Annotated in this window: 102 protein-coding genes and 2 pseudogenes (2 of these 104 only partly in view); 49 read left to right on the top strand and 55 right to left on the bottom strand. The window is 62.9% G+C overall.

The window, feature by feature from the left end; translation table 11 throughout:
- The 5 genes from cydB to DFR48_RS15120 form a co-directional block, all read right to left on the bottom strand.
- Positions 1-800, bottom strand: the 5' portion of a protein-coding gene (gene cydB / locus DFR48_RS15100; protein ID WP_114363974.1) for a cytochrome d ubiquinol oxidase subunit II. The gene continues 352 nt to the left of window position 1, outside the view; 800 of the gene's 1,152 nt are visible here — the first part of the coding sequence; it begins with the start codon at positions 798-800; the stop codon falls past the left edge of the window.
- A 4-nt stretch (positions 801-804) separates the two neighbouring features.
- A complete protein-coding gene (locus tag DFR48_RS15105) occupies positions 805-2,406 on the bottom strand; it encodes a cytochrome ubiquinol oxidase subunit I (RefSeq protein WP_114364170.1) in 1,602 nt (533 codons plus the stop codon).
- A gap of 126 nt (positions 2,407-2,532) precedes the next feature.
- Positions 2,533-4,194, bottom strand: a complete 1,662-nt coding sequence (cydC, locus tag DFR48_RS15110) for a thiol reductant ABC exporter subunit CydC (protein WP_114363975.1) — start codon at positions 4,192-4,194, stop codon at positions 2,533-2,535.
- Positions 4,191-5,888, bottom strand: coding sequence for a thiol reductant ABC exporter subunit CydD (cydD, locus tag DFR48_RS15115; RefSeq protein WP_210206001.1), 1,698 nt, complete (start codon positions 5,886-5,888; stop codon positions 4,191-4,193). The genes cydC and cydD overlap by 4 nt, the downstream gene beginning before the upstream one ends.
- Positions 5,889-6,139: 251 nt before the next feature.
- Positions 6,140-7,066 (bottom strand): LysR family transcriptional regulator, encoded by a 927-nt coding sequence (locus DFR48_RS15120; protein ID WP_342634919.1) that lies wholly within the window; start codon positions 7,064-7,066, stop codon positions 6,140-6,142.
- A gap of 123 nt (positions 7,067-7,189) precedes the next feature.
- Between DFR48_RS15120 and DFR48_RS15125 the strand changes: the two genes are divergently transcribed.
- The 7 genes from DFR48_RS15125 (at position 7,190) to DFR48_RS15155 (ending at position 13,844) form a co-directional block, all read left to right on the top strand.
- Positions 7,190-8,185, top strand: coding sequence for an ABC transporter substrate-binding protein (locus DFR48_RS15125; RefSeq protein ID WP_210206003.1), 996 nt, complete (start codon positions 7,190-7,192; stop codon positions 8,183-8,185).
- 125 nt (positions 8,186-8,310) lie between these two features.
- Entirely contained in the window at positions 8,311-9,354 is a 1,044-nt protein-coding gene (locus tag DFR48_RS15130; protein ID WP_114363978.1) for an ABC transporter ATP-binding protein, read from the top strand.
- Positions 9,351-10,205, top strand: a complete 855-nt coding sequence (locus tag DFR48_RS15135) for an ABC transporter permease (protein WP_114363979.1) — start codon at positions 9,351-9,353, stop codon at positions 10,203-10,205. The genes DFR48_RS15130 and DFR48_RS15135 overlap by 4 nt, the downstream gene beginning before the upstream one ends.
- On the top strand, positions 10,202-11,002 hold the full coding sequence (locus DFR48_RS15140; protein WP_114363981.1) for an ABC transporter permease: 801 nt from the start codon (positions 10,202-10,204) through the stop codon (positions 11,000-11,002). Before DFR48_RS15135 ends, DFR48_RS15140 begins: the two co-directional genes overlap by 4 nt.
- A complete protein-coding gene (locus DFR48_RS15145) occupies positions 10,999-12,141 on the top strand; it encodes an NAD(P)/FAD-dependent oxidoreductase (protein WP_114363982.1) in 1,143 nt (380 codons plus the stop codon). The genes DFR48_RS15140 and DFR48_RS15145 overlap by 4 nt, the downstream gene beginning before the upstream one ends.
- Positions 12,122-12,433: a (2Fe-2S)-binding protein gene (locus DFR48_RS15150; RefSeq protein ID WP_114363984.1), complete on the top strand. Its 312-nt coding sequence runs from the start codon at positions 12,122-12,124 to the stop codon at positions 12,431-12,433. Before DFR48_RS15145 ends, DFR48_RS15150 begins: the two co-directional genes overlap by 20 nt.
- Entirely contained in the window at positions 12,423-13,844 is a 1,422-nt protein-coding gene (locus tag DFR48_RS15155) for an NAD(P)/FAD-dependent oxidoreductase (RefSeq protein ID WP_114363986.1), read from the top strand. Before DFR48_RS15150 ends, DFR48_RS15155 begins: the two co-directional genes overlap by 11 nt.
- A 64-nt stretch (positions 13,845-13,908) precedes the next feature.
- Here DFR48_RS15155 and DFR48_RS15160 read toward each other — a convergent pair whose 3' ends face one another.
- From DFR48_RS15160 to DFR48_RS15175, 4 genes are all read right to left on the bottom strand, one after another.
- Entirely contained in the window at positions 13,909-14,109 is a 201-nt protein-coding gene (locus DFR48_RS15160) for a hypothetical protein (protein WP_147273551.1), read from the bottom strand.
- A gap of 5 nt (positions 14,110-14,114) precedes the next feature.
- Positions 14,115-14,360, bottom strand: a complete 246-nt coding sequence (locus DFR48_RS15165; protein ID WP_114363989.1) for a hypothetical protein — start codon at positions 14,358-14,360, stop codon at positions 14,115-14,117.
- A gap of 517 nt (positions 14,361-14,877) precedes the next feature.
- Positions 14,878-15,390, bottom strand: a complete 513-nt coding sequence (locus DFR48_RS15170) for a flavin reductase (RefSeq protein ID WP_114363991.1) — start codon at positions 15,388-15,390, stop codon at positions 14,878-14,880.
- Between the two features lie 10 nt (positions 15,391-15,400).
- Positions 15,401-16,963 (bottom strand): 4-hydroxyphenylacetate 3-hydroxylase N-terminal domain-containing protein, encoded by a 1,563-nt coding sequence (locus tag DFR48_RS15175; RefSeq protein WP_114363993.1) that lies wholly within the window; start codon positions 16,961-16,963, stop codon positions 15,401-15,403.
- 95 nt (positions 16,964-17,058) lie between these two features.
- Between DFR48_RS15175 and DFR48_RS15180 the strand changes: the two genes are divergently transcribed.
- Positions 17,059-18,009 carry a helix-turn-helix domain-containing protein gene (locus tag DFR48_RS15180; protein ID WP_114363995.1) on the top strand — a complete coding sequence of 317 codons (951 nt, stop codon included), beginning with the start codon at positions 17,059-17,061 and terminating at the stop codon, positions 18,007-18,009.
- Here DFR48_RS15180 and DFR48_RS15185 read toward each other — a convergent pair.
- The 15 genes from DFR48_RS15185 to DFR48_RS15255 form a co-directional block, all read right to left on the bottom strand.
- Positions 17,997-18,704 (bottom strand): ABC transporter ATP-binding protein, encoded by a 708-nt coding sequence (locus tag DFR48_RS15185; protein WP_114363997.1) that lies wholly within the window; start codon positions 18,702-18,704, stop codon positions 17,997-17,999. The genes DFR48_RS15180 and DFR48_RS15185 overlap by 13 nt on opposite strands.
- On the bottom strand, positions 18,704-19,417 hold the full coding sequence (locus DFR48_RS15190; protein ID WP_114363998.1) for an ABC transporter ATP-binding protein: 714 nt from the start codon (positions 19,415-19,417) through the stop codon (positions 18,704-18,706). The genes DFR48_RS15185 and DFR48_RS15190 overlap by 1 nt, the downstream gene beginning before the upstream one ends.
- Positions 19,414-20,436, bottom strand: a complete 1,023-nt coding sequence (locus DFR48_RS15195; protein WP_170141895.1) for a branched-chain amino acid ABC transporter permease — start codon at positions 20,434-20,436, stop codon at positions 19,414-19,416. The genes DFR48_RS15190 and DFR48_RS15195 overlap by 4 nt, the downstream gene beginning before the upstream one ends.
- A gap of 4 nt (positions 20,437-20,440) precedes the next feature.
- Positions 20,441-21,316, bottom strand: coding sequence for a branched-chain amino acid ABC transporter permease (locus DFR48_RS15200; protein WP_114364002.1), 876 nt, complete (start codon positions 21,314-21,316; stop codon positions 20,441-20,443).
- A 13-nt stretch (positions 21,317-21,329) separates the two neighbouring features.
- Positions 21,330-22,586, bottom strand: a complete 1,257-nt coding sequence (locus DFR48_RS15205; protein ID WP_114364004.1) for an ABC transporter substrate-binding protein — start codon at positions 22,584-22,586, stop codon at positions 21,330-21,332.
- 70 nt (positions 22,587-22,656) lie between these two features.
- Positions 22,657-24,249, bottom strand: a complete 1,593-nt coding sequence (locus DFR48_RS15210; protein WP_114364006.1) for a GMC family oxidoreductase — start codon at positions 24,247-24,249, stop codon at positions 22,657-22,659.
- Between the two features lie 58 nt (positions 24,250-24,307).
- Positions 24,308-25,714 carry an aldehyde dehydrogenase family protein gene (locus DFR48_RS15215; RefSeq protein ID WP_114364007.1) on the bottom strand — a complete coding sequence of 469 codons (1,407 nt, stop codon included), beginning with the start codon at positions 25,712-25,714 and terminating at the stop codon, positions 24,308-24,310.
- Positions 25,715-25,828: 114 nt separating this feature from the next.
- Positions 25,829-26,785 (bottom strand): helix-turn-helix domain-containing protein, encoded by a 957-nt coding sequence (locus DFR48_RS15220; RefSeq protein ID WP_114364009.1) that lies wholly within the window; start codon positions 26,783-26,785, stop codon positions 25,829-25,831.
- Between the two features lie 91 nt (positions 26,786-26,876).
- Complete coding sequence (hpaI, locus tag DFR48_RS15225) at positions 26,877-27,683, bottom strand: 4-hydroxy-2-oxoheptanedioate aldolase (RefSeq protein WP_114364011.1); 807 nt, start codon at positions 27,681-27,683, stop codon at positions 26,877-26,879.
- Between the two features lie 53 nt (positions 27,684-27,736).
- Complete coding sequence (hpaH, locus tag DFR48_RS15230; protein ID WP_114364012.1) at positions 27,737-28,540, bottom strand: 2-oxo-hept-4-ene-1,7-dioate hydratase; 804 nt, start codon at positions 28,538-28,540, stop codon at positions 27,737-27,739.
- A gap of 1 nt (position 28,541) precedes the next feature.
- Positions 28,542-29,414 (bottom strand): fumarylacetoacetate hydrolase family protein, encoded by an 873-nt coding sequence (locus tag DFR48_RS15235; protein WP_114364014.1) that lies wholly within the window; start codon positions 29,412-29,414, stop codon positions 28,542-28,544.
- A gap of 11 nt (positions 29,415-29,425) precedes the next feature.
- On the bottom strand, positions 29,426-30,880 hold the full coding sequence (gabD, locus tag DFR48_RS15240) for an NADP-dependent succinate-semialdehyde dehydrogenase (protein WP_114364016.1): 1,455 nt from the start codon (positions 30,878-30,880) through the stop codon (positions 29,426-29,428).
- A gap of 66 nt (positions 30,881-30,946) precedes the next feature.
- Positions 30,947-31,927, bottom strand: a complete 981-nt coding sequence (gene hpaD / locus DFR48_RS15245; protein ID WP_114364017.1) for a 3,4-dihydroxyphenylacetate 2,3-dioxygenase — start codon at positions 31,925-31,927, stop codon at positions 30,947-30,949.
- 57 nt (positions 31,928-31,984) lie between these two features.
- Positions 31,985-33,499, bottom strand: coding sequence for a 5-carboxymethyl-2-hydroxymuconate semialdehyde dehydrogenase (gene hpaE, locus DFR48_RS15250; RefSeq protein WP_114364019.1), 1,515 nt, complete (start codon positions 33,497-33,499; stop codon positions 31,985-31,987).
- A 60-nt stretch (positions 33,500-33,559) separates the two neighbouring features.
- Entirely contained in the window at positions 33,560-33,952 is a 393-nt protein-coding gene (locus DFR48_RS15255) for a 5-carboxymethyl-2-hydroxymuconate Delta-isomerase (RefSeq protein ID WP_114364021.1), read from the bottom strand.
- Between the two features lie 116 nt (positions 33,953-34,068).
- Here DFR48_RS15255 and hpaR point away from each other — a divergent pair, with 116 nt between their 5' ends.
- Positions 34,069-34,548 (top strand): homoprotocatechuate degradation operon regulator HpaR, encoded by a 480-nt coding sequence (hpaR, locus tag DFR48_RS15260; protein WP_114364022.1) that lies wholly within the window; start codon positions 34,069-34,071, stop codon positions 34,546-34,548.
- Between the two features lie 129 nt (positions 34,549-34,677).
- Here the strand turns inward: hpaR and DFR48_RS15265 are convergent, their stop codons facing one another.
- From DFR48_RS15265 to DFR48_RS15280, 4 genes are all read right to left on the bottom strand, one after another.
- Positions 34,678-36,030 (bottom strand): aspartate aminotransferase family protein, encoded by a 1,353-nt coding sequence (locus DFR48_RS15265; RefSeq protein ID WP_114364023.1) that lies wholly within the window; start codon positions 36,028-36,030, stop codon positions 34,678-34,680.
- 4 nt (positions 36,031-36,034) lie between these two features.
- Positions 36,035-36,685: an HAD-IA family hydrolase gene (locus DFR48_RS15270; RefSeq protein ID WP_170141905.1), complete on the bottom strand. Its 651-nt coding sequence runs from the start codon at positions 36,683-36,685 to the stop codon at positions 36,035-36,037.
- Entirely contained in the window at positions 36,682-38,163 is a 1,482-nt protein-coding gene (locus tag DFR48_RS15275; protein WP_114364026.1) for an aldehyde dehydrogenase family protein, read from the bottom strand. The genes DFR48_RS15270 and DFR48_RS15275 overlap by 4 nt, the downstream gene beginning before the upstream one ends.
- A 141-nt stretch (positions 38,164-38,304) precedes the next feature.
- Positions 38,305-39,111, bottom strand: coding sequence for an IclR family transcriptional regulator (locus DFR48_RS15280; RefSeq protein WP_114364028.1), 807 nt, complete (start codon positions 39,109-39,111; stop codon positions 38,305-38,307).
- A 111-nt stretch (positions 39,112-39,222) separates the two neighbouring features.
- Here DFR48_RS15280 and DFR48_RS15285 point away from each other — a divergent pair, with 111 nt between their 5' ends.
- The 10 genes from DFR48_RS15285 to DFR48_RS15330 all read left to right on the top strand — a co-directional run bounded on the left by DFR48_RS15285 (position 39,223) and on the right by DFR48_RS15330 (position 50,387).
- Positions 39,223-40,155 (top strand): tripartite tricarboxylate transporter substrate binding protein, encoded by a 933-nt coding sequence (locus DFR48_RS15285; protein ID WP_114364030.1) that lies wholly within the window; start codon positions 39,223-39,225, stop codon positions 40,153-40,155.
- Between the two features lie 113 nt (positions 40,156-40,268).
- Positions 40,269-40,883: a tripartite tricarboxylate transporter TctB family protein gene (locus DFR48_RS15290; protein WP_114364032.1), complete on the top strand. Its 615-nt coding sequence runs from the start codon at positions 40,269-40,271 to the stop codon at positions 40,881-40,883.
- Between the two features lie 9 nt (positions 40,884-40,892).
- Positions 40,893-42,395, top strand: coding sequence for a tripartite tricarboxylate transporter permease (locus tag DFR48_RS15295; protein WP_114364033.1), 1,503 nt, complete (start codon positions 40,893-40,895; stop codon positions 42,393-42,395).
- Between the two features lie 63 nt (positions 42,396-42,458).
- A complete protein-coding gene (locus tag DFR48_RS15300) occupies positions 42,459-43,736 on the top strand; it encodes an aspartate aminotransferase family protein (protein WP_114364035.1) in 1,278 nt (425 codons plus the stop codon).
- Positions 43,733-44,665: a phosphotransferase enzyme family protein gene (locus DFR48_RS15305; protein ID WP_114364037.1), complete on the top strand. Its 933-nt coding sequence runs from the start codon at positions 43,733-43,735 to the stop codon at positions 44,663-44,665. The genes DFR48_RS15300 and DFR48_RS15305 overlap by 4 nt, the downstream gene beginning before the upstream one ends.
- Positions 44,666-44,688: 23 nt before the next feature.
- Complete coding sequence (locus DFR48_RS15310) at positions 44,689-45,933, top strand: Tm-1-like ATP-binding domain-containing protein (RefSeq protein ID WP_114364038.1); 1,245 nt, start codon at positions 44,689-44,691, stop codon at positions 45,931-45,933.
- On the top strand, positions 45,930-46,721 hold the full coding sequence (locus DFR48_RS15315) for an SDR family NAD(P)-dependent oxidoreductase (RefSeq protein WP_114364040.1): 792 nt from the start codon (positions 45,930-45,932) through the stop codon (positions 46,719-46,721). Before DFR48_RS15310 ends, DFR48_RS15315 begins: the two co-directional genes overlap by 4 nt.
- Positions 46,722-46,963: 242 nt before the next feature.
- Positions 46,964-47,827, top strand: coding sequence for a 3,4-dihydroxyphenylacetate 2,3-dioxygenase (gene hpaD, locus DFR48_RS15320; RefSeq protein WP_114364041.1), 864 nt, complete (start codon positions 46,964-46,966; stop codon positions 47,825-47,827).
- A gap of 49 nt (positions 47,828-47,876) precedes the next feature.
- Positions 47,877-48,836, top strand: coding sequence for a helix-turn-helix domain-containing protein (locus tag DFR48_RS15325; RefSeq protein ID WP_170141896.1), 960 nt, complete (start codon positions 47,877-47,879; stop codon positions 48,834-48,836).
- Positions 48,837-48,935: 99 nt separating this feature from the next.
- A complete protein-coding gene (locus tag DFR48_RS15330) occupies positions 48,936-50,387 on the top strand; it encodes a 4-hydroxyphenylacetate 3-hydroxylase N-terminal domain-containing protein (RefSeq protein ID WP_114364045.1) in 1,452 nt (483 codons plus the stop codon).
- A gap of 43 nt (positions 50,388-50,430) precedes the next feature.
- Here DFR48_RS15330 and DFR48_RS15335 read toward each other — a convergent pair whose 3' ends face one another.
- The gene (locus tag DFR48_RS15335; protein WP_245415625.1) at positions 50,431-50,640 is read right to left on the bottom strand and encodes a LysR substrate-binding domain-containing protein; all 210 of its coding nucleotides are present in this window, start codon (positions 50,638-50,640) and stop codon (positions 50,431-50,433) included.
- Here DFR48_RS15335 and DFR48_RS15340 point away from each other — a divergent pair.
- Positions 50,641-50,830 (top strand): annotated as a pseudogene (locus tag DFR48_RS15340) (IS5/IS1182 family transposase); the annotation flags it as partial.
- Positions 50,831-50,980: 150 nt separating this feature from the next.
- Here DFR48_RS15340 and DFR48_RS15345 read toward each other — a convergent pair.
- Positions 50,981-52,117: an ROK family transcriptional regulator gene (locus DFR48_RS15345; RefSeq protein WP_114364046.1), complete on the bottom strand. Its 1,137-nt coding sequence runs from the start codon at positions 52,115-52,117 to the stop codon at positions 50,981-50,983.
- A gap of 226 nt (positions 52,118-52,343) precedes the next feature.
- Between DFR48_RS15345 and DFR48_RS15350 the strand changes: the two genes are divergently transcribed.
- From DFR48_RS15350 to DFR48_RS15380, 7 genes are all read left to right on the top strand, one after another.
- Positions 52,344-53,579, top strand: coding sequence for an extracellular solute-binding protein (locus DFR48_RS15350; RefSeq protein ID WP_114364048.1), 1,236 nt, complete (start codon positions 52,344-52,346; stop codon positions 53,577-53,579).
- 92 nt (positions 53,580-53,671) lie between these two features.
- Entirely contained in the window at positions 53,672-54,709 is a 1,038-nt protein-coding gene (locus tag DFR48_RS15355) for an ABC transporter ATP-binding protein (RefSeq protein ID WP_114364050.1), read from the top strand.
- Positions 54,696-55,556 carry an ABC transporter permease gene (locus DFR48_RS15360; RefSeq protein ID WP_114364051.1) on the top strand — a complete coding sequence of 287 codons (861 nt, stop codon included), beginning with the start codon at positions 54,696-54,698 and terminating at the stop codon, positions 55,554-55,556. Before DFR48_RS15355 ends, DFR48_RS15360 begins: the two co-directional genes overlap by 14 nt.
- Positions 55,549-56,394 (top strand): ABC transporter permease, encoded by an 846-nt coding sequence (locus DFR48_RS15365; RefSeq protein WP_245415626.1) that lies wholly within the window; start codon positions 55,549-55,551, stop codon positions 56,392-56,394. The genes DFR48_RS15360 and DFR48_RS15365 overlap by 8 nt, the downstream gene beginning before the upstream one ends.
- A gap of 34 nt (positions 56,395-56,428) precedes the next feature.
- Positions 56,429-57,166, top strand: a complete 738-nt coding sequence (locus tag DFR48_RS15370; protein WP_114364053.1) for a glycerophosphodiester phosphodiesterase family protein — start codon at positions 56,429-56,431, stop codon at positions 57,164-57,166.
- Between the two features lie 8 nt (positions 57,167-57,174).
- Positions 57,175-57,939, top strand: a complete 765-nt coding sequence (locus DFR48_RS15375) for an inositol monophosphatase family protein (RefSeq protein WP_114364054.1) — start codon at positions 57,175-57,177, stop codon at positions 57,937-57,939.
- 9 nt (positions 57,940-57,948) lie between these two features.
- Positions 57,949-58,653 (top strand): DUF1868 domain-containing protein, encoded by a 705-nt coding sequence (locus tag DFR48_RS15380; RefSeq protein WP_114364056.1) that lies wholly within the window; start codon positions 57,949-57,951, stop codon positions 58,651-58,653.
- 300 nt (positions 58,654-58,953) lie between these two features.
- Here the strand turns inward: DFR48_RS15380 and DFR48_RS15385 are convergent, their stop codons facing one another.
- The 3 genes from DFR48_RS15385 to DFR48_RS15395 form a co-directional block, all read right to left on the bottom strand.
- Positions 58,954-65,217 (bottom strand): beta strand repeat-containing protein, encoded by a 6,264-nt coding sequence (locus DFR48_RS15385; RefSeq protein WP_114364057.1) that lies wholly within the window; start codon positions 65,215-65,217, stop codon positions 58,954-58,956.
- 287 nt (positions 65,218-65,504) lie between these two features.
- On the bottom strand, positions 65,505-66,758 hold the full coding sequence (locus DFR48_RS15390; protein WP_114364058.1) for a UDP-galactopyranose/dTDP-fucopyranose mutase family protein: 1,254 nt from the start codon (positions 66,756-66,758) through the stop codon (positions 65,505-65,507).
- Positions 66,755-68,806, bottom strand: a complete 2,052-nt coding sequence (locus tag DFR48_RS15395; protein WP_114364060.1) for an O-linked N-acetylglucosamine transferase, SPINDLY family protein — start codon at positions 68,804-68,806, stop codon at positions 66,755-66,757. Before DFR48_RS15395 ends, DFR48_RS15390 begins: the two co-directional genes overlap by 4 nt.
- 466 nt (positions 68,807-69,272) lie before the next feature.
- Between DFR48_RS15395 and atpD the strand changes: the two genes are divergently transcribed.
- From atpD to DFR48_RS15440, 9 genes are read left to right on the top strand one after another with little or no spacing between them, the layout of a single operon-like run.
- A complete protein-coding gene (gene atpD / locus DFR48_RS15400; RefSeq protein WP_114364062.1) occupies positions 69,273-70,706 on the top strand; it encodes a F0F1 ATP synthase subunit beta in 1,434 nt (477 codons plus the stop codon).
- Positions 70,703-71,155, top strand: coding sequence for a F0F1 ATP synthase subunit epsilon (locus DFR48_RS15405; RefSeq protein ID WP_114364063.1), 453 nt, complete (start codon positions 70,703-70,705; stop codon positions 71,153-71,155). Before atpD ends, DFR48_RS15405 begins: the two co-directional genes overlap by 4 nt.
- Positions 71,152-71,442: an AtpZ/AtpI family protein gene (locus DFR48_RS15410; RefSeq protein ID WP_114364065.1), complete on the top strand. Its 291-nt coding sequence runs from the start codon at positions 71,152-71,154 to the stop codon at positions 71,440-71,442. Before DFR48_RS15405 ends, DFR48_RS15410 begins: the two co-directional genes overlap by 4 nt.
- Positions 71,439-71,735 carry an N-ATPase subunit AtpR gene (locus DFR48_RS15415; RefSeq protein ID WP_170141897.1) on the top strand — a complete coding sequence of 99 codons (297 nt, stop codon included), beginning with the start codon at positions 71,439-71,441 and terminating at the stop codon, positions 71,733-71,735. The genes DFR48_RS15410 and DFR48_RS15415 overlap by 4 nt, the downstream gene beginning before the upstream one ends.
- Complete coding sequence (locus tag DFR48_RS15420) at positions 71,732-72,430, top strand: F0F1 ATP synthase subunit A (RefSeq protein WP_114364068.1); 699 nt, start codon at positions 71,732-71,734, stop codon at positions 72,428-72,430. Before DFR48_RS15415 ends, DFR48_RS15420 begins: the two co-directional genes overlap by 4 nt.
- The gene (locus tag DFR48_RS15425) at positions 72,427-72,672 is read left to right on the top strand and encodes a F0F1 ATP synthase subunit C (RefSeq protein ID WP_114364070.1); all 246 of its coding nucleotides are present in this window, start codon (positions 72,427-72,429) and stop codon (positions 72,670-72,672) included. The genes DFR48_RS15420 and DFR48_RS15425 overlap by 4 nt, the downstream gene beginning before the upstream one ends.
- A 13-nt stretch (positions 72,673-72,685) precedes the next feature.
- Positions 72,686-73,417 carry a F0F1 ATP synthase subunit delta gene (locus tag DFR48_RS15430; RefSeq protein WP_114364072.1) on the top strand — a complete coding sequence of 244 codons (732 nt, stop codon included), beginning with the start codon at positions 72,686-72,688 and terminating at the stop codon, positions 73,415-73,417.
- A complete protein-coding gene (locus tag DFR48_RS15435; RefSeq protein WP_114364073.1) occupies positions 73,414-74,952 on the top strand; it encodes a F0F1 ATP synthase subunit alpha in 1,539 nt (512 codons plus the stop codon). Before DFR48_RS15430 ends, DFR48_RS15435 begins: the two co-directional genes overlap by 4 nt.
- A gap of 3 nt (positions 74,953-74,955) precedes the next feature.
- The gene (locus tag DFR48_RS15440) at positions 74,956-75,879 is read left to right on the top strand and encodes a F0F1 ATP synthase subunit gamma (RefSeq protein ID WP_114364075.1); all 924 of its coding nucleotides are present in this window, start codon (positions 74,956-74,958) and stop codon (positions 75,877-75,879) included.
- A 32-nt stretch (positions 75,880-75,911) separates the two neighbouring features.
- Here the strand turns inward: DFR48_RS15440 and DFR48_RS15445 are convergent, their stop codons facing one another.
- Positions 75,912-76,586, bottom strand: coding sequence for a GntR family transcriptional regulator (locus tag DFR48_RS15445; RefSeq protein ID WP_114364077.1), 675 nt, complete (start codon positions 76,584-76,586; stop codon positions 75,912-75,914).
- Positions 76,587-76,712: 126 nt separating this feature from the next.
- Between DFR48_RS15445 and DFR48_RS15450 the strand changes: the two genes are divergently transcribed.
- The 5 genes from DFR48_RS15450 (at position 76,713) to DFR48_RS15470 (ending at position 82,620) form a co-directional block, all read left to right on the top strand.
- Positions 76,713-77,717, top strand: a complete 1,005-nt coding sequence (locus DFR48_RS15450; RefSeq protein WP_114364078.1) for a TRAP transporter substrate-binding protein — start codon at positions 76,713-76,715, stop codon at positions 77,715-77,717.
- Between the two features lie 67 nt (positions 77,718-77,784).
- On the top strand, positions 77,785-78,348 hold the full coding sequence (locus DFR48_RS15455) for a TRAP transporter small permease subunit (protein WP_114364080.1): 564 nt from the start codon (positions 77,785-77,787) through the stop codon (positions 78,346-78,348).
- A complete protein-coding gene (locus DFR48_RS15460) occupies positions 78,345-79,661 on the top strand; it encodes a TRAP transporter large permease (RefSeq protein WP_114364081.1) in 1,317 nt (438 codons plus the stop codon). The genes DFR48_RS15455 and DFR48_RS15460 overlap by 4 nt, the downstream gene beginning before the upstream one ends.
- Positions 79,658-81,091, top strand: coding sequence for a malonyl-CoA decarboxylase (locus DFR48_RS15465; RefSeq protein ID WP_114364083.1), 1,434 nt, complete (start codon positions 79,658-79,660; stop codon positions 81,089-81,091). The genes DFR48_RS15460 and DFR48_RS15465 overlap by 4 nt, the downstream gene beginning before the upstream one ends.
- Positions 81,088-82,620 carry a malonate--CoA ligase gene (locus DFR48_RS15470; RefSeq protein WP_114364084.1) on the top strand — a complete coding sequence of 511 codons (1,533 nt, stop codon included), beginning with the start codon at positions 81,088-81,090 and terminating at the stop codon, positions 82,618-82,620. Before DFR48_RS15465 ends, DFR48_RS15470 begins: the two co-directional genes overlap by 4 nt.
- 185 nt (positions 82,621-82,805) lie before the next feature.
- On the opposite strand, the gene DFR48_RS15475 is transcribed toward DFR48_RS15470, so the two are convergent.
- From DFR48_RS15475 to DFR48_RS15485, 3 genes are all read right to left on the bottom strand, one after another.
- Positions 82,806-83,216, bottom strand: a complete 411-nt coding sequence (locus tag DFR48_RS15475; RefSeq protein ID WP_114364085.1) for a MarR family winged helix-turn-helix transcriptional regulator — start codon at positions 83,214-83,216, stop codon at positions 82,806-82,808.
- 325 nt (positions 83,217-83,541) lie between these two features.
- Entirely contained in the window at positions 83,542-83,910 is a 369-nt protein-coding gene (locus tag DFR48_RS15480) for a DMT family transporter (RefSeq protein WP_114364086.1), read from the bottom strand.
- A 42-nt stretch (positions 83,911-83,952) separates the two neighbouring features.
- On the bottom strand, positions 83,953-84,273 hold the full coding sequence (locus tag DFR48_RS15485; RefSeq protein WP_114364087.1) for a DMT family transporter: 321 nt from the start codon (positions 84,271-84,273) through the stop codon (positions 83,953-83,955).
- A gap of 478 nt (positions 84,274-84,751) precedes the next feature.
- On the opposite strand from DFR48_RS15485, the gene DFR48_RS15490 reads away from it, so the two are divergent.
- The 3 genes from DFR48_RS15490 to DFR48_RS15500 all read left to right on the top strand — a co-directional run bounded on the left by DFR48_RS15490 (position 84,752) and on the right by DFR48_RS15500 (position 86,802).
- Positions 84,752-85,342: a TetR/AcrR family transcriptional regulator gene (locus DFR48_RS15490; protein WP_114364089.1), complete on the top strand. Its 591-nt coding sequence runs from the start codon at positions 84,752-84,754 to the stop codon at positions 85,340-85,342.
- Between the two features lie 272 nt (positions 85,343-85,614).
- Positions 85,615-86,505, top strand: a complete 891-nt coding sequence (locus DFR48_RS15495; RefSeq protein WP_114364174.1) for a haloalkane dehalogenase — start codon at positions 85,615-85,617, stop codon at positions 86,503-86,505.
- A gap of 69 nt (positions 86,506-86,574) precedes the next feature.
- Entirely contained in the window at positions 86,575-86,802 is a 228-nt protein-coding gene (locus tag DFR48_RS15500; RefSeq protein WP_114364091.1) for a SelT/SelW/SelH family protein, read from the top strand.
- Between the two features lie 302 nt (positions 86,803-87,104).
- On the opposite strand, the gene DFR48_RS15505 is transcribed toward DFR48_RS15500, so the two are convergent.
- The 9 genes and pseudogenes from DFR48_RS15505 to DFR48_RS15545 all read right to left on the bottom strand — a co-directional run bounded on the left by DFR48_RS15505 (position 87,105) and on the right by DFR48_RS15545 (position 98,213).
- Positions 87,105-87,713: a DUF2478 domain-containing protein gene (locus tag DFR48_RS15505; protein WP_114364093.1), complete on the bottom strand. Its 609-nt coding sequence runs from the start codon at positions 87,711-87,713 to the stop codon at positions 87,105-87,107.
- Positions 87,714-87,774: 61 nt separating this feature from the next.
- Positions 87,775-90,312 carry an arsenate reductase (azurin) large subunit gene (locus DFR48_RS15510; RefSeq protein ID WP_114364095.1) on the bottom strand — a complete coding sequence of 846 codons (2,538 nt, stop codon included), beginning with the start codon at positions 90,310-90,312 and terminating at the stop codon, positions 87,775-87,777.
- Positions 90,313-90,324: 12 nt separating this feature from the next.
- Positions 90,325-90,849: an arsenate reductase (azurin) small subunit gene (locus DFR48_RS15515; protein ID WP_114364096.1), complete on the bottom strand. Its 525-nt coding sequence runs from the start codon at positions 90,847-90,849 to the stop codon at positions 90,325-90,327.
- 161 nt (positions 90,850-91,010) lie between these two features.
- On the bottom strand, positions 91,011-92,363 hold the full coding sequence (locus tag DFR48_RS15520) for a sigma-54-dependent transcriptional regulator (RefSeq protein ID WP_114364098.1): 1,353 nt from the start codon (positions 92,361-92,363) through the stop codon (positions 91,011-91,013).
- Positions 92,353-93,780 (bottom strand): sensor histidine kinase, encoded by a 1,428-nt coding sequence (locus DFR48_RS15525; RefSeq protein ID WP_170141898.1) that lies wholly within the window; start codon positions 93,778-93,780, stop codon positions 92,353-92,355. The genes DFR48_RS15520 and DFR48_RS15525 overlap by 11 nt, the downstream gene beginning before the upstream one ends.
- Before the next feature lie 8 nt (positions 93,781-93,788).
- Positions 93,789-94,658, bottom strand: a complete 870-nt coding sequence (locus tag DFR48_RS15530; protein WP_114364101.1) for a substrate-binding domain-containing protein — start codon at positions 94,656-94,658, stop codon at positions 93,789-93,791.
- A gap of 158 nt (positions 94,659-94,816) precedes the next feature.
- On the bottom strand, positions 94,817-95,860 hold the full coding sequence (locus tag DFR48_RS15535) for a GlxA family transcriptional regulator (RefSeq protein ID WP_114364102.1): 1,044 nt from the start codon (positions 95,858-95,860) through the stop codon (positions 94,817-94,819).
- Between the two features lie 351 nt (positions 95,861-96,211).
- Positions 96,212-97,019 (bottom strand): annotated as a pseudogene (locus DFR48_RS15540) (glycine betaine ABC transporter substrate-binding protein); the annotation flags it as partial.
- Positions 97,020-97,568: 549 nt separating this feature from the next.
- The gene (locus DFR48_RS15545) at positions 97,569-98,213 is read right to left on the bottom strand and encodes a TetR/AcrR family transcriptional regulator (protein ID WP_170141899.1); all 645 of its coding nucleotides are present in this window, start codon (positions 98,211-98,213) and stop codon (positions 97,569-97,571) included.
- Positions 98,214-98,318: 105 nt separating this feature from the next.
- Here DFR48_RS15545 and DFR48_RS15550 point away from each other — a divergent pair, with 105 nt between their 5' ends.
- The 4 genes from DFR48_RS15550 to DFR48_RS15565 all read left to right on the top strand — a co-directional run bounded on the left by DFR48_RS15550 (position 98,319) and on the right by DFR48_RS15565 (position 104,815).
- Positions 98,319-99,446, top strand: coding sequence for an efflux RND transporter periplasmic adaptor subunit (locus DFR48_RS15550; protein WP_170141900.1), 1,128 nt, complete (start codon positions 98,319-98,321; stop codon positions 99,444-99,446).
- Positions 99,443-100,516 (top strand): efflux RND transporter periplasmic adaptor subunit, encoded by a 1,074-nt coding sequence (locus DFR48_RS15555; protein ID WP_114364107.1) that lies wholly within the window; start codon positions 99,443-99,445, stop codon positions 100,514-100,516. Before DFR48_RS15550 ends, DFR48_RS15555 begins: the two co-directional genes overlap by 4 nt.
- Positions 100,513-103,581, top strand: coding sequence for an efflux RND transporter permease subunit (locus DFR48_RS15560; RefSeq protein WP_114364109.1), 3,069 nt, complete (start codon positions 100,513-100,515; stop codon positions 103,579-103,581). Before DFR48_RS15555 ends, DFR48_RS15560 begins: the two co-directional genes overlap by 4 nt.
- A gap of 130 nt (positions 103,582-103,711) precedes the next feature.
- Complete coding sequence (locus tag DFR48_RS15565; RefSeq protein WP_245415627.1) at positions 103,712-104,815, top strand: alpha/beta hydrolase; 1,104 nt, start codon at positions 103,712-103,714, stop codon at positions 104,813-104,815.
- Between the two features lie 174 nt (positions 104,816-104,989).
- On the opposite strand, the gene DFR48_RS15570 is transcribed toward DFR48_RS15565, so the two are convergent.
- The 6 genes from DFR48_RS15570 to DFR48_RS15595 form a co-directional block, all read right to left on the bottom strand.
- A complete protein-coding gene (locus tag DFR48_RS15570; protein ID WP_425359261.1) occupies positions 104,990-105,898 on the bottom strand; it encodes a homocysteine S-methyltransferase family protein in 909 nt (302 codons plus the stop codon).
- Between the two features lie 21 nt (positions 105,899-105,919).
- On the bottom strand, positions 105,920-107,137 hold the full coding sequence (locus DFR48_RS15575; protein ID WP_114364114.1) for a trans-sulfuration enzyme family protein: 1,218 nt from the start codon (positions 107,135-107,137) through the stop codon (positions 105,920-105,922).
- A 134-nt stretch (positions 107,138-107,271) separates the two neighbouring features.
- Complete coding sequence (locus DFR48_RS15580) at positions 107,272-107,961, bottom strand: ABC transporter permease (protein WP_114364115.1); 690 nt, start codon at positions 107,959-107,961, stop codon at positions 107,272-107,274.
- Entirely contained in the window at positions 107,958-108,689 is a 732-nt protein-coding gene (locus DFR48_RS15585; protein WP_114364116.1) for an ABC transporter permease, read from the bottom strand. Before DFR48_RS15585 ends, DFR48_RS15580 begins: the two co-directional genes overlap by 4 nt.
- Before the next feature lie 74 nt (positions 108,690-108,763).
- Positions 108,764-109,534 (bottom strand): transporter substrate-binding domain-containing protein, encoded by a 771-nt coding sequence (locus DFR48_RS15590; protein ID WP_114364118.1) that lies wholly within the window; start codon positions 109,532-109,534, stop codon positions 108,764-108,766.
- Between the two features lie 29 nt (positions 109,535-109,563).
- Positions 109,564-110,343, bottom strand: coding sequence for an ABC transporter ATP-binding protein (locus DFR48_RS15595; RefSeq protein ID WP_114364119.1), 780 nt, complete (start codon positions 110,341-110,343; stop codon positions 109,564-109,566).
- A 198-nt stretch (positions 110,344-110,541) separates the two neighbouring features.
- On the opposite strand from DFR48_RS15595, the gene DFR48_RS15600 reads away from it, so the two are divergent.
- Positions 110,542-111,012 (top strand): Lrp/AsnC family transcriptional regulator, encoded by a 471-nt coding sequence (locus tag DFR48_RS15600; RefSeq protein ID WP_112687557.1) that lies wholly within the window; start codon positions 110,542-110,544, stop codon positions 111,010-111,012.
- Positions 111,013-111,181: 169 nt separating this feature from the next.
- Here the strand turns inward: DFR48_RS15600 and glnT are convergent, their stop codons facing one another.
- From glnT to DFR48_RS15620, 3 genes are all read right to left on the bottom strand, one after another.
- Positions 111,182-112,489, bottom strand: a complete 1,308-nt coding sequence (gene glnT / locus DFR48_RS15610; protein WP_114364120.1) for a type III glutamate--ammonia ligase — start codon at positions 112,487-112,489, stop codon at positions 111,182-111,184.
- 87 nt (positions 112,490-112,576) lie between these two features.
- Entirely contained in the window at positions 112,577-113,905 is a 1,329-nt protein-coding gene (locus tag DFR48_RS15615) for an FMN-binding glutamate synthase family protein (RefSeq protein WP_114364122.1), read from the bottom strand.
- A gap of 20 nt (positions 113,906-113,925) precedes the next feature.
- A protein-coding gene (locus DFR48_RS15620; protein WP_114364124.1) for a GltB/FmdC/FwdC-like GXGXG domain-containing protein crosses the window boundary here: on the bottom strand, positions 113,926-114,254 show its 3' portion. It continues 358 nt past the right edge of the window; 329 of the gene's 687 nt are visible here — the last part of the coding sequence; its start codon lies off the right edge, out of view; its stop codon occupies positions 113,926-113,928.

Raw genomic sequence — 114,254 nt, forward strand, 5'->3', positions numbered from 1 at the left:
GGCCTCGCGGCGTAGGCCGCAACCCACGAGGGCGACCGCGCGACCTCGCCGAGCAGCGGGTTGGACGGGCCGTCGGTGACGGGGGAGCCGACGATGGCATAACCGGCGATCCCCGACGCCATCCAGACGCCCGCGAGCGCGTAAGCGAGGATCGTCACGAGCGCGGCAACGGAGCCGTACATCCGGGCACGTTCCCGCACCGGTCCCTCGGCCTTCAACTGCAGCCAGGCCGCACCGTGCATGACGAGCATCGCAAGCGACACGAGGCCCGCGAGCAGCGCGAAGGGATTGAGCAGACCGAAGAAGGACCCTTCGTAGAAGATCATCAGGTCTTCGTTGAAGCGGAACGGCACGCCCTGCAGGACATTGCCCATGGCGACCCCGAAGATCAGGGCTGGCACGGCGCCACCGACGAACAGTGCCCAGTCCCAGGCACTCCGCCAGACCGCGCTGTCGCGCTTCGACCGGTACTTGAAGCCGACCGGCCGCAGGATGAGCGCCGCGAGCACGGCGAACATGGCGAGATAGAAACCCGAGAAGCTCACCGCATAGAGCGGTGGCCAGGCCGCGAAGATCGCCCCGCCACCGAGGATGAACCAGACCTGGTTGCCTTCCCATACGGGGCCGATGGTGTTGATGGCGATGCGCCGTTCCGTGTCGGTCCTGCCGACGAAGGGCAGGAGCGCGCCGACCCCCATGTCGAAGCCGTCGGTGAGCGCAAAGCCTCCGAGCAGCACGCCGAGCAGGACCCACCACATCAGACGCAGGAGTTCGAAATCGAGGAGTTGATGAAGAATCATGGTCTTACTCCGCAGGTTGGGTGAGAGCCGACGGGCTTGTCAGCCGGTCGCGGTGTCGCTTCTGCCACTGATCGGTTTCCGGCACGTCGAGATAGGGTCCCTTGCGAATGTATTTCAGCATCAGGCCCATCTCGATGACGAAGAGCACGGTGTAGAACAGCACGAAGCCGGCGAGCGTGATCAAGAGCTCCGTCACCGAGAGATGCGAGGCGGAGAGCGCCGTCGGCAAGACACCGTCGACGGTCCAGGGCTGGCGGCCGAATTCGGCGACGAACCAGCCGAGCTCGGCGGCAATCCACGGCGTCGGGATGATGATGACGGCGAGCCACAGGGCGATCCGCGGGAACTGCATTCTCCGGAAGGAGGCCATCCAGAAGAACCAGACCATGACGACGATAAAGGAGAAACCGAGCGCCACCATCAGGCGGAAGGCCCAGAAGAGCGGCCAGACGGTCGGTACCGTGTCGTTCGCGGCCATCTTGATCTGGTCTTCGCTCGCCTGTCGCGGATCGTCGACATAGCGCTTCAGAAGCAAGCCGAAGCCGAGATCCTTGCTGTGTTCTTCGAAGGTTGCACGAACCTCATCCGGGACCACGCCCTTGCTGGCGCGGTAGGTCATCAGCGCATCATAGGCGATCTGACCGGAACGGATACGATCTTCCGCCTGCTGCACGAGTTCGGAGATACCGGGGATTTCACCGGTCAGCGAGCGCGTGCCGATCAGGCCCATGACATAGGGGATATGAACGGCGTAATGGGTTTCGCGCGCCGCCTGGTCGGGAATGCCGATGAGCGTGAACGATGCCGGCGCCGGCTGCGTCTCCCACATGCCTTCAATGGCCGCGAGCTTCATTTTCTGGTCATGGGTGACCGAGTAGCCGGATTCGTCGCCGAGGACGACGACGGAAAGTGCAGAAGCGAGGCCGAAGGAGGCCGCAACCGCGATCGACCGGCGGGCGAGCTCGGTGTGGCGCCCCTTCAGCAAGTACCAGGCGGAGACGCCGAGCACGAAGACAGAGGCGGTGACATAGCCCGCCGAGACCGTATGGACAAACTTCGCCTGCGCGACCTGATTGAAGACGACGTCGAAGAACGAGGTCATCTCCATGCGCATCGACATGGGATTGAACTCAGCGCCAACCGGGTTCTGCATCCAGCCGTTGGCGACCAGGATCCACAGGGCAGAGAGATTCGAGCCGATCGCCACGAGCCAGGCAACGACCAGATGGGCACGCTTGGAGAGTTTGTCCCAGCCGAAGAAGAACAGGCCGACGAAGGTCGCCTCGAGGAAGAAGGCCATGAGCCCTTCGACCGCCAGCGGCGCACCGAAGATGTCGCCCACATAATGGCTGTAATAGCTCCAGTTCATACCGAACTGGAATTCCATGGTAATGCCGGTGGACACCCCCAGCACGAAGTTGATGCCGAACAGCGTGCCCCAGAACTTCGTCATCTGTCGCCAGATCGGACGATCCGTCATGACGTAGACCGTTTCCATGATCGCGACGATGATGGAAAGGCCGAGTGTGAGGGGCACGAAGAGAAAGTGGTACATTGCCGTCATCGCAAACTGCAGACGTGACAGCTCGACTATGTCGATTTCCATGATCTTGCTCTCGATTGGTCTCAGGATTGAGCTTGGAAGGATATGGGCCATCATATCCATGACCCGGGTATCGTCCATGAGGTGGATCAACGTCGTTTGCCCCCGGAAAACCGGTGCCGGAAGCGCCTACGGAGAACGGATTTCAAGCGCGCGACCGGCCCAGGCGCGTTCCTCTGTACGATGGGCGGCGACCACTATTGCGGCTCGCGGAAATGCCGAACGCAGCCGCGCAAGCATATCGCAGGCGGTCTCGACGTCCAACCCCTCGGTCGGCTCGTCCAGAAGGATGATCGAGGGCCGACGCAGCAGCATCCGGGCGAGTGCGAGGCGCCTTCTTTCGCCGCCTGAAAGACCTTGCCCGCCCTCGCCCAGAGGGTACCGGAGCCCCCCTTTGGCGGTCACGACCTCGTCGAGGCCGGCGATCCGCAGGCTCTCCCAGAGCATGTCGTCACCGGCGGCCGGCGCCGCGAGGCGCAGATTGTCGGCGATCGTGCCGCTGACCAGCGCAGCACGCTGCGGCAGGTAACCGATGCGCGCGGCGCGCTCCACCTCCGAGAGGTCTGCAATCGCCAGACCCTCCAGACAAACGATACCTTCCGTGGGCTCGACGAGGCCACGGATGATGTTGAGAAGGGTGGTCTTTCCAGAACCGCTTTCGCCGACGAGCGCCAGCGTCTCTCCGCGGCCGACGGAGAAATCCAGACCTTCGAAAAGCACGCGGTTTCCCCGGCGACAGACCAGTCCGCAGCCCAAAAGCACGGCCGCGCCGCCGGAAGCGACCAGCGGCAACGCCGTTTTTCGCGGCGATGGTTCGGGCTCGTCCGCGAACTGGGCTTCGATCCGCCGCGCGGCATCCGTCATCTTGCCGAGCTCGGCGATGCCGCGCGCAAGCGGGGCTGCGGTCTCCACAAGCGCCAGCGCCACAAAGAAGCCCAGCGCCGCGCTCGCCGGATCGATGTGTCCCTCGCTCGCCGCAAGTCCACCGACGAGCAGCGCGCCGCCGGCCGCAACGCTGCCCGCAAGACCGAGAAGCAGAGCGGATATCCGCTCGACCAGGTCGATCCGCGACTGTGCATGCTGCATCTGGTGATGGGCATCGAGGACCGATCGGCGATAGTCCTCCAGACGGCCGCTGACCGCGAGCTCGGTGCGCCCGCGCATCATGTCGACGAACCGCATGCGCAAGGCCTGCGCCGAGCGCTGCGCGAACCGGGAAGGCTTTCGCGAAGCGCGCGCCGCGACAATGAGTGCGGCGGAGAGACCGACGAGGTAGCTGCCGACCTCGAGAACCGCGACCGACGGGAGGACGAGCCAGTCGATCAGGAAGAACGTCGCGGCAAGCACAACGGCCGCCGCGACCGCCGGCATGACGAGCCGCAAGGCGACGCCGTCAAGGGCGTCGACATCGATCGTCAGGTGGTTGAGACGCTCGGAGCCGCGCAGACGGGACAGAAGAACGGCGGGCTTGCGGAGCATGGCCTCCAGCAAGGCCACGCGCAGATCGGCAAGCCCCTTGAGCGTCGCATCATGGGTGGCGAGCCTCTCACCGTACCGGGCGATCGCTCGTCCGAGGGCGAGGAAGCGCACGCCCGCACTCGGTCGAAAGACATCGAAAGTCAATCCGGCACCGGCCAGGCCCGCCATGCCTGCCGCGGTGATGAACCAGCCGGAGAGACCAAGCAATGCCAGCCCCGCTCCGAGAACGGCGACCGAGAGCAGGATGCCGACGGCCAATGCGCCGAGGCGGCGTCGCCAGATGCGCCGGAAGACCCTGAACAGCGCCGTCATCGTCCGGCCTCCAGAACGATGACGCGATCGAACCGGGCGATGAGACGCGGATCATGGGTCGCAACCACCAGAGTCACGCCCTTCCGGCCGATCGCTTCCAGCGCCTCCACCACCCGCTCGGCCGTTCCGACATCGAGGTCCGCCGTCGGCTCGTCGGCAAAGACGACCTTTGCATCCGCATAGATGGCGCGCGCGATCGTGAGACGACGCGCCTCGCCGCCCGAAACGCCGCCGCCGTTTTCGCCGAGGCGCGTGTCGACACCCCGTGGCAGGGCGGCCACCACACCGTCGGCAGCCGCGGCGGCGAGCGCCCCATCGAGCCGGGCTCTGTCGAGCCGCTCACCGGAGAGGGCGATATTGGCGCGCAGGCTCGCGTTCAGTATGTGCGGATGCTGGCCAACGAAACTGATCATACCTCTCCAGGCATCAGCCAAGTCGTCTCCGAGCGGCTTACCGCCGATCTCGACCCGGCCCGAGGACGGCCGCGCGAGCCCGCAGAGGAGACCGATGAGGGTCGTCTTGCCGGCCCCGCTCGGACCGGAGATCGCCACCTTCTCACCCGGCATGATCTCGATGTCGGGGAAGGTGATCTCTCGTCCGCCTGCCTCGTAACGGAGCCCCCTGGTTGCGATCGTCAGCGCGCCGGCAAGAAGGCTGTCGGCTCTTGCGCCACGCCCGAGGATGCGCGGAGCCGGTTCGCGATCCCGTTCGGCGAGCTCGCCCGCGACAGCCAGTGCGGCTGCCTTGTCGTGCCAGGCGGCGGCAAGGTCGCGCAACGGCTGGAAGAAATCGGGAGCCAGCAAGAGGATGAAGATACCCTCCGCCACCGTCAGAGGCGTTTCGTAGGCACCGAAAGAAAAGGTTCCGAGCAGGGCGAAACCCACATAGACGGCGACCAGCGCGATGCCGATCGCCGAGAAGAGTTCCAGCACGGTCGAGGAAAGGAAAGCGATCCTCAAGACCTCCATGGTCTTCGACCGCAGGGTCTCCGCCGATTGGCGGAAACGGTCGACCGTCTGCTGCTCGGCGTTGAGCAGGCGGATGTCGGCCGCGGCATTCAGCCATTCGAGCAACGTGGAATTGAGGGTTCCGGTGGCCGCCATCTGCTTCTCGCTCGCCTGCCTTGCCGCGATCCCGATAAGCGCCATGAACACCGGGATCAACGGTCCGGCGACGAGAAGCACGATGTCGGCGAGCCAGGACATCGATGCGACGACGACCAGGATGACGACGGGAATGATCGCAACCCTGACAGCGGCGAGACGATAGCGGCTCGCCCACGGCAGAAGGGCGTCGAGCTTGCCGGCAAGCAGGGTCGCAAGGGCGGCCGACGTCTGCCCGTTACCAATCAGGGGCGATGCAAGGCTCTCCCGCTCGACGAGATCGAACCGCTCCCGCTCGATCAGTCGTTGCCCGACACCGAAGGCCCGCCGCCCCGCCAGAACGTCGAGGAGGTGGCGCAGGACCCCGAGGGTGATGAAGGCACCGGCAGCGACGGGAGCGCCCGGCACCGGCGCCCTCCCCTCCACCAATGCCGCCAGGAGCCGGCTGACCAGCCAAGCCTGCGGCAGCCAGAGCAAAGCCGAAAGAACAGACAGGCCGCTCGCTATCGCCATGGCACTGCGATCGCGGTGTGCCATTTGCATCAGCCGCCGGCGGGCGGGGTCGCTCTCAATCTTCGTGGTCTTGGACAAGGCGCGCCTGCGGAGATATCTGGCCTGCGGGTTTCCGGGCGACCGTATTCGCGGAACTGATCTTGATCAAATTCCAAATTGTCGCGGCGGCACGAGAGTGCGGAGGCGAGGTTGGTCGTGGACCGCCCTCCTGATCTTCGTCCTACCACTGAGACGAATCCAGCCACCCGGATGCTGATGTTCTCCGCCGCACCTCAACTCACCCGGGAAACGGACATCCTGTTGAGAACATTTCCGGCGACGCCCGCCGACTACCCGTCAAAGATCGGTGCCTGGAATTCTTCCGCCAGCAGCTGGACTTCCTCCGCAAACTCCTGGGCGACCCGCGACATCGGCCGCTGACGGGCGGTGACCATGGAAAACCCGAAATCCAGCTCCGGCACCAACGGACGGGCTTCGATGCCGTGACCGATGAAGCTGATTGCAGTGAAGGAATCTACGATCGTGACGCCCAGTCCCTTGGCGACCAGAGAACATGCAATTGCCGACAGCGGTGTTTCAATCGTGCTCGGATAGCGTTCGCGGCCACCCAGCGCGCGCTCGATCGTGTGGCGAAGGTAATTGGCGCGATCGAGCATGACGATCCGCTCGTCCGAGATCTGATCGGCGGTAAGGACTTCATGTCGAGCCAGAGGGTGCCCGGCTGGCAGCACCACCATCGCTCTCGTTCTGATCGGCGTCAGATCGACCATCGGGCGATCGGCGGCAACCGCGGCAAAGCCCAATTCGAACTGTCCACCCGCGACGCGCTCCAGCACCAGATGCGAGGGGATGCCGTCGAGATGGATCGACAGCTTGGGGCGCGTCTTGCTGAAGACCGCGAGGCAATGAGGCAAGAAGCCGAGCGCCATCGCGGGCAAGGCCGCAATGCGTAGCGAGCCGGTCAGTGACTGGCGGAGGTCTGCCGCATAGGCACGCAGCTGCTCCATGCCGAGATAGGCCCGTTCGATTTCGGCGAGGAACGCAGTGGCCTCGACCGTCGGCGTTATCTGATTACCCTTGCGGTGAAACAGCCTGATTTTGAGATCACGTTCCAGATCCTGAACCAAGCGACTGACGGCCGGCTGGGTGATGCGCAACGTCTCTGCCGCAGGCGTCATTCCGCCGGTCAGCATGACGGCGCGGAAGGCTTCGATCTGGCGTCCGAAGTTCGACATCTCTTCATAATATTTACGCATCGAAGGCCGTCAATAATGAATTTGACTTTATCGAACGGGATCCGAAAATCCGCCTGCACGACAGAAAACCAGAGGGAGAACGACGTGTTTGAGACGAGAGATTTCAGATTGTGGTTGGCGGTGATGACGGCAGCGCTCGCATCGGCGTCCGCCGCCGCTGCACGAGACCAGCTTATCGTCGCCGGCTATGGCGGCTCGACCGAGAAGATCCTTCGCGAGAAGGTCCTCCCGAAATTCGAGGAGGAGAACAACGTCAAAGTGACCTATGTCGCCGGCAACTCGACCGATACGCTGGCAAAGCTGCAGGCACAGAAGGACAACCAGGAAATCGATGTCGCACTCATCGATGACGGTCCGATCTCGCGCGCCGTTTCTCTGGGCTTCTGCGCGCCGATTACCGGGGTCGACTTCAGCCAGATCTACGACACGGCCGCATTTCCTGATCACAAGGCGTCGGGGCTCGGGCTCATCGCGACGGGGCTGATGTATAATAAACAGGTATTCGAGGAGAATGGTTGGACCGCCCCGACGTCCTGGAACGACCTCAAGAACCCGAAGTTCGCGGGCAAGGTCGTCATCCCGCCGATGAACAACGGCTACGGCTTGCTGACGGTGGTCATGCTGGCGCGCATGAACGGCGGCGGCGAGGGCAATATCGAACCGGGCTTCGAGATCATCAAGAGCGACGTGGACAAGAACGTCCTTGCCTACGAGCCCTCTCCGGCGAAGATGACGGAACTCTTCCAGACCGGTCAGGCTGTCTTGGGCGTATGGGGCTCTTCGCGCGTCCAGGCGCTGGCCGGCACCGGCTTTCCTGTGGATTTCGTCTATCCGGCCGAAGGCGCACCGGCGGTCATGACCGCCATTTGCCCGGTGGCGAAGGCGTCTGTCTCGCCGCTCGCCCAGGCCTTCGTGACGATGATGCTGTCCAAGGAGGTGCAGGAATCGCTGGCAGATGAGGCAGGCTATGCGCCGGTCCGGAAAGATGCGGTGGTGAAGAACCCCGGGCTGATGCCCTACGGAGAGGCGGCGAAGAAGCTGGTCGTGGCGGATTGGGACACGATCAATCGGCAGCGAGACGAGTGGAACAAGCGCTGGACCCGCGAGGTCGAACGCTGAGTGCTCGATCAACGCGATCGCATCGCCCCGCATGCGATCGCGTTGACGACCCGGTTCGGCTCCTCACGCGGAACCTCCCGCGCGTCGGAACACCGCTGCATCTCTCTTTCTTCAGGAGAACATCCGTGCCCTATCTTGCTCTAGACAGGCTGCGTAAGGTCTATGGTCACGCAGTCGCCGTGGAGGGGATCAATCTCTCCGTCAAAAAGGGAGAGTTCGTCTCGCTCCTCGGTCCATCCGGCTGCGGCAAAACGACGACCCTGCAAATGATCGCGGGATTCGTTGAGCCGACCGGCGGATCTGTCGTTCTGGACGGAACCGAGCTTTCCCGGCTTCCGCCGAACCGCCGGGGACTGGGAATCGTTTTCCAGAGCTATGCCCTCTTCCCACACATGACGGTTGCGCAGAACCTTGCGTTCGGGCTGGAGATGCGTGGCGTCGCCAAGGCCGAAATCACACGGCGCGTCTCGGAAATGCTGGATTTGGTGGGCCTCTCGGACAAGGCCGGGCGCTATCCGCGGCAAATGTCGGGCGGGCAACAGCAACGCGTGGCACTGGGACGCGCGCTCATCATCAGGCCATCCGTGCTGCTCTTGGATGAACCACTCTCCAACCTCGACGCCAAGATGCGGGAGGAGATGCAGATCGAGTTGCGCCAGATCCAGCAAACGCTGGGAACGACAACAGTCCTCGTCACCCATGACCAGCATGAGGCGCTCGCGCTCTCCGACAAGATCGTCGTGATGAGCGCCGCCAAGGTCGAGCAGATCGGAAGCCCGCTCGAGGTCTACGAGAAACCGGCGACACCGTTCGTCGCTTCCTTCCTCGGCAAGACCAACATCTTTCAGGCCGAGGGCAGAGAGAAGACCCTGCTCGTCGGAGACTGTCCGATCCCTCTCGACCGCCCGTTCGAAGGCAGTACCTCCATCTCCATCCGTCCGGAGAAGCTGACCATATCGCGAGAGCCGACGGGCGGCCTCTCCGGACGCATCAAGACGCGTGTCTTCCAAGGCGATCACTGGCTTTTCCAGATCGACACGCCAGCGGGCATGGCCACGGTCATCCGGCCGAATGACGGCACGGCGGTCCCGGCGGAACATGATCTGGTCGGGCTGACCATCAAACCGGAAGACATCGTCTTTGCCCTCGCGTCAGGGAGCAAGCCATGAGCCTCCGGCGCGAAGCCTATCTCCTCGCCGCCCCTGCGGTCCTTCTCTTTCTAGGGATCGTCGCCATTCCGCTCGTCATGACGCTGCTGCTTTCCCTGCATGAATGGAGTTCGTCTGGTGGCATCACCGCGACGATCCAGCTCGGCAACTATCGGGAGGTCTTCTCGGACAGCTACTTCGCCGGGATATTTGCGCGAACACTTCGTATTTCACTTGCGACGACGCTTGCCTGCATCCTTCTCGGCGTTCCGGAGGCCTATATCTTGCGCAGAATGCGCGAGCCGTGGCGCTCGGTCATGATGGTGGTCATCATTGGACCGCTCCTTGTCTCGGTCGTCTCGCGGACGCTCGGCTGGGCGCTGATCCTGTCCGGCAATGGCCTGTTGTCTAAGCTTCTGCTCGCGCTAGGACTGACCGGGACGCCGGTCTCGCTGATGTTTACCGAAGCGGGCGTCGTGATCGCGCTCACCCACGTGCTGGTCCCGTTCGTAGTGCTCTCGGTCTCGGCCTCGCTCGGGCACATGGACCCGTCGATCGAACGGGCCGCCCAGTCCCTCGGTGCAGGGCAGTTCACGATCTTCCGCCGGATCGTCCTTCCTCAGGCCATGCCGGGCATCCTTTCGGGCACCATCGTGGTCTTCACGCTGTCTGCGAGCGCATTCGCTACGCCGGCCATCATCGGCGGCCGGCGGCTGAAAGTCGCTGCGACACTCGCCTATGACGAATTCCTCAACACGCTCAACTGGCCGCTCGGCGCCGCCATTGCCGTCTTGCTGCTGATCGGCATCGTACTGCTCGTCGTCGGCTGGAATCGCTTTGTGGAACGGCGCTACATCCAGGTGTTCTCATGACGAAAAACGGCCCTCTCGCGCTCGTCTTCAACGCGCTCTTCGTGGTTTTCCTCGTTTCCCCCATGATGCTGGTCTGCCTCGTCGCCTTCACGTCGGAAGACTATCTGGCCCTGCCGACGAACGGCCTTTCCTTGCGCTGGTTTTACCGCCTGGGTGAGTATCCCGAGTTCATGGAGTCCTTCCGGACGAGCCTCGGCGTCGCCCTGGCTTCCGCGATCCTTGCACTCCTCTTCGCGGTGCCGGCCGGCCTGGCCATTGCGCGCTACCGCTTCCCCGGACGTGAGACCTTGAACGCGCTGTTCATGTCGCCGCTGATGTTGCCGCACATCGTGCTCGGCATCGCCTTCCTCCGCTTCTACACGGAAATCGGCCTCTCCGGAACGACGGCCGGCCTGGTGATCGGCCACGTGGTTATCGTCTTTCCCTTTGCCATGAGAATTATCATCGCCGGCGCCTCCGGCATGGACAAGCGGATCGAAGACGCGGCCGCCTCGCTCGGCGCAAGCCGCGTGACGATCTATCGGCGGATCATTCTGCCGCTGATCGTTCCGGGCGTTGCAAGCGGATTTGCCTTGTCGTTCATCCAGAGTTTCGACGAAACCACGATGACGATCTTCGTGGCATCGCCCACCACGACGACTCTGCCCGTCAGGATGTTCAATTACATCCAGGATTCCATCGACCCTCTCATCTGCGCCGTTTCCGCCCTTCTTATCCTCCTGACGGTCATACTGATGATCGTTCTCGATCGGCTTTACGGGCTCGAACGCCTGTTCGTCGGCGAGGGCCGCTCATGAGTGCGGTGTCTCGCAAGGAGAAGGCAGATGCTTCCGACGTGGTTATCATTGGCGGAGGCGTCGTTGGAATGTGCGTGGCCTATGGGATCACGCGGCATGGCCTCAGCGTCACCGTGGTGGACGAAGGTGACGATGCGTTCCGCGCCTCGCGCGGCAATTTCGCGCTGGTGTGGGTCCAGGGCAAAGGTATCGACAATCCGGATTACGCGCGCTGGACGTCGGCGTCCGCAAATCTGTGGCAGAGCTTCGCCGCGGAGCTCTCCAACGAGGCCGAGATGCCGCTGTTCTACTCCCGGCCGGGAGGATTGATGGCCTGCCTCAGCGAGAACGAACTGGAGCGGAGGGTCGGCGCTCTCGAGCGGTTGCATCGTCGCGTGCCGGATACTGCCGGCTTCGACGTGCTCGATCACGCGCAGATGAAAAAGATGTTGCCGGCAATCGGGCCCGAGGTCGTCGGCGGCACCTATTGCGCCGCCGACGGCCATGTCAACGCGCTTCGGCTGCTTGCCGCCTTGCACAGGACGGCCGGCCGGCGAGGCGTCATCTACCGGCCCGGGGAGCATGTCAGCCGGATCGCGGTGTCGAGCGATGGCTTTCGCATCCATCTCGGCGAGCGCGAACTCTTCGGCCGCAAGATCGTATTGACGGCGGGTCTCGGCAACAGAGATCTCGCACCTCAGCTCGGGCTCTACGCTCCATTGGTGCCGCAACGCGGCCAGATCATGGTGACGGAGAAACTGGAGCCTTTTCTCGATTACCCGCTGGGCACCATCCGTCAGACGAACGAAGGCGGGGTGATGATCGGCGATTCCAAAGAGGATGTCGGCTTCGACAAGGGAACCGACAGCCGCACGCTCGCAACGATCGCCATGCGCGCGATACGCACCTTTCCACGACTTGCCGGCGCGCAGGTCGTGAGAAGCTGGGGGGCCCTTCGCGTCATGAGCCCGGATGGCTACCCCATCTACGACCAGTCAAGGCAATGCCCCGGCGCCTACCTCGTCACCTGCCATAGCGGGATAACGCTTGCTGCAGCTCACGCAACGATCATCGCCAAGGCCATCATAGCCGACGCCTGGCCCGAGACGCTCCATGCCTTCAGCGCAGAAAGATTCGACCATGTTCAGGAACCTGCTTAAGCAGGATCATGCGATCACGCTTTCCGTCAACGGAAAGAGCGTCGCGGCCTGCACCGACGATACCGTTGCCACGGCCCTCTTGAAGAACGGCATCACCTCTTTTCGCATGACGTCGGTCAGCGGTGCGGCGCGGGGACCGTACTGCTGCATGGGCGTGTGTTTCGAGTGCCTGGTCACCATCGATGGCGAGACCAACCGGCAGGCATGCCTAGTGCCGGTGACACCTGGAATGGCCATCGAAACCCATACGGACGGCAGCCAATCCAGCAAGGACCACGGTCATGACAGATAAGCCGATCGACCTCATCATCGTCGGCGCGGGACCCGCCGGCATGTCGGCCGCGATCGAAGCGCGGCGCGCGGGCTTGAGTGTCTGCGTCATCGACGAAGGAATAGGTGTCGGCGGACAGATATACCGATCGGTATTGAAGGAGAGACCCGAGCTCGCCTCGATCCTCGGTCGCGACTACCTCGCAGGACAGGAGCTGGCGCGAGAATTCCTCGCCTCCGGCTCCGACTACCTGGCAACTGGCACGGTCTTCATGATCGAGCGCGACGACAGCGATGACTTCCTGGTCGGCGTCACTCTCCCGGATGGTGCCTTGCAGTTGCGGGGCCGTTACCTCCTTATTGCCACGGGAGCACTGGAGCGGCCTTTTCCCGTCCGAGGCTGGACCTTGCCCGGCGTCATGACCGCCGGTGCAGCGCAGACCATGCTGAAATCCAGCGGCACCGTCCCTTCAGGCCGGATCTGTCTGGCCGGCTCTGGTCCGCTTCTCTTTCTCCTCGCGGTCCAGTACATCAGGGCCGGCGTCGAGATTACCGCCGTCCTCGACACGACACCATGGTCGAACTGGCTGGGAGCGGTTCCTTTCCTTCCGGCCTTCATGACAAGCCGCTACATGTGGAAGGGCATGAAGCTGCTCCGCGAAGTGGCCTCACATACCCCCGTCATCCGGGGCGTATCCGCCCTCGAAGCCCTGGGCGACGGCAGGCTGAACGGCGTTCGCTACGTCGCCGGCGGGAAGGAAAAGCGGCTTGATGTCGACACGCTTCTCCTGCATCTGGGCGCGGTTCCCCAGGTAAACCTCGCAATGTCGGCCGGCGCCAGGCATCACTGGAACGACAAGCGCCTGGCGTTTGAACCGATTCTCGATGAATGGGGCGAGACATCCGTCGAGAGGCTGTTCGTGGCGGGAGACAGTGCCGGGATCGACGGCGCGGAGGCGGCGGTCTGGCGCGGCATCCTCGCGGCCTCGCAGATCGTGAAAACCGTGCATTGTGCGAAAGCAGGGATCTGCCCGGACAGGCAGAAGCAGGCAAGGGCAGAACTCCGGAAAACGCTCCGCGGACGAAGGTTCCTCGACCGCCTCTATCGGCCACCGGTAAACTTCCGGACGTCGGCAGACGATGTGATCGTATGCCGATGCGAAGAGGTCAGCGCAGGCGAGGTCCGCTCAATCGCAGCCGGCGGCGCCATCGGACCGAACCAGGTGAAGGCGTTCTCGCGTGCTGGCATGGGCCCCTGCCAGGGTCGCATGTGCGGGCTGACGATCTGCGAGCTCATTGCCGAGCAGACCGGCTCGCATCCGCAGGCGGTCGGATACATGAATATCCGGGCGCCGGTGAAACCGGTCAGATTGGGCGAGATCGCCCGGATGCGGGAAGAAGGCGGGCACGCTGGCGGGGAACCGCAAGACTGACTTGCGACGGGGAACTCGGTTGCTGCGAGATGCGGAACAGGTGCGGCGGTGATCTGGGCGACATTCACCGCAGCTGCGTGCAGGTCTCGAGCGTGAGGGCCGCCCAGCCGGTCCAGAGGACGCCCGTCAACGACAAGGACGGCCAGCATTCGGGAGGCGCGGGCGTCGCGTAGGCGAAGGCGAAATGCCCCGTCCATAGGATGGGTCCAGCCAGGATGACCAGCATGGCACGCGTGGCGGAAATCTCCTCGACGGGCTCTTTCATGGCCTTCACCCGATCATCCATGGAAAGCCGTGAACCGGAAGAAGGCCAAGCAGGCTCTGGGCAACGGCATAGTGGTAAAGGAGCCTGTAATTGTCGAACGTCACACGACGCTGCCCATCGAGCTTGCCGGCAAAGCGTCGCGCGAGCGTGGACAAGCCCATGGTCACAAGGGCGAAGACGAGCTGGCCGAACAGGGCTGCTGCGAGATGGACCGAGGCGCCGTAGACGCTGTCTCCGGGGCACGTCGACACCGACAGTGCTCGCGGCGGTTTCCGAACGGTGAAGGGCCCGAAGCGCGCGGCCGGCCGGACTATCGTGCAGATAGAGCACCAACCACGCACCCGTCAGCAGGCAGAGGCCATAGAAGAAATACCAGAATTCCGGAGCCGAAAGCTCAAGGCCGAGCTCCTTCAGTACCGGGCGGAAGCCGAGATCGGCGGCGGCAACACCGTCCGGGCCACTGGTCAGCCACGCCTCGCTCGAGAGCACCATGGAGACCATGGATGCCAAAGCAATGAAGGCCTGGAACACGATCAATCTGACAACGTCAACTCAGCTTGGACGTGCGGCGCTGGCAACGGATACTCTAAAACGGCGCTCACAAGCACAAATCCGGCGTTGAACTCCGAAAAATCCTAAAGGTCTTGAAAGGAAACGAACCAGCGCCGCGCACACTTCTTTTGAGTGAAGCTAAATCCAATTTTTCGCTCCATGACCCCATTTCAAAGGGGCGATACATAGTTTTATAGACTAGGCAATACTACGGAGCTATCCTCCGTAGCTTCCAGCCTCTGTTGGCACGTGCACGTAGTGCCGATCGAAATAAAGGAGCGCGTGTCCGTCACGACGGCACCTTATGTCTACCACTTCGCCAATGAGGATATTGTGCGTTCCGACTGGACGGGCCTCGGCCAACCGGCAATCGAAGGAAACGATGGCATCCACGAGCGCCTGATTGCCGGAAGGGAGATTGGTCCAGTCGGCCGCGGCGTAACGTGCCTCCATGTCACTCTGCTGACCGGCGAATAGGCCGGCCAGATCGCGGTGTTCCTGGGTCAGGACATTGACGCAGAACTGGCGGTTTTCGACGAAGAGACCGGTCTGCGAAGACCGCGAATTCATACAGACGAGAAGCGTCGGCGGCTCGTCGGTCACCGAACACATGGCGGTGGCGGTGAACCCGCCGCGCCCGGCGGGTCCGTTGGTGGTGATCACGTTGACCGGGGCGCAGACCCTGGCCATCGCATTGCGAAACTCGGTCTTCGAAACGGAGATCGTCATAACCGTCCTCCTACTCTGCCGCATCGCGCAAGGCACGCAGGTCGTCCTGCGGCGGCATCCAGGTGTCGCCGGTCCAGCCGTTCTCGTCGTAGTCGGCCATGCACTGGTCGACGAGAGCCTCCATTTCCTTCAGGCGGCCGCCCCGTTCGGCGCCCTTGAGAACCTGCAGGCGGACCTCTTCGGGAGCGCCGGCATAGTTCAGCTCGTAGAGCGCATGGCGCCCGCCGAACTCGGTGCCCGTCGCATCCCACAGGAGCTTCATGATCTTGATGCGCTCGATATGGCCCATGTCGTTCGAGCCACGGACATATTGCGCGAGGTAGCGGTTGATGTCCGGGTTCTGGAAGTCCTTCGCTGACGACGGCAGGTAGATCAGGCCGGAAGCCACGGTCCGCCGCACGATGTCGATCACCCTAGGATAGGCCTCGGACATGAAGGTACGGTAGCAGAGCGCCGCCTCGAGGTTAGGCAGGACGGCACCATTGGCCCACGGGATCGGATTGTGCGCCATGGCATTGGAAAACGTCCAGAACTGGTGGCGGATCGCGATGACCTCGCCCAGCATTGCCTGGTTGCCACGGAAGGCATCGCCGCCGGTGGCCCGGAGCGCCTTGGCGAGAAGCCCTGCCAGGAAATCCAGCTTTACGGCGAGACGCGTGCAACCCTGGAAGCAGTAGCCGTGCATGAAGCCGGACGCCGGGTGGAACGACAAAATCTTCGCCGCGTCGCGCAGCACGAGCACGTCTTCCCAGGGGACGAAGACATTGTCGAGCACGAGGATGGCGTCGTTCTCGTCGAAACGCGAGGAAAGCGGATAGTCGAACGGCTGCCCGACCGAATTCGCGGTCTGTTCGTAGGAGACGCGGCAGAACATCTTGATGCCGGGCGCATTCATCGGGACGATGAACATGACGGAGAGAGACGGATCCTCGGTCACGGTCGCCGAACTCTGGGCAAGGAAGTTGTAGTGGGTCAGGGCCGAGGAAGTCGCCACGACCTTGGCACCCGAGACATAGATGCCGGCATCGGTCTCCTTGGTGATGTGGACGAACACGTCCTTGACCGCATCCGCGGGCTTGTGGCGGTCGATCGGCGGATTGACGATCGCATGGTTCATGAACAGCACGGATTCCTGGGCACGCTTGTGCCAGGCGAGCGCGTTGTCCTTGAACGGTCCGTACCAGTCGGCATTGGCGCCGAGCGTGTTCATCAGCGCCGCCTTGTAGTCGGCCGTGCGCCCCATCCAGCCATAGGACATGCGCGCCCAGTCGGCGATGGCGCCTTGCTGGGCGACCAGTTCTTCCGAGGACTTGGCGACGCGGAAATATTTATGCGTATAGCCCCCGGATCCGGTGTCGGTCGGCGAGGTCAGACGCGCCTTGGTCTTTTCGTCGTGCAACGCATCGTACATGCGCGCGATGGAGCGGGCCGAATTGCGCATCGAAGGATGCGTCGTGACGTCGGCGATGCGCTCGCCGTTGATGTAGACTTCGCGACCGTCTCGGAGGCTCGCGAGGTACTCCGCACCAGTGAACGGACGCGTCTTGTCTTTCCGGTAATCTTCTGAACGCATGGGGTGCTCCTCCCTCTAAATCCTGACAAACGTTAAATCCGGTGCTGGCTCGGGACCATGGACAAAGAGACCAATTCGCTGGTACTTTTTCCGGCATGACAGACAGACACGACGTCCCCACCTATTTCGTCTACGGCGAACCGACCCGAGCGCTCGATGTCGGTTTCTTCCACGTGGAAACCGTTATGGAGCGCAGAGGCGTACATTTTGGCCATGTTTCGCCGCACAAGCATCCACAGATGGGACAAATCACGTACTGGTTCAAAGGCGGTGGGACCTATCGGATCGAAGATCGGACTTGGAACTTTTCGGCTCCGACCATCAGTTTCGTGCCATCGAGCGTCGTCCATGCCTTCGATGTCGAAGAGCATTCGGATGCCGTCGTGATCTCCATCTCCGACGACCAGCTTCGTTCGCTCGCCGCCAGCGTTGATCTGCCGCTCGACGCGCCTTGCCTTTTCGAAGGCAGCCCGGAGGATCCGGCCTGGATCCGTCTCGGCCGCCTCTCCGAAATGGTGGTCGACGAATATCTCAGGACAACCTCGACCAGCCCCCGGCTGCTCGCGGGGCTGATCGGCGTCATGCTTTCCCAGATCGCCCGGCTGGGCGGCGGCAGCGACTTCACGGAAGCCTCCCCTTCGAAGCGGCTGGCGGCCAGTCTTCGCCGTGCGATCGACCTGCATTACCGCGAGGACTGGACCGTTGCGCGTTACGTGACGCTGCTTGCGACCACGCCGCACCTGCTCGACAAGGCGGCGCGGGAGACCTTCGGGCAATCCGTCAAGGAGATGCTGATGGAGCGGCGCCTGCTCGAAGCCAAGCGCCTGCTGATGTTCACCATCCGGTCGGTGGAAGACATCGCCCGCGAAATCGGTTTCGACGACCCCGCCTACTTCTCCCGCTTCTTCCGCAAAAGAACGGGCATATCCCCAGCAGTCTGGCGGCAGGGCCGTATCGCTTCCCCCGAAGCAGACGACCGGAGCGCGCTGCCTCCCTCCCAGACCATGACTGAAAAACCGGGCGATGCGACTGCTCAGGACAGATAGGCCTTGTGCAGGATGTCGGGTTCCGCGATCAGTCTCCGAGGCTCGCCGGAGTAGGCGAACCGCCCACGAGACATGACGATGGCATGATCGGCCAGCGACAGGGCGACAGCGGTGAACTGCTCGATCAGCAGTATCCCGGTGCCTTCGCGGGCCAGCCTTTCCACCACGCCCATCAACCGCTTGACAATCAGAGGGGCCAGCCCGAGAGACATCTCGTCGGCGAGCACGAATTTCGGCCGGCAGATCAGCGCCTGCCCGAGTGCCAGCATCTGTTGCTGGCCACCGGACATGGACCCGGCGCGCTGGCTCTTCCTCTCCGCCAACTCGCCGAAGATCGAATAGATCTCATCAAGTGCCCGGTCGAGTTCGGCGCGGGAATGGGCGTGCCCGGCCGTGCGCAGGTTGTCATCGACGGAGAGCCCCGGCAGCACCCGATGCCCCTCGGGAACGGCAGCCACACCGGCAGCCCGAACCGCCTCCGTCCCCAGACCGGAGAGACGCCGGCCACCGATGTGGACGGAGCCGGCCTCGAGCGGGAGCGCGCCGGCAAGGGCCAAGACGAGCGAACTCTTGCCCGCACCATTCGGTCCCAGCAGCGCCGTGACCGTTCCCGGTCGCAGACTCATCGACACATTGTCCACCACGCGCTTGACGCCTCGGCGGACGATCAGCCCCTCGATCTCAAGAGCCTGCATCACGTTTCCTCCATACCGAGATAGACCGCCCGCACCCTAGGATCGGCCAGCACCGAGGCCGTCTCGCCATAGGTGACGAGCGAACCGAAATCGAGAACCATGGTGCGCTGGCATGTGGCCTGGATCAGATCGACATCGTGATCAATCAGGAAGGTCCGAGCCCCGACCGTTTCGGAAATCCCGTTGATGACGGACCGCAGCGTCGCGACCTCGCTCTGGGAGAAGCCGGCTCCCGGCTCGTCCAGCAAGATGAGTTTGGGCGAACCGGCCACGCAGCGCGCCAGCTCCGTCATGCGCCGTTCGAAGGCGTTAAGCCCGGCAACGGAGCGGCGGCGGACGGCGCTGATCCCCGTGAATTCCAGAGCCCTGGTCAGGGCATCCTCGACCGCCCCTCGGGAGAGTGGGAGAGAATCGAGCACCACCCTGACATTGTCTTCCACCGTCAGTTCATCGACGGCCTGCTCCTTCTGAAAGGATCGGCGAAGACCCCATTGCGCCCTTTGATGGGGCTGCAATCCGGTGAGTTCCTGGCCGAAGGCACGGATTCGCCCCGAATTCGGCCTGACGAAGCCGGACAACACGTTGAGAAACGTCGTCTTGCCAGCGCCGTTCGGCCCGATGATGCCGACCACCGGCGCATCGAGTTGCACGGTCAGCCCGTTCAGCGCCGTGACACCACCGAAGGAGACGGTCACGCCATCGATCTCGATCATCTGGCACTCCCTCCGTTCGACTTGCCGAGCAACCGGGTCGCGAGATCCTCGATCTGGCCGGCGATGCCTCTGGGCGCGGTGGCGAGCGCATGGATCAGGGCGGCACCGAAGATGATGTAGGCGGCATTGCCGTTGACGCCGAGATCGTTGAGCAGCGCGGGAACCAGACGATAGAGCGCGGCTGCAATCAGAGCGCCCATGGGGCTCCACGCCCCCCCGACGATCGCCAGGGCAAAGATCATCACCGACTCGGCGGCTGGAAAGCTGCGCGCGTCGAGCATCTGCAGATTGCCGGCGAGCAGCACGCCGGCGATCCCGGCAAGGAAGCCCGACAGGGCGAAGGCCCAGATCTTGTAGAAGGGAACATCGACCCCGGTGGACATCGCGGCCGCCTCGGAGCGCCGGATCAGCGCCCAGGCCCGGCCCGCCTTCCCGATCTCGTGCCAGTGAATGAGGGCCATGCCGAGCGCCGCGACGACGACGCAATAGGCATAATAGCCCACGTCACTGGAGGCGACGGCCGGACGCGGCATGTATCCGGCCGACTTCACGGCAAAACCCGACCATCCGCCGCCGCCATTGGGAAACTGGATCACATTGACGATGATGGCGAAGGCGCCGGCGATCATGAGGGTAACAAGGGCCAGATAGAGCCCACGCATGCGCAGGGCCGGATAGGCGAACACCATGCCAAGCCAGGCAGCGGCGATACCGCCTGCCAGCATGTTGAACTCGAAGGGCGTACCGAGACCATAGGCGAGCCTGAGTCCGACCCAGCCACCTGCCCCCATGAGCGCGACATGGGCCAGAGAGACCAGCCCGAGACGCCGATAGAGCAGCCCGATCGCGGCAGCCGTCAGCGTGTAGATCGCGACGCCCGTCAGGACCTTGAGCCAGAGGGAGGCCAGGAACAGCGGCGGCAGAAAGGCGAGAACCGCGACAAGGATGGCGAAACCGACCGGGCGGGAGCGCCAAAGGGCCGGGACAGGAGTGGAAACCACCGGGGGATTCGATGCCATCATCTCAATCCTCTCCCGCGAATGTCAGCCGTCGGCCGCGCTGCAGCCACATCAGCGCCAGCGTCGCGATGACGAAGGGAGCGGCCACGCGGAATGGAGCAAGCGGCTTCACCAGGGTCAGCATGCTTTCGGTCACTCCGATCAGAAGTCCGGCCACGAAGGTGACCGGAATGGATTTCAGTCGTCCGATGATGGTGGTGGCGATCACCGGGATGACGAGAAAGGTGAGGACCGCCGGATCGAGCCGCACCAGTCCTCCGAAAAGCAGGCCGGTAAAACCGGCCAGCACACCCGAGATCCCCCAGGCGATGGCCTCGACGCGGCGAACCGGGACACCGAGGATGGCGGCAACATCGCGACTATCGGCGAGCGCCCGCATCAGCAGGCCCGTGCGGGTTCTCGACAGATAGATGCCCATGGCAACGGTGGCGATCACCCCGCCCGCAAGCGCGATCAGCCGGGTGCCGTTGATGCGGACCCCGATGATGGAAAGGCCGAGGCTGTCCGAGAACAAGCCGAGCTTGCGGGACGTCACCATCCAGACCAGGTTCATCAGGCCGAGCAGACATAGCGCGAAGCCGAGTGTTGCCACCGCCTTGATCACCGGCTCCCGGTGGGCGAGTTGCGGAGCGACCAGCAGACCAAAACCCAGAGAGAGAGCGAGGCTCACCCCCATCGCGGCCGCCCAGGCGAGAGGCTCCGGCAGGTGCCATTCCAGCACCTGCCAGGCCGTCATGGCACCCACGGCGCCAATGGCGCCATAGGCGAAGTTGAGCACGCCGGTGGCGCGGTTCAGGATCACAAGCCCTACCCCGCCCAGCGCATAGAGGGCGCCGACGGCGAGCCCCGAGACGAGGAACATTCCATAGGCGCCCAGCATCACCCCAGCGACCTCAGTTCACGACACCGAGCGCCTTTTCATCGGCGCGATAGGGATCGAGATAAGCGCTGTCCACGTCCGTGCATTCGCCGACGACCTTGTAGCCACCCTCGACAATCTGGACCATCATGTTGGCGTGGTTCGGCATATGGCGGTCGCCCGTGCCGACATAATAGGGGCCGCACAACAGGTCGGAGCTGTAGTTCTTGATATTGCGGATCGCCTCGGTCACCGTCGCACGATCGAGCTTTGCCGGGTCCTGCTGCAGCATGGCGTCGACGAAGAAGCGGGCAGAGAGGTATCCGGCCTGGCTGAACGTGTCGCGCGGATCATCGGCATTGCCGTGAGCATCGAGAACGGCGCGCCAGTTGCTGGCATCGGGACCCGTCCCGTCGATTGGTGTCAGTTCGATGTTGACATGCATGACACCGGCCCAGTCGGCGCCGAGCATGGCCGGAACATCACGGTCATAAAGCGGCGTGGAGGAAATCCACTTGTAGCTGTCGCGCTGACCCGACTCGAGAGCCGCCTTCAGGAAGGCCGCAGCCATGCCTGCAGGCAGATTGACGAGCACCGTATCGGCCCCGGAGGCGACGGCTTCCAGGAAGGCCGAGTTCATGTCCGCCGCCGAGGGGTCGAGCAGCACGCTCGAACCCGCCAGGTTCTTCGACTGCATGTACTTCTCCGTCCAGCCGCAGGAATACGGACCGGCGCTCGGAATGGTGAGACCGATGCACACGACATTGGTTGAGCCGAGGTTGGCAACCGCCCACTGGGCAGCCCCCACGGAAGACGGTAGCGGACCCTCGTTGGTGGAGACGATGTTCTTCGATTCGAAGCACTCGGCTACGGCGCAACCGGAGGCCATGGCCATCACGCCCTGTTCCTCGTAGAGCTTGGCATTGACGCCCATCTCCACGAAGGAAGCGTTGCCGACGAGGGCGACCACTTCTTCGTCCTTGACCAGCTTGGTCGCGACCTGCGCGGCGACTTCCGGATTCCACTGGTCGTCCTCGACGAGGTATTCGATCGGGCGGCCATTGATCCCGCCATTGGCGTTCACGCAGTCGAAATAGGCCTTAGCCGCCCGCGAAGCGGACGAGAAGTCGTCGGGGCCTGTCCGGCCGACGATGGCGCCGACCTTGATCGGTTCGCCGGTCGCCGCCTGACCGTTGTTCAAGCCGCAACTCGGCGCGGCGGCGGCGGAGCCCGCCGATGCCAGGAACAGGGCGGCAATGGCGGCGGAGCCGCACAGAAGATGCGATTTCATGTTTTCCTCCCAATGTGAGCCGGAACCCGGCTTCGTGGCCAAAAGACCGTTTCTTGATCGCGCGGTCTCCTCAGGCCGCCCGATCCCTCCCCAAGATGAAGCGGCTGGCGCGCTCCCCGATCATGATCGTCGGTGCATTGGTGTTGCCCGAGACGAGCGTCGGCATGATCGAGGCGTCCGCCACCCGCAGCCGGTCGACGCCGAAGACCTTGAGTTCCTCGTCGACAACGGCCATCCGATCCTCCCGAACGCCCATCTTGGCCGTTCCGGAGGGATGGAATACGGTTTTCGAGATACCTCGGATGTAATCGCGCAAGGCGTCCGGATCTTTCTCTATGCCGGGCGTCGGCAGGACGCGACGCTTGATGATCTTCGCCAAGGACGGCGCCTCGGTAATCTTGATCGCCAGCTCGACGCCACGGACCAGCGTCTCCAGATCCACCGGATTTGCAAAGGAATTGGCGTGGAAGAGCGCGGGATCCTCGGGATTGGACGACCGGAGCTTGACCGTGCCGCGCGATTGCGGCCGCAGGAAGCACGGGCCGATCGAGATGCCGTGTCCCGGCTCGGCCAGACGCTCTCCGAAGCCGATGAAGCTCGGCAGCACATGGAACTGGATGTCGGGCTGGCCGAGGCCTGCCGTATCGACGAAGCCGCCGGATTCGACGACAGTCGAGGTCAGCAGACCCGTTTTCGTCAGCATGTATTGCAGCATGTGGCTGGCGGCGGCGAGGCCCTTGTCCTGCCCGAACAGGGACATGATGTTGACTTCGGCCTGAACCGTTGCCTCGAGATGATCCTGGTAGTTCTCGCCGACCCCCGGCAGATCCGCCACGACATCGATGCCGTGCGAACGCAGGTGCTCGGCTGCTCCAATACCGGACAATTGCAGGATCTTGGGCGTGGCGATCGCGCCCGCCGTCAGGACGATCTCGCCGCGCGCCTTCACCCTTTCGCCGGACGAGAGCTGCACGCCGACCGCGCTCCGCCCTTCGAACAGGATCTTCTCGACCTTGACGCCGGTCATGATCTCGAGATTGGCGCGCCCCTCGGCGTCGCGCAGAAATGCCTGTGCGGCGCTCCAGCGGCGACCATTGTTCGTCGTCGTCTGATAAAATCCGACGCCTTCCTGCTCGGCGCCGTTGAAGTCTTCGTTATACTTGATCCCGACCTCCTGGGCGGCACGGATGAAGGCCCAGGACAGGGGATGACCGTAGCGGCGGTCGGACACCTTCAACTGACCGTCCGCGCCGTGAAACTCTCCGGAGAGCCGCTGGTTGCCTTCGATGTCACGGAAGACGGGAAGCACCTTGTCGTAGGACCAGGACCGGCATCCCATCTGCGCCCAGGTCTCGTAGTCCTGGCGCTGGCCGCGGATGTAGATCATCGCGTTGATCGAACTCCCCCCGCCGAGCACATTGCCCTGCGGAACGACGTTCGGCTTGCCCTTGATGCCGGGATCCGGTTCGGACATGTAGAAATGCACGTCCCGGCCCTTCTCGATCACCTTGAAGAAGGTGGCGGGGATATGGATGAACTTGTCGGTGTCCTTCTGTCCGCTCTCGATCAGCAGGACCTTGTTGGATGGATTTTCCGAAAGACGTGCGGCCACCACGGAACCCGAGGACCCGCCGCCGACGACGATATGATCAAACTCACGCATTTGAGCCTCCCGCGCGGTGTCACAACAGCCGCGCCTTGAAAAAAGCCTGACGAACGGTTCAGCAGAAAACAGTCTGGATGGTGGTGAATTCCTTCAGCCCGTCGACGCCGAACTCGACGCCGATCCCCGACTGCTTCACCCCTCCGAACGGCGCATTGGGCTGGATCGCACCATGCTTGTTGATCCAGACCGAACCGCATTCGAGCCGCGCCGCGACCTGCTTGGCCTTGGTGACATCCCCCGACCAGACCGAGCCGCCGAGACCGCTCGGATTGTCGTTGGCCTTGGCGATCGCCTCCTCGATGTCATGGTAGCGGATGATCGGCAGGGCCGGTCCGAACTGCTCCAGGTCGACGAGCTTCGCACCATGATCGACATCGGCGACCAGGGTAACGGGATAGAAGTAGCCCGGTCCGCCCTGCGGTGCGCCACCCGTCAAGACCCGACCGCCCTTGGCGACCGCATCCTGGACGAAGTCAGAGACGATGCCGAACTGGGCCGAATTCTGAAGCGGCCCGAGAACCACGTCTTCCGCCAGGCCGTCGCCCACCTTGATGGCGGATGCATAGGCCGCGAGTGCATCGCACACCGCGTCGTAGATGCTGTCATGGACGTAAAGGCGCTTCAGGCAGGCGCAGGTCTGGCCGCTGTTGATGAAGGCGCCCCAGAACAAGCCTTCGGCGATCGCTTTCGGGTCGGCATCGGGCAGGACGATGCCGGCATCATTGCCGCCCAGCTCGAGCGTCAGGCGCTTCAGCGTATCGGCAGCGGATGCCATCACGCGCCGCCCCGTGGCGGTCGACCCGGTGAAGGTGATCTTGGCGACATCGGGATGGGACGTGAGCGCTGCGCCCAGATCGTTGTCGTCGGCGATGACGTTCATCACACCGGCCGGCAGAACCTCGTTCATCAGTTCCACGAGACGGATGGTCGAAAGCGGCGTATTCGGCGACGGCTTGATGACCACCGTATTGCCGGTGCGGATGGCCGGGATGATATGCCAGCAGGCGATCATGACCGGCCAGTTCCATGGCGTGATGGCGGCAACGACGCCGATCGGCTTGCGATGCAGTTCCACCCGGCCTTCCGGTCCGTCCTGCACAACCTCGACCGGCAGATCGAGGGAAGCCGTATGGCGGGTCCAGGCAACGGCACCGCCGATCTCGAAGCGCGAACCAAGGCCATTGAGCGGCTTGCCCTGCTCCAGCGTCAGAAGCCGCGCCAGTTCCTCGGCATTCGCCTCGATCGTCTCCGCCACGCGGGCGCAGAGCGCGGCACGGTCGGAGGAAGAGCGAGCGGCCCAAGCGGGAAAGGCGGCCTTGGCGGCGGATACGGCAGCGTTCAGATCGTCGACGGTGGCCAGCGGGGACATTCCGACGACCTCGCCGGAAGAGGGATTTGTGACCTCTCTATGGCGCGCGGCCGCGACCGCCTTGCCACCGATGACAAGCGTGAATTCCTGCATGATACATCCTCCCATGCACTGCGATGGAAGGAGACTAGCCAATGACCTCTCGTAATTCTTGGATCACGGCGCGGCATGAATTGGACAAAAGCGCGGTAGACGCCTCATACCAAATCAGGCCATCACCACATCCTTGGGCGAGCAGTCGAACAGCTTGCGGAAGCTGCGATTGAAGTAGGAAATATCGTTGAAGCCGACCGAATACGCGACGTCCGCAATGGCACCCGGATGATGCGCTCCCCGCAATCTTTCGAGTCTTGACCGAGCGAGATGAAGGCGCTTGAGCTTGATCATGCCGGTCACCGTCATGCCCTGGGAGCTCAGATCCTCCTGAAGGGTCCGCAGCGAAACGCCGACGCGGCTGGCGAGCCATTGCGGCGTCAGGTAGTCCTCGGTCAGGTTCTCGTCGATCAGCACCTGGACGACCTCGAGCCGTCCCGTGCCGCTATCGCCACGGACGAAGAGCTCTTCGCCCGGATCGGATGCGAAAGCCTGTCGCGTCGTGTTGAACAGCAATTCCCTGAGATGCGGCGCCCGGTTGTCGTCGCTTGAGGTACTCATCATCTTGGCCACGAGTGCGCCGAGCATGATCGACATCGGATCATCCGCCTTGATCTTGCGTGTCACCGAGATACGGACCGCCCGATCCGACAGCAGCATCTGCCTGGGCAGGTGCACGGACAGGTGATTGGAAAACGAGCCGCCGAAATAGAAGATCGACGGCCTCGTGGAATCGACGAGGATGCATTCGCCCGGATGGAGCTGTTCCTGACGGCCCGACTGCTCGACCCCGCAAGAGCCTTCCAGCTGCAGCAGCAGGAACAGGTTGTCGCCCTGGTCGGCCCGGATATCGTCGGGATCACGGCGGATGTAATCGAGGTCGTTCGAAACCTGCGCCAGTTCCACCCCGGCGGCGTGAGACAGGGCAGCACCGCCGCGCACGACGTTCGATCCGTCGTACCGGGTTGGATTGAAATGGCCGCAGATAGATTTCAGATCCGACGTCCAGGCGTCGAACTCACGCGTCACCCATTGCGTGGGAACGCAATGTCCCAAGCTCCCCAAGTGCATGTCCGCCTCCTCCCAAAGTCGGTCACCTAGTTATTGAGCATGTTAACAAATCTGATGTTTGTCAAACTCCAGGCGCAGATCCCTTCGCCGTTCAGTAGACCTTCACGCCCGCCGTCGGCTGCGTCGGCTTTGCATCATTGAAATCCTTGAGCAATCGCGCGGCGGCATTGCTGAGCAGTCCCACATCGTTGCCAATCCCCACAAAAGTGGCCCCGAGCTCGCAATAGCGTTTCGCGAGCCCGAGATCGCCGATCAGGATTCCGGCGGCCTTGCCGGAGGCGAGGATCCGCCCGATGGATTGCTCCACCACTTCCTGGACTTCAGGAGCGCCCGGTCGACCGAGATATCCCATGTCCGCTGCCAGATCGGAGGGTCCGATGAACACGCCATCGACACCATCGACGGCGCAGATCGCATCGAGATTGTCGATCGCAGCGCGGCTTTCCACCTGCACCAGCAGGCAGATCTCGTCGTTCGCCGTCTGCAGATAGTCGCCGATACGGTTGAAGTCCGAGGCACGCGCGAGCGCCGCACCGACACCGCGAACGCCGTGCGGCGGGTAACGCACGGCCTTGACCATCTCGGCCGCAAGCTCCGCATCGTGCACCATGGGCACGAGCATGGTCTGGGCGCCGATGTCGAGCATCTGCTTGATGACCCATGTTTCCCCGATGGGAGGGCGAATGATCGCGTGTGACGGCGAACCGCGCATCGCGCGCAGCTGCTCGGCCAGCCGCGGCACGTCGCTCGGCCCGTGCTCGGCATCCAGCAGAAGCCAGTCATAACCGGCACCGGCGCAGATTTCGACCGTGTTCGGGCTTCCCAGAGCCTGCCACAGGCCGATCTGCAAACGGCCCTCTTTCAAACCACGCTTGAAGCTGTTGACAGGTGCGGGCATCACGGCCTCCTCTTTCAATTCGGGTCGGACGGACTAAGCCCGCCTTGTCAGGCTCATTCGAAAAACAGGCTGACGGTTCCGTAGGGACCGAAGTCGCCGACGATCGTGTCTCCGTGGCGGGCCTCGACGGGACGGATGAACGAGCCGGCGAGCACGATCTGTCCCGCCTCGATGCCGTCGCCATACTGGGCCAGTCGGTTGGCGAGCCAGGCAACACCCCGTGCCGGCTGGTTCAGCACACCGGCCCCTAGACCGGTTTCCTCGACTTCCGCATTCCGGCTGACAATCGCGCCCATCCAGCGCATGTCGATCTGGTCCGGGCGCATGGCACGCCCGCCGGTGACGATGCCGGCATTGGCGGCATTGTCGGAAATCGTGTCGAACACCGTCCGCGCCTTCTTCGTTTCCGGATCGACCCGCAGAATGCGGGTATCGAGAATTTCCAGCGCCGGCGTGACGTAATCAGTGGCGTTCAGCACGTCGAAGACGGTAACGCCCGGCCCCTTCAGCGGCGCCTTCATGACAAAGGCGATCTCGGCCTCGATGCGCGGCTGGATGAAGCGATCCTTCGGAACCGTGGCGCCATCCTCGAAAACCATGTCATCGAAGAGAACACCGGAGTCCGGGATGTTGATGTTGAGCGCATATTGCATGGCCTTGGAGGTCAGGCCAATCTTCCAGCCGATGACCTTGCGCCCTGCGGCGACCTTCCGCTTCACCCAGGACGCCTGGATGGCATAGGCGTCATCCATGTCGATGCCCGGATGGGCAAGCGACAGCAGACCGGTCTGAACTCTCGTGCGCTCTGCCTCGTCGAGCCTGGCGGCGGCGGCTTCGATCTCTTCTTTCGTCAGCATGTCAGGCCTCGTCAGCGATCGTATTTCGAAGAATCCCAAGTCCATCCGCCTCGACTTCGACGACATCGCCCGGCTTCAGCCAGATCGGCGGATCGAAGCGGGCACCGGCACCGGTCGGCGTGCCGCAGACAATCACGTCGCCCGGAACGAGCGTGGTGAAGGTCGAGATGTAGTTGATGATCTTGCGGAAGGAGAAGATCATCCGGCTGGTGCGGTCGCTTTGGCGCACCTCGCCATTGACCCGGGTTTCGAGCTTGATGTCAGCGATCTGGCTCTCGTCCACGAACGGAACGAGCCAGGGGCCGATCGATCCGGTCCGGTCGAAATTCTTGCCCTGGGTCACGTTGAACTTGGCGTGCCGTACCCAGTCGCGGATCGTACCCTCGTTGCAGAGCGTCAGCGCCGCGATGTGATCGAGGGCATCCTTTTCCGCGATCCGTCGGCCACCCTTGCCGATGACGACGACGATCTCGCCCTCGTAGTCGAGTTGCGGGCTTTCCGGCGGACGGATCAACGGCTGGTCGTGACCCGTGAAGGACCGGGGAAAGCGAATGAAGAGCGAGGGATTGGCGGGGGCCGCCTGCCCGTCCTTGTATTCCTCGTTGCGGTCAGGAAAATTGACGCCGACGCAGATCAGCTTCTCCGGCGCGGGGATCGGGATTTCGAACGAAACCTCCGTCAGCGCCATGTCCGCCTTGTCGCCCGCGTGCCGCTCTGCCAGCGTAGCGAGCGCGCCATCGGCAATAACCTCGCGCAGTGTCGGGTACTGCCCGGCATATCGCACGGAAAGATCGACGATGCCGCCCTCGACGAGAAGACCGAAGCCCTGCCGGCCGGTGGACGTGCTGAAGCTCAGGAAACGGGGATAAGACATGGACGTGCTCCTCACTCGACGCCGCCGAGGCAAACATACTTGATTTCGGTGAATTCCTCGATGCCGTAACGCGATCCCTCGCGTCCGAGGCCCGAGAGCTTGACACCGCCAAAGGGGGCCTCTGCCGTCGAGATCAGTCCCGTATTGACGCCGACCATCCCATACTCCAGGGCTTCGGCGACACGAAAGACGCGCGCGAGATCCTTGGCGTAGAAATAGGAGGCGAGCCCGAATTCGGTGTCGTTGGCCTGCGCGATCACATCCGCCTCATCGGCAAAACGGAAGAGCGGCGCGACCGGGCCAAAGGTTTCCTCGCGGGCGACGGCCATGGCCTTGGTGACATCGGCAACTACCGTCGCCTCGAAAAAGGTGCCGCCGAGGCTATGGCGCTTGCCGCCCTGGATGACGCGGCCACCCTTGGCCACCGCGTCCTGGACATGTTCTTCGACCTTTTGGAGTGCGTTTTCGTCGATCAACGGGCCAAGAATGACGCCTTCGTCGAAGCCGTTACCAGTCTTGAGCTTGCCGACGGCCGTTGCCAGCTTCTCCGCGAAGGCCTCGTAGACGCCATCCTGTACATAGATGCGGTTGGCGCACACACAGGTCTGGCCGTTGTTGCGGAATTTCGCGATCAGCGCGCCCTCGACCGCCGCATCGAGATCCGCGTCGTCGAAGACGATGAAGGGCGCGTTGCCGCCGAGTTCCAGCCCCAGTTTCTTGATGGTCGGTGCAGACTGCCTGTAGAGTTCCGCTCCCACTTCGGTGGAGCCGGTAAAGGTCAGCTTACGCACGACCGGGCTCGAGGTCAGTTCCGCACCGATCACGCGGGCCGAACCGGTCAGTACGCTGAACAGGCCCTTCGGCACCCCGGCGCGCTCGGCGAGGATGGCGAGTGCGATGGCCGAGAATGGTGTCTGCGAGGCCGGTTTCAGAACCATGGCGCAACCGGCGGCGAAGGCCGGACCCGCCTTGCGGGTAATCATCGCGTTCGGGAAATTCCACGGCGTGATCGCAGCGACCACGCCGACCGGCTGCTTCATGATCAGGATGCGCTTGTCCCTCTGATGGCCTGGGACGATGTCCCCGTAAAGCCGTCTCGCCTCTTCCGCGAACCATTCGATGAAGGAGGCGCCATAGGCGATTTCCCCCTTGGCCTCGGCGAGCGGTTTGCCCTGCTCGAGGGTCAGGATTCGTCCGAGATCGTCCTGACTGGCCATGACCAGCTCGTACCAGCGGCGCAGGATGACGCTTCGTTCCTTGGCAGTCCAGCCGGCCCATTCGACCTGCACCACTCTGGCGGCCTCGATCGCGGCACGGGTTTCTGCCGCTCCGAGGTTAGGCACGCGCCCGATGATCTCACCGGTTGCGGGATTGTCCACCGCGATGGAATTGGCCGGATCGGCCTCGATCCAGTCACCCCCGACGAGGGCGGCCTGGCGGAAGAGTGTCGGGTCCTTGAGCTGCATGAACTGGCCTTGCTGAGAGGATCGATCGGGCAGCACGTGTGCCGTGCTGCCCTCCAAGGGATGAGGTCAGGGCGCGATGATCGGCTGCGCCTTCAGGTCGGACTCACGGACAGCAGCTCCTGCAAACAGGCTCCCGTGCTCGAACCACGAACGCGGCGCCGGCGCCCCCCACAGCGTCTGGCGCTGCGGATCCTTCAGATCCCACTTGATCGGCTCCAGATCGGGATCGACGGTCTGGTAATCCGAGCAATAGATCTCGATGCGATGGCCGTCCGGATCGAGGATGTAGAGGAAGAAGGCGTTCGAGATGCCGTGACGACCCGGACCGCGCTCGATATTGGCGACCCAGCCGGTGGTCGACATCAGGTCGAGCAGGTCGATGATGTTGAGCGGCGTCGGCACCCAGAAGGCCGTGTGATGCAGACGCGGACCCCTGCCATTGGTGAAGGCGATGTCGTGCACACCGCCCTTGCGGTGGGTCCAGGCGGCCCAGAGACGGCCCGTCTCTTCATCAGCGGTGTATTCGGTGACCCGGAAACCGATCTCGTTGTAGAAGGCGACGCTTTCATCGACATTCGGCGAGAAGCAGTTGAAGTGGTCGATGCGCAGCGGCTTGACGCCGCGATAGAGCGCGTATTTCTGATGAATCGGCGGCAGGCGGTCCATCTTCGCGTAGAATTCCAGCGGCGTGCCGTGCGGGTCGCGGGTGCGGAAGGTCCGCGCCTGGTAGGGCCGCTCGACCCATTCGACACCGAGCCCCTTACCGTCGAAGAAGCGCGCCGCCTTTTCCAGTTCGGCTTCGTCATAGACCTTGAAGCCGAGATCCCGCGCTTCGGCCTTGTCGGACTTGCGCAAAACGATGCAGTGGTGGCCACGCTCCTCCATCGCACGCAGATAGATCGCATCCGACGTCTCGTCGGTCACCTGCAGGCCGAGCGTGTCAACGTAGAAGGCGCGCGAACGGGCGAGATCGGTCACGCCGAATTCCACGTGGCTAAGGCGTACGATGTTGAAGGGCGGGTAGAGATTGGGTTCCGGTAGTGCCATGATGTCCTCCTCCGGCCTGCGGTTGGCGCCGCAGGCGTCGATCGTGTCGTGTGAAATTCAGCCGCCGAGCTTCTGAATGGCGTGCGGCTTGGTGGCGAATGCGATGTTCTTGGTTTCCATGTAGAAATCGAAGGACCAGTCACCGCCGTCGCGGCCGATTCCGGAATTCTTCACGCCGCCGAACGGCGTCGGCAGGTGCCGGACGTTTTCCGAATTCACCCAGATCATCCCGGCCTCGAGATGGTCGGTGAAGCGGAAGGCCCGGGTGACGTCCGATGTCCAGAGATAACCGGTCAGGCCGTACTGGACGTCGTTGGCGAGCGACAGGGCCTCGTCCTCGTCGCGGAACGGGATCGCCGTCAGCACCGGGCCGAAGATTTCCTCCTGCGCGATGCGCATCTGGTTGTTCGCTCCGGTAAACAACGTCGGGCTGACATAACAGCCGCCGCCGGGGCCTTCGAACTTCTCGCCGCCGGCAGCGACTTGCGCCCCTTCCGACTTGCCGATCTCGATGTATTCCAGCACCTTCTTCTCGTGCACCGGATGGATCAGCGGCCCGATGACCGTCTGCGGGTCGAGCGGATGGCCGACCTTGATGCGCTTGGCCTTCTCCGCGACCATGGCCGTGAACTGGTCGTAGATCTTCTCCTCGACCAGCAGTCGCGACGAGGATGTGCAGCGTTCGCCGTTCAGCGAATAGATCATGAAGACGGCCGCATCGGCGGCGCGTTCCAGGTCGGCGTCGGCAAAGACCACAACCGGGTTCTTGCCGCCGAGTTCGAAATGCACCCGTTTCAGCGTATCGGCACCCTGCTTCATGATCATCGAACCGGTTCGGCTCTCGCCGACGAAACCGATTGCCTTGATCAGCGGATGCTCCGTCAGCGCCTTGCCGGCATCCTCGCCGAAGCCGTTGACCAGGTTCCAGACACCCTTGGGCAGACCGGCCTCTTCGGCGATTTCCACCAGAAGTCGCGCCGTCAACGGGGAAAATTCAGCGGGCTTGTGGACGATCGTGCAGCCAGCTGCCAGCGCCGGCGCGATTTTCCAGGTCGACAGCATGAACGGGGTGTTCCAGGGGGTGATGACACCCACCGGGCCGATCGGCACGCGGGTGGTCAGGTTCACCTGCCCCGGCGCCCGCAACGACTTGCCGTCCCGCGCTTCCGGCGCCCGGTCCGCGAAGAAGCGGAAGTTCTCCGCACCACGCAGCGCCGCTTTGCCCATGAATTTCAGCGATTGTCCGGTGTCCATGCATTCGACGAAGGCGATCTCTTCCGCCCGCGCCTCGATTGCATCGGCGATCTTGTGCATCAGCTTCCTGCGGGCATCGCCCGGCATCGCGGCCCATTCGGCGAAGGCTGCCTTCGCCGCCTTTGCCGCGAGATCCACATCCGCAGCTTTGCCGCGCGCGACCTTGGCCAGGACACCGAGATCGACCGGCGAGATGGTCTCGAAGGTCGAGCCGTCGAGAGCGTCGAGATCCTCTCCGCCGATGCGGTTTTTCACGCCGCCCTCGAACTTTTTCAGATAGGCCTTGGCCTTGCTCAGATTGTCTTCAAACGATGCCATGCATCCGTCTCCCTGAACTTGCTGTGCGTCGAGCCGACGCCTTATGTCTTTTGTCAGTTATCAAATGGTCTTCTGTCGAAGCCGCGGATGAATGGCGTTCTTCTTCCAGCTCAAATCCGCGTCAATCTCGCGAATTTCGAGCGACAGCATGAAATGCGGCGTCTCGAACCGCTCCGACAGAAATGCGCTGACAGCGGCGAAGATGGCCTCGCCTGCACGCTTGCGATCCGCTTCGCTGCGCCCCTTGCCGATGCGCAACGACATGTCGATGAAGCTGTTTTCCTCGAGCAGATCGGCCACCGCATAGATGTCGGTGCGAAAGCCGCGCACGCGGATCGCCCCGAGCTCGAAAAGGCCCGTTTCCATCATCGTCTGATGGATGAGCTTCGCCAAAGCCTTCAAGTCGACCAAACCCTCGAGATTGGCCGAGTAGTCGAATGTGAAATGCGGCAATGGCTCCTCCGTTGTTTCTATTTAACAGGTTAAATGTTCTGGCGGGTCTGTCAAGGAGGGAACGGCGACAGCAAGGAATGTTTGCAAATGGCCTCGAACTTCCTCATAGAGGACGCATGACCATTGCCGAGAATAAGAGACCCGACCTGGAGCAGGACGCGCTGCTGCCGCGCAATGTGAAACGTTCGCTGCCGATTGCATTGCTTCGTGCGCGCGAAGCGGTAATGACGCATTTTCGACCAATGCTGGCGGCGCATGACCTCACGGAACAACAGTGGCGCGTGATCCGCTTTCTCGCAGAAAACGGTGTAGTAGATGCCACCAAAGTGGCCGAACGCACTTTCATCCTTGGCCCTTCATTGACGCGGATGATCAAGACGCTCGAAAGTCACGGCCTGATTAAAAAGGCCCGCGACGAGGCCGATGGTCGACGCGTGCTGTTGCAGATCACTCCGGCGGGCCTCCGCGTTATTGAGGAAGTCACGCCCGAAAGTCGCCTCATCTATGCGGATCTCGAACGCAAGTTCGGCGAAGAGAAGATGGACCTCCTGCTCCATCTTCTGAGTGAGCTCGCCGATACGACGAATCCTGAGTAAGAGCCGATCTCACCCCAGCGCTCCGATTGAGCCCGATTCTGCGCGAGCATCCACCGACCGACACTTGCGGGTCTATGCTCCGCCTCGGACAGGCATCCGTTTTCCAACCGGCAATCATCAGGACACAAGTCAGAGCGCTGCGAGACCCGCATCCAAAGCCGACAGGATCTTTGCGACATCGGTCGCTGTGATGATCAGCGGCGGCGACAGAATGATGTTGTTGCCGGAAACGCGCACCATGACGCCGGCCTCGTAGGTCACCCGGTGCACCTTTCCGATGCTCTTCTTGTCGATCGGCGCCTTGGAGCCGCGATCCGACACCAGTTCGAGAGCGCACATCAGGCCCTCACCGCCACGCACGTCGCCGATGGCGCCGTGTTTTGTCATGAGAGCCTGCAGGCCGGCAAAGAGCTCGTCCCCGCGCGAGGCGGCATTTGTCGCGACCTGCAGCCGTTCCGTTTCCTTCAGGCAGGCAATGGCCGCCGCCGCACCGACCGGGTGGCCAGAATAGGTGTAACCCGATCCGATGGCACCCTTGCCGGACGTATCCTTCTCGAACACCTCGGCCACTGCATCCGACACCATGACCGCCCCGAAGGGAAAGTAGCCGTTGGTGATGGCCTTGGCCGAGCAGAGGAGGTCCGGCTGGACACCCCAATGGCGAGATCCGGTCCAGCTTCCGGTGCGCCCGAAAGCCGTGATCACCTCGTCCGCGATCAGCAGGATGCCGTATTTCGAGCAGATCGCCCGCAGGCCCGGCATGAAGCTCTTGTGCGGCGGGATGACACCTCCGGCACCCAATACCGGCTCCATGATGAAGGCGGCGATGGTCGAAGGATCCTGGAATTTGATCTCGTCCTCGACCGCTGCGAGGCAAAGCTGCGCAAGCCGCTCGGGATCTGATTCATTGAACGGGTTTCGATAGGTATACGGCGCCGGCGTGTGGAAACAGCCGGGCATCAGCGGCTCGTACTGCGTCCGGAAATTCGAGTTCCCGTTCACCGATGCACCGAGAGTATGGGTGCCGTGGTAGCCCTTCTTCAGGCTGAGGAACTTGACGCGCCCGGCCTCGCCACGGATCTTGTGATACTGACGCGCAAGCCGCAGCGCGATCTCGACGCTGTCCGATCCGCCCGACGTGAAGAACGCCCGCGACAGACCGTCCGGCGCGAAGAATTCCGCCAGCATCTCGGAAAGCTCGATGACATTGTCATTCGTCGTGCCGCGAAAGATCGAGTAGTATGGAAGCCGATCGAGCTGCGCGGCGATCGCCTTTTTCACCGGCTCGCAGGAATAGCCGAGATTGACGTTCCATAGCCCGCCAACGGCATCGAGCAATCGGTGGCCGTCGACATCGACGATTTCGACGCCCTCCCCCTCGACGATGATATCGGGCGGGCTGGCGAGGCTCTCGGCCGGGTGCGCCATCGGATGCCACAGGCGCTTGGCGTTGTTTTCCTTGAGGTAATTGGAGGTCTTCATTCGCTTAGTTTCCCTGTGCGAGCATGTCGAGCGCAAGCGCATAGCTCTCGCCCGGACGCGTGACATCGAAATGGACATACGGCATGCCGACCGCGACGGCGCCGTTTAAGTTCTTGGCCTGGTCATCGACGAAGACACAGTCTTTCGCCTCGATCGCCAATCCGTCGGTCACGAACCGGAAGGCTCGGGGATCGGGTTTCAGTATCCCTGTATAGGTCGCGTCCACGATCAGATCGAAATCCGCTAGAAAGGGCAGTCTGGAGCGGAAATCCTTGCCATAGAAGAGATCAAGCTCGTTCGACAGGATCGCGAGCTTGCAGCCGGACGCCTTGGCCCGTGTGATCGCGTCGAGCGCTTCCGGACGGATGACAGCTTCCGGCTCGGCCCCGCGCAGGCGGCCGACGAACTCCGGAAATTCCGTCCACGCTTCGCCGATGAGGGCGCCGGTCTCGCGCATTCTCAAGGCCCAGTAGTCGCGCTCCGTCATCTCCCCGGCTTGCATCGCACGCCAGGCATCGTCGCCATCTGGGTCGAAGGGACCCCTCCACGTCAGCGTTCCCGAAGGCAGCCCGAGCGCGGCTTCCGACAGTGAATGCGTCTCAAACAGTGTCTTGGAAATCACTCCGCCGAAATCGAGAACCAGTGCGCGCATCACAGCTTTATCCATGCCGTCTTGAGATCCAGGTATTTGTCGAAGGCATGGAGCGATTTGTCGTGTCCATTACCCGACTGCTTGACACCGCCCAACGGAATGGTGAGGTCGGAGCCGCCGTAAGTGTTGACGTGCACCAACCCGGCCCTGATCTTGCGCACCATCCGGTGGGCGCGCGACAGATTGGATGTCCAGATCGCTGCCGCGAGGCCGTACTTGCTGTCGTTGGCGAGAGCCACGGCCTCCGCCTCGGTGTCAAAGGCCGTCACAGCGAGGACGGGACCGAACACCTCTTCCTGGAAGACGCGGTCTTCTCTCGCCGCATCCGCGACGATGGCAGGTGACATGTAGAAACCGCCGGTCTCCTCCAGGATACGCTGGCCGCCGATGACCTTGCGCCCCTGGCCGCGCGCCTCCTCAACGAATTGCAGGTTCTGCCTCAGTTGCCGCTCGGAATTGACGGCACCGGATTGGGTTGCCGTATCGAGCGGATTGCCGACCTTGATCGATGCGGCATGGAAGGCCAGTTTTTCGACGAATTCCTCATGGATCCGGCGTTCGACGAGAAGGCGCGAGCCGGCGATGCAGACCTGGCCCGAATTCCGGAAGATGCCGTGTGCCGACACTCTCGCCGCTTCGTCCAGATCCGGAGCGTCCGCGAACACGATGTTCGGCGACTTTCCTCCGAGTTCCAGATAGACCCGTTTAAGGTTCGACCGAGCCGCAGCTTCGAGCAGCCGTCGTCCGGTTGACCCGGAGCCAGTGAACACCAGGACATCGACGTCCATGGATTCCGCGATCCGGGCACCGACGACGGCCCCCTCGCCGGTCACTACGTTGAACACGCCGGCCGGCATGCCTGCCTCCAGGGCCAATTCGGCCAGCCGCACCAGACCAAGCGAAGCGGTTTCCGCCGGCTTGAGCACCATGGTACATCCTGCGGCGAGAGCCGGGCCGAACTTCCAGGCGCCGATCATCAGGGGAAAATTCCAGGGAACGATGGCGCCCACGACACCCGCAGGCTCGCGATGGACGAGCCCGAGGAAAGCGGGATCCGTCGGAGCGACCTCGCCGAACAGCTTGTCGACGGCTTCAGCGTAATAGCGAATCGTGGCAGCCGCCGACAGCGGCTCCGCCTTCAGCGCCATGCCGATTTCCGTGCCATTTTCGCGCACGCCGAGAACAGCGAGTTCCAGGGCATTTGCTTCGATCAGGTCGGCCCAATTAAGCAGGATCTTCTTGCGCACCGCCGGAGCCACGTCGGACCAGATGCCGCTGTCGAATGCCTGCCGGGCAGCGGCGATGGCGGCATCGGTGTCCTCCCGCGTCCCGCGTGCCATCGTCGTGAGCACCGTCCCGTCGACCGGCGAGATCACGGACATGGCACCACCGTCCGAGGCGCAAACACGGCGTCCGTTAATCACGTGTTGGAAGGCTGCGAGCGGAACCGCGCGAAGCACGTCAATACGGTCTTGGTTCATGGCGGCCTCGGCTCGCTTCGGTTTGATATTTACACCATCGGTTTATATCATGCGCCGGAGAACGGAATCGGTCAACCCCGCTTGTGGCGGGGCCCAGTCGCATGGCGGAGCAAGTAGGGACGTCAGCGGAACGGGAAGAGTTCAGTGCTGAGCTTGGGCAAATCGGGAAGCCGCCGCCACGAATGCGGCCGGCGGGCGCCCGTCCGTCCCATGATTGACCTTTTCAGCCTCCCGGAACAGCGCGGCGATGGCTTGACGCCGAAGTTCGTTTGTCATCCGGTGAGCGGGTGTGGCGACCGCGAGCGCCCCAACGGGCGCGCCGTCGCGATCGAATACCGGAACGGCGATCCCGTAGACATCGTCTTCGTTCGTCTGATCTGCCTCGGCGAAACCGGTGAGACGGATCTCTTGAAGGCGTACGTTCAACACGCTCGGATCCGTCAGTGTGCGGGATGTCTTAGCGATCAGCGTCTCACCGAGGATGCGCGCGACCATCTCCGGCTTGGAAAACGCCAGAATCACCAGTCCCGAGGCTGTGCTGTGCATCGGCAGGATTTCCCCGGCAACAAGCGAAACGCGACTGCCGCGATTGCTCTCGGAGACACCGATCGTCGCCAGCGCCCGCCCCGAGATCAGTGAGGCATGGGCAGTCTCCCCAATCTCCCCCGATATTGCGTCGAGCGAGTGCTGAAAGACCGAGGTCACTGGGAAGGCCGTCTCGCGTACACGTGCCAGCCGCAACACGCCCGCACCCAAGCGGTAAAGGCGGGCACCGCCACGCTGTTCCACAAGGCCGCGATCACACATGACCACGAGCATGCGGTGCACGGTTGCCTTGTCTATACCGGACCGGCGGGCGAGTTCGGACAGTCCGATTTCAGGCTCCGCTTCCGAGAAAAAATCCAACAGAGAGAGAGCTTTGGCTACCGTTGTCGACATGAAACCCATCACCGGACACAGATCCCGAACGCCAAATCGTTCAAAATTGATTGACGACAATAGAGCTGGGAGCTAATATTGAACTAGTGGTGACAATAATAAACCAAAGAGGGGTTGTCAATGCTTAAATCACGCTTGCTTATGGTCGGACTCGCTCTGCTTGCCTTCGCACCACCTGCGATGGCGGAATATCCCGAACGCCCGGTGACCTTTGTCGTGCCGTGGCCTCCAGGCGACCTGGAAGATCAGCTGACGCGCATCATCGCAGACGAATTCACCCAGGAAACCGGGGTACCGGCCAAGGTCGTCAACCGGCCCGGCGGTGGCGCCGTGGAAGGCGCGACCTTCGTGTCCCAGGCCAACCCCGACGGCTATACGGTCGGATCTTTCGTGATCGATGTCCCGACGGTTCATGTGATCAAACAGATCGCCCCCTATGATCGGGCCAGTTTCGAGCCGGTCGGCATCTTCCTTACCTATCCCTTCGCTCTGGTCGGTCGCGCCGATGCGCCGTACAGCGACATGGCGAGCCTCGCGGCTTATGCCAAGGACAAGCCGGTCAAGCTCGGCCATTTCGGTTACGACGTTATTCCGACAATGGCGACTTTCGCCGCAGCCGACAAGCTGGGCTTCAAGTTTGCCGCCGACACGCCGGCCGATCTTCTCGACTGCGCCCTGCTGCAGTCGGGTGACGTTGACGTGATGGCGACGTCGATGGCGCTGGTCCTGCCCTGCCTCGACAGCGTCAAGGTTCTCGCCGCCTATACCGACAAGCCGCTTTCGCTCACTCCCGACGTCAAGCTTCTGTCCGAGCAGGTGCCGGGGCTGAAGATCACCTTGTGGAACGGTCTCTTCCTGCCGAAGGGCACGCCGCAGGAGATCGTCGACAAGCTGGCCGGGATTGCCGAGAAGGCCATGGCCTCGGAAAAGGCACAGGAAGTGTCGAAGAATACCGGAGCCGGGGTCTATTGGATCGGACCGACCGAGGCCAAGGCCCGGATCGATGCGGATTATACGGCAGCCGAAGCTCTGGTCGCCGACACCCAGAAATGACGTGACGTGGGGGGTGGCCCTAGCCGCCCCCTTTCCACGTGAGCCGAACTGCAGGCTCCTCCATTCCAGCCGATGTAAACCGATCTCGCGGCAAAAGCCGCAAAGGAGAAACCATGACCACCGAACAGGGGTCTGCCGGTTTCGAGCCGGTGCCGCATGGCGTACCGCTGCCCGACGATCCGGAGCATACCGAGTTCATTCATCCCGAGGCACAGGGCCTGATCGCATTGATCTTCACGCTCCTGGCCGTCGGTTTCCTCCTGCTTCTACCGATCGCGACGCGGTCGGCCCCCATGCAAAAGGGTTGGTGGGTCGAGCCCTCCACCTGGCCGATTTTCACCCTGACGGCGACCATAATCGCTGCACTGTTCCAGGTGGCGTCCTGGCTGCGCTCCGGCAGGGCGGCCGGATTTTCGGGCGACTTCTGGAAAAGGTCCTTCTGGGCTTTCGGCGCGCTCGGCCCGGCGCTCTCCTATTCGGCCGTCTTTCTCGTCTATCTCTTTGCTGTCGGCTGGATCGGCTTTGCCCTTTCGTCCTTCATCTTTCTCCAGGTCGTGGTCTGGATGGCCGGACTGCGCGGCACGACGTGGCGTCTGAAGGCCGCCTTATTCGTCGTCCTCGTCGTGATCGTGTTCCGCGTCGGGATGGACCTGTGGTTCCCGATGGCGCCGCTCTACGAGACCTTCTTTCCTGACTGGTTCGTCCGGTCGATTGCTATCTACCTCTGAGGATCCCCCATGGACAGCATCCTTGCCGGTATCGAACACATCACGACCTACCAGGTTCTCCTGGCCCTGCTTCTCGGCGCGGTCTGCGGCATTACCGTGGGCGCCATTCCCGGGCTGGAACCTGCCGGCGCGATGGCGATCCTCTTGCCGTTCTCGCTGCAACTCGAGCCCCTGGCCGGCATCACCCTGTTGCTCGGCGCCTATGGCGGCGCTTGGTACGGAGGCGCCATTCCGGCAATCCTGATAAAGGTGCCCGGCACGCCGGTCAATGTTCTGACCACCTATGACGGCTATCCGATGACCCGCCGAGGCGAGGCCCATCGGGCCCTGTCGCTGGCCTATTCCTCTTCCTTCATCGGCGGCATCTGCTCCGTCCTCGCCCTGGTATTCCTTGCGCCCTACCTGGCCAGGATCGCTGCGAATTTCGGCGCCCCGGAATATGTCGCCATCGCGATCCTGGCGATCTCCTCCGTGATCCTCGCCCATTACAACCAGATCGGCGGCGCGATCATGTCGCTGGGGATGGGCATGTTCCTCGGCACCGTAGGCATGGAAAGCGTCTTCAACACCCAGCGCTACACTTTCAACGAAAGCTGGCTCCTCGGCGGCGTGCCGCTGGTACCGGCGGTCATCGGGCTCTTCGCCATGAGCCAGGGTTTCGTGCTGCTGACCACACCAACCCGAACGGGTCCGGCCGTCAAGATCGAATACACCAACCGCTTCCGCGGTCTTCTGGAGGCCTTGCGCTATCCGAAGGTCCTGGGCCGCTCGGTGGGCCTCGGCCTCACCATGGGCCTTCTGCCCGGCGTTGGTGAGTTCGGGGCGCAGTTCCTGAGCTATTCCATCACCAAGCGCCTGTCCAAGACGCCCGAACGTTTCGGCAAGGGCGCTCCGGAAGGTCTGATCGCGTCGGAAAGCTCCATCTCGGCCTGCACCTCGACCGTTCTCATCCCGCTGCTGTCGCTCGGCATGCCGACCGATCCGCTGATGGCGATGGTCCTGACTGTCTTCATGATTCACAACATCGTGCCTGGACCCCGGCTGTTTGTCGATCATCCGGATTTCGTCAGCGGCCTCTACGCCTCGCTCTTTCTCGTCAACATCCTGATCCTGGTGATCCTGTTGTTCGCGACGAAATACATAACGCGCCTCGCCAACATCAATCCCCGCTTCATCGGCGCCTGCGTTATGATCTTGGCACTGATCGGCTCCTATACGCAGAACTACCGCATCAGCGATGCGCTGATCATGGTCGTCTTCGCCATCATCGGCCGGATCATGATCCGCAACGACATCCCGGCCTTCCCGATGGTGATCGGCCTGGTGCTCGGCCCGCTCTTCGAATGGCGCTTCGCGCAGTCCATGAGCCTGTCGAACGGCAATCTGCTGGTCTTTTTCGAGCGACCGATCTCCGCCACGCTGATCGGATTGGCCGTGACCGCATTGATCGTGTTCGCGATCACCAGCTTCCGCAAAAGGCGTCAGGAAAGCCCGACCGGCCCTCAGCCATGACGCCGGACGAGGAGGGTACCCGCACCCTTGGCAACTGCACGAATACACAGAGAAGGTACGACCATGAATGACCTCGTTGCGCGCCGCCGCGCCCTGCTAGGCCCCAACGTCTCGACATTCTACGACGAACCCGTTCACGTGGTGCGCGGAGAAGGCGTCTGGCTATGGGATAACGACGGCCGCAAGTATCTCGACTGCTACAACAACGTTCCGCATGTCGGGCACTGCAATCCGCGTGTTGTGGAAGCGATCTGCCGGCAGGCGGCGACGCTCAATACACATACCCGCTACCTGCACGAAGGCATTCTCGACTATGTGGAACGCCTGACCGCGACCTATGACGACCCGCTCAAGACCGCAATCCTGACCTGCACGGGCTCGGAGGCCAACGATATCGCGCTGCGCATGGCCGAGGCGATGACCGGCAAGCGGGGCATCATTGCCACGGATGCCACCTATCATGGCAATACCACGCTGGTGAGCCATCTTTCCAAGAGCAACGTACCGGAAGTGGGCTTCGGCCTCGGCCAGTATTTCCGTCACGTCGAAGCGCCCGACAGCTATCGTATCCCCGATCCGGACGGCCAGCGCTTCGCCGAAAAGGTGCAGGAGGCGATCGACGACCTGGAAAGGAGCGGCATCGGATTTGCAGCGCTCGTTGTGTGCCCGCTCTTCCTGAACGAGGGCTTTCCCGCGCAAGCGCAGGGCTGGTTGAAACCGGCGGCCGAGGCCGTCAAGCGGGCTGGCGGTCTTCTAATCTGCGACGAGGTGCAGTCCGGCTTCGGCCGATGCGGCACGCATTTCTGGGCACATCAAAAACAGGGCGTCACCCCGGATGTCGTGACCATGGGCAAGCCGATGGGCAACGGCCATCCCGTCGCCGGTCTCGTCACCAGCGCCGAGATCATGGCCCGCTTCCGCAAATCCTTCCGCTATTTCAACACTTTCGGCGGCAACCCCGTGAGCTGCGCCGCCGCCATGGCGGTGCTGGAGGAATTGCAGGAGAAGAAGCTTCAGGCGCACGCCGAAAAGATGGGACTTCTGGCCCATCAGCGCCTGACGGAACTGGCCGGCAAGTATCCGGTCATCGGCGACGTCCGTCAGTCCGGTATGGTCTTCGGCGCCGAATTCGTGCTCGACCGAGACAGCAAGGAACCTGCGGTCGCCTTCGCCGACCGCGTCGTCAACCAGATGCGGCAGCGCGGCATCATCCTGTCGAAACTGGGACGCTACAAGAACACCCTGAAGATCCGTCCACCGATGCCATTTGCCGAAGAGCATCTCGACCTGCTTATGACGACGCTCGACGAGGTCATCGGCGAGGCGGCGGTGTCTATATGAGCAGTCCCGTGGAGGCATCCCTTGCAATCTGGGGACTGACGGACACCCACTGCGAGTTTGTGGCCGGCAGGGAAAACCGGGTCTATCATGTCAAATCCGCGCGGGGCGACTATGCGCTTCGCATCAAGCGACCCGGCTACCGCGAGAGGGACGAACTCGTCGCCGAATTGCAGTGGCTGGAAGCGATGGAAAAGGCCGGCCTGCATGTGCCGCGGCCCCTGCCGTCACGCAATGGCCGGCTTCTCGAATGCGTCGACACCTTCTTCGTTGACGTCGTCAGCTGGCTGCCGGGCACTCCACTCGGCAAAAGTCGCCAGCCCCTTGCCCTGAAGGACCGCTTGGGCGCCTTCCACGCCATCGGTTCGGAAATGGCGGGTCTGCACGCAGCATGTGACGCCTGGAAGCGTCCGCCCGGTTTCAAGCGTTGCCACTGGGACCTGGAAGGTCTCCTGGGCGACACGCCCGTATGGGGGCGTTTCTGGGAAAACCCCACACTCTCCGAGGATACCCGGGAGCTGTTTCTCCGCTTCCGGCAGGCGGCACGGGACCGGGTTGCGGAACTGTGTCCCGACCTGGATTACGGACTGATCCATGCGGATCTCGTCCGCGAAAACGTGCTGCTTGATGGAGAGACGATCAAGATCATCGATTTCGACGACGGCGGCTTCGGCTATCGGCAGTTCGACATGGCGACGGTTCTGCTGAAGAACATGACCGAACCGGACTATCCCGACCTGAAGGCTGCCCTCATTGAAGGCTATCTCAGCCGGCGAGTGCTGGACCTTACGAGCCTTGATGTTTTCATCACGATACGTGCACTGTCTTATGTTGGCTGGATCGTGCCGAGGATACACGAGACGGGTGGGACGCTGCGCAACGAGCGCTTCGTGGCCGAAGCACACAACCTTTGTACTGCCTTTTTCCAATAAGCCCGAATGTCAAAGGGGGAACCATGAAAAAGACAATTCTGGTCATTGGCACGTTCGACACGAAAGCCGCGGAACTCGCTTATCTCATCGAGCGCATCGAGGCCCAGGGCGGCGCCACACTTGCCATGGATGTCAGCATCCTCGGGGACGCCACTTTTCCGGTCGCAGTGAGCAAGCATCAGGTGGCGGAAGCCGTCGGCACGACGATACCCGACCTGATTGCCCTCGGCGAAGAGGGCGAAGCCTTCGAACGCATGAGCGCCGGGGCAGCCGTGATGACGCGGCGCCTCTTCGATGAGGGCCGCTTCGACGGCATGATCGCATTGGGCGGCACCATGGGCACGGATCTTGCGCTCGACTGCGCCCAATCTCTGCCGATCGGCGTACCGAAATATCTCGTCTCGACGGTGGCGGGCTCGCCGCTGATTGCCGCTGAGCGTATGGCGGCCGACGTGCAGTTCATCCTCTGGGCTGGTGGTCTCTATGGTCTCAACCCCTTGTGCAAGTCGTCGCTCAGCCAGGCGGCCGGCGCCGTCCTCGGTGCCGCCCGCGCGGTCGAGGCCCCGTCCTTCGACCGACCCGTCATCGGCATGACCTCGCTCGGATCGTCATGCCTGAAATACATGAAGAGGCTGCATCCGGAACTGATGAAGCGGGGCTATGACGTGGCCGTCTTCCACACGACCGGTATGGGTGGCATGGCTTTCGAGCGACTTGCCGCCGAAGGCGTCTTCGCCTGTGTGATGGACTTCTCCCTGCAGGAATTCGTCAACGTTCAGCACGGTTCCCTCGTCAGTGCCGGCACCGACCGGCTGTCAGGCGCCGGACGCAGCCGGACACCGCAACTGGTGGCGCCCGGTGCGGCGGACATTCTGGATCTCGCCGGCTGGCAGGATATTCCCGACCGGTTCAAGGATCGCCCCTTCCATCAGCACAATCGGCTGATCAAGAACGTGGCGTTCAATGTCGAGGAGCGCCGCCACCTCGCCCGCGCCATGGCGGAACGCCTCGCCCAAGCAGGTGGCGCCACCCACTTCATTCTTCCGAAAGGCGGCATCGAGGAATGGGACCGTCCCGGAGAAGCGGCGCATGATCCGGAGGGTCTGGCGGCATTCACCGCCGAAATCGAAGCGGCGATGCGTGGACGGGTGGAAATGACGGCACTGGATTGTCACATCAACGATGCCGAGTTCTGCGATGCCGTGCTGGCGAAATTCGACGCATGGGTCGCCGAAGGCATCGTACCGGCGGGGAGTATCGCCCGATGAACGGCCGGTATGCTGGCAAGGTGGCTCTGATTTCGGGTGGCGGAACCGGCATCGGGGCGGCAACGGCGCGACGCCTGGCACAAGAGGGTGCAAAGGTCGTCATCATGGGCAGGCGCCAGGGGCAGTTGGAAACCGTCGCCGAACCGATCGGGGCGGCCATTTTCGTCGGCGATGCGGCAGATCCGGTTCAGGCCCAGTCGGCAGTTACGCAAGCCGTCGAACAGTTCGGCGGCCTCGACGTGGTGGTGGCAAATGCCGGCGGCCATGGTTTTGCGACAATCGCCGAGACCACCGACCGCGATTGGACGGATGCCTGCCGGGCGAACCTCGACACGGCATTCGTTTTGCTGCGCGCGGCAATGCCGGAACTGGTGCGCCGCAAGGGCGCGATTGCCGTGACCGCCTCCATCGCCAGTCTCGCGGCACCCGCCAGCGCATTCGGCTACACGGTGACCAAACATGCCCAGATCGGGCTCGTGCGCTCCATCGCCCGTGACTTCGGCCGGCAAGGCGTCCGCTGCAACGCGGTCTGCCCCGGCTGGGTTACCACCGAGATGGCCGACGCGGAGATGGATGAGCTGCGGGCGAGGATGAACCTTGCCAGCCGCGAGGAAGCCTATGGCATCGTCACGCGCGATGTCCCTCTCGGTCGCCCCGCCCATCCCGACGAGGTGGCGACCGTGATCGCGTTCCTCTGCTCGTCGGAGGCATCCATGATCACTGGCGCAACCCTGACCGTTGACGGCGGGTCGACGATCGTCGACGTCCCAACCCTGGCCTTCGGCTGACCTTTTCTCACGGCCGCAGGGTGTCTTGCGGCCGGCGGCATCCCGACCGCAAGTCGGCATCGAACCCGCGGAACAGGGCAGTCATTCGGCCAGACTGCTGTGCGAGGATCGTAGGGATCGAGCAAGCGGCCTATTCCGCCAACAGCACATCTCGCGCCGATCCGTTGATTTGATTCAGATCAAAGTGACCTCACGGCCCGCGACATATAGATAACACGTTAATGATTTTCTGGGAGGAAATGATGGGCAAACTCGTACTGGCGGCCAAGGTCACACACGTGCCGACAATGCTGCTTTCCGAAATGGAGGGTCCGCTCAAAGGCTTGAGAAAGGCGGCGATAGACGGTCATGCCGAGATCGGTCGACGCGCGATGCTGGCAGGCGCGGACACCGCCATCGTGCTGGATACGCACTGGCTCGTGAACGCCGGTTATCACATCAATGCAAACCATCACTTCAAGGGAAGGTTCACCAGCCACGAGTTCCCGCAATTCATCCGGGACCTCGACTACGAATTCGAGGGCAATCCCGCCCTGGGCGATCTGATCGCCGAAAAGGCCAATGCCAAGGGGGTCTCGACCCTTTCACACCAGATCGACAGTCTCGATCTCGAATACGGCACGATCGTTCCAATGCGTTTCATGATGCGCAACCTGGAGCGGAAGATGAAGGTCGTATCCGTGGGCGCAATGTGCACCGTGCACAGCCACGAGTCTTCGCGGCGCCTCGGGGAGGCCATCATGGAGGCCATCGAAGCGAGCGATTCAAACGTCGCCCTGATCGCGTCCGGCTCCCTCTCCCACAAGATCTGGCCCAACGAGCTCTACGCCAAGAATAACGGGACCACCACGATCTCCTCCGAGTTCAACCGGCAGGTCGATCTGCGCGTGCTCGAACTATGGCAGAACGGCGATTTTTCGACTTTCCTCAAGATGTTGCCGGATTATGCCGAGTATTGCGACGGCGAGGGCGACATGCATGACACCGTGATGCTGTTCGGAGCGCTGGGCTGGGACCGGTATCAGGGACGCGGCGAGGTCATCACGGAATACTTCCCCTCATCGGGCACCGGCCAGACAAATGTCGTCTTCAGCCTGCCGCAGTGAACTGCGCCCCCCACAGAGGCAAGGCCGCCAATGGGAAAATCCCGCGACCTTGCCTGGTGACGTCGCCGGCGCGACGCTCTCCCTTCCGGACTTCACGCGTCCCAGCAGCGTGATACCGGACATCAATGTCATGGACCTGTGGGGCGAGCCCGTCTCGCAGGCGGGAGTTCAATACGAGACCATCCACCGGTTTGCTGAACTGATGGGGCGCATGCCGCCGCCCCATCGCCACGCCGACTGCCTGCAGATTCATGTCATCGAGTCGGGCATGTTCGATTTCGTTCTCGATGAAGAGCGCCATGCAGGCACGGGTCCCGCCGTCTTCTTCACTCCGCCTGCCGTGCCGCACGCATTTTCATTGTGTGGTGATGCGATCGGGCATGTGCTGACCGTCCGCCAGGACCTGCTGTGGCAGATGGCTCGCCACCATGATCTACCGGTTCAACGGGAGGCGCTTCGTCCCTTCTGTGCAGATCTTTCCTGCGAAAAGGGGCAGGAGACGGTCAACGTGATCCTGAGCTGCTTCAGCCTGCTGGCGCCCGAGCTCCGCTCGGCAGCCCCCTCTCGGCAGGGGGCCGTCCGGTTGCTGGCGGCCTTCATTGTCGCCAAGGTACTCGAACTGGGAACGCAAGACGGCCAGGCGTCTGCTTCAGGCAGCGGCCAGCCGTCGCTCTATCGGCGATTTCTCGAAGCCGTCGAAGTGCATTATCCCGAACACTGGTCCGTCGCCCGATATGCGCAGGACCTCAACATAACGCAGTCGCGCCTTTACGAGCTGTGCCAGGACAGTGCCGGGCGATCACCGAAGGCGGTGCTGAACGATCGCATCGTCCAGGAGGCGCGGCGATATCTTTCGTTCTCCGGGATCAGCGTGAAGGAACTCGCGGGCGTTCTCGGCTTCGAGGACGTGAATTACTTCTTCCGCTTCTTCAAACGGTTGACCGGTGAAACCCCGTCGACCTACCGCCACCGGATCCGTGCGGCGTCGAAGGTGGAAAATGTCCAGTAGAAGAGGAAATCCATCCATTGGCGGGGCTGCCGCTGCAGAGCAAGCTCCGGTTCTTATCGGGTTCAGAAGAACGCGCGTCCATGTGAGGAGGAGACCAGAATGGCAGCACGAACGGGAAAAGAGTTCATCGAGGGGCTGAAGGACGATCGGGAGATCTGGCTGGGCAATGAGCGGGTGAAGGACGTTACCACCCATCCGGTTCTCCGCGGCTCTGTCCTGGGGATGGCGGGCTATTTCGACTGGCAGCACCGATACGCAGAGGATTGCCTCGTTCCCGATCCGGTAACGGGTCAGCCGATGAATGCGAGCCTCATCGTACCCCGCAATGCCGACGACCTTCAGCGGCGCCACCGCGCCTTCGAGCGGTTCGCCCGGTATTCCTGCGGCATGCTCGGTCGCACTCCCGACTATGTCAACGTGACGCTGGCCGGCTTCGTCGCCCGCAAGGACATTTTCACCAGCAAGGGGGACGCCACATCGTATGACCGTCTTCATGCCTTCTACCGCGAGGTAGTGGAGAAGGACCTGTCGATGACGCACACCATCATCCAGCCCGCCATCGACAAGAGCGTGGGCGAACTGATCGGCCTGAACGGTGAAATCGCGCTGAAGGCCGTCGGTCGCACCGACGAGGGCGTGATTGTGCGTGGCGCCAAGATCCTCGCGACGCTCGGTCCCTTTGCCGACGAGATCTTCGTCTATCCGGCGGGGCCTCTTCCGCCCGGCAGCGCAGCCGAACACGCCCTGATGTTCTCCATCCCCGTCAAGACGAAAGGTGTCATCCAGGTCTGCCGCGACCATTACGGCACGACTGCACCGCAGCAGGATCAGCTCTTTTCCAGCCGCTTCGACGAACAGGACACTTATGTCATCTTCGATGACGTGCTTGTTCCACACGAGCGCATGTTCATCGACTGCGATCTCAACGCCTACAACAATCTCAGAGCCGCGGGATGGGCCGCGAACGTGTTTCAGCAGACCTCGACACGCGCCGCCGTCAAGCTTGAGTTCGCCTATGATCTCTGCACGCGCATGGCCCAAATCATGAATGTCGAGAAGAAGCCGGACGTGGCCATGCGGCTTGGAGAGCTGTGGTCATACTCCCAACTGACCCGCGCTGCCACCAGGGCCGCGATGATCGACGCCCGCGACTGGGGATCGGGTGCCTTCTTCTGCGATGACAGGCCGCTCCGTGCCGTCCGCGCGCAGATGCCGAGCTGGATGAGCCGCATGGCGGAACTGCTGAAGTCGATCGGCGCGCACAACCTGCTCGCCACCCCCGCTCTGGAAGCCTTCAAGAACCCGGCGATGCAGCCCTTGCTGGACAAGTACATGCCGTCGGCCAATGGCAAGGACGCCGAGCATCGCGCCCGCATCTTCCGTCTTGCCTGGGATTTCGTCGGCTCTGCGCTCGGTGCACGTGTCGATCTCTACGAGCATTTCTATCTCGCCAGTCAGCCGACCAACTTTATTCGTGAGCACATGCAAACGCTGGCCGAGGGCGGCTTCGGCGTGCTGGATGAATTCCTTCACGAAAACGGCGTCAACTGAGTATCTTCCGGGACGCGTCCCCTGCAACAGCGTTGCGTCCCGGCTACCGCCGGGACGTGCGGCTTTCGCGGCTTCGATTACGTTCCGCCGCAATCAACATGTCGAGGAAGATACGCACCTTGGCCGGTCGGAAACGTGCCACGGGAAAAGCGGCATGGATGCCACCCTCTGGCAGGGACCATTGCGGCAAGAGATGAACGAGTTTTCCCGCGCGGACATCCGGCTCTACGAGAACGTCAGGGAAGATCCCCACCCGAAGACAAACCGCAAGAACTCCTTCGTCTTTTCGCGCCGGGTTTGCCGGCAGCGCAACCTCGTGGAGCGTTTCTTCAATCGGATCAAACAGTTTCGAGGCATTGCAACTCGATACGACAAGTGTCCGGGAAATTACCTCGCCGCCGTGAAGCTCGTCGCCACGAGAAATCTGGTGTCAAAGTCTATGAGTCGATGCCCTGGCGAAGAAGCCCTCGACGGCGCTCAGTCATAACCATGATCTTGGAACGAAGTGGAATGCTGACGGTGGATGCCGGGCCGACTTCTCGACACTCGCGCTTCGAGGAAGGGAGCGCTCCTCGACCCGTTCACTGCGGACGCTAATCCCTCTCACGCCGGTAGAAAAGCGCATCGAGTGGCAGCATCGCCGCGCCCGCCGCCGACGGATCCACGTTCGCTTGCGAGAGCACCAGTTTCGGCAGCGGTGACCCGACGCCATAGCGATGCGCACCCCAAAAAGTAACGCGTTCGATCAGCATCCGACCAAGTTCAGGGGGTATCTGGCCGCCGAACACGATCGCCTCGGGATCGAACAGGCCGGCGACCGCATTCACTGCGCGATCGAGTTGCGGCATGACCCTTTCAATCCATGTCTCGACCCCAGGCCACGAAGGGTCGAAACGGTCGCGCAAGTCGTTGACGGAGTCGACGGCGACACCCTGTCGACGCAATTCATCAATCAGGTAGCGGAGCGCCGGTCGGCTCTCGCCCTCCTCCACCGGATTGGAGAGGCGGACTTCGCCCGCATTGCCGTGAGCGCCGAAATAGGGCCTGCCATCGATCACCACGCCCATGCCGAAACCGTAGTTGAAGGAGATGTAGACGAATGTCTTCGCCCAAAGGCCGGCCCCGCGCATCTTCTCGCCGATCGCTCCGGTCGTAGCATTGTTCTCGATCCAGACCGGTCTGGAAAAGAATGCCGTGAGCTCCGGCGCCAGATCGACAAGCGACCAGTCTCTCATGGGTTCCGGCGCGTTGATCCCGCCTCCCGGCACGAAAAAGCCCGAGATCGCAAAGCCGATGCCGATGATCTTCTCCGGAGGGACATGGTTGCGGCGCGCCATGCGGTCCAGCGTTTCGCGGATCTCGACAAGGGCGGTCCGGCGATTAAGCGACGGCTGACGAAGAACGACCTGTTCAACCGTATGACAGGCAAGGTCTACAAGGCATATCGTGATGGAATCCGTGTTAACGGATATGCCAGCCGAATAGGCGGCCTCACGGCGTATTTCCAGCATCGCGCTTGGCTGCCCCCGTCCGCGGCGAACCGTCTCTCCAGACCGGACAAGGCCTTCCTGCGCCAGCCCCTCGACCAGCCGGTGCACGGACTGCTGCGCGAGGTCGACGTGCTTGGTGAGGTCCGAACGGACAATCGGCTCATGCTGGCGAATGACGTCCAGAACCCACCGTTCGCTGAAGCCGAGGCGTGATTGCGTCGATGATTTCGAGGTGCTCACCTAGGCATTCCATTATTACCTGACACGGATGAAAAATCCTCGGGAATCGACGGAACACTCCGCCCATCTTCCTTACACGCACGGACCGGGAAATTCCATGCCACATTTAATGTACGGTTTTTGCAGAGAAATCTGCAACACTCTGTTCGTTGACAATCGTCATAAAAATATTACACATTGCGAGTAATAAAAAGAAGGAAAACTTACGACCCATAGGGAGACAGCCATGAACCGACGTAGCACTTTGGCCTTGCTGGCCTCGGCCATCCTCGCCTTCACCGCCTCTGCAAACGCGCAAAGCACGCTGAAGAATGCCACCTTCGACGTGTCGAAGATTACGCGCGACAATTTCTATGACGTCGTGGTGCCTCTGGCCAAAGCCGAGGGTCGCGTGGTCATGTACAATTTCGCCGGAAGCTTCGCGCAGATGTGGAACGAAGGATTGATCAAGCCGTTCGAGAAGAAGTACGGCATCAAGGTCGAATACTCCGACGTCAAGGGCGACCAGGCCAACCAGCAGTTGATCGCAATCCAGAAGGCCGGTCAGAACGCGCCTGTCGACGCCTTTTTCGATGGCGGCGGCTCCTACCCGGTCCTGTCCGCGGCCAATGTGATCGCCAACGTCGATCTCGGTTCCGTCCTGCCCAACCTCGCAACCGTTCCGGCCGAGTTCAAGGATGTCGTCTTCGGCAAGGAGGTCCATGGCACCTTCCCCATCGTCCATCGCAATCAGACCGCCATCGGCTACGACAGCGCGCTGATCGACGCGAAGGATGTACCGACGGACTTCGACGAGTTGCTTGCCTGGTCCGAGAAGAACCCGAAGAAATTTGCCGTGACGCTTCCCTCCAAGGGCGGGTCCGGTGGCGGTTTCCTCCAGTCGGTCGCACTGAATTACACGACGGGCGCCTGCCACGACCGGCTGACGGATTATTCCAAATCGCGGGAGGAAAACGACGATTGGGCCATGTCGGACCCCTGCCTGCAGCCGGTCTGGGACTATTTCTCGAAGCTGTTCGAGTCCGCCGAACTGACGAACGGCAATGCCGACACGCTGAACCTGATCAACAACAAGCAGGCGGTGATGGGCACCGTGTGGGAAGACCATGTCATGACCTTCCTCGCCGACAAGGAACTGCCTGAAACCTTCAAGATGACGCTTCTGAAGAATGGGCAGATCGGCAGCGGCGACGCCTTCATCATTCCGGCCAACGCGGTTCATCCGGCGGCCGCCATGCTGCTGATCAACGAGGCGTTCAGTGCTGACTTCCAGGCTTTCAAGATGGAAACCAAGGCTTCGAGGTCTCCCCGCCCGGATATCGACGGCGGCAAGGTCTCTGCCGACAAGCGCAGGTTCATGCTGCCGGATTCCGTCTACCCCGCCCTGTCCCTGCCTGCCAACTGGCCGATGGGTGACGCACTCGCAAAGGCTCTCGAAGAAAAGGTGCTCGCCGGACTTTAGGTCCCGATCCGCCACTCCCTCGAGCGGCCGCGACGGTGGCTGGATGACTTCCGGCCACCCATCCTCGTCAAATATGTGCGGACTTCCTTTCCATGACCGAGCTGCGACTTCGCGCCATCACCAAACGCTTCGGCGAAACCATTGCCCTGCATCCAGTTTTCCTGGAGGTCGAAAGGGGTGAATTTGTCACCGTTCTCGGCCCTTCCGGCTGTGGCAAGTCGACCCTTCTGCGCATTCTGATGGGCATCACCGAGCCGACGGCCGGTGAGATTCATCTGGCGAGCCGACGGATCGACGCCCTGCCCCCTGAAAAGCGCGACATCGCCATGGTGTTCCAGTCCTATGCCCTGTTCCCGCACATGTCCGTCCGCAAGAACCTGGCCTTCGGCCTGAAGATGCGCAAGGTCACAAAGGACGAACAGTTGCGGCGCATCACGCATGCTCTCGAAATCTGCAATCTCAATGCCTATGTCGACCGGATGCCGCGGCAACTTTCCGGCGGCCAGCAGCAACGCGTGGCGCTTGCCCGCGCCATCGTCATGCAGCCGAGCCTGCTGCTTTTCGACGAACCGCTTTCCAACCTCGACGCAAAGCTTCGTGACAGCTTGCGTCACGATCTCATCGCACTGCACCGGAAGATCGGCTCCACCAGCCTCTACGTCACCCATGACCAGACTGAAGCGATGGCCATGTCCGACCGAATCGTCGTGATGAATGCCGGACGCATCGTCGAGATCGGGACGCCGGTCGAGCTCTATCGCAACCCGTCGCACGTCTTCACCGCCAGTTTCCTCGGCCAGACGAATCTCCTCACGGTGGCGGCTGACGGCCCGACTGCCGAATTGCCGTGGGGCGGCGCAGCCGTTCTCGACGCGCCTGCGAAAGGCACGGCGACGGTCTCGTTGCGACCGGAGAACATCACCATGTCGGTAGCGGCCGACGGTCCGGGCGTCGTGACCTCTGTCTCCTTCATGGGCGCGCAGGCTCATTACTCCATCCGTATCGCCTCAAGCGACATCCATGTCTCGCGCAGCGGAAGCGATCGGCTGATCGAGACCGGTTCACGCGTCAACATCACACCGATCGGACCGATGCGCGTCCTGAAGGGGGGCAGCAATGACCTGGCTTAGGAAGCGCTCCGGCCTAAAGACCCTCCTCTTTCTCTTCCCGGGCATCAGCTTCCTGCTTGTCTTGTTCGGCTTTCCTCTCTTCGAAGCCCTGCTCGGCAGCTTTGGTCTGACCGAAGGCCTGTCAGCCTTCACGTTCAAGCATTACGCCGTGTTCGCCACGAGAACCGTCATGTGGCGCGGCTTCACCACGTCGATCTATTACGGAGTGGCACCCGTCGCCGTGACGTTGGTCCTGTCGATCGGACTGGCAATGCTGTTGCGAAAGCACTTCCTCGGCCGCAAGCTTTTCAATGGCCTCTACAAGATACCGATGGCCGTGCCGGCGATCATCACCTCGCTGATGGTTCTCACGCTTTTCGAGCAAGGGGGCTTCATTGACCGCCTCCTGCTGCCGCTTGGCCTTCAATTGCCCAAGATGGTACGAGATCAATGGGGTGTCGGCGTCATACTGGCCACCACGTGGAAACAGCTGCCCTTCATGACCCTCGTCATCACGGGAGCCTTCGCCGCCATTCCGGAAGACATGCGGCACGCCGCCCGCTCGCTCGGAGCGAGCCCCGTCTCGGCATTCCTCTTCATCGAACTGCCGCTCGCCATGCCCGGCATCACCGCCGCGGTTCTTCTGACCTTCATCGGCTCCATGGGTTCCTTCGCGATTCCGGATCTCGTCGGGGCACCAAACCCGTCGGCGCTCTCCGTGCTGATGGTCCGGGCGTTCTCCCAGGGCAACATCCAGCAGGTATACGCAATCGGCATGGTGCTCTCCGCGTTCGCGATCGCGGCCCTTCTCCTCTACTATGCGCTTACGTCCGGTGCGAGCGCCAATGCGAGGCACACCGATGACTGACCCCCGTCGCGAAATCCGTCAGATTGCAAAGGAGGAACGGTTCATCGTTTCGGGGACCCTGTTCCTCGGCCTCTTTCTGGTCATCGGGCTTCCCGTCGCGCTGATGGCTGTTTGGAGCCTGTCGGACCGTTGGAGCTACCCGGATCTTCTGCCGGAGAACGTCACTCTCGATCGCTGGCACGACGTGCTGGATGGCGCCGGCCTGCAGCCCGCTCTCCTCAACAGCCTCGTGATTTCGTCCGCTGTCACCGTCCTGACGGCGCTGATTGCCCTCCCAACCGCCTGGGCCATGGCGAAGTTCCGGATGCCGGGCAAGAGGGCGCTGGAGATGTTCATCCTGGCGCCCAGCATCATCCCCGGCATCGTCGTCGGTGTCAGTGTCGGTCAGGTTCTGCTGACCTTTGGCCTCGCTTATTCGCTACCCGGCGTCGTGCTGGTGCAGACAATCGGCACACTGCCCTTGATGATCCGGCTCATGATCGCATCCTTCGAGGCGCTGCCGGACGAACTGATTCATGCCGCGCGCTCCCTCGGCGCCGGCGCCCGGGGCATGATCATACATGTCGTCCTGCCGCTCTCGGCACCCGGACTGATGGCGGGCGGACTTCTCTCCTTCGTCAGCTCGTTCGAGGAATTCGACAAGACTTTCATCACCGGCGCGCCGGTGATCCAGACCCTGCCGATCAAGCTCTACACCTATCTCGACCCCTATTCCCTGCAGTTCCCCCTCGCGGCGATCGTCTCGCTCATCCTTTTGCTTCCCGTCCTCGTCGTCTTCGTCCTGGCCGGCCGCATCATGCGCGACGACGTCCTGGCGAGCGGCATGGGAAAAGTCTGACCACCTCCCCCTGAAAAAGAAAGTCCGATATCCGATGACCTCCCTCTCTCCTTTCGTCAAAGAACGGTCGATTGCCCACCGCGGCGCCAGTGCGCATGCTCCGGAAAACACCCTTGCAGCCATCCGCGAAGCCAAGAAGCGGGGCGCCAAATGGGTGGAGATCGATGTCAAGCTGACGCGCGACGGACATCCCGTCGTCATCCATGACGACAGGGTGGACAGAACAACCAACGGTCGCGGGCTGGTCGCAGGACTGACGCTCGCGGAAATCCGGGCCATGGATGTCGGCAGTTGGTTCGCCGCGAGCTTCGTCGGAGAAAAGGTACCGACCTTCGAAGAACTGATCGAGACGGTTCTCGAACTGGATCTCGGCCTGCAGGTTGAACTGAAACCGACGCCCGGGGATGATGTGGAGACAGCAGAAGTCGCGTGCTCAGTACTCGAGAAGTATTGGCCCAAGGATCGTGGGCGGCTCTTTCTCACGAGCTTTTCCGTCCGGGCGATCAGGCACGCGGCCAAGCTCATGCCCGACACGCCCCGCGCCTTCGCGGTCGTCGTCCCGCCGCGCGATCCAAGAGCGCTGCTTGCCGAGGTCGACTGCCAGATCCTGCACTGCACGTCGGAACTCATCGATGACGACGCGCTTGCCAGGCTGAAGGAAAGCGGCATCGAATTCGCCGTGGCGACGATCAATGACCGCGCGGAAGCCTCACGGCTGTTGAGCCTTGGTGCCCAGACGATCCTTACCGACCACGCGGATATCGGCCTGTGACACGGGCTATGTCTCCTCGCCATGCTCTCGCCGTGTCCCTGGTGGACGAAGCCGGGAAACGGGCGCTTGACCACTTTCGACAGCGCGACATGCTCGCTCTTTCGACCAAGGGACCGCTGGATTTCGTCTCGGAAGCCGACAAGGACATCGAACGGTTCGTGAGATCGGCTGTTGCCGAGATCTTCAACGGTGCGCCCCTGGTCGGCGAAGAGTTGGGCGGTGAGATATCCGACGACTACTGGATTGTCGATCCCATCGACGGAACCGCCAACTTTCTGCGTGGCAACCCGCTATGGGGTATATCGCTCGCCCACATGGCAAACGGCATGCCCGACATCGGCGTCATCCGCTACCCCGTCCTGGGCATAACGGTGTCCGCCACGGCCGGCAGCGGCCTCTTTGTCGACGGTAAGGCCGCGCGCCGCGATGACACGTTCGGTGATGTCAGGCTGGCGGCGGTCGGAGAAAACAACCGCTGGCCGGCGGAAGACATCAGTCACGTGGAGACGCATCTGCGCCGTCTCGGCTGGGGCGTCGCGCAATACCGCTGCGCCTCGATCTCCCTCGGCTTTGCCGCGCTCGGACGCACGGACGGCTATCTCGAACGCAATCTCAGCCTCTGGGATCTCGCGGCCGGCGTACTCATCTGCCGAGAGGCAGGTCTCCAAAGTCATTGGGGCGGCACACCTGCCGCTCAGGGCATGTGGGTGATGGTCGGCACACAGGCTCTGATCGAAGACACGACCGAAATTTCAACACACGTAAAGGGATGAAGGGCCGCCATGCTCATTTCGACAGTCAAACCGCTTGATATCGGCCGGAAGTTTCATGAAGGCGGCGCCGTACGCTACTTCCCGGGCAACACGATTGTCTGCCATGTCACGGCACAGGCCGCGCTGATCGCCCGGCTCGACGGACTCTATGATCGTCTGAGGAGCGCCCGTGCGGTGCATTCCTATACGTTGCTGCCACCCTCGAGCTGGCACATGACGCTCTATGTCGGCATCTGCGATCAGGATCGCCGGGCTGATCGCTGGCCCGTGGACCTCTCCCTCGCCACACCGCTCGAAGAAGCGAACCGCTTTGTCGCGAACAGGCTTCGCGCGGCAGACTTTGCCGGGCCATCAAAATTCCAGATGAAGATCAAAGGCTTCTGGCCACTGAGGGACGGCATAGTCCTTGGCGTGAAGCCGATAGACGACGCCGAAGACAAGGCCATCCGGGCCTTGAGAGATCAAATCGCCGAGTGCGTCGGCATGCGGCTTGAAGGCCACGACACCTATGAGTTCCATATCACCATGGCCTATTTCGTCGGCGAACCGACGGACGAGGAGTTTGCCGAACTGTCCGATCTTCTGGCTGCCGAAGAAAAGGACATGCTGGACAGTCTCCCGCCGTTCGAAGTCGGTCCGGGTGAATATTGCCTCTTCAATGATATGTTCTGCTTCCAGCGGCAGTTCTTTCTGACCTCGGGACGTGACCGTTAGTCACGTTCTCGGCCTCGCCTAGCGCATCCAGCGTCATGAAAATCAAGGCGCGAGTCGCCCCATGTCGGACGTTTCGTGCTGAAGCTCACCACGCTGAGGATGAGCCGGTTCGTGGCACGTGCGATCTCAACTTTCTGGGCCTTGGTATCCCGAACCGGACCCGATGCCGGAAACATCTCGAAAAACAGAGGCGCAACAGACTAATGACGGTTGTTAGGTTCGATGCTGATACTCTGCGTGTGGATCGAACCCGCAAGGAGCTGGAATATGGCCCGATCAGCTCCCCGTTTGCGACGCAACCTATGCCGTCAGATACGCGGAAATGACCGCCGCGATCTGATCCGGATTCAGCGCCCCCATCTGCGAGCCCATCAATGCGTCCAGCTGTTCACTGGACAAGTTCGTGATGTCTTCGGTGGACAAGCCGGCGATGCCGGTAGAGCTGAACGACTCGACATCATCGGTCGAGAAGGTCGCCAACTCTTCGGACGTCAGCGCGCTCACCTGCGCAGCCGTCAGGGCGTTCACCTGGCTGGGCGTCAGGGCCTCAGCCTGTGCGGTCGTCAAGGCGGCGATGACACCAGTCGTCAGTCCCGGCACCGCGCCGGGGCTGAGCGCGACGATCTGGGCAGTCGAGAGGCCCGCCATGTCGTCGGCGCCCAGCGCCGCGGCTTGGACGGCGTTCAACGCGCCGATTTGCGCCGTCGACAATGCGGCAACCTGGTCGGTACGCATCGCGACCACCTGATTGTAGCTCAGCGCCCCGATCTGGCCGGCCGTCAATGCATGGATTTCGGACGTGGACAGGGTGGCGATGAAGGCCGTCGACAGGCCCTTGATGGCGGACGTGCTGATTGCGGCGAGTTCCGCCGTCGAGAACGTCGCAAGATCATCGACGGTAAAGCCGGCGAGCCCGTCAGCGCTGAGGGCGGCAATCTGCGCCGTCGAGAGCACATCGATCTGCTCGGCGCTGAGGGCGTTGACCTGGGCGCTGCTCAGCCCCGCGATGGCGGAGGTGCCGAGCGCAGCGATATCCGCGGTGGAAAGAGCCGCAACGAACTCCGTCGACAGGCCCTTGATGGCGGACGAACTGATTGCGGCGAGTTTCCCGATGGAGAGGATTCCCAGAGACTCCGCGGTCAGTCCCGCGATCCCGTCCGCAGTCAACGCGGCAATTTGGCTGGTGGAGAGCGTTTCAAGCTGCTCGACATTGAAGGCTCCGAGCTGCGCGCCGCTCAAGCCGGCAATACCGCTCGTGCTCAGGGCGGCGATCTGCGCGGTCGAGAACGCTGCGATTCCATCCACGCCAAGAGCGGAAACCTGTGTCGACGTCAGCGCGGCAACCTGGGCCGGACGAAGCGCCTCGATCTGGCCGATGCCGAGTGCCACGACCTGGCCACTCGTCAGACCCGATATGGCGGCCGTGCCGAGCGCGGCGATCTGATCCGTCGAAAGCGCGGCGACCGTGCCCGTGGACAGGCCCGGTATCGCGCTCGCTCCGATCGCCGCGATATCGGCGGTTGAGAACGTCTCCAGCTCCGCCGTGCTCAGAACCGCAATCTGTGCCGAGCTCAATGCCGCAATCTGGGCGGGACCCAGTGCCTCGATCTGGTCGATACTGAGGGCAGCGATCTGATCGGTTGACAAGCCCGGCACGCCGGTCGCGCTGAGAGCCGCAATCTGGCTCGTGGAGAGCGCGGCAATCATGCTCGTGGACAGGCCGGACATGGCTCTCGAGCTGATTGCGGCAATATCTGCGGTCGAGAACGCCGCAAGATCATCCGTGCCCAGGGATGCGATCTGCGTCGAGCTCATCGCCGCGATCTGGACGGGACCGAGCGCCGTCACCTGTTCGTTGCTGAGTGCCGCGATCTGACCACTCGACAATCCCGCGACACCGCTTGCAGTCACGGCGGCGATCTGCGCGGTCGAGAAGGCCGCTATGCCGTCCACGCCGAGAGCGGCGACCTGCTTCGAGTTCAGTGCGGAAACCTGGACCGTCGTCAGGGCCTCGATCTGGTCTCTGCTCAAACCGGCAATCTGTCCACTGGAAAGGCCTGATATGCCGGCGGCGCTGAGTGCCGCAATCTGCGCCGTCGAGAGTGCCGCGATCGCGCTGGTGGAGAGGCCCGGCATCGCATTCGAGGCGATCGCCGCGATATCTGTCGCGGTGAACGCGGCGATGTCGTCCGCGCCAAGGGCCGCAAGCTGCGCAGAGCTGAGAGCGGCGATCTGGCTGGAGCCGAGAGCCTCGACCTGTCCGAGGCTCAGGGCCGCGATCTGACCGGTTGAAAGACCTGCAATACCGTTTGTATTCAACGCGGCGACCTGAGCCGTCGACAACGCCGCTATGCCGTCGGTGCCGAGGGCGGCAACCTGCTTCGAACTCAGCGCGGCAACCTGGGCAGCCGTCAGGACCTTGATCTGGTCCGCGCTTAATCCGGCGATCTGGCCGGTCGAAAGGCCTGTCACACCGGCGGCGCTGAGCGCGGCAATCTGGCCGGTCGAGAGCGCCGCCAGCGTGCCCGGAGACAGCCCTGCAATGGCGCTCGATGTGATCGCAGCGATGTCGGCGGTCGAAAATGCCCCGAGGTCGTCTGTGCTCAGGGCCGCAATCTGCGCCGAACCCAGCGCCGCAATCTGGGAGGGCGCCAGAACCTCGACCTGGGCGAGGCTGAGTGCCGCGACCTGGTCGGTCGAGAGACCAGCGATACCGCCTGACTTCAGGGCTGCAATCTGGGCAATCGAGAGGCTCGCAATGCCGCTTGTCCCCAGAGCGGCAACCTGCCTGGAATTCAGCGCCGCGATCTGGTCGGTGGTAAGGGCTTCGATCTGGCTCGTCGTCAGCCCTGCGATCTGCGCGGTGGAGAGGCTCGAAATGCCGGCCGTGCTGAGCGCCGCAATCTGGCTCGTCGACAGTGCGGCGATCATGCTTGCAGAAAGGCCCGATATGGCAGCCGGAGCGATCGTCGCGATATCCTTGGTCGAGAACGCGGCGATGTCGTCCGCATCAAGGACGGCGAGCTGCGCGGAGCTGAGCGCCAGAACCTGGATCGGGGTCAACGCCTCCAACTGGCTGCTGCCGAGCGCCATAATCTGGCTCGTCGAAAGACCCGAGATTCCTGCCGTGCTCAGAGCGGCGATCTGGGCGGTCGAGAGCGCTGCCACGACGGTCGTGGAAAGACCCGAGATCGCGCTCGAGCCGATGGCGGCCATGTCTCTGGTTGAGAACGCGGCGATATCGTCCGCGTCGAGGACGGCGAGTTGCGCGGCGCTGAGCGCGGCGACCTGCGCCGGGGTGAGAGCGCCGATGCGATCGATGCTCATCGCCGCGAGCTGGCCGGTGGACAGGCCCGATACGCCGGCCGTGCTCAGGGCGGCAATCTGACTGGTTGACAGGACAGTCATGTTCGCCGTCCCCAGGGCGGCGACCTGCTCGGAGGTCAGCGCTGCGACCTGCTTGGTGTTCAAGGTCGCAATCTGCGCCGAAGTCAGGGCAGCGATCTGGCCGGTCGACAGGCCCGACGTGCCGGACGCGCTCAAGGCCGCAATTTGCGCGGTCGAAAGAGAGGCAACGACGGACGCGGAAAGGCCGGAGATGGCATTCGGGGCAAGGGCTGCAATATCGCTGGTCGAGAATGTCGCGATGTCGGCCGCATCCAGGACGGCGAGCTGTGCGGAGCTCAAAGCGGCGACCTGGACGGGGGTCAGCGCTTCGACCTGGCTGCCGCTGAGCGCAATGACCTGTCTCGTCGACAAGCCCGAAATTCCGGCTGCGCTCAGGGCGGCGATCTGGTCGGTCGAGAGGGCTACAATGCCGTCGGTGCCGAGAGCGCCAATCTGGGCGGCGCTCAATCCGACGACCTGCTTGGTGCTGAGAGCAGCGATCTGGCCAAGGCTGAGGGCGTCGATCTGGGCAGTGGTCAGGCCCCGGATGCCGTTCGTGGCAAGGGCCGCCATCTGGTCGGTCGACAGTGCCCCGAGGCCTTCGGTACCCAAGGCACCCACCTGAGGCGCATTCAAGACCGCGATCTGGGTCGTACCCAGAGCAGCGATCTGGCCGGTGCTCAAAGCGGCGACCTGGGCGGTCGTAAGGCCCACGATCGCGCCTGTGCTCAGAGCGCCGATCTGAGCGGCGGAGAGCGCCGCGACGGCGTTCGTGGAAAGGCCGGAAACGGCACTCGCGCCGAGCGCCGCCATCTCAGCGGTCGAGAATGTCGCTATGCCTTCCGCCCCCAAGGCCGCGAGCTGCGTCGACGTCAAAACCCGGACCTGGGTGGCAGACAGTGCCTCGGCTTGAGCGGTACTGAGAGCCTCGATCTGTGCGACGGTCAAGCTGCTTACAGACTTCGTGCTCAAGGCAGCGATTTGATCGGTCGAGAGCGCGGCAATCGCACTCGTAGACAAGCCGGCAATGGCCGCCGAGCTGATCGCTGCGATGTCGTCAGGCGAGAAGGTTGCCAGGTCGTCCGCGCTCAGCGCGGCAAGCTGCTCGGAACTGAGAACGCGAAGCTGCGTCGGGGACAAGGCGGCGACCTGCCCTGTCGATAGGGCCTCGATCTGGGCGATGCTCAGGCCGGAAACGGCACTGACACTCAAAGCCGCCATCTGCGCTGAAGAGAATGCCGCGACGCCGTCGGGCTGCAGGGCGGCAATCTGGGTCGAGGTCAGCGCTGCCACCTGCTTGGTACCCAAAGCGGCAATCTGGCCTGTGCTCAACGCGTCAAGCTGAACGGTCGTCAGCCCCCCGATCGCACTCGTGCTCAAGGCTGCGATCTGCTCGGTGGAAAGCGTCGCGAGAGTACCCGTCGTCAGGCTTCCGATGGCCTTGTTGGTGATCGCCGCGATCTCGTCGGTCGAGAATGTCGCTATATCGTCGGCTCCGAGAGCTGCAAGCTGCGTCGAACTCAGGGCCGCAACCTGTCTGGCGTTGAGGGCCGCGATCTGTGCGGTGCTCATCGCGTCGATCTGGGCGGTCGTCAGCCCCCCGATCGCGCCCGTGCTCAAGGCAGCGACCTGTCCAGTGGAGAGCGACGCGAGAACACCCGTCGTCAGGCCACCGAGCGCATTGCTGGAGATCGCAGCCATCTCCGCGGTCGAGAATGTCGCAAGCCCTTGTGCCCCGAGCGCCGTGAGCTGGGCCGCGCTCAACGCCCGGACCTGCATGACGTTCAGCGCCTCGGCCTGCGCGCTCGACAAGGCGGCGGCCTGGCTGGTCGTGAGGCCCGCCAGGGCGGTCGTGGTCAATGCCGCAATCTGGTCGCTCGACAGTGCCCCGAGAGCATTGGTCGTCAGGGCCGAGACTTGTTTCGACAACAACGCTCTGATCTGCGCGACGGAAAGCGCCGCGGCCTGCTCGGCCGACAAGGCGGCGACCTGACTGGTCGCCAGACCCCCAACCGCGCTCGTATTCAAGGCAGCGATCTGATCGGTGGACAATGCCGCGAGGATGGTCGGCGTCAGACCTCCGACTGCCTTGTTGGTGATCGCGGCGATCTCTCCGGTCGAAAATGTCGCAACCCGCTGCGCGCCGAGCGCGGAAAGTTGCGCCGCGCTCAGCGCCCTGATCTGTGCGGCGGACAGCGCCTCGGCTTGCCCGGTCGACAAGGCTGCGAGCTGCGCAGTCGTCAGGCCGACCATGGCACCTGTGCTCAAGGCCGCGAGCTGGTCGGTGGAAAGCGCGGCAAGGGCTTGCGTGGTCAGGGCCGAAACTTGCTTCGAGAGCAATGCCCTGATCTGCGTGACGGAAAGCGCCGCGGCCTGTTCGGTCGACAGGGCGGCGACCTGGCCGGTCATCAGACCTCCGATCGCGCTCGTGTTCAAGGCGGCAATCTGGTCGGTAGAGAGTGCCGCGAGGATGGCTGGCGTCAGACCGCCGACGGTCTTGTTCGTGATCGCGGCGATCTCTGAGGTCGAGAATGTCGCGACCCGCTGTGCTCCCAGGGCGGAAAGTTGCGCCGCACTCAGAGCCCTGACCTGCGGGACGGTCAACGCCTCTGCCTGCCCGGTCGACAAGGTTGCAAGCTGCGCGGTCGTCAGACCAGCCACGGCACCCGTGTTCAAGGCAGCAATCTGATCAGAGGAGACCGCCGCAAGGGTATCCGTCGTCAGACCCGAGATGGCCCTGCCGGTGATTGCCGTGAAATCGGCAAGCGAGAATGTGGCGATGTCGTCGGGGCCCAACATCGAAAGCTGCAACGCGCTGAGGGCGCCGACCTGAGACGAGGTCAAGGCCTCCGCCTGAACGCTCGTCAGTGCACCGACCTGCGCGCCGGTGAGGGCGGCAACCTGACCGGAACTCAGGCTCTTGATATCGAGCTGATCCAGAACGGCCAGTTGATCCAGCGTAAGACCAACGACTGCGCTCACGGAAATGGCATTCAATTGCCTGGCGTTGAGGACATCGACGTCCTCGACGTCCAGGGCCGCCACTTGTGCAGCGGACAGCACGTTGATCTGCTGGGTGGACAGCAATCCCACGTCTTCGGTGGTCCAGGCCTTGACCTCGGCCGTCGAGAGAGACCTGATCTGGCTCGTGCTCAGCGAAGGTATTGTCGAGGTCATGCGCGAAGGCCCCCTGATATTGCCCGGCGTCTGTAACAATCCACATTGACAGCAGCGTCGGGGAACGTGTGCAATTGCCCCCGATAGAGCTCCGGGCACCAGCTCCGGCGGCGCTTGTCAGCCGCCGGGTCACGCGCTCAGATTGCAGTCGCTCACGCGGATCTACCACTTAGCAAGAAACTCTATTCGTCCACTTGGCTTGCCCGAACCTGATGGTTTCGTTCGCGGTCGATGATTTCCCGGCCAATGCTTCGCCGGGGGCCCGTCAGCACGCACCGCGCCGAAGATCACCGGGATACGCGCAGGTTTTCCATTCCTGAACGAGGAAGATCCGCGTATTCTCGAGCGAACTCCCGCGGTTCTATCGGTGGGTGCAGAAACGCCGGCATCCGGTCCCCTCCGGCGCGCGCAGAAAGGTAGCGCCGCGCGGTATCCAGCGCCTCGCGAACCGTCACGTCCATATCCAGATAGCGGTAGGTTCCGAGCCGCCCGACAAAGGTGACGGAAAGCTCCTCGACAGCGCGCGCAGCGTAGCGGGCGAGCTGTTCCGCGTCGTCCACCAGACGGATCGGATAGTAAGGAATATCGTCCGCGCCGCAGGCACGCGAAAATTCGCGGTAGCAGACCGACCCGGTACGGTCTTCCCACCGTGAGAAATGCTTGTGTTCCGTCACCCGCGTGTAGGGCACCGACGCGTCGGCGTAGTTCATGACGGCACAGCCCTGGTAGTCGCCGTCATAGGTGAAGCGTTCGAAATCCAGCGTGCGATACCCGAGGCGTCCGCATTCGTAATCGAAATAGCCATCCAGCGGGCCGGAATAGAACACATGATCGAAGTCGGTCTGCTGACCGCGACGGAAGCGTGTCTCGAGATGGATCGTGATGTTCGCGTGATCGAGAATCCGGCTGACCATGTCGGTATAGCCGTGTTGCGGCATGCCTTGGTATCGATGGAAGAAGTAGTTGTCGTCGTAATTGAACCGCACGGGAAGCCGCTTCAGGATGGAGGACGGCAGTTCCGCGGGCGAGCACCCCCATTGCTTCTGCGTATAGCCCTTGAGGAACGCCTCGTAGAGTTCCCTGCCCACGAAACGGAGCGCCTGCTCCTCGAAAGTCGCCGGGTTCGATATGCTCCCGTCTGCGAGTTCTGCGATGAAGGCTCGCGCCTCGTCAGGCCTGAACGCCTTGCCGAAAAACTGATTGATCGTATGGAGATTGATCGGCAGGGAATAAACCTGCCCCTTCACCGTCGTCTTGACCCGATTCTTGTACGGCATGAACGTCTGGAAGCGGTTGAGGTAATCCCAGACCTCGCAATCATCGGTGTGAAAGATATGCGGTCCGTAGACGTGGACCATGACACCGGTTTCCCGATCACGCTCGGTATGGCAATTGCCGGCAATGTGGGCGCGCGTGTCGAAGATGTCGACTGCGTGGCCGGCTTCGGCGAGCTCACGCCCGATGACCGCCCCCGAAAGACCGGCGCCGACGACGGCAATCTTTTCGATGCGGCGCTGCAGGAACCGGTTCGCCCCGCTCATACCTGACCTCGCGAATGGCTTCGCTCGATCGCTTCCGTCCACAGGCGGCTATCGTGTTGGAGAGGTGAGAAATCGTGCCATTCGGCGAGCTTTTCGATATAGCGCCGGCGATAGACGGCATCCTCACAGAAGACGGCGTTCTCCTGAGCGAGTTCACTCCCAATCTCATAGTAGATGTCAAGATTGCGCAGGTCCGGCACGGGTGTCTCGCCGCGCTCGCATTCCTCCTGCATCTGCCAGAAGAGCTCTTCGAGCCGCCGGGCAAGGGCGGGAATATCGCGCAACACGCTGGTTTCCCTCGCCGCCGCGAGGGCCTGCCTGATACCGGCGAGTCTGCCCCGGTCTTTTGCGAGGGCGATTGCCGTTTCGACATAATGCTCCGGATCGGCGCAGATGGTCTCCTGAACACCCGCGGCAGCGACGATGCTGTGGCAGAAGCGGGCGGCAAAGCTCTTGCCGGGGAAGGTGAGCACCGGCAGTCCGACAGTCAGCGCGTCGGCCGCCGTCGAGTGGGCACCATACGGGAACGTGTCGAGGAAGAGATCGGCGACGGCAATGCGCGCGAGGTGCTTTGCATTCGGCACCTTCGGCGCGAAGATCAGCCGTTCCGATGCCACGCCGGCGCTTTCGGCCGCCTTGCGCAGGCGCTGATCGGTACTATCGTCGCCGCTGAGCAGCCAGAGCACGCTGCCGGGCGTCGCTGCGAGAATACGCATCCAATACGCGAAGACGCCTTCCGTCACCTTCTGCATACCGTTGAAGCAGGCGAAGACGAAAGCCTCCTCGGGAAGCCCCGCGTTCGCGCGGCTCGGTTTCTCGGCAATGACGCGCCTGCGGTCCAGCGGCTGGCTGCATGCAATCCGCAGTACTTTTTCCGAATAGTAGATTTCGTTTTCAGGAGGGACGATGTGATCGTCCGTAATCATGTACTGATGGAAGGGGCTGCCCATCGAACCCGGATAGCCGCAGAAATTGACAATGACCGGCGCGGGACGGTAGGCGAAAATCCTGGTTCTGGCGCTTCTCGTGTAGCCGTTGACATCGACGAGGATGTCGATCTCGTCCGCCGCGATCTGGCGCGCAGCCTCCATGTCGCTGACGGCCGCGATGTCGCGCCAGCAGTCGGCCGCTGCCTTCATCCTCGCCTGCGTCGCATCGTTGCCGGCCGGCTCACCGCAATAATAGGCGTAGATCTCGACGCTTTCCTTGTCGTGCAGCTCCAGGACCTCACGAAGCGCGAAACCGACGGCGTGATCGCGCAGGTCCGACGAGACATAGCCGACCCGGAGCCGCTGACCGGTTCCCGACTTGCGCCTGGGACTGCTGCGCGCGAACCCGCTGACGTCGGGACGCCCGACGAAGGACTTGTTGTAACGATAAGCCTTGGCGAGCTGGAACAGCGGATCGTCCGAATAACATGCAAGCGCCAACGGCGACATCGCGTCGAGCAGCTGTCGTGTCGAGACATGGTCGGACGACACAAGTATCGGCCACTTGCACTGACGCTGCCTGAGGGCGCTCCAGTGCTGGCCGGCCTCGGTCTTGTCGGGGCGCAGCTCGATGGCCTGCCACAAGGCGGTTTCCGCCTCGTCCAGCAGGCCAGCATTTTCCATCACCCGGCCGATGTGTTGAAGCGCCATGAGGCGATGTGCGAGCCGGTCGGCCGTGCTGTCGGCCGTCATCTCCACGAAACGCTGCCACTGCCGTATGGCCTGCGCGGCGGCACCGGCATCTTCGAATGCGCGGCCGAGATTGACATGGGCCGGCCCGAACTGCGGGTCGAGTTTCAGGCAGGCGTGCAGGGCATGGATCGACCCTGCGATATCGCCGAGCTGGCGCAACGTCACGGAATAGTTGAAATAGACGAGATGAAGAAAGGGATGGCCTTCGTTGAAGGCGATCCAGATCTTGTAGATCTCGGCCGCATCGGCACCTTGCCCGGCAGCACTCCGGCCTTCTGCGAGCTTGAGCAGGTCCGCCAGAGACAGGCCCTGTATTCCGGCAATTCGCGAAGCGGACGTCGGCGCGGATGTGTCGTTGGTGGTCATGCCCCAAATTGATGATCTGGCAGATGCGGTTGCAAGCATCGGGTGCGGATTTCCCCGGCTTAATTTTCCGGCCTATTCCTCTCATTGCGAGGTTTGGTGTCGCTGGACGCATAGCGTTTGATGCCGTCGCGAAAACTTCGATCGAAGTTAGGCCTATGCGACGAAGTAACACAATTGCATTGCACCCGTCGGTTTGTGACGAAAGCCTCTGCGGTCCGTCACCTCATCGAGGAAGACACACTTCGGCCTTCCTGGACGCCAAATCCCTCGACGCGCGCTCGTTCGCCAGCGGACCGCTCACGACTTCACAGGCGTGCTGCGGCATCTGAAGGAATTGCCTTGCCAGCAGCAGCGCGCGGCTGTCTACTTCGCAGGGAAGGGACGACCTGAAAATTGACCGAGGTCAAGGTCGGCGTCCCGGACGCGTGTTCTCCTGCGAAGCCGATCCAGGAAGGACGGAAGCCGCATGACCAGCAGCGTGACCATCGAGGGCAGGGTGATTGCCATTCGCGGCGCGGTCGTCGACGTCGCCTTTTCGAGCCACGCGTTGCCAGCGATCGAAGACGCGCTGCTCATCACCGACAGCGCCACGAGAACGGTTATCGCGGAGGTCCAGGCTCATCTCGATACGGAGACGGTACGCGCCATCGCCCTGCAGGCGACCACGGGTCTGCGGCGCGGAGATCCCGTTCTCGGCACCGGTCGGCCGATCACCGTTCCGGTCGGCGAAGCGGTTCTGGGCCGGCTCCTCGACGTGACAGGCAAGACCGGCGACGACGGCAAGGCATTGCCGGACGACACGCCGCGGAGGCCGATCCATCGCGCGCCGCCAGATCTTGCCCGGCTGGCCGGCTCCTCGACGATCTTTGCCACCGGCATCAAGGTCATCGACCTGCTGACGCCGCTTGCCCGCGGCGGCAAGGCCGCCATGTTCGGCGGAGCCGGTGTCGGCAAGACGGTGCTGGTCATGGAACTGATCCACGCGATGGTGGAGAGTTACAAGGGGATTTCGGTCTTCGCCGGGGTCGGTGAACGGTCGCGCGAAGGTCATGAGATGCTGCTCGACATGACGAGCTCCGGCGTTCTCGCGCGCACGGCGCTCGTCTACGGCCAGATGAACGAACCGCCGGGCGCTCGATGGCGCGTGCCGATGACGGCGCTCACGATCGCGGAATATTTCCGCGACGAGCGGCACCAGAATGTGCTGCTCCTCATGGACAACGTGTTCCGCTTCGTACAGGCCGGCGCCGAGGTTTCCGGTCTGCTCGGCCGGCTGCCCTCCCGTGTCGGCTACCAGCCGACGCTCGCAAGCGAGGTCGCCGCGCTGCAAGAAAGGATTGCCTCGGTCGGCGACGCCTCCATCACCGCGATCGAAGCCGTCTACGTGCCGGCCGACGACTTCACCGATCCCGCAGTCACGACGATCGCCACCCATGTCGACAGCATGGTGGTGCTTTCGCGCGACATGGCCGCCGAAGGGATTTATCCCGCCGTCGATCCGATCGCCTCCTCCTCCATCCTTCTCGACCCCATGGTGGTCGGGCAGGAACATGCCGACATCGCCATGGAGGTCCGCAAGACGATCGAGCACTATCGCGAACTGCAGGACGTCATCTCGCTTCTCGGCGTCGAGGAACTCGGTAGCGACGATCGCCGCATCGTCGAGCGGGCACGGCGGCTTCAGCGTTTCCTGACCCAGCCCTTCGCCGTGACGGAGGGCTTCACCGGCGTCCCCGGCCGTTCCGTGGCGGTCGCCGACACGATCGACGGCTGTCGCGCCATCCTGTCCGGAGCCTGCGACGACTGGCAGGAGAGTTCGCTCTACATGGTCGGCACGCTCGCCGAAGCACAGGAGAAGGAAATGGCGGTTCGCAGGACGAGCGGAGAAGCCGCGAAATGACAACAGGCCTTCATCTCGTCATCAGCACCCCCGCGACCGTCCTCGTCGATCTCGATGCCGTCAGATCGGTGCGTGCCGAGGACGAAAGCGGCAGTTTCGGCATTCTGGCAGGTCATGCGGATCTGCTGACGGTCCTGCCGGCATCCGTCGTGCGGTGGCGGGACCACGAGCAGCGCATGCATTACTGCGCGCAGAGCGGCGGCGTGTTTACAATCTCCGGCGGCCGCGAGGTGCGCATTGCCTGCCGGCGGGCGACAGTCGGCGATGATCTTTCGCGATTGGAGGCGGAAGTGGAGGCGATGCGTTCGGCGCTTGTCGATACCGGTCGTCAATCGCGCGTCCAACACATGCGCCTGCACGCCAACGCGGTTCGCCAGCTCGCCCGGCTTCTCGGCGCCGACGCGGGCAGCGCCAACAGGTTCAACCCGTCCCGAGAGGAGGCGCCATGACATCGCCGCACGAACCTCCTCGCGACGAACGGCTCGCCGGCGCTGCCCGTCGAGCCGCCCAGCGGCAACAGCAGGGTGCCGAGGATCCGGAACCGTCGCTCGGGACGAGGCTCGGCCAGATCGGTATCCTCGGCTGGAGCATCGTCGTGCCGACGCTGCTTGCGCTCCTTCTCGGCCGTTGGCTCGACAGGACCTTTTCGACGGGCGTCTTCTTCTCCGCACCCCTGATCATGATCGGCGCGGCGCTCGGTTTCCGCTCCGCCTGGAAATGGATGCATCGCCAATGATCGACATGTTTCTCTCCGCCCTCGACGGCATGTTTCTTCTCAAGGCGGCATTGGGTCTCACGCTCGGCGGCCTCCTCGGCCTCGCCCATTTCGGCCTCCTCGGCTGGAATACGCGCTTCTTCGCTTCCGGGGAAGTCGCACGCGCCTTCTTCCTCCAGGCGGCTCGTTTCGCCGTCCTGGCGGCGGCACTCTTCGGCATTTCTCGCCTCGGAGCCACCGCACTCCTGAGTGCCGCGGCCGGCATCGTGATCGGCCGGGGCCTGATCCTCAGGCGCGCGCGGAGCATGTCATGAAGTCGCCACTCGTTCTCGAACCGCTGTTCTTCGTCGGTCCGGTGCCCCTGACCCAGCCTGTCCTCGTCACCTGGGCAATCATGGCGGCGCTCGGCCTGCTGTTCTTCTTCGCCACGCGCAGGCTTTCGGTGAAGCCGTCACGGATGCAGGCCGCACTCGAAATCCTGGTTGAGGCGATCGACGGCCAGATCCGTGACACGATGCAGGTCGATCCCCGCCCCTACCGTCCCCTGATCGGCACGCTGTTCCTCTACGTGCTGGTCGCCAACTGGTCGTCGCTGGTTCCCGGCATCGAGCCGCCGACGGCGCATATCGAGACGGATGCCGCGCTCGCGCTCATCGTTCTCGCCGCCACCATCGGCTACGGGATCGGCGCACGGGGGATCGCCGGCTACCTCAAGACCTTCGCCGAACCGAGCTGGGTGATGATCCCGCTCAATGTCGTCGAGCAGATCACCCGGACCTTCTCGCTGATCGTGCGCCTCTTCGGCAACATCATGAGCGGCGTTTTCGTCATCGGCATCGTGCTGTCGCTCGCGGGCCTCATCGTGCCGATCCCGCTGATGGCGCTCGACTTGCTGACGGGCGCAGTACAAGCCTACATTTTCGCGGTTCTCGCAACCGTCTTCATCGGCGCGGCCGTCGGGGAGCGCCGGTCCCCATCCTCATCCCTGAAGGAGGAAAAAAGCCCATGAACGTCATCGGAATCGTCAGCATCATCGCCGCAGCACTCGCCGTTTCCTTCGGCGCGATCGGTCCGGCACTTGCGGAAGGACGTGCCGTGGCTGCCGCCATGGACGCCATCGCCCGCCAGCCGGAAGCGGCCGGAACCCTTTCCCGCACCCTGTTCGTTGGCCTGGCGATGATCGAGACCATGGCGATCTATTGTCTCGTCATCGCTCTGCTCGTGCTGTTCGCCAATCCCTACGCCGCCTGAGGGGCATCCGGTCATGCACATCGACTGGTGGACGCTCGGGCTGCAGACCATCAACGTCCTGATCCTCGTCTGGCTCCTGCAGCGCTTCCTGCTGAAGCCCGTCGCCGCGATCATCGAGGCGAGACGCGCCGAGGCCGCAAGCGTGATGAGCCTGGCAGAACAGGCGCGCGCCGACGCCGAAGCGGAGCGGCAGAAGGCCGCCGAGGAGGTGCAACGGATCACCGAAAGCCGAGGAGAGGCTCTGAAAGCCGCGGCGGCCGACGCCGAGGTCGCGAAGGCGAAGCTCCTTGCGCAGGCGCGTGACGAGGCCGAGACGCTGAGACGCGCCGCCGACGCCGAAATCGACCGGAAGCGCCGAGAGGCCGCGGCCTCCGATGCCGAGCACGCAAAGGCGCTCGCCGTCGAGATCGCCCGCAAGCTCTTCACCCGCCTCCCGGACGAGGCAAAGGTCTCCGGCTTCATCGACGGCCTTGTCGACGCCGTCATCGCATTGCCCGAAGAGAGCCGGTCCGACATCGGCAAAGGCACGCCGCTGACCCTCAAGACCGCACGACCGCTCACCGCCGGCGAAGACGAGACCCTGCACACCAAGCTTGCCGCCGCACTGGGCCGGCCGGTGGACCTCTCCGTCGTTTGCGACAACGATCTCATCGCCGGCCTGGAGATCGACACGCCGCATGCTTTGGTGCGCAACAGTTTTCGCGGCGATCTCGACCGCATAGCCCGGGAGTTGGCGCACGAATGACGGAGAACGGTAAGAAGAGATCGGACTGGTTCACCGAAAGCAGCACCGAGATCGTGCAGTTGCGGCTCGGTCCTTCCGCCGAAGCTGTGGGCCGGGTCGAGCATGTCGCCGACAATGTCGCGGCCGTTTCGGGCCTGCCCGACGTCCGCCTGAACGAATTGCTGCTCTTCGAGGGCGGACGCACCGGTTTTGCGCTCACGCTGGACGAGGAGACCATCAGCGCCGTCCTGCTCGATGACGGGGCGGCGATCCAGTCCGGCTCCCGTGTGCGGGGCACCGGCGAAGTGGTGCGGGTTCCTGTCGGACGCGCGCTCCTCGGCCGGATCGTCGATCCCCTCGGCCGGCCGCTCGACGGCGGGCCGCCCATTGCCGCAGAGGCCCAAGAGCCCATTGAACGGCCGGCTCCAGCCATCATTGACCGCGACCTCGTCTCGCGCCCCGTCGAAACCGGCATTCTCGTTGTCGACGCATTGTTTGCCCTCGGCCGTGGTCAGCGCGAACTGATCATCGGCGACCGGGCGACGGGAAAGACCTCGATCGCTGTCGACACGATTGTCAACCAGAAGGACGCCGACATCATCAGCGTCTATGTGGCCGTCGGACAGCGGGCGACGGCCGTCGAGCGCGTCATTGAAGCCATCCGCAATCATGGCGCCATGGACCGGTGCATCTTCGTGGTCGCGTCCGCCGCGGCTTCGCCGGGACTGCAGTGGATCGCGCCGTTCACCGGCTTCACCATGGCGGAGTATTTCCGCGACCGGGGCGAGCATGCACTGATCGTGATCGATGATCTCAGCAAGCACGCCGCGACGCATCGCGAACTGGCGCTGTTGACGCGCGAACCGCCGGGTCGGGAAGCTTATCCTGGTGACGTCTTCTACTTGCATGCGCGCCTCTTGGAGCGCGCGGCAAAGCTCTCCGGCAAGCTCGGAGGAGGCTCTCTCACGGCGTTGCCGATCGCCGAGACGGACGCGGGTAATCTGTCGGCCTATATTCCGACGAACCTGATCTCGATCACGGACGGACAGATCGTCCTCAACTCGCACCTTTTCACCGCCGACCAACGGCCGGCCGTCGACGTCGGCCTCAGCGTCAGCCGCGTGGGCGGCAAGGCACAGCATCCGGCCCTGCGACAGGTGTCCGGCGAGGTTCGCCTGCAGTATTCGCAGTTCCAGGAGCTCGAAATGTTCACCCGCTTCGGCGGCATTTCCGACAAGCGCGTCAAGGCGCAGATGCTCCGGGGGAAACACATCCGCGCCCTGCTCTCGCAGCAGCGCTTCGCGACCTTGCGGATGATCGACCAGATCGCCCTGCTTGCCGCCCTGAACGCCGGGACGCTCGACGCGCTTTCGCCGGAAGACCTCGCGACGTTGCGCACACGCCTCGCCGCTTTCCTCGACGCGAACCCGACATCCGCGACAACGGCTATCGAAGAAGGCAAGCAACTCGCCGAGAGCCAGCTCGCCGATCTCGTGGCCGTGGTCGCGAGGCTTGCAGCGGAGCTCGCCTCCACTGCGGCAGACGCGGAGTCGTGAACGATGGTCGAGCGGCTCAGCGGCGTCGAGGCGAGAATAGGCTCCGTCCGGCAGCTATCCACCATCGTGACCGCCATGCGCGGCATCGCCGTCGCCCATTCGCGGGAGGCACGCCAGCACCTCGCCGGTGTGCGGACCTACGCCGATGCGATCGGCGTCGCGATCGGCGAAGCTCTCTCGCTGCTGCCGGCCTCACCGGCCACCGTCAACACCTCCGGTGGCGAGGCGGTCGTCGCGTTCTGCACGGAACAGGGCTTTGCCGGTACGTTCAACGAGAGAGTGCTGGATGCAGTGGAGGCCTTCAGCAATGAGCGCGCCGGACATCCGCCGGCGCTGCTTCTCGTCGGCGACCGCGGACTGATGATCGCCGGCGAGCGGGGGCTTGCGGTCGAGTGGTCGGCGCCGATGATCGCCCATGTCGACGAGGCGGCACAGCTTGCCGAACGGATCATCGACGCGCTCTACGATCGCCTGGAAGCGGGTGCGATATCCGAGGTCACCGTCATCCACACGGCGCTCGTACCTGCCGGCCGGATCGACATTGTCACAAAGCGCCTGATACCCTTCGATTACCAAAGGTTTCAGCTTGCGCGGCTGACGGAGGCGCCCTTGATCACGCTTCCGCCACAGCGCCTCCTCGAGGGGCTCGCCCAGGAATACGTGTTTGCCGAGTTGTGCGAGGCGGTCATCATCTCCTTCGCAGCGGAGAACGAGGCGCGCACACGCGCCATGATCGCGGCAAAGGACAATGTCTCCAGGAAGCTCGACGACCTGACGGCCCTTGCCCGCCAGCTTCGTCAGGAGGAGATCACCAACGAGGTCATCGAGCTGGCCGACCAGGCGGATGATCCCGCCGGATCGACGGGCGCGCGGGCCTCGTCCGGGCGTAGCCGGAGAACGGCGCAGGATCGCGCTGGCCCGGAGTAGTCGGAGGCGCTCGGCGGCCGAGGTTCGACGCCCTATCCAACCCGGCCGGTATGCCTCTCGCGGGTGGCGAGGTTTGCAACAAGATCGCCGAAACGGTCGCCTTGAACCGCCACGTGGCTGCGCAGACGCTCTCGCGCTGCGTTTGCATCGCCGGCAAGAATGGCCTCCACGATTTCCCCATGCTCGCTGAACGAGGTCTTCATGCGGTTGCGCACCCTGAGCTGGAGACGACGATAAGGGCGAAGGCGGCGATGCAGCGCGATGCACTGCTCCTCCAGGAAGCCGCTGTGGCTCGCCGCGTAGATCGCCTGATGAAAGCTCTCGTTTTCGTAGTAGTAGCGGTCGGGGTCTTCGCTCGCAGCTGCCTCCTTGCACTTCTCGTGGGCGGCGAGAAGGGCAGCGCCGTCTTCCCTGGTATGCCGGCGTGCGGCAAGCGCCCCCGCCATGGCTTCCAGTTCGGCCATCACCTCGAACATTTCAAAGACGCGCTGCGGCCCAGGATCAACCACGACGGCACCCCGCCGCGGCCTGATTTCGACGAGCCCGATCGCACTCAATTGCAGCAAGGCTTCCCGGATCGGAGTACGGGAAACTCCGAAGCGGGTCGCAAGCTGGGTTTCGTCAAGGCGCTCTCCCGGCGCGAACTCGCCGGTCACGATGCCGTTCTCGATGCTGTCGCGCAGCTTGTAGAAGATATTCTCGCTCATTCCCTGCCCATTTCGCCCCAGATATGCGCCGTCTCGTTTCTTGTATACAAGATTGTTGACATTGTGCGCAAGATAGCTTCATTCTTATACCACCGGCGGGAGGGCCGGAATACCAGGGAGGAAGAGATGAGCATTTTTCTACGGACGCTGATGGCATCCGCAGTCGTCGCCGTCGGCAGCCTAGCCGTGACCTCGGCCGATGCCCAAACGGTGCTGAAGGCTTCGCACCAGTTCCCCGGGGGCAAGGGCGACATCCGTGACGAGATGGTCCAGCTGATCGCCAAGGACGTGGCGGCAGCCAATGTCGGCCTCGAGATCCAGGTCTTTCCGGGATCCTCGCTCTACAAGGCGAATGACCAGTGGAACGCCGTCACTCGCGGTCTCCTCGACATGACGTCGTTTCCCCTGGACTATGCCTCGGGCCGCCATCCGGAATTCTCCGCGACGTTGATGCCCGGGCTTGTCGGAAACTTCGACCGCGCAATGCGGCTCAACGATTCCGAGTTCATGCAGGACATCAAGAAGATCATCGAGGACGCCGGTGCGATCGTGATCTCCGACGCCTGGCTTTCCGGCGCGTTCGCGTCGAAGAAGAGCTGCATCACCTCGCCCGACACGATCAAGGGCCAGGTCATCCGTGCAGCCGGGCCGGCTTTCGAGGAAATGCTCGTGGAAGCGGGTGCCTCCATCGCGTCCATGCCGTCTTCGGAGATCTACTCCGGCATGCAGACCGGTGTGCTCGATGCGGCGAACACATCGTCTGCGAGCTTCGTCTCCTATCGCCTGTTCGAACAGGCCAAGTGCCTGACGGCGCCCGGTGAAAACGCTCTCTGGTTCATGTACGAGCCGGTGCTGGTGTCGAAGCGCGTCTTCGAAGGCCTGACGGAAGAGCAGCAAAAGGCGATCCTTGCGGCCGGAGAAAAGGCAGAGGCCTATTTCAACGAGGAGGTTCGCAAGGGAGACCAGGTGATGATCGACACCTACAAGAAGGCGGGTGTCGAAGTCGTCCAGATGTCGAAGGACGATTTCGACGCCTGGCTCGAGGTCGCCAAGAAGTCGTCCTACAAGAACTTCGCCGCCAACGTGCCCGGCGGTGACAAGCTGATCGAAAAGGCCCTTGCCGTGAAGTGAGAAAGGTGACTGAGGGGCGCGCGACAGCGCGCCCTCCCACTGCTTCTCGCAACTCGAGGATAATCGCATGCTCAAGGCCTATGTAACGGCTGTCGGCAACGCTTCGCGCGGGCTCGCGATCGTTGCGACGGCTCTGGTCATCACGTCCATGCTGGTAATTTGCCAGATGATTGCGATGCGCTACGTGCTGCGCCAGCCGACGATCTGGCAGACGGATTTCGTCGTCTTCTCCGCAACGGCGGCAATGTTCCTCGGCGCGCCTTACGTCTTGTTGAAGGGCGGACATGTCGGTGTCGACGTCGTCGAGATGATGGTCGGCAGCCGCACCCGGGCGGTGCTGCGGGTCGTGGCGAGCCTGCTCGGTCTCCTCTTCTGCGTCATCATGCTCATTGCGACCTGGATCCAGTTCCACGACGCATGGGCGGGCAACTGGAGACATTCGAGCGTCTGGGCGCCGCCACTCTGGGTACCGCTTGCCGCCCTGCCGGCAAGCTTCGCCATGCTGTGCCTGCAATATGTCGCCCAGATCATGACGCTCGTCTCCGCGCTCGCGGCACCGGTAGCGAACGGCCATCGCAGCGTCGAGGGGAAGCCCGATACCAATCCGCATCCCCGGGAGATCGCCCAATGAACCCCACCGTCTCCGGTCTGATGATCGTCGGCTGCCTGTTCGCACTGCTCGCGACAGGCATGCCGATCGCCTTCGCCCTCGGCCTTGCAGCCTTTGCGGCGCTCTATGCGCAAAGCGGCGGCGCCATCTTCTACGTGCTCGGCGACACGATGTTCTCCGGCATCGCCAATCTCGCCTACGTATCCATTCCGATGTTCGTCCTCATGGGGGCGGCGGTCGCCTCGTCTCCGGCGGGATCGGACCTCTATACTTCGCTCGACCGCTGGCTGAACCGCATTCCGGGCGGACTCATCCTTTCGAATATCGGAGCTTGTGCGATCTTTTCCGGCATGACCGGCTCATCGCCGGCGACTTGCGCGGCAATCGGCAAGATGGGCATTCCGGAGATGCTGAAGCGTGGATATCCGACCTCGGTGGCGAGCGGCTCGATCGCCGCCGGTGGCACGCTCGGGATTCTCATTCCCCCGTCGGTGACGCTGATCGTCTACGGGATTGCGACCGAAACATCGATCGGTCGCCTGTTCATGGCAGGCGTCGTTCCCGGGCTCCTGCTGACGGTCATGTTCATGACCTGGGCGATCATCGACTGCAAGCGCAAGGGCTACGAATTCGATGCACGCCTCGTCCGCTATTCGATAAGGGAACGGCTGACCGGCCTGCCGCGCATCCTGCCATTCCTGCTGATCATCGCCGGAACGCTCTACGTGCTCTACGGCGGGATCGCCACGCCGTCGGAAGCGGCCGGGGCCGGTGCGCTGCTGACATTGCTGGTGGTGATCATCGCCTACCGCCTGTTCCGTTTCCGATCCGTCGCCGGCATCTTCGGTTCGGCGATGAAAGAAAGCGTCATGATCATGATGATCATGGCCGCCGCCGAGCTCTTCGCCTTCGCACTGTCTTCTTTGTTCATTACGCAGACCGTCGCCGCCGCCATCGCCGACATGGAAGTGAACCGGTGGGTGCTTATGGTGGTCATCAACGTCTTCCTGTTGATCTGCGGCATGTTTCTGCCGCCGGTCGCCGTGATCGTGATGACGGCGCCGATGCTTTTTCCGATCGTCACCCAGGCGGGCTTCGACCCCTACTGGTTCGCGATCGTGCTGACGATCAACATGGAGGTGGGGCTGATTACCCCGCCCATCGGCCTCAATCTCTTCGTCATCAACGCCATCGCACCGCAGATCCAGACACGGGACATCCTCTGGGGTTCGCTGCCTTATGTGCTCGTCATGTTTCTCGCGATCCTCATCCTTTGCATCTTCCCGGGAATCGCAACCTGGTTGCCGAACCACATGCTGGGGACGATCCAATGAACACGACGTCATTCTTCAGCGACATGCTGCAGAGCATCACCGATCGCGGTCGCCGTTTCTTGTCGCTCGGTGCCGCCCAGGACGACGAAGCCGATGCCATCGGCACGACGGAAGAGCTCTGCGAAACCTTGCTGTCCAGTCGGGGCGAAGCCTCCGGCATGGCCCTCGCCAAGAACATTCTCGACCGCTGGCAGGGTTTCGACCAGCAGAGGCGGCGCGACTTCATGTTTGCGCTGCTCTCGCGCTTCGGCCCGAACATCGAGCGGCTCGAGCGGGCGATCGCGGCCTATCGTACCGACCCCAGCCCGAAGGCACTGCTCGAGTTGAGCGAGGCGGCGGAGCCGCGCCGGCAGGAACTCATCCGCAGGCTCAATCTCGCGCCGAACGGTACGGCCACGCTCGTCGGGATGCGGGAGGTCCTGCTCGCCCTCAAGGGCGACAACCCCGACCTCGAGGCGGTCGATGCTGACTTTGCCCATCTCTTCGGGTCATGGTTCAATCGCGGCTTTCTCGTGCTCCGGCCGATCAGCTGGTCCACACCGGCGGACATCCTGGAGAAGATCATCCGCTACGAGGCTGTCCATCATATCGGCGGCTGGGACGAGTTGCGGCGGCGCCTGGCGCCGGAGGACCGGCGCTGCTTCGCCTTCTTCCATCCGCAACTCGTCGACGACCCGCTGATCTTCGTGGAGGTGGCGTTGACGCGCGAAATGCCCTCGACCATCTCCGATCTCTTGAGGGAGGATCGCGCAACGATCCGTGCTGCGGACGCGACGACAGCGGTCTTCTATTCCATCTCGAACTGTCAGGAAGGGCTGCGGGGCATCTCGTTCGGCAATTTTCTGATCAAGCAGGTGGTGGAGGATCTGCGGCGCGAACTTCCCCGACTCGACACCTTCGCGACCCTGTCACCGGTGCCCGGTTTTGCCGACTGGCTGTCGCGCGAACGCGCGGCGGAAGTCTCCGACGCCCTTACCCCCGCCGATCGCGCCGGGCTCGCCGTGCTCGACGAGCCGGACTGGGCCGATCGACCGGAGGCGGCGGCAAGTGCCCAATCCGCCATGACTGCCGCGGCCGCGTGGTACTTCCTCAGAGCCCGCAACAGAAGCGGCAAACCCCTCGATCCGGTCGCGCGATTCCACCTCGGAAACGGCGCGCGACTCGAGCGCATCAATTTCCTCGCCGACCGCTCCGAGCGCGCGATGCGGCAGGCCCACGGTCTCATGGTCAACTATCTCTACAAGCTCGAAGACATCGAAACAAATCACGAGGCGTTCGCGAGCCGCGGCGAGGTCATTGCCGCGCCCGCCGTCCGACGCCTGGTTCCAGCCGACAGAGGCGCCCGCGCCCCGGCAGCGGGCAGGCTCCCGCCGAAGGGCGAGCCGCGCGACGCAGCAAAGAAGCATGACAGCAAGGAGTTCACCTCATGAGCAATCACCTGTTCGACGCGATCCGCCATGCCGCACGCCCGGAAGCCACCTTCATTCTGACGACCGACGGCCGTTCCTGGACCTACGGGGATATGCTGGCCCATTCGGGCCGCATCGCATCGGCGCTTGATACGCTCGGCGTGAGGCCCGGCGACCGGGTGGCCGTGCAGGTGGAGAAGAGCCCGGAAGCGCTGATGCTCTATCTCGCCTGCGTTCGCGTCGGCGCGGTCTACCTTCCGCTCAACACCGCCTATACCCTTGCGGAACTCGACTATTTCATCGGTGATGCCGAGCCGCGGGTGGTGGTCTGCGCGCCGGCGGCGAAGGAGGGCATCGCGAAGCTCGCGGCCGGTCACGGCGCCCATGTGGAAACCCTTGATGACAAAGGCGGTGGTTCCCTGATCGAGCTTGCCAACGGGGAAACATCCGATTTTTCCGACGCGCATCGCGGGCCGGACGACCTCGCCGCCATCCTCTACACTTCGGGCACGACGGGCCGCTCCAAGGGCGCCATGCTGACACACGACAACCTTCTGTCGAACGCCGCGACGCTTCGCGACTACTGGCACTTCACCGCCGACGACCGGCTCATTCACGCGCTGCCGATCTTCCACACGCACGGCCTCTTCGTCGCATCGAACGTCACGCTCCTCGCCGGCGCATCGATGTACTTCCTCCCCAAATTCGATGCGGACGAGGTTCTGCGGCTCATGCCTCAGGCGACGGTGATGATGGGCGTTCCCACCTTCTACGTCCGGCTGATCCAGCATCCGGGGCTGACGCGCGAGGCGACGGCCAACATGCGTCTCTTCGTGTCCGGTTCGGCCCCCCTGCTTGCCGAGACCCACAGGACGTTCCACGCAATGACCGGTCATGCGATCCTCGAGCGATACGGCATGACCGAGACCAACATGAACACCTCGAACCCCCATGACGGCGAGCGCATCGCCGGAACGGTAGGCTACCCCCTTCCCGGCGTTTCGCTGCGCGTGACCGACCCCGAAAGCGGAAAGCCACTGCCCGACGGTGAGACCGGCATGATCGAGGTGAAAGGTCCCAACGTCTTCAAGGGTTACTGGCGCATGCCCGAGAAGACGCAGGCCGAGTTCCGCACCGACGGCTTCTTCATTACCGGCGATCTCGGCAAGATCGACGAACGAGGCTACGTGCATATCGTCGGCCGAGGCAAGGATCTCGTGATCTCCGGCGGGTACAACATCTATCCGAAAGAGGTGGAGACCGAGATCGACCAGATGCCGGGCGTCGTCGAAACCGCCGTCATCGGCGTACCGCACCCGGATTTCGGCGAGGGCGTGACCGCAGTCGTCGTGCGGAAGGCGGGCGCAACAATCGATGAGCGCGCCGTTCTCGACGGATTGAAGGACCGCTTGGCGCGCTACAAGCAACCCAAGCGCGTGATCTTCGTGGACGACCTGCCGCGCAACACGATGGGCAAGGTCCAGAAGAACGTACTTCGCGAGAGATATGCCGGAATCTACGCGCCGGCGGGTGCGTCGGCAAACGGTTAGGACTCAATCGGTCGAACCGCGCAAGCAACCCATCGGAGCCAATGCCCGCCCACCTCGCCTGGATTGTCGGCGATCGCCTCCCGGCTTCGGTCCGACCTTTGAAAGGTGCGCCGCAACGGTCCCAACGTGCGACCGGGATTCCGCAGGAATGTCTTTGCGCCGGGGACGGCGCGTTTCGGGACTGCTTAACCCGCCTCGGTCTGTCTTGCGGCGAGCAGTTCTCCACACCCGTTCTCCTTGAGCGATACTGCAAGCGCCGTCTCGTAGTCCGGTTGCGCGTTTTCGAGACACGCGCGGCCCTTCTCGGTGAGAACAGCGTAAACGCCGCGTTTGTCGTCGGGGCAGAGATCGCGAATGGCGAGCCCGGTACGTTCCAGACGCTCGACCATCCGCGACACCGAGCTCTGGTTCAGGCGGAGATGCGCCGCCAACACCTGCATCCGAAGCTCCGATCCCGGCGAACGCGACAATATTTCAAGTGCTCGATACTCCGAGAGACCGAGCCCGTGGTGCTCCTGCAGGACCTTCTCGAGATCGGCCTCGACGCTTGCGACCGCATGGATCAGGGTGAGCCATGATTCACTTTCCTTCGACATGAACAATCCGGACTCCTTGCGGGCATGATCAAGACTTTCTTGAAATGTATGTCCATGCAAGTTCTGACTCAAGACCCTGTTCGCTTCATGTCGTGTGCGGCGTGGCGCGAAATTTCCTGAACAGGCGCTGCCCGTCCGGGACGGCGGGTCTGCGGGATACAGGCTTCACGTTTGGCTTGAACGCCGGCCCAAGCGGTCGCAGTGCTCCCGGACGCGGTTAACACCGCGTCCGAGGATGTCCTTTCATCGACATGATCGACGGAGAAGGCGACGACCTCCTCCACGAGCCGCGCAAGGAGGATTGCACCTGTTCCAGGCATAAGATCTATGCTTGCAGCTTTGCGCTGTCGGCGAGCTTCAACCAGACGACACCGGCGATGATGACCGCGAGCCAGAAGGTCTGGACCAGAGTGAGTGGCTGATCGAGCAGGATGCTGCCGAGGACTGCCGCGCCAACGGAGCCGGTACCCGCCCAGACTGCATAACCGATCCCGACGTCAATGGTTCTCAAGGCAGCGCTCAGAAAGTAGAGCGTGAGGAGGAAGAAGCCGAAAGCGGCGATCGACCAACTCGGCACCGTGAATGCCTGGCTACCCCCAACGCTGAGCGCATAGCCGATTTCGAACCCCCCGGCGAGCAACAACATAATCCAGGCGCGTCCGTTGCTTGTGTTCTTTTCAAGGGTTGCAGTCATATCTCTTTCCTTTCAGATCGAATGGAGTTGATCGGCGGGTTTCTATGCCGCGCCGCTGAGGCGCAGGCCGACGACGCCTCCAATGACGAGAACGATCCCGAGGACCTTTCTCCAGCTCAACGGCTGCTCGAAGAACAACGCGCCGAGCACGACGATCCCGACGCCCGCGACAGAAGTCCAGATCGCGTAACCCACGCCGACACTGAAGGTGAGCAGCGCGAGGCTCAAGAAAGAGGTGGCGATCGCACCGCTGACGAGCGTGGCGACGGTCCACCAGTGACGCGTGACCCCCTTTGCATTGCCTGCGCTGATTGCAACTGCGATCTCGAAGATCACGGCGACTCCAAGATATAGCCAGCTCATGTCATCTACTCCTTTCGTGAACGGCGTGCCGAGCACGGTATGTGCGACCGGCCAGACGGTTTTCGTGAGCGAGACGGCCGCTATGGCTCCAGGTGCCGGCAGGTCGGTGGATTGCCCGCGGCAGCCACTGCGCCGGGGAACTCCCCGGAATGCCAGTTTGCCGACAACAGCCCTTCGGCCAGTCTCATCTCGCACTATATTTGCGTGCGCATGCATTAAATTGGGTCAATGCGACTCGTCAATATCTATGCATGCACATGCATTATAATGATGAAACGATGCCGCCCGCCCGACTGGTCGTGACAGGAATCATGGAACGGTGGAGCCCAAGCAGGGTTCGGCCGGCGCTTTCGTCGGCCGTGACCTGGGAACAGATCGCTGCAGCTTAGCCCAAACGGTGCCGGCAACTGTATCTCTTGGATTTCCTCGCTTTATTCGCCATGTTGACACTCAATACGGACGACCGCATTATTGCGACATGGCAAGGAAGTCGCTTAAAGAAAATATCCTGGAAGCTGGGCTTCGTGTCATGCTGCGCAAGGGCTACGCCGCTGCCAGCGTTCGCGATATCGTTGCCGAGGCGGGCGTACCTCAGGGTTCGTTCACGAACCACTTCCGATCAAAGGAAGCGTTCAGCCGAGATGTTCTGGATGTCTATTTCCAGCATGTGCGGACCCTTGTCTCTTCGGCACTCGACGACGAGAGCCTGACACCACGCGAGCGGCTGAAACGCTATCTCGACATCATCACCGGTCAGCTGGAGGCGGACGGGTTTTCGCGCGGTTGTCTGATTGGTGACTTCAGTCTGGAGGCAGCGCCGCTCAGTGAGATGTTGCGCCTGCGCCTGTCGGAAATCTTCCTGGAATGGCGCGACCGGTTCGCCGATTGCATCAGGCAGGCGCAGTCGGCGGGCGAAATCGATCCCACCTTTGCTCCGGAAGATCTCGCCGATTTCCTCCTGTCTTCGTGGGAAGGCGCCATCCTGCGCATGAAAGTCGAGCGCAACGCGACGGCGCTGGAGCGATTCAAGAAGATCGCTTTTGCCACGATCTTCAAGAAACACTCGTGACATCCATCTGGTTTGTCGCGTCGACCTGCCGGATTCATCGGTAACATCCAAATCGCAATGTCGGCTGGCTGCCCGGCGCGCGCACAGTTGCGAGTGGAGCGAGATCGTCCCTGACCGAAGTTCCGCATGTTCACAGCACGCAGTCGCGACCCGGGCCTCTGTGGCTTGACTCAATACGTACGACCGTATTATACACTGTTCGAGAGACGCGGCGCTGAATGTCCGTCCAGCCCCGCCCGTCGATCGGAATCCAGTCAGCAAAGGTCAAGCGCATGGCATTCGACATCGATCTCCCTCATCATGCGGTATTGGACTCCCATATCGCCTACCGGGAAGGCGGTTCCGAGAACGGGCCTGTCGCGCTCTTCCTGCACGGCAATCCGACCTCGTCCTACATCTGGCGGAACATCCTGCCGCACGTGGCGCCGGTGGCCCGTTGCATCGCTCCCGACCTCATCGGCTTCGGCCAGTCGGGCAAGCCCGACATCGACTACCGCTTCGTGGATCACGCCCGCTACCTCGACGCCTTCATCAAAGCCGAGGGGATCGGCTCGGCCTATCTCGTCGCTCAGGATTGGGGAACGGCGCTCGCCTTTCATCTGGCTGCTCGCAGGCCGGATTTTGTCCGTGGCCTCGCCTTTATGGAGTTCATCCGGCCGATGGCGAGCTGGGATGATTTTCATCAGGTGGAGGCGGCGCGTGAGACGTTCCGCAAGTTCCGCACGCCGGGAGAAGGCGAACGGATGATCATCGAGGGAAATGCGCTTGTCGAACGCGTTCTTCCGGGCTCGGTCGTCAGGAAGCTCAGCGAGGAGGAAATGGCGGTCTATCGCGCTCCATTCGCCACACTGAAATCACGAAAGCCTACCTGGCGCCTTCCGAACGAACTGCCCATCGCCGGCGAACCTGCGGACGTGAATGAAATGCTGGAGCAAGCACACCTCGCCCTCGCGAGCTCGCGCTATCCCAAGCTGCTCTTCGCCGGGAACCCGGGCGCTTTGGTTTCCCCGGCCTTCGCCGAGGCCTTTGCCGCAAAGCTGCACGATTGCCAGCTCGTCCAGCTCGGGGCGGGGGCGCATTACCTGCAGGAAGACCACCCCGAAACCATCGGCCGTTCCGTTGCCGAATGGATCGCAAGCATCGAGGCCAGCCCCGCGCCTTAGGACCGATCGGCCCCAAGCCTTTTGACATCCCTGCAGCTCACTCTGGCATCGAAGAAAGGGACGGAAGCAATGACCGACGTCACGATCACCTACTGTCATCCGTGCGGATATGGAAAGCGGGCCGCACAGGCGGCCGACGCACTCCAACGCGAACTGTCAGTCACCACAAATCTCGTGGCCGGAAAGGGCGGCATCTTCGAAGTTCGCGTCGATGGCGAGATCGTGGCCAAGCGTATCAAGGGGCACTTTCCGGACGCCGCTGAAATCATCGCGTCCGTCTCGGCCGTGCTGAAATAGCCGGGCAGGCGAGGAAAAGCGGCCCGCAAGGGCTGGTCTGTTTCGAGTTATCACAGGCGAATTCGAACCGCTGAGAGAAAAGGGGCCAGTAGGTAGGTCGTCTTAATAGGTCATCGGCCGGCGACCTCGGAAACCCCTACTCGTGGCCCGTCATGTTGTCATGGCGCGCTTGCAGGCTCCGCGCTCGCTGGGGAGAACCGCACCCGTCCGGCCTTATCGAGAAAGGTGTTTCTGACGCAAGAGGCGCGAATGTGCGGGTGCGGCCGAATGGCAGGCCACCGCGCTGCGCATGGTCGACATCTTCATTGACGGATCGCGCCGACCTCACCGTTCAGGATTTTCGCAGGCGACTGCCCCGCCCGCTGCCCATCGATGCCCGGTTCCCATTTGGGGAAGCAGGACAGCAGCCAGGCTCTCGCCGGCGTGATCTCCGCCGGTGCGACCTCGACGAGGGGGCCCGCAAAGTCCAGAAGCGAACCCAGGGAGAGCCGCCCCACACTCATGAAAACCGGAATGTCGGCTTCCGTCGCCATGGCGATCGCCTGCCGCATGCCGCCACCCTCTTCCTCGGCCTTGCCGAACTTGTTCAGCACGAGAAGCTGCGGTGTACCGGTCATGAGGGCTCGCTCAACGTCCAGCGCCGCCCGGGCAATCAGATCGCGGTCGAGACGGCAGCCGGCCGAGAACTTTCCCCGGTCCTCGGAAATCCTGTACTCGTTGCAGCTGTCGATCGAAACCAGATGCATATCGTTGTGCACACGGTCCGTCCGGCGAATGTTCTTTTGGACCACCCCGGTAACGAGGATGCCGAGACTTCTGGCGAAGTCGAGCATGTCCGCGACGATATGATCTGCAGCCTCCGGATCATCGCGCCTGATCGCGTAGATCGGCGTATGCGTTGCCTGCTTCATGACGTTCCTCCTCCCCCAAGACCTTCGGGACGCGGGGCGCGCAAGCCCCGCGTCCCCTCGCTCAGACCCGATACTCCATGTCCTTGAAGCTCAGGCCTTTCACGTTGGCCGGGGCCGACGATATCTTGCGGATATCGGCCCAGGTATGCTTGTAGTTCGGGATGACGAGTTCGTTGACGCCTGCGTTGATGACGTTGCCCTGGACGCCCGTCGGATAGCCGAACAACATGAAGGTGTGCTTCCGCTTGGCGGTTGCCGTCGGATAGACGATCGCCTGGGTCGCGCCGGCGTCGTTGTAGATCTCGACGAGATCGCCTTCCGCAAGCGAGAGTTCCTTCATGTCTTCCGGATTCATCTGGAGGACGGGATAGGGCATCCGGTCCATGACGAAGTCGTTCGCCTGATCCATGAACGCGTTCTGCCAAACGATGTTGGCGCGGCCGTTGTTGATCAGGAAGGAATACTTCGCCTGCTGTTCCGCCTTGCCCGGTGCCGCCCAGCCGCGCCAGGGAGCGGCCAGGAACCGCGCCTTGCCGTCGTCGGTTGAGAACTTGCCGTCGGTATAGAGCCGTTTGGTTCCGACGATCTGGCCGTTCTCAAATCCGGTCGCGGGTTCGTGGAAGCCGTTGTTGCCCATGGTCCGCAGGCGGTCGTAGGTCACGAACTCCCCGCCGCCGGCATGCTGCATGTAGCCGTCCTTGAACGCATCCTCCTCTGTCGCCCAGTCGAAGCCCTTGAACTGGTCGGCATAGCCGGCTTTCCCGCTTTCGCGGAACACCCGTTCGAGATTCTGGGCCAGACCGGCCGCGATGAGACAGTCGGGCTTTGCCTGCCCCGGCGGGTCCATGTAGCGCTCGGTGAGACGCATGCGGCGCTCGCCGTTCATCGAAGTCAGGTTCATTTCGCCTGAAATCGCTGCCGGCAGCCAGACATGGCTTGCCTGCCCGATCTGGCTCGGGACGATATCGACGTCGACGGAGAAGAGGCCGCCCTGGCGGATGGCCTGAACGATCGCCGCAACCATCGCCTCCCGGTCCCCATAGGGAACCGAGTTCATGGCATCTTTCACCATGTCGGTCCGCCGCTTGTAGACCTGCTTGAACTTCATCGCGTTCAGCGTGGTCTTGTAGTGGTCGCAGGCCCAGATGTGGTGAACGCCGCCCCTGCCCTCGATCAACAGCTTGTCGACATAGGCCGCCGGCCGTCCGACATGGGCGTCAGACGGCCGTACATAGCCTTCCTGATGCCCGCCGAGGCGGACGACGCCGCCGCCCGGCTGGCCGACATTGCCCGTCGCCAGCGCGATGTTCACCAGCGCACCATTGGTCCGGTAGTTGTCGTTGCCCCAGATAAGGCCCTTTTCATAGCCGATCATGGTCCGGCGGCGCTTGCCACCTTCCTTGGGGCTGGCAATCCATTCGGCCGCCTTGACGATGTCTGCCTCGGCAAGCCCGGTGATCTTCGCCCCTTCGGCAAGAGAAACACGATTGGTCTCGAGCGCCTCCTTGAAGCCCGTCAGGGCGTGGCCCTTGTCGGCCTCGGCACTCCCCGGGCGTGCGATGAGTGCCGGACCTTCAGCCGACTCCTGATGCGTGTGAGCGTCGATGAACGCCTTGTCCACCCAGCCCTTGTCGGCGATGTAGGTGAAGAGCGTGTTGAACAGCACCAGGTCGGTGCCCGGCTCGATCGCCAGATGCAGCACGCGGTCCTTGCCCGCCTCCGCCTCGCACGCCGCAACGGTCACCGTCCGACGTGGATCGACGATGATGATCCGGCCCTGCTCGACGGGTTCGCCCGGGAACTCCTTTTGCTTCTTGTCCACCGTGGTACCGCGCAGGTTCGGTATCCAGTGGTTGAGGAAGTAGTTGGTCTGGGCTTCCAGCGGGTTGGCACCGACGACCATGATCGTGTCGGCGAGCTCTGCGTCCTCATAGCAGTTGTTGAGCTCGCCGACGCCCATGTCGCGCGTCGCATGGACCTCCGAGTTGTAGGCCGGGCGATTGTGGATACGAACGTTCTTGATCTTCATCGCCCCGAAATAGAGCTTGCCCGTGCCCCAGGTGTTTTCGTAGCCGCCCGCCGATCCGCCGTGGTCGAACATGGAGACGAACAACCCGTCCTCGCCCTGCTCGTCGATCACGGCAGCGGTCACGCGGGCGACCAGGTCGAGCGCGTCGTCCCAGCTCGTCGGCTGCATTTCGCCGTAACGCCAGACCATCGGCTCGGTAAGGCGCTGTTGTTGCGTGTTGCGGGCCTGCGACGGATGGTTCTCCGCCATGCGGGCACCGCGGATCGACCCGAGCCCGGAATTGACGTCGCAGGCTCTATCGGGCTTGATCACCAGATGAACGTCGCGGCCGTTCTGCTTGACGATGTTGTACATCGACGGGGCATACCAGGCTTCGGTCTCCGCTTCCTGCTGGCTCGCGAGGTCGACGCCGAACTTGTTCTGTTTCGGGTCGGTACCGCCCTGACGGTTGATGTCCCAGGTCAGGGCCTTGTAGCCGCATCCGACGATGCAGTAGTGACAGGTGACGTTGTGCTCCTTGGCATCCGCCGGGACGATGGGGAGACGGTCGATTTGACGTTTGAATGTCATGGCTGTTTCTCCTCAGAGCACGTTCGACAGACGGCCGTAGATCAGCTCGTCCACGCCCTCGGCGTAGATGTCGCCCTTGTCGTCGACGCGCAGAGTGAACTGCGGCAGGTTCTGCGTGGCGTGGCCCCACACCTGCTGGCCCGCCTTTTCACAGTCGAAGCGGGAATAGTGTCCCGGACAATTCAGGGTCTTGTCTTCGGCGGAGTAGCTCAGGAAGAACCCCTTGTGCGGGCAGAGCGACGAAAACGCGACAATGTCGCCGTCGGGGCCGACGCCCCCTTCGACCTGCGTGCCGAGCTTCAGCAAGACACCGGGGGAATTCTCGTCGGGATAGGAAATATCCAAGGGCTCGCCGGAAGCGAGATCCTTGACGTTGGCGAGCTTCGCGGACGGATAGTCCACGCGCGCTCCGGGCGTCCCGCCCTTTGCCTCAGCCGGCGCAGGTACGGCAGCACTCGCTGCCGCGGTGGCGGCCGCAACGCCGGCTCCCCGGAGAAACTGACGCCGCCCCATCTGAATGATGTTGTCGCAAACCATGAAATCCTCCTCCTGATGCGATGAGAAGAGGATTGCAAAGGCCGTGCCAGCCCATGCCGGGCTCCAATATGCCGGATTTGCAGGGGTGAGGACCGGTTACCGAGGACTCGTGTCCGAAATCCCGAACATGCCCGGGCCAAGGGCGTCCCGGTTTCCGAACATCATACCGCGCGCTCGGTCTCCGGGGCGTCAATATTGAGGCGCCGCATCTTCTCCCACATCGTCGTGCGCGATATGCGCAGCAGTCTGGCTGCAGGCGTGATGGCACCGCCGGTCGCTTCCAGCGCCCTCAGGATGTGGCTTCGCTCCGCCTCGTCTCGCGCCACATCCAGCGGTTCGAAGTCCGCTCCGCCCTGCGGCCACTCGGTTCCGCCTGCCGTTGCAAGCTCGGGAAAGAGATCTCCCGGCATGATCCAGGGGCCAAGCGCAAGGAGCGTGGCGCGTTCTATGCGATTGCGAAGCTCGCGAACATTGCCGGGCCAGGTGTGCCTCTTCAATGCCCGTGCAGCGAGCTCCGACAGACCGGCGGGACTTTGCTCCTGCTGATCCGCCATCTCGGAAAGGAACTGCTCGGCAAGCCAGATCACGTCGTCCGGGCGGGCGCGGAGCGGCGGAACTTCGACGGCAACGACATTTATCCGATAGAACAGGTCCTCGCGGAACCTGCCGGCCCTGACCGCTTCGCGGAGATCGACGTTGGTGGCGCACAGAAGCCGCCCCTCGAACTGGATCGTGGCCTCTCCACCGACGCGACTGAAGGTCCGGCTGTCGATCAGTCGAAGCAGCTTCGACTGGAGGCGCGGCGAGAGCTCGCCGATCTCGTCCAGAAACAGCGTGCCGCCCTTGGCCCTTTCCGCATAGCCGAGGTGGCGGTTCACCGCACCGGAGAACGCGCCTTTCTCGTGTCCGAAGAGCTCGCTTTCCAGAAGCTCTTCCGGGATCGCCGCGCAATTGACCGCAACGAAAGGTCCTTCTGCCACCGCCGAGTTCCGATGCAGGTAGCGGGCGCAGACCTCTTTGCCGACGCCCGTCTCGCCCGTGATGAGGACGTTCGAAGACGACCGCGATATCCGCAGGAGCAGGGTCTCGAGGGATGCCATGGCGGCCGAGACGCCGAGCGTCGGCTGCTGCATGCCGGTCCTGGTTCCGATCAGCCGCATCACACGATCGAGGAAATCAGCCATGTCGAACGGCTTCACCAGATAGTCACCGGCGCCCGAGCGAATGAGCCTCACAGCCTGATCCACGTCGGCATATCCCGTCATGAAGAGGAAAGGAGGAGGATTGGTCGCCTCGGCGGCCCCGATAAAGACATCCTCGCCGCAGCCGTCAGGGAGACGGATATCGCAGATGATCACGTCCTTGGGCGCGCCTTTTTCAATTGCACGTCTCGCCGCGCTGACCGACCGCCACCACTCGACCGTCGCGCCCTCGATCTCGAGCCGCTGGACCAGCGACTCGCCCATCACCGGGTCGTCCTCGATCAAGCCCAGGCTAATTTTCTCAAGCAGCATCTCTTCGTTCCTTCGAGGTAGTCTGAGGCAGGAAGACCGTCACGCGCGTCCCGTCGGCACTCGTGTCGACGCCGACATTGCCCCCCAGTTCGTCGACGAGCCGGCGCGTCGTCCAGAGCCCGAGCCCGTGGCCGCTTGCGAATGGACTCGGAGCAGCGGCGAAATCGACCAGGGTCCTGACCGCGTAGTCCGGCATTCCGGGACCCTCGTCGATGACCTCCACGACGAGGCCCGTTTCCGACAGGCGAACGCGCAGGGTCACACGGCCGCCGGTCTCCGAAGCGCGGCACGCGTTCAGCAGCAAGTTCAGGACGATCTGACGGACCTCGGAAGCGGGAATGTCCGCAGTTCCGTCCAACTGCACGTCCCAGTCCAGTTCGAGATCGCGATGGCGGCTGTCTGGCCCGGCGAGGATACGCAGGTCTTCGAAGTCCTGGATTTCGAGTGGGCGGCTCTCGCGATTGACCTGCCAGGTCATCAGCGTCGACCGGACGACGTCCCGTATTCCCTTCAATCCGCGCTCGATGAGGGAGAGCGACTTGAGCTGCACCTCGGGCCTGTCGCCGTGATGCTTGAGCGTGTCCAGCGCGTTGAATATGCCACCGAGAGGATTGTTGATCTCGTGCGCCATGCTGGACGCCAGACGGCCGAGGCTCGCAAGGCGCTCCTCTTCGGCGATCTTTCGCTCGAGCTGGTCCCGTTCGTCGAGGCCGGCAACCATCGCGTTATACGCCCGAAACAGACGCCGAAACTCCGAGCCAGCGCGCTTGATCTCGGCATCGGCGATCGGTTCGTGCGTCGGCGAGGCACTGTCCTCCAAATGCCCCGTCAGCACATCGACCGGCCGCATCATGCGCCGGACCGTCAGCCAGGCCACGACGACGGCGATGAGCGTCAGTACCGCGTTTGTCGCGACCAGTGCCGTCAGCACCCGCATTCTGTCGGCGAGCAGTGCGGCGATGTCGAGCTTTGCGAGCACCGTACCGATCACCTGCCCGTTGTAGACAATGTCGCGCCGCGCAAAGGCTCGCGCGGATGCTTCGTCCATCAGGAAGCGTTCGGGGTTATCGATGACGCGCCGGTAGTCGGTCGGGATCGTTGCGCCGGTCGAAAGTGCTTTCGGGTCACTCGCGGCGATGACCCTGCCCTCCGTATTGGCGACGACGGTCTCGAGGGCCTTCACCCCCTTCATTCCCTGCCGGGAGCGATCGAGGATCGCAAACGCTTCCCACACGTCCTCACGCAGGACTGCGTCTGACAATGCCGAGGTCAATCCGTCCAGATGCACGGTCGCCAGGGTTCTCAGGTGCTCGGACTGGATCGTTTCGAGCCTGGCAAGGACCTGCTGCGAGATGAACACGGACACGACAATCAGAAACGCGGCGGCGACCGCGGGCACCTTGAGCGATAGAGGCAAGGCCCGGTTCATCCCCGCGATACCCCCAGGCTTCGCATGAGCTCGGCAATCGGCGCGTAGAGCGCAGCCGGCTCCTCGCGAAAACCGTCGAGCCGCAGCATGGCGAGGACGGCTCGCCCATCCGGATCGTCGGGCATTCGGGCGAGGGCATCGCGCAGCGCCATCGTCACGGGAGCGCGATCGAGTGACGCGGGACAGGCGATCGGCGGAAAACCCAGCCAGGTGGACTTTCTCACCACCTCCGTCCCAGCCACGAGGTCAGGCTCGGTCTCCTTGAGGACTTCGTAGATGTACCCGTCGACACTGCCGCTGGCAGCCAGGCCGGTGTCCACCGCTCTCACGACGTTCCTGTGACCGTAGGTAAAGAAGGCCCGGCTGAAGAAGCGGTCGGGGCTTGTTCCGAGCGCCGCCATCTCTGCGGCAGTCACGAGGTAGCCCGAATTCGAGTCCGGGTCGGAGAAAGCATGGATATCGCCCTTGAGCTCGATCAGCGAACGGACGTTCCTGCCCTTGCCGGCAATGAGATAGGACTGGTAAAGCGGTTTGCCTCGCCAGATAGGCACCGCGACCAGAGCCAGTTGCTCGGCATTTGCCACGAAAGGATAGCCGCAGATCCAGGCAGCGTCCAACTCCCGCGAGATCAGCATCGACGTGATCTCCTGGTAGGTTCTGCGGGTAATCATCTTCACCCGCCGGCCCGTTGCCCTTTCCAAGTATATCTTCAGTCTTGAAAGCAGCTCGAGGTCAGACGTCAGGAAGACCGGCGTCAGGCCGAACCGGAGTTCGTCCGCTTCCGCGAAACCCAGGTCGGGCGCGAGCGCACCCGCACATGCGGCGCAACCGCGCAAGAAAGCGCGCCGAGCAAGCGTCGGTTTCATCCTGTTCCTCCCAGCCCCGCCGCTCCCACGGCGGGACGTCTACGAGGCTACCACAATGGACGGCTTAGTCAAAAACTCGCATCGCTGGCGGTTGATGTGGTCGCGGGACCACTGCGCCACGGTGACGGGATACGAAGGCGCCGACTTGGGCTCTAGCCTCACCGGCGAGCCGCGGTCTTGCTCATCTCTCTCCGCTCGCGGGCTGCAGAATTCCGGACTTCAGCGGGTGTTCGATCAAAGGTCCGCCGAAATTCCCTCGTGAAATGGGAGGTGCTCGCAAAGCCGACGTCCAAGGCGACTTCGATGATGGGCTTCTCGCTGGCAAGCAGGATCTGCCGCGCACGCTCCATGCGAAGACGGCGGAATGCCATAGCGGGCGACATCTTCGCCTTCTCCTGGAACACGCGCTCGAGTTGCCGTCTGGAAAGACCAACCGATGCCGCGAGTTTCTCAATCGCGATCCCCGCCTCGATGTGCTGCTCCATGGTTATCAGGACGGCCGCGACACGCGGATCACTGATATGCTCGCGTAGCGGCTGCCGCGTCTGGATGTCGAACTGGGTGCGGGCTTTCTCGATCTGCAGGACCTCGAGCGCATTGCGCTCCGCATCCCGGCTGATGTGCCGCCTCACAAGGGCGGCAGCGAGGTCGGCAGCACTGCTTCCCCCCGCACACGAGCCACGCCTGCGGTCCAGGTTGAACAACCGGTCCGCCCGGACTTCGAGATCGGGGAAACGTTCGCGGAACTCCTGGTAGTGAAGCCAGCTCACGCAGGTCGGATGTCCCTTCATCAGGCCGGCATCCGCCAGGATGAAGGTTCCCGTGCAGAGACCGATCAACGGCACCCGCTTTGCCGCGGCGTCCTTGAGAAACTGCACGGTTTCATTGTCGACCGGTTGTTTGACGCTCAAAAGCCCGCCCACCACAGCGATATAGTCGAACTGCCGTGGGTCGACGAAGTCGGAGGTGGGAGCGACCTGAATTCCGCAACTCGAGCTGATCAGGTGCCGCGTGCTGCCGAGAACTTGCCAGTCTGCCAGAACCCTGCCCGACCGGTCGAGCTGATCGCTGGCCAGTCGAAGGGTATCGACAAAGAGCGCGAAGGCCGACAGGGTGAAAGACCTCGCGAGAACAAAGCCAATTCTCAGGCGGGGCACCGGCGATGCCCTGTCCGACGCGCGGAGCTGACCGGTCTGTCCCATCACATCTTCTCTTGCTGGCGATGCGTGCGGAGGAACAGTGATCAATGGTTCGTTCCGTCCTTCAAATCCAGCTTTTCCGTTCATCGCTCACCGCCTCCCAAATCCATGCGCCCGGAGATGGCGGTCGTCAATACGGACGGCGCCGGGGTCGGAGGACATCCAAGCAGTCAACCAGCCGTTCATCGCAGCATCGCTCCCGGATCGACCTCAGAAATTCTTGGCAAGGCGTAGCCCATCGTAGATCGCGGCATGGGTGTTGCGGGCCGCAATCGCATCGCCGATCCGGAAGAGCCGGTAGCTGCCCACGGGGTTCCGCTCGACGGTCTGGGACGCTCCGGGGCCATGATCTCGGCCTTGCTGCTCGGCGAAGGCTTTGGTCACCAGCGTCTGGACCTTGTCCTTCGGCCAGTCGTTCTTCTTCGGATCCGGGCAATCGGCAACGGTATTGCAGCGCTTCGATTCCGCCGCGTCATGGGGAACGCCATGCTCGAGCTTGACCATCTCGTATTTGCCGAGCAAGGCCGTCGGAGCCCAGTAATAGCCGAGCCAGCCTTCCTTGCGTTCGTAGGCCTTGGCAATCGAACCGTCGAGACCGGCCGCCGAGCCCGTGTCGACCAGCGTAAAGTTTGCAGCTTCCCCACCATAGCCCTTGTAGAGCTGACTGGTCACGACGGTGCCGCCCCAACCCTGCGGCCCGTTGTGAACGGCACCCTTGTTCTTGTCTTCCGGATCCGGGAACAGTTCGGGATGCTTGAAGGCGTCGTCGATCGTCTTGATGTCCGGGTTGGCATCGGCGACATATTTCGGCATCCACCAGCCCTGGACGGCGGCATCGGAAAGCGCGGCGGCGGCGCCAACGCGCTTGCCTTCCTCGAGTCCACGGTTGACGACGTCCGGCAACAGATCGACCCAGCCTTCGGGAGCCAGATCCGGCTCGCCCTTTTCCACCATCGAAGTGATGGTCGGCACGGTGTCACCGACGATGACTTCGGCGTTACAACCGTAACCCTCCGTCAGGATGAACTTGTCGACCGCAGCGAGCACCTCGGCGCTCTGCCAGTTCATGCTGGCAATGGTAACATCACCGCATTCGGCGCGCCGCTCCCGTCATGGCCAACATGCCCGCGACAAGGCAGGTGGAAGCAAGAAGATGTTTCATGTCCGTTCCCTCTTCATTGCGGCATTTGTTTCGCAGCGGGGTACCGCCTGGACCCGCTGCCCTGCACGCGCACAGACTAAAACTCTCGGCTCGTCTGCAGCCGCGGGTCGCGTTTTGCGGGTGACCAGTGCACCGCCATTGACAGGAGGTTTCAAGAAAATGGCGTCGGTCACAGACGACCGCGCATGTGGCTTGCGGGATGAGCGCCAGGTCCGGCACATTTCCCGGTCGAGGCGTACATACGCCGACCGGGAGAGGGGATATATCTGCTCAACGCTTGCCTGTTCCAGATAAGGAGCTCCGGAAATAGGAAATCCCAGGCGGTCCGCCACCGGGTCGGTAGCAGCAGGACCCAAGATCCTGCCCCAGAGACTTCATCGTATTCGAAATCCCGATTTGTCGATTGCGTCTGATCGTCGTTTGAGGGGTGGAACTGCGACGCCCTCTCCCCCGAAGAAGCCGGAGGTACCAGCCTGCATTCGCGCTGATCGCGCGGGCTGTTCGAGCGTCAGCCAAGCTCGCCGCCGGTCCACAACCGCGCAGCGCCCGTCAGAGCAGCCGACGCATCAGAACGGCCAACTGCGTGAACAGTTGCTGGTCGCCACTTGAGGACGGCATCAGCCGCCGAAAGAAGCTCTGCGTCGAGATGACAGCGCCGATCATGGACATTGCCGCAATCAGCGAGAGGCCCATATCGACGTCCGCGGGGCCCTCATCCGGTCCCCGGATCGTCCTGACGCACCCGAGGAGCAGATCAAAAACGGGGCGGGCGAGCCGCTCTTCGATCAGCGCTTTTCGCTCGCTGTCCGCGTTCGTCATGATTTCGCTGATCAGGAGCTGCGCGAAGAGCGGGCGGGCGCCGACGAGATCGACCATCTCCCTGCAGAGACGCTCCATCTGTTCATTCGGCGGAAGTCCGCGGCAGAGTTCCTGCGACTCACGGATGCGGGTGATGGCCTCCTCTGCGACGGCATCGACCACTGCCGTCCAAAGCCCCAGTTTCGAGCCATAGCGGTAGGAAATCAGCGCGACATCGACGCCGGCCTGTCCGGCGATCTTTCTGAGCGACGCGCGTTCGAAACCCCATTCCGCGAAATTGGCGACCGCAGCGTCGAACAGCGCATCAACGTCCAGTTCCTTGCCCTTCTTCGGCCGACCGCGCCTGCGTTCCGAAGGTTTCTGCCCGTCTGTCAATGCTCTCTCCTCTTGATACTTGACAAGGATAGCGCATTCACGGATGATATTCAACACATGATGAATAAAATATCCTTCACCCCCAAGTCCTCCCGGGAAACAGACATGCCACAGACGTCACCCAAGGCGCCGGAACGCGCCAGATGGCACCGTAGATTCGCAGCGGCACCGATCCTCGCCGCGCTCTCGGTTCTTGCGCTCACCGCCTGCGACGCAAAAGACAAGCAGACGGCGACCAATGCCTCCCATGTGAGGGTCGAGGCCGCGGCGATGACGAGTGATGTCGTCCGCGCTTCGGCGACGGGCGAGATCAAGGCGCGCGTCGAAAGCGACCTCTCCTTCAAGATCAGCGGCCGCGTCATCTCGCGCACCGCCGGCGTCGGTGACCATGTAAGAGCTGGCCAGGTGCTGGCGACGCTCGATCCAACCGAGCAGAAGGCCGATCTGGAGTCGGCGCAGGCAGCAGTCGCTTCGCAGGAGGCCACGCTGCGCATGACAAGCTCGGTTCTCGCCCGCCGCAAGGCGTTGACCCGGACCGGTGCCATGTCACAGCAGAATCTCGACAGCGCCCTGCAGGAGTACCAATCTGCGGAGAAGGACCTGGTTGCTGCGCGTGCCGAGCTCGAGACCGCGATGGAGGCCCTGCAGCAGACCGAGTTGCGCGCCGACGCCGATGGCACCATCACTGCCCGGGACGTCGAGGTCGGCCAAGTGGTCCAGGCCTCCACCACCGTCTTCACTTTGGCGCACGACGGCGAGTACGATGCCGTCTTCAACGTGCAGGAGACGGCCCTCAGTGGCAAGACGGCGCCGCTCTCACTCGAGGTCGCGCTTGTCTCGAACCCGACGGTCAGGGCACTCGCGAGGCCGCGCGAGGTCAGTCCCGCTCTCGACACCTCGCTCGGCACGGTACGCGTGAAGCTTTCCATCATCGATCCACCGCCGGAAATGACACTCGGCTCGGCCATTATCGCCGATGTGGTCCTGGACCGGCGGGAGCGCGTTTCCATTCCGTGGCAATCGATGTTCTCCAAGGCAGGCAGGCCGGCGGTCTGGGTCGTGGATCCGGAGACGAAGACCGCCCGGATGAAGCCGGTCGTCATCGAGCGGTATGATGCCTCGAAGGTCGTGCTCGCCGACGGTCTGCAAGACGGCGAACTGATCGTTGTCGACGGCGGCCAGTTCCTCCGCGAAAACCAGCCCGTTTCCTATTCCGAGGATCAGACCCGATGACACTCAAGTTCCTCCTCCCTCTCATTCTGTTGTCGGCCGGCCTCAGCGCTTGCTCGGATGAAAAGGCGGCCGAGGCGCCGGTGCGCCCCGTGCTCTCCATGCTGGCCAAGCCGCGCGAGGCAACCGCCTTCGGCTTTGCCGGAACGGTCGAGGCGAAGTTCAGTACGGATCTCGGTTTCCAGGTCTTGGGCCGCATCGTCTCGCGCGACGTCAGCATCGGCGATCTCGTGCACAAGGGGCAGGAACTCGCCCGCGTGGATGCCACCAGCCTCGAGCTGGCTGTCAAGCAGGCGGAGGCCGACATCGCCTCCTCCGATGCCAAGCTTGATCTGGCCCGCGTGAACGAGCAGCGCCAACTGACGCTCCTTGCCTCCAACGCCACGACGCGAGAACAGCTTGAAGAGGCTGTCCAGTCACGCGAGGCAGCGGAAGCAACCATGCAGCAGTTGCGGGCCAGCCTGACGAAGGCACGTGAACAGTTGGACTATGCCGTCCTGAACGCCGAATCCGACGGGGTCGTTTCGTCTCTCTCGGCCGAAGTCGGACAGGTGGTGACGGCAGGCCAGACCGTACTGACGATCGCGCGCCTGGAGGCACGCGATGCCGTGGTGGACATTCCCGACAGCTACAACCAGTTGACCGCAATCGGCACCCCCTTCGAGGTGATCCTGCAGGCCAACCCGGAGGTGAAGGTCACGGGCACGGTGCGCGAGGTATCACCGCAGGCGGACGCGGCCACACGCAGCCGCCGCACCAAGATCGCGCTGGAGAGCCCACCGGACAGCTTTCGGCTCGGAAGTACGATCACTGCAACACCTGTCGCGCCGAGCGAAGGCCACCTCTGGCTGCCGGAAACTGCGATCGGTGGCAATGACGGCGACCGTTTCGTCTGGGTAGTCGATCCGGCCGCCAGGAAGGTTCAGCGCCGCACCGTCACGACCCGGCCATCCGCTGCCGGCGGTGTCGACGTTCTCAGCGGCCTTAGCGAAGGAGAGCGTGTCGTGACGGCGGGTGTCAATTCACTCGCCGATGATCAACCTGTCAGAATTCCAGACGAGATGCCGCAATGAACACGAAATTCAATCTTTCCGAATGGGCGCTCCAGCACAAGTCGCTCGTCTGGTATTTCATGATCCTCGCCAGTGTCGCGGGCATCCTGTCCTACATCAATCTCGGTCGCGAGGAGGATCCGGACTTTACCATCAAGACCATGTTGATCCAGGCCTCCTGGCCTGGCGCCTCCGTGGACGAGATGACGAGCCAGGTCACCGACCGGATCGAGAAGAAGCTGCAGGAACTTGAATCGCTCGACTACACGAAGAGCATCAACACGCCCGGGCAGGCGACGATCTACGTCAACCTGCGGGAAAACACCAAGGCCAAGGACGTGAAGCCGACCTGGGTCAAGGTCCGCAACATGATCGGTGACATCACGCCCAACCTGCCTCAGGGTGTCCAGGGTCCCTATTTCGTCGACAGTTTCGGAGATGTCTACGGCAATATCTACGCCTTCACTGCCGATGGGCTGAGCCAGCGCCAGCTGCGTGATTATCTCGAGGCTGCCCGCCAGGAGATCCTGTCCGTGCCGAATGTCGGCAAGGTGGACCTGATCGGTGCGCAGGACGAGGTCGTCTATCTCGAATTCTCGACCAAGCAGATGGCGGCACTCGGCCTCAGCCAGAGTGACATCATCGATACGCTTCAGAACCAGAACGCCGTCGTCGCCTCCGGCACGTTGCGCACCGGTGCCGAAAGCATCAACCTGCGCGTCTCCGGCCAGTTCGCCACCGAAGATGCGCTGCGTGACATCAACCTGCGCGTCAACGACCGCTTCTTCCGATTGAGCGACGTCGCCAAGATCACGCGCGGCTATTCCGATCCCGAGCAGCCGCTTTTCCGTGTCAACGGCAAGCCCGCCATCGGACTGGCGATCGGGATGAAGCCCGGCGCCAACCTGCTGAACTTCGGCGCGGCGCTGTCGGAGAAGATGGACAAGGTCGTCGCCGGCATGCCCATCGGTATCGGCGTGCATCACGTGGCAGACCAGGCAGTCGTCGTTGACGAGGCCGTCGGCGGATTCACCAAGGCCCTTTTCGAAGCCATCGCCATCGTTCTCGTCGTCAGCTTCGTCAGCCTTGGCATGCGCGCCGGCCTGGTCGTCGCCGTCTCGATCCCGCTGGTTCTGGCGATCACCTTCGTCTTCATGGGATATCTCGGCATCTCGCTGCAGCGTATTTCCCTCGGTGCACTCATCATCGCGCTCGGCCTGCTGGTGGATGACGCCATGATCGCGATTGAGATGATGGTGTCCAAGCTGGAGCACGGACAACCCCTGTCCAAGGCGGCAACGGCCGTGTGGACCTCGACCGCCTTTCCGATGCTCACCGGCACGCTCGTGACCGTCGCAAGCTTCATACCCGTCGGCCTCAACGACAGTGCGGCGGGTGAATTCACCTTCTCGCTCTTTGTGGTCATCGCGATCTCGCTGATCGTCTCGTGGATCGTCGCGGTCTTGTTTGCCCCCCTGCTCGGCGTGTTGATGCTGCCGAAGACGATGAAGGCGCATCACGAACAGAAGAGCCTGCTGGCGCGCGTGTTTTCCAGGATTCTCGCCGCCTGCATGCATTGGCCCAAGACAACGATCCTGGCCACCGTGGCGATGTTCGGTCTTTCCGTCGGCGGCATGGGCTTCGTACAACAGCAGTTCTTCCCGGCCTCCGACCGGGCTGAGCTGATTATCGACTGGACGGCCCGCCAGAACTATACCATCGCCCAGACCAAGGCGGATATGGATGCCTTCGAGGCCAAGCATATCGCCGGCGACCCCGACGTCGACCATTGGACCTCCTATGTCGGGCAAGGCGCCAAGCGCTTTGTGCTTTCGTTCGACGTCCAGCCTTCGACGAACAATTTCGGACAAATGGTCGTCGTCGCGAAGGATATCGACGCGCGTGACCGCCTGATGGCCAAGCTGAAGACCGCCGCCGAAGAGGAATATCCGGGAACGGACGTCTTCGTGAAGCAGATGGAACTCGGGCCCCCGGTCGGTCGTCCCGTCCAGTATCGCGTGGGTGGCCCCGACCCGCAGATGGTGCGCACCTATGCCCAGGAATTGGCCGGCATCATGGGCCAGGACCCGCGCCTCACCAGTATCGTCTTCGACTGGAACGAGCCGGCCCGCGTAGTGAAGGTGGATGTCCTGCAGGACAAGGCCCGCCAGCTCGGCGTCAGCTCGTCCGACATCGCGACGTCGCTCAACAACATAACGGGCGGCTCGACCATCACCCAGATCCGCGACAGCATCTATCTGGTCAATGTGGTGGCTCGCGCCACGAAGGATGAGCGGGAGTCGATCGAAACGCTGCGCAACCTGCAACTGCCCGGCAGCAACGGCCAATCGGTTCCGCTCGCCTCGATCGCCAATTTCCGCTACGAACTGGAGCAACCGGTGATCTGGCGCCGTGACCGCATTCCGACGATCACGGTCAAGGCCGCGATTACCGACGAAACCCAGCCGGCCACCATCGACCAGCAACTGAAGCCCTCCATCGACGCCTTCGCGGCCAAGCTACCGAGCGGCTACAGCGTGGAAACCGGCGGCACCGTCGAAAGCAGCGCGAAGAGCCAGGCGCCAATCGTCGCCGTCGTCCCGCTGATGCTGCTCACGATGGCGACGATCCTGATGTTCCAGCTGCAAAGCTTCCAGCGTCTGTTGATGGTGGTGATCGTCGCCCCTCTCGGCCTGATCGGCGTGGTGGGCGCGCTGCTGCCGAGCGGTGCACCCCTGGGGTTCGTCGCGATCCTCGGCGTGCTGGCACTGATCGGCATTCTGATCCGCAACTCGGTCATTCTGGTGGTCGAGATCGACACGCTGCGCAAATCCGGCAGGCATGCCTGGGACGCAGTCCGCGAGGCCGCCGAGCACCGCATGCGTCCGATCATGCTGACGGCGGCCGCCGCCTCTCTCGCGCTCATCCCGATTGCCCGCGAGATCTTCTGGGGCCCGATGGCCTACGCGATGATGGGCGGCATCATCGTCGGGACGGTGCTGACGCTGCTCTTCCTGCCGGCGCTCTATGTCGTCTGGTTCCGCATTCGCAAGCCCGACGAGGCGACCGGCGAGGTCACCCTGTGAGAGGACGCCCGGGTACGACCCGGGCGTTCCGTATTCCTGTACCCCACACAAAACCCGCACCCCGCGAAAAGGCCCGCAGATGCTAAGTTTCCGCCCCGAAGCCTGGCGACTCCTTTTGGTCGTGACATTGATGCTGCTGGTCACGGGATGCGTCTCCCGTCCTTCGGAGGAAGTCCTGACGCCACGCGTGCTCAAGCAGCCGCTGGCGCAAGAAGTCACGGTCCTTGCTGCGACAAACCGGAAATTGAGGTCAAAGGACGACGGTCCACTGGGCCGAAGATCAGACAAGCTGAGCTTTGAGCGGTATCGGTTTTCGGTTCCCGCGAACCGACCCGCCGCCAGCCTCGTTTATCCCACGGTTCCCGCCGATCCGCGACGACAATTCGTCGTCACGGATCACCGTGATCTGACACCGTCGCAGTTCTCGGCCGAGATCGAGCGCACCGTTGACGACGACGGGACTGTTGCCGTCTTTGTGCATGGTTACAACTACAGCCATCAGGAGGCGCTTTTTCGTACCGCCCAGCTTGGCGCCGACGCCGAGACGCTACCACCGCCGATTCTTTTCTCCTGGCCGTCGCAGGCAAGCCTCACCGGCTATGTCGCAGACAAGGACGAAGCACTGGCTTCACGGACGGAGCTCACCAGGTTGCTCGTCCTGATCAGTCGCACGCGTGGCGTCAAACACATCGTTCTCTTTGCCCACAGCATGGGATCATTGCTGGCCATCGAGGCGGTGCGCCAGCTGGAACTCGAGAACCAGTCGAGCACCACCCGAAAACTCGATATCGTTCTGGCAGCGGCAGATATCGACGTTGATCTCTTCCTTTCCCAGTTGAACGACATCGGCCGGCTGCCTCGCCCCATTACCCTGCTGGTCTCGAAACAGGACAGGGTACTCGGCGTATCGAGCTTTCTCGGTCGCGAGCGTCCGCGGGTCGGGATGTCCGATGTCGACGATGCAAGAGTCGTCGCGGTGGCAGAAGCTCATAACCTTCGGCTGGTCGACATCACCGGCATCAGTGACAATGACGGCCTCGGACACGACAGGTATGTGAATCTCGCCAAATCCGCCGGCGAGATCAAGAGAGAGTACGAGTCGCACTCCGAAACTGCGGACAACGCCGGCATCCTCGTCTTCGACGCCGTCGGTCATCTCCTCACGAGACCTCCGAGCGCGACGGCAGCCCCCTATCTCGCCACCACCGAGGTGAATACCGCGACTTACCGCTGAATCTCGGGCCCTCGGAGCGGTGACTTGTCGTTGACAAGGGGGCGAGATCGGATCGGACCCGCGCGCCCTACGACGTGCTTTCCGCTCCTGACTCGCCGCCTGCCGCCATCGGCTCCTTCGACCTGCTGACCGCCGTTCCGGTACTGGTCGAGACGCTCGTCCGCCCGGTCGGGCTCAGCGATTCAGGCCGCGGGCCAGATGGTGAATGTGCGCCGCGCCGATGCCGCAGCAGCCGCCGACCATGGTCGCGCCCGCCTCCGCCCAGTCACAGGCGAAGCGCAGATAGCGGTCGGAGGTCAGGTCCTGCCGCGTCTCGTTCAGCGACTCGTTGGCGGCCTCCTCGTCGGCCTCGGTCTCGAAGGCATTGGCATAGACGCCGATCTCCGTGTCGCTGCCGTTCCGCTCGAACACGGCGCGCGCCGTCCGCACGGCGGCCTCCATCACCTCCGGGCGGCTGCAATTGAAGAGAAGCGCCCGTGCACCGGACCCGACTGCCCATTCCGCGGCCGCTTCTACCGTCTCGCCGGAGCGGAGCCTCGGCACATCGCCGTCGCCCGAAGCATCGTCGGCGAGCGTGAAGGATATCCAGAAGGGCTTGCCGGTTGCGGCAACGGCGCGGCGCACCGCCTCGCCCTCGGCGATCAGGCTGAGGGTTTCGCCGAGCCACACGTCGACGAACGGTGCGAGCCCCTCGACCAGCACGCCGAGATAATCCTGCACGCGAGTGGGGTCGAAATTTTCGGGCTCATAAGAACCGAAGATCGGCGGCAACGAGCCTGCAACCGTCACGTCACGCTCCACGGCATCGGCCGCCTGCCGCGCAAGCTGTCCGGCAAGGCGGATGAGCGAAGGGCCTTCGGCGCGGAAGCGCTCCTCGCCGATATGGAAAGGCACCAGCGCGTAACTGTTGGTCGTCACCACATCCGCACCGGCGGCGATGAATTCCGCATGCACCTGCCGCACGATGTCCGGGCTTTCCATCAGGGCGAGCGCCGACCATTCCGGCTGGCGCAACGGAGCGCCGAGCCTGGCCAGTTCGCGGCTCATGCCGCCGTCGAGGATCAAGACATGTTTCACGGACAGGTTCCTTTTTCCATTAGGTCGTTAGCCCCCGAGGGCCTGGTCGAGATCCGCCATGATGTCCGGCACCGCCTCGAGGCCGACAGACAGGCGGAAGATGCCGTCGCCGGCAAAGGCGCGGTAGTCGTCGAGCTGTGCCCCTTCGAGGCGATAGGTGGATTGCATCATGTCCGCGGTGTCGAGGAGAACGACGATGCTGCGCTGGTGTCCGAGCGAGAAGGCGTAGTGGACCACCTTGAGCCGCTCGGCGAGCCTCTTGGCCACCGCCTGCGGATCGCGGACCTGAAACGTCACCATGCCGCCGGCGATCGCCATCTGGCGCCGGACGAGATCGTGTTGGGGATGCGTCTCAAGCCCCGGATAGGTGACGGCCGTCACGGCGGGATGGCCTGCGAGGAAACGGGCAACCTCGAGCGCAGCGGCGGAGATGATCTGCATACGGGGAAAGATCGTGTCCAGCCCGCGCATGATGAGCCAGGCGTTCTGAGCCGAGAGCGTGGCGCCGAGATAGACGCCGGCCCTGCTGCGGATCGCCTCCACCAGGTTCTTGCGGCCGCAGACGGCTCCGCCCAACGCATCGCCATGACCGTTCATGAACTTCGTGAGCGAATGAATGACGAGGTCGACCCCGAGCGAGAGCGGCTGTGTGGCGACCGGCGTTGCGAACGTGGAATCGACCGAGACCAGCGCGCCATGGGCATGGACGAGAGCGGCCACGGCTTCGAGGTCCGTCAGCCGCAGGATCGGATTGCAGGGGCTCTCGCAGTGGACGAGGCGGGTATTGGGTCGCAGCGCCGCGGCCACGTCGTCGAGGCGCGACATGTTCACCGCGCTCACTTCGATGCCGTAGTCCGGCAGAATGCGCCGTGCCAGCTCATTGGCGCCGGCATAGCAGACGTCGCTGACCACCAGATGGTCGCCCTGCCGCAGGAAGGTGAAGAAGGTGGCGGCGATCGCCGCAAGGCCGGTGGCGGTCGCCAGTGCATCATCGCCACCTTCGAGTGCGGCGATCCGCTGCTCGAGCTGCCGTACGGTCGGATTGGTCCAGCGGGCGTAGAGGAAGGGAAGAGCCGTCAGGTCCCCGGCGCCATCGGCCGAAAAGGGCCCGCCCCCCGGTACCAGAGCGTTGTTGACCGACATGGCAATGTTGGGCGCAATCGCCCTTGTCACCGGATCGACAACCAACCCGCCATCAAGTGCGAGCGTCTGTGGATGAAGATACCCGTCTTTTCCATCCTGCATGACCTACCCCTCGCGATGATCGTCGCCACAAGCTAGCCCGGCCGCCGCAAGGAGCGGCCGCGTTCTTCTGTCCACCGCGCCTTGAAGTGACGCCGCAGCGGACATCAGCGCGAAAAAGCCGCGAGACACCCCGCTCATCGCCGGATCGGCACCTGCGCCTCGACCACGCGGAAGGCGCGCACGATGAGCATGGTCACCAGAACGTAGAAGACGGTCACGACCATGAGAGGCTCATAGACCAGCAACGTGTCCTGCCGGACCTTGTAGGCCACGGCGTAGAGATCCATGACCGTGACGGTGAAGGCGAGCGGCGTCGCCTTCAGCTGCAGCACGACCTCGCCGGCAATCGTCGGCAAGGCGATGCGGATCGCGCGCGGCAGCCAGATACGCCGGAAGAGCTTGCCGGGTGACATGCCGAAGGCTCGCCCGGCCTCCAGCTCTCCCTTCGGCACGGACAGAAGCGCGCCACGCAGCACCTCGGCCTCGTATGCGGCATAGTTCAGCGTGAAGCTGACGGCCGCGAAGAAGAAGCCTTCGCGCAGTACGGGCCAGAGGAAGCTGCCGCGCAGGCCGGGGATCATCGGCATCAGCGAGCCGACGCCGTAATAGAAAAGCCAGAGCTGGATAAGCAGTGGCGTGCCGCGCAGGAAGGTGCAGAAGATCTTGGCCGGCCAAGCCAGCCAGCGTGGGCCGCTGACCTGTGCTCGCGCGAGCCCGACGGCGAGAATGAACCCGAAGACGACCGAAATCACCAGCAGCAGCACGGTCTGCACGGCACCGGCGACGAGAAGCGGCCAATAGGCGGCGATCCAGCCGAAGTTCATCGCGCATCACTCCGGACTGCTTGCCCGCGGCGGAAATGCCCTTCAACCAGTGCAAAGACGGCGTTTGAAACCAGCGTGATTGCCAGATAGATCAGACAGGCGGCGAAGAAGAAGAGGAAATAGTGCTTGGTATTGCCGGCGGCGAGCCGGGTGGCAAGCGCCAGTTCCTGATAGCCGAGTACGGCAATCAGCGCACTGTCCTTGGTCACCGACATCCACAGGTTGGCCAGCCCCGGCAGGGCGTTGGGAACGAGTGCCGGCAGCACGATCCGGCGAAAGCGCAGCCACGGCCCCATGCCGAAGGCGCAAGCCGCCTCGATCTGGCCGATCGGAATCGCGAGGATCGCCCCGCGCAGGACCTCCGTCGCGTAGGCTCCCTGAACGATGCCGAGAACGAGGATGGCCGCCACATAGGCGTTGATCTCGACGCCGGGCAAACCGACTGCACCGAGCAGGTGGTTCAACCCGTCCGTGCCGGCATAGAAGAGACCGATGATGAGGATGAGCTCGGGGACGGCGCGGATGGCCGTCGTATAGAGGTCGAGGACGGCGCGGATGACCCGGTCGCCTTTCAGCTTGGCCGCCGCGCCAAGAAGACCGATACCGATGCCGACGAGATAGGCCCCGAGCGAAATCGCCAGCGTGGAGGCGGCCCCCGACAACAGGACTCCGCCCCAGCCCGGCGGGCTCGGCGAAAGCAGTTCCAGAAGCGAGGGACCGGTGGCCATGGCGAGAGTTCCCGAGGGAGCTGTCTGCGGCGGTCGTCACGGTCTTGCCCGACGACCGCCGCAGAACTGTCCGATCAGTTGCCGTAAGGATCGAAGTCGAAGTACTTCTTCGAGATCTCGGCATATTTGCCGCTGGCGCGGACCGCTGCGATGGCCTTGTTCAACTTCTCGCGCAAATCGTCCTCACCCTTTCGCAGACCGCCGGCAACGCCGTAGCCGAGGATCGCCGGATCGTTCGCCACGTCGCCGCGGTCCTCGCAGCAATCCTTGCCGAAATCGGACTTGAGGAATTCGGCAAGCGGCATCGAGTCGGCGAAGACGTAGTCGACGCGTCCGGCAGCGAGATCCTGCAGCGCTTCGTCAAGCGTCTGGTAGGTCTTTTCGGAGGCCTTCTCGGCAAAGTACTTCTTGTAATACTCGGACTGGACCGTGGAGACCTGGATGCCGATGGTTGTTCCGGCCACGTCGTCCGGACCGGCGCCGGTCTTGCCCTCCTTGGGTCCGATCAGCTTGCTCGGCGTGTTGTAGTATTTATCCGTAAAATCGATGGTCTTGCTGCGCTCGTCGGTGATCGACATGGACGACCAGATGACGTCGAACTTCTTCGCCTGCAGGGCAGGAATGAGGCCGTCCCACGACATCTCGACGATGCTGCAGCTTTCGTGCATCTCGGCGCAGACGGCGTCCATCATGTCGATCTCCCAGCCTTCCCATTTGCCTGAAGCATCCTTGGCAAAGAAAGGCTGGTAGGATTCGTTCATGATGCCGAAGCGGACCTCGGCCTGGGCAGCAGCGCCGGAAAGGGCCAATACGGCTCCGGCAAGGGCAATGGACAGCACTTTCATTACGGTTTCCTTCTCCTGAAAATACGGGCTCAATGGCGTAGCGAGGCGGTGAATTCCCGGCAGCGGGCGCTCGAAGGGGTACCGAACACCTGTTCTGGTGGTCCCTCTTCCTCCACCCGCCCATCGTGCAGGAACATCACGTGGCTGGACACATCGCGGGCGAACTTCATCTCGTGCGTGACGAGCAGCATGGTGCGGCCTTCTTCCGCCAGATCGCGGATTACCTTCAGCACTTCGCCCACCAGTTCCGGGTCGAGCGCCGAGGTCGGCTCGTCGAACAGCATGACCGTGGGATTGACGCACAGTGCCCGGGCGATCGCCGCGCGCTGCTGTTGGCCACCGGACAGAAAAGCGGGATAGGCGTCGCGCTTGTCGTAGAGGCCGACCTTGGCGAGCAGAGCCTCGGCCCGTTCCACGGCCTCCTTGCGCTTCATGCCGAACACATGGACCGGCGCCTCGATGACATTGCCCAGCACGGTCATGTGTGCCCAGAGGTTGAAGCTCTGGAAGACCATGGCAACGCCGCTGCGGATGCGCTCCACCTGCCGTCGGTCGGCCGGACGGACGCGGCCGTCGCGACCCGTCCTCATGGCGATCTCCTCGCCATTGACGACGATGCGGCCGCGGTCGGGGATCTCCAGAAGGTTGATGCAGCGCAGGAAGGTACTCTTGCCGGAGCCGGAGGAGCCTATCAGCGAAATGACGTCGCCCTTGTGGGCCGTCAGCGAAATGCCCTTGAGAACCTCATGCGCACCAAAGCTCTTGTGCACGTCTTCCACCTGCAGGGCGGCAGGACCATTCTCCGTCATACTTTCCCGTTTCCGTGGCGCCTCAAGGGTTTATCGATGAAATCTATCGGCAACCGGCGCAGCTTTTCCGCGCAATGGACATGTCTATCGCGGTTTTCCCGCAGGAATTTACAAAAAATGCAGCCGGCCCTACTCCTATTGACAAGAGAGAGGAAACCGGCGAACGCCCCGGAAGGGCCAGAAACAGGAACGAGGGACATGGTAGACGGGCTGGACGACTTCGACCGGAGCATCCTCGACATCGTGCAACGCGATTGCCAGATGAAAGCCGAGGCGATCGGCCACACGGTCGGCCTGTCGGCTTCCGCCGTGCAACGCCGGCTGAAGCGAATGCGCGAACAGGGCATTATCAAGGCGGAAATCGCGGTGGTGGACCGGCGTGTCACCGGCAATCCCATGACCTTCATCACCGGCATGGAGATCGAACGCGACAACTATGATGCGCTCGCCAAGTTCCGTGCCTGGGTGGACAGGCAGGACCATATCCAACAGGTCTATTACGTCACGGGAGCGGTCGACATCATCGCGATCGTCACGGCACACGACGTCGGCCAATACGACGAGCTGATGGCCCAGCTCATGTCGCAGAACCCGCAAATCAGGCGCATGCATACCAATGTCGTGCTCAAGGACCTGAAGCTCGGCATGATGGTTCCGGTACAGTCCTGAACGCACCAGCACTTCTCGATGATGCGCTGTCCGCCTTCTGGGCGGCAAGGACGGCTTCCGCGACAGCACTCGCTCCGGTCACGTGGTCAAGTGCTGCCTTGGCGGCCGCCGGCACCGTCACCGCGACGGATGGCATCGACGATCCGTGCCGTTTCACATATCCGGGTTTTCATATGTCGAGGGTCGTCTCATGCTCCCACGACGTGAACTGGGAACAATAGGCGTTCCACTCACCGCGCTTCAGCTTGATATAGGCAGTTGAAAATTCGGCGCCGAGCGCCTCCTGCAGGACTGTGTCCTTCTCGTACTCGCGAAGCGCGTCGAGGAGGTTGAGCGGAAGCCTCGGCGCATCTTTCACCGTGTGACCGTCGCGATACATGTCGATATCGCAGTGAGGTCCCGGGTCGGCATTGCCGCGCATGCCGGAAAGACCGGCCGCGATGATGATCGCCTGCAGCAGATAGGGGTTGACCGCGCCGTCCGGCAGGCGAAGCTCGAAACGGCCCGGTCCTGGCACGCGCACCATATGGGTGCGGTTGTTGCCGGTCCACGTGACGGTATCCGGCGCCCAGGTCGCGCCCGAAACGGTGCGGGGCGCATTGATGCGCTTATAGGAATTGACGGTCGGGTTGGTGATCGCGGCGAGTGCTGCGGCGTGCCGCATGATACCGCCGAGAAAGGTCTTGCCCTGCGCAGACAAGCCGAACGGCATATCGGCATCGGCAAAGGCGTTCACCTTTCCGTCCAGATCCCAGACGGAGATATGCGCGTGGCAACCGTTGCCCGTCAGTCCCTTGAACGGTTTCGGCATGAAAGTGGCGCGCAATCCGTGCTTCTCGGCGACGGACTTGACCATGAACTTGAAGAAGGAATGTTTGTCGGCGGTATTGAGGGCGTCGTCGTATTCCCAGTTCATCTCGAACTGGCCGTTCGCGTCCTCGTGGTCGTTCTGGTACGGCTTCCAGCCGAGTTCGAGCATATAATCGCAAATCTCGGCGATCACGTCGTAACGGCGCATGAGCGCCTGCTGGTCGTAACAGGGCTTTTCCGCCGTATCGAACACGTCGGAAATCGCCGATCCCTCGGCCGAGATCAGAAAGAACTCTGGCTCCACACCGGTCTTGACGCGCAAACTTTGCTTGGCCGCCTCGCCCACCAGCTTCTTGAGCACGACGCGCGGCGCCTGGGCCACCGGCTTGTCGTCCATGGCGCAGTCGGCGGCAACCCACGCCACCTCCTTCTTCCAGGGCAGCTGGATCACCGAGGACGGATCCGGCATGGCGAAAAGATCGGGGTGCGCGGGCGTCAGGTCGAGCCAAGTCGCAAAGCCGGCGAAGCCTGCGCCGCCCTCCTGCATCTCGGCAATCGCCTCGGTCGGCACGAGCTTGGCACGCTGGACGCCGAACAGGTCTGTGTAGCTGATCATGAAATAACGGATGCCCCGCTCCGCAGCGAAGCCTGCAAGATCCTGTGTCACGTCGTTCCCCTGATTTTATGGATTGAGACACATTCGTTGAAAGAAGAATGGCCGCATCCGTGGGAGTCGGATGCGGCCATTCGGGTCTTAGAAACCGCCCTTGCCCGGGTACCAGTTCGTTCCGGCAAGCGGCACCTGCGCCATGGCGGCCGCCTCCATCGTGAGGGCGACGAGATCTTCCGGCTCCAGGTTGTGGACATGGTTCTTGCCGCAGGCCCGCGCAATCGTCTGCGTCTCGAGGGTCATCACTTTGAGGTAGTTCGCCAGCCTGCGGCCGGCGACCACCGGGTCAAGGCGCTGCATCAGATCCGGGTCCTGCGTGGTGATGCCGGCCGGGTCCTTGCCCTCATGCCAGTCGTCATAGGCGCCGGCGGTGGTGCCGAGCTTCTGATATTCCTCTTCCCACTTCGGATCGTTGTCGCCGATCGCAACCAGCGCCGCCGTGCCGATCGCAACGGCATCGGCACCGAGGGCGAGCGCCTTGGCGACATCGGCGCCCGAACGGATGCCACCCGAGACAATCAGTTGAACCTTGCGATGCATGCCGAGATCCTGCAGCGCCTGGACCGCCGGGCGAATGCAGGCGAGCGTCGGCATGCCGACATGTTCGATGAAAACGTCCTGCGTTGCGGCCGTACCGCCCTGCATGCCGTCGAGCACCACGACGTCGGCGCCCGCCTTCACCGCGAGCGCCGTATCGTAATAGGGACGCGCGCCGCCGACCTTCACATAGATCGGCTTCTCCCAGTCGGTGATCTCGCGAAGCTCCAGGATCTTGATTTCCAGATCGTCGGGACCGGTCCAGTCCGGATGGCGGCACGCGGACCGCTGGTCGATGCCCTTGGGCAGATTGCGCATTTCGGCGACACGATCAGAGATCTTCTGGCCGAGCAGCATACCGCCGCCGCCGGGCTTGGCGCCCTGCCCGACCACGACCTCGATTGCGTCGGCCCGACGCAGATCCTTCGGGTTCATGCCGTATCGCGACGGCAGGTACTGGTAGACGAGCGTCTGCGAATGGCCGCGTTCCTCATCCGTCATGCCGCCGTCGCCGGTGGTCGTCGAGGTTCCCGCCGCCGTCGCACCCCGCCCCAGTGCTTCCTTGGCGCTGCCGGAAAGCGCACCAAAGCTCATCCCGGCGATGGTGATCGGGATCTTCAGCTCGATCGGCTTCCTGGCGAAGCGCGTGCCGAGCACGACGGAGGTGTCGCAACGCTCGCGATACCCCTCGAGCGGGTAGCGGGAGATCGAGGCTCCGAGGAAGAGAAGGTCGTCGAAGTGGGGCACCTTGCGCTTGGTTCCGCCACCACGGATGTCATAGATGCCGGTGGCGGCAGCGCGGCGAATCTCGGCCAGCGTATAATCGTCGAAGGTCGCGGACTTGCGCGGCGGGGTGTGGGGGTTGTGATAGCTCATCGGTCTTGCCCTTCGCCGGCTCAGTACGCGTCAGCGTTGTCGATGTTGAAGTTGTAGAGCTTGCGGGCCGAGCCATAGCGCCTGAATTCATCCGGCTTGACGCCGGTGACGTCCGCCTTTTCCAGAAGCTCGGCCAGCTTTTCGAGATGCTCGGGACGCATCTCCTTCTCGATGCAATCGGCGCCGAGGCTCTTGACCTTGCCACGCACGAAGAGCTTTGCCTCGTAGAGGCTGTCGCCCAGCGCATCGCCGGCATCGCCACAGACCACCAGATGACCCGACTGCGCCATGAAGGCCGACATGTGTCCGATATTGCCGTGTACGACGATATCGATCCCCTTCATGGAGA

The sequence above is a fragment of the Ciceribacter lividus genome, assembly GCF_003337715.1.
Lineage (GTDB): Bacteria > Pseudomonadota > Alphaproteobacteria > Rhizobiales > Rhizobiaceae > Allorhizobium > Allorhizobium lividum.

Bases quoted from the DNA above. Each gene is read 5' to 3' on its own strand.
- DFR48_RS15105 (WP_114364170.1), bottom strand. From the start codon at position 2,406: ATGGAAATCGACATAGTCGAGCTGTCACGTCTGCAGTTTGCGATGACG.
- cydC (WP_114363975.1), bottom strand. From the start codon at position 4,194: ATGACGGCGCTGTTCAGGGTCTTCCGGCGCATCTGGCGACGCCGCCTC.
- DFR48_RS15120 (WP_342634919.1), bottom strand. From the start codon at position 7,066: ATGCGTAAATATTATGAAGAGATGTCGAACTTCGGACGCCAGATCGAA.
- DFR48_RS15125 (WP_210206003.1), top strand. From the start codon at position 7,190: ATGACGGCAGCGCTCGCATCGGCGTCCGCCGCCGCTGCACGAGACCAG.
- DFR48_RS15135 (WP_114363979.1), top strand. From the start codon at position 9,351: ATGAGCCTCCGGCGCGAAGCCTATCTCCTCGCCGCCCCTGCGGTCCTT.
- DFR48_RS15140 (WP_114363981.1), top strand. From the start codon at position 10,202: ATGACGAAAAACGGCCCTCTCGCGCTCGTCTTCAACGCGCTCTTCGTG.
- DFR48_RS15145 (WP_114363982.1), top strand. From the start codon at position 10,999: ATGAGTGCGGTGTCTCGCAAGGAGAAGGCAGATGCTTCCGACGTGGTT.
- DFR48_RS15150 (WP_114363984.1), top strand. From the start codon at position 12,122: ATGTTCAGGAACCTGCTTAAGCAGGATCATGCGATCACGCTTTCCGTC.
- DFR48_RS15155 (WP_114363986.1), top strand. From the start codon at position 12,423: ATGACAGATAAGCCGATCGACCTCATCATCGTCGGCGCGGGACCCGCC.
- DFR48_RS15160 (WP_147273551.1), bottom strand. From the start codon at position 14,109: ATGAAAGAGCCCGTCGAGGAGATTTCCGCCACGCGTGCCATGCTGGTC.
- DFR48_RS15170 (WP_114363991.1), bottom strand. From the start codon at position 15,390: ATGACGATCTCCGTTTCGAAGACCGAGTTTCGCAATGCGATGGCCAGG.
- DFR48_RS15175 (WP_114363993.1), bottom strand. From the start codon at position 16,963: ATGCGTTCAGAAGATTACCGGAAAGACAAGACGCGTCCGTTCACTGGT.
- DFR48_RS15180 (WP_114363995.1), top strand. From the start codon at position 17,059: ATGACAGACAGACACGACGTCCCCACCTATTTCGTCTACGGCGAACCG.
- DFR48_RS15185 (WP_114363997.1), bottom strand. From the start codon at position 18,704: ATGCAGGCTCTTGAGATCGAGGGGCTGATCGTCCGCCGAGGCGTCAAG.
- DFR48_RS15190 (WP_114363998.1), bottom strand. From the start codon at position 19,417: ATGATCGAGATCGATGGCGTGACCGTCTCCTTCGGTGGTGTCACGGCG.
- DFR48_RS15195 (WP_170141895.1), bottom strand. From the start codon at position 20,436: ATGGCATCGAATCCCCCGGTGGTTTCCACTCCTGTCCCGGCCCTTTGG.
- DFR48_RS15200 (WP_114364002.1), bottom strand. From the start codon at position 21,316: ATGCTGGGCGCCTATGGAATGTTCCTCGTCTCGGGGCTCGCCGTCGGC.
- DFR48_RS15205 (WP_114364004.1), bottom strand. From the start codon at position 22,586: ATGAAATCGCATCTTCTGTGCGGCTCCGCCGCCATTGCCGCCCTGTTC.
- DFR48_RS15210 (WP_114364006.1), bottom strand. From the start codon at position 24,249: ATGCGTGAGTTTGATCATATCGTCGTCGGCGGCGGGTCCTCGGGTTCC.
- DFR48_RS15215 (WP_114364007.1), bottom strand. From the start codon at position 25,714: ATGCAGGAATTCACGCTTGTCATCGGTGGCAAGGCGGTCGCGGCCGCG.
- DFR48_RS15220 (WP_114364009.1), bottom strand. From the start codon at position 26,785: ATGCACTTGGGGAGCTTGGGACATTGCGTTCCCACGCAATGGGTGACG.
- hpaI (WP_114364011.1), bottom strand. From the start codon at position 27,683: ATGCCCGCACCTGTCAACAGCTTCAAGCGTGGTTTGAAAGAGGGCCGT.
- hpaH (WP_114364012.1), bottom strand. From the start codon at position 28,540: ATGCTGACGAAAGAAGAGATCGAAGCCGCCGCCGCCAGGCTCGACGAG.
- DFR48_RS15235 (WP_114364014.1), bottom strand. From the start codon at position 29,414: ATGTCTTATCCCCGTTTCCTGAGCTTCAGCACGTCCACCGGCCGGCAG.
- gabD (WP_114364016.1), bottom strand. From the start codon at position 30,880: ATGCAGCTCAAGGACCCGACACTCTTCCGCCAGGCCGCCCTCGTCGGG.
- hpaD (WP_114364017.1), bottom strand. From the start codon at position 31,927: ATGGCACTACCGGAACCCAATCTCTACCCGCCCTTCAACATCGTACGC.
- hpaE (WP_114364019.1), bottom strand. From the start codon at position 33,499: ATGGCATCGTTTGAAGACAATCTGAGCAAGGCCAAGGCCTATCTGAAA.
- hpaR (WP_114364022.1), top strand. From the start codon at position 34,069: ATGACCATTGCCGAGAATAAGAGACCCGACCTGGAGCAGGACGCGCTG.
- DFR48_RS15265 (WP_114364023.1), bottom strand. From the start codon at position 36,030: ATGAAGACCTCCAATTACCTCAAGGAAAACAACGCCAAGCGCCTGTGG.
- DFR48_RS15275 (WP_114364026.1), bottom strand. From the start codon at position 38,163: ATGAACCAAGACCGTATTGACGTGCTTCGCGCGGTTCCGCTCGCAGCC.
- DFR48_RS15280 (WP_114364028.1), bottom strand. From the start codon at position 39,111: ATGGGTTTCATGTCGACAACGGTAGCCAAAGCTCTCTCTCTGTTGGAT.
- DFR48_RS15285 (WP_114364030.1), top strand. From the start codon at position 39,223: ATGCTTAAATCACGCTTGCTTATGGTCGGACTCGCTCTGCTTGCCTTC.
- DFR48_RS15290 (WP_114364032.1), top strand. From the start codon at position 40,269: ATGACCACCGAACAGGGGTCTGCCGGTTTCGAGCCGGTGCCGCATGGC.
- DFR48_RS15295 (WP_114364033.1), top strand. From the start codon at position 40,893: ATGGACAGCATCCTTGCCGGTATCGAACACATCACGACCTACCAGGTT.
- DFR48_RS15300 (WP_114364035.1), top strand. From the start codon at position 42,459: ATGAATGACCTCGTTGCGCGCCGCCGCGCCCTGCTAGGCCCCAACGTC.
- DFR48_RS15305 (WP_114364037.1), top strand. From the start codon at position 43,733: ATGAGCAGTCCCGTGGAGGCATCCCTTGCAATCTGGGGACTGACGGAC.
- DFR48_RS15310 (WP_114364038.1), top strand. From the start codon at position 44,689: ATGAAAAAGACAATTCTGGTCATTGGCACGTTCGACACGAAAGCCGCG.
- DFR48_RS15315 (WP_114364040.1), top strand. From the start codon at position 45,930: ATGAACGGCCGGTATGCTGGCAAGGTGGCTCTGATTTCGGGTGGCGGA.
- hpaD (WP_114364041.1), top strand. From the start codon at position 46,964: ATGGGCAAACTCGTACTGGCGGCCAAGGTCACACACGTGCCGACAATG.
- DFR48_RS15330 (WP_114364045.1), top strand. From the start codon at position 48,936: ATGGCAGCACGAACGGGAAAAGAGTTCATCGAGGGGCTGAAGGACGAT.
- DFR48_RS15350 (WP_114364048.1), top strand. From the start codon at position 52,344: ATGAACCGACGTAGCACTTTGGCCTTGCTGGCCTCGGCCATCCTCGCC.
- DFR48_RS15355 (WP_114364050.1), top strand. From the start codon at position 53,672: ATGACCGAGCTGCGACTTCGCGCCATCACCAAACGCTTCGGCGAAACC.
- DFR48_RS15360 (WP_114364051.1), top strand. From the start codon at position 54,696: ATGACCTGGCTTAGGAAGCGCTCCGGCCTAAAGACCCTCCTCTTTCTC.
- DFR48_RS15365 (WP_245415626.1), top strand. From the start codon at position 55,549: ATGACTGACCCCCGTCGCGAAATCCGTCAGATTGCAAAGGAGGAACGG.
- DFR48_RS15370 (WP_114364053.1), top strand. From the start codon at position 56,429: ATGACCTCCCTCTCTCCTTTCGTCAAAGAACGGTCGATTGCCCACCGC.
- DFR48_RS15375 (WP_114364054.1), top strand. From the start codon at position 57,175: ATGTCTCCTCGCCATGCTCTCGCCGTGTCCCTGGTGGACGAAGCCGGG.
- DFR48_RS15380 (WP_114364056.1), top strand. From the start codon at position 57,949: ATGCTCATTTCGACAGTCAAACCGCTTGATATCGGCCGGAAGTTTCAT.
- DFR48_RS15385 (WP_114364057.1), bottom strand. From the start codon at position 65,217: ATGACCTCGACAATACCTTCGCTGAGCACGAGCCAGATCAGGTCTCTC.
- DFR48_RS15390 (WP_114364058.1), bottom strand. From the start codon at position 66,758: ATGAGCGGGGCGAACCGGTTCCTGCAGCGCCGCATCGAAAAGATTGCC.
- DFR48_RS15395 (WP_114364060.1), bottom strand. From the start codon at position 68,806: ATGACCACCAACGACACATCCGCGCCGACGTCCGCTTCGCGAATTGCC.
- atpD (WP_114364062.1), top strand. From the start codon at position 69,273: ATGACCAGCAGCGTGACCATCGAGGGCAGGGTGATTGCCATTCGCGGC.
- DFR48_RS15405 (WP_114364063.1), top strand. From the start codon at position 70,703: ATGACAACAGGCCTTCATCTCGTCATCAGCACCCCCGCGACCGTCCTC.
- DFR48_RS15410 (WP_114364065.1), top strand. From the start codon at position 71,152: ATGACATCGCCGCACGAACCTCCTCGCGACGAACGGCTCGCCGGCGCT.
- DFR48_RS15415 (WP_170141897.1), top strand. From the start codon at position 71,439: ATGATCGACATGTTTCTCTCCGCCCTCGACGGCATGTTTCTTCTCAAG.
- DFR48_RS15420 (WP_114364068.1), top strand. From the start codon at position 71,732: ATGAAGTCGCCACTCGTTCTCGAACCGCTGTTCTTCGTCGGTCCGGTG.
- DFR48_RS15425 (WP_114364070.1), top strand. From the start codon at position 72,427: ATGAACGTCATCGGAATCGTCAGCATCATCGCCGCAGCACTCGCCGTT.
- DFR48_RS15430 (WP_114364072.1), top strand. From the start codon at position 72,686: ATGCACATCGACTGGTGGACGCTCGGGCTGCAGACCATCAACGTCCTG.
- DFR48_RS15435 (WP_114364073.1), top strand. From the start codon at position 73,414: ATGACGGAGAACGGTAAGAAGAGATCGGACTGGTTCACCGAAAGCAGC.
- DFR48_RS15440 (WP_114364075.1), top strand. From the start codon at position 74,956: ATGGTCGAGCGGCTCAGCGGCGTCGAGGCGAGAATAGGCTCCGTCCGG.
- DFR48_RS15445 (WP_114364077.1), bottom strand. From the start codon at position 76,586: ATGAGCGAGAATATCTTCTACAAGCTGCGCGACAGCATCGAGAACGGC.
- DFR48_RS15450 (WP_114364078.1), top strand. From the start codon at position 76,713: ATGAGCATTTTTCTACGGACGCTGATGGCATCCGCAGTCGTCGCCGTC.
- DFR48_RS15455 (WP_114364080.1), top strand. From the start codon at position 77,785: ATGCTCAAGGCCTATGTAACGGCTGTCGGCAACGCTTCGCGCGGGCTC.
- DFR48_RS15460 (WP_114364081.1), top strand. From the start codon at position 78,345: ATGAACCCCACCGTCTCCGGTCTGATGATCGTCGGCTGCCTGTTCGCA.
- DFR48_RS15465 (WP_114364083.1), top strand. From the start codon at position 79,658: ATGAACACGACGTCATTCTTCAGCGACATGCTGCAGAGCATCACCGAT.
- DFR48_RS15470 (WP_114364084.1), top strand. From the start codon at position 81,088: ATGAGCAATCACCTGTTCGACGCGATCCGCCATGCCGCACGCCCGGAA.
- DFR48_RS15475 (WP_114364085.1), bottom strand. From the start codon at position 83,216: ATGTCGAAGGAAAGTGAATCATGGCTCACCCTGATCCATGCGGTCGCA.
- DFR48_RS15480 (WP_114364086.1), bottom strand. From the start codon at position 83,910: ATGACTGCAACCCTTGAAAAGAACACAAGCAACGGACGCGCCTGGATT.
- DFR48_RS15485 (WP_114364087.1), bottom strand. From the start codon at position 84,273: ATGAGCTGGCTATATCTTGGAGTCGCCGTGATCTTCGAGATCGCAGTT.
- DFR48_RS15490 (WP_114364089.1), top strand. From the start codon at position 84,752: ATGGCAAGGAAGTCGCTTAAAGAAAATATCCTGGAAGCTGGGCTTCGT.
- DFR48_RS15495 (WP_114364174.1), top strand. From the start codon at position 85,615: ATGGCATTCGACATCGATCTCCCTCATCATGCGGTATTGGACTCCCAT.
- DFR48_RS15500 (WP_114364091.1), top strand. From the start codon at position 86,575: ATGACCGACGTCACGATCACCTACTGTCATCCGTGCGGATATGGAAAG.
- DFR48_RS15505 (WP_114364093.1), bottom strand. From the start codon at position 87,713: ATGAAGCAGGCAACGCATACGCCGATCTACGCGATCAGGCGCGATGAT.
- DFR48_RS15510 (WP_114364095.1), bottom strand. From the start codon at position 90,312: ATGACATTCAAACGTCAAATCGACCGTCTCCCCATCGTCCCGGCGGAT.
- DFR48_RS15515 (WP_114364096.1), bottom strand. From the start codon at position 90,849: ATGGTTTGCGACAACATCATTCAGATGGGGCGGCGTCAGTTTCTCCGG.
- DFR48_RS15520 (WP_114364098.1), bottom strand. From the start codon at position 92,363: ATGCTGCTTGAGAAAATTAGCCTGGGCTTGATCGAGGACGACCCGGTG.
- DFR48_RS15530 (WP_114364101.1), bottom strand. From the start codon at position 94,658: ATGAAACCGACGCTTGCTCGGCGCGCTTTCTTGCGCGGTTGCGCCGCA.
- DFR48_RS15535 (WP_114364102.1), bottom strand. From the start codon at position 95,860: ATGGGACAGACCGGTCAGCTCCGCGCGTCGGACAGGGCATCGCCGGTG.
- DFR48_RS15550 (WP_170141900.1), top strand. From the start codon at position 98,319: ATGCCACAGACGTCACCCAAGGCGCCGGAACGCGCCAGATGGCACCGT.
- DFR48_RS15555 (WP_114364107.1), top strand. From the start codon at position 99,443: ATGACACTCAAGTTCCTCCTCCCTCTCATTCTGTTGTCGGCCGGCCTC.
- DFR48_RS15560 (WP_114364109.1), top strand. From the start codon at position 100,513: ATGAACACGAAATTCAATCTTTCCGAATGGGCGCTCCAGCACAAGTCG.
- DFR48_RS15565 (WP_245415627.1), top strand. From the start codon at position 103,712: ATGCTGCTGGTCACGGGATGCGTCTCCCGTCCTTCGGAGGAAGTCCTG.
- DFR48_RS15575 (WP_114364114.1), bottom strand. From the start codon at position 107,137: ATGCAGGATGGAAAAGACGGGTATCTTCATCCACAGACGCTCGCACTT.
- DFR48_RS15580 (WP_114364115.1), bottom strand. From the start codon at position 107,961: ATGAACTTCGGCTGGATCGCCGCCTATTGGCCGCTTCTCGTCGCCGGT.
- DFR48_RS15585 (WP_114364116.1), bottom strand. From the start codon at position 108,689: ATGGCCACCGGTCCCTCGCTTCTGGAACTGCTTTCGCCGAGCCCGCCG.
- DFR48_RS15590 (WP_114364118.1), bottom strand. From the start codon at position 109,534: ATGAAAGTGCTGTCCATTGCCCTTGCCGGAGCCGTATTGGCCCTTTCC.
- DFR48_RS15595 (WP_114364119.1), bottom strand. From the start codon at position 110,343: ATGACGGAGAATGGTCCTGCCGCCCTGCAGGTGGAAGACGTGCACAAG.
- DFR48_RS15600 (WP_112687557.1), top strand. From the start codon at position 110,542: ATGGTAGACGGGCTGGACGACTTCGACCGGAGCATCCTCGACATCGTG.
- DFR48_RS15615 (WP_114364122.1), bottom strand. From the start codon at position 113,905: ATGAGCTATCACAACCCCCACACCCCGCCGCGCAAGTCCGCGACCTTC.